Source organism: Nocardia niwae NBRC 108934 = DSM 45340 (assembly GCF_001613465.1).
Taxonomy (GTDB): domain Bacteria; phylum Actinomycetota; class Actinomycetes; order Mycobacteriales; family Mycobacteriaceae; genus Nocardia; species Nocardia niwae.
The window spans coordinates 1-113,667 of sequence record NZ_BDCK01000037.1 but is presented as its reverse complement, the minus strand read 5'-3'; the positions used below and the strand labels follow the sequence as shown (position 1 = coordinate 113,667).

The window sequence follows — 113,667 nt, the reverse complement described above, 5'->3', positions numbered from 1 at the left end:
CGGATGTCGGCGAGCTCGCCGGCCTCGGTGAGCTGCTCGGTTCCGTACTGGCGGATGGTCTCCAGCGCGCGGTATTCGGTACCGTTCGCCGAGGCCGTCACCACCAGCAGGCTCTGCTCGGCGAGCCGGGCCAGTCCGTCGGCGACCACGCTTTTCCCGCACGCGGCCACTTCCGCGGCGGCCGCGACGGTGAACGATTTCATGAACACCGATACCCGGCGCAGCAGTACGCGATCCTCCGGCTCCAGCAGAGCGTGACTCCAGTCCAGCGCCGCTCGCACGGATCGGTGCCGGTCCTCGGCGCGTGAGCCCCCGGCCAGCATCCGGAGTTGATCGGAGAGCCCGGCTTCGAGGCCGTCCAGTCCGAGGGTGGTCCAGCGGGCGGCGGCCAGTTCGATCGCCAGCGCGACGCCATCCAGGCGCGCGCAGAACGCGGCGATCTGATCGCGCAGCGCGTGATTCGGCGGCCAGCCGCCCGCCTCCGCGCGCTCCATGAACAGCTCGACCGCATCCGACGCGCCGTCGCCGGTCAACGACATCGGCGGGACGGTGTACGCCCGTTCGAACGGCACCATCAGTCGCGCCCGGCTGGTCGCCAGCACCGTCACGCCGGGGCACGTCGCGAGCAGCCGTTCGAGGAACGGCGCCACGCCGTCGCGTACATGCTCGCAGTTGTCGAGTACGAGCAAGGCGTGCCGGTCGGCCAGTGCGGCAGGAACCGATTCGTCCATCGCGCGGCCGGGCTGCTCACCGAGGCCGAGCGCGAGGGCGACGGTGCCCGCGACCGCGCAGGTGTCCGAGCCGGCGAGGGGGACCAGGTCGACGAACCAAACGCCGTCGGGGTACTCGCCGGCCAGCTCTGCGGCGACCGTCAACGCGAGCCGGGTCTTGCCGACTCCGCCGGGACCGACGGCGGTCACCTGCCGGTGCTTTCTGATCATCTCGGTCAGCTCGGCCCGCTCGCGGCCGCGGCCGACGAACGACGTCAGCGGGGCGGGCAACACCGGCGCCGGCTGCGTCCGGCCGGGACGAGCCGGAGCGGAGGCGCGCTGGGCCAGCGCCCGCCGATCCGGAACCTCCAGCTTGCGCAGCAGCGAGGAGACGTGGCTTTCCACGGTGCGTACCGAGATGAACAGGCGCGCCCCGATCTCGGCGTTGCTCAGATGTTCCCCCACCAGCGCCAGCACCTCGGCTTCCCGAGCCGAAATCTCCACCGTCGCTGCCATGGCACCGATTCTGCCGTACTCCCGTAGCACTCAGACTGCGCGGTCGGTTCTGTACCGGTGGCGCCATCGTGGACGCTCGGTGTCGCGGATCCGTGGTCGGTTCCGTGGTCGCCACGGATGTGGGTCGGTGGGGCCGGGGGAGATGCTGTGAGCAGTCCGGTTCACCTCGACAGGCGAGCACCGGGACCACGTGACCGACGACTCGAAGGAGTGATCATGTCCAGCTCTCCCACGCAGGGAATCAAGACCGTCCTGCATCCCGTGTCGGACCTGGCGGCGGCCAAGGCGCTGTTCACCGCCCTGCTCGGCGTGCCACCGCAGACCGACACGTCCTACTACGTCGGCTTCGACGCCGAAGGCCAGCACATCGGGCTGGTGCCGAACGGCGGGCCGCAAGGGCTGACCGCACCGGTGGCCTACTGGCACGTGCCGGACATGGAGGCGAAGCTCGCGGAGGTGACCGCCGCGGGCGCCACCCTGACCGAGCCCGCGCACGACGTCGGCGGCGGCCGCCTGGTCGCCACCATCACCGACACCGACGGCAATGTCCTCGGGCTGATCCAGGACCGCTGAGCGCCGAAACCCGAACCACCCTCATCCCAGACGCCACACAGGAGACCACGTCATGAACGCGCAGAAGACCACCACACGCACCAGCACCAAGACCAAGGCCTCCGTCGGATTCACCGACGAGGAACGAGCCGCGATGAAAGAGCACGCCGCGGAGCTGAAGACGGCCGCGCGCCGGGGCTCGCGGGCGGCGAAGGCGGACGGAGAGAAGGACGTGCTCGCGAAGATCGCCGGGATGTCGGAATCCGACCGGGTCATGGCCGAGCGGCTGCACGCCGTCGTCAAGGCCAGCGCCCCGGACTTGTCCCCGAAACTCTGGTACGGCATGCCCGCGTACGCCAAGGACGGCAAAGTCCTCTGCTTCTTCCAGAGCGCGGAGAAGTTCAAATCCCGCTACGCCACCTTCGGTTTCAACGACATCGCCGGCCTCGACGACGGCACCATGTGGCCGACTGCCTTCGCCTTGACGAAACTGACCGCGGCCGACGAGGCGAGGATCGGCGACCTGGTGCAGAAGGCGGCGGGCTGACAGCTGCGCCCTTGCCGCACCGGCTCGGTGCGGCAAGCGACCGGCCGTGGGGATCAGGTCACGATGCGGAGCGGGTGTTCGAGCAATTCCTTCAGCTGTTGCAGGAATTGCGCGGCCACGGCTCCGTCGATGACACGATGATCGGCGGACAGGGTGACCCGCAGGATCTTCCGGGTCACGACGTGACCGTCGTCCAGGCGCAGTTCGTCGGTGGCTGCGCCGACGGCCAGGATGGCCGCCTCCGGTGGGTTGATCACGGCGGTGAAGTGCTCGATCCCGAACATCCCCAGGTTGGAGATGGTGAAGGTGCCGCCGCTCATTTCCTCGGCCCGCAGCTTGCGTTCACGGGCGCGCTCGGCTTTGTCGCGACTCTCGGCGGCGATCTCGGACACGCTTTTCCGATCCGCGTCGCGCAGTACCGGGACGAGCAGGCCCGCGGGGGTCGCGACCGCCATGCCGAGGTGTATGCCACGGTGGCGCAACAGCTTCTGACCGGCGAACGAGACGTTGACCGAGGGGTTGCCCCGCAGTGTCACGGCGACGGCTTTGATCAGCAGATCGTTCACGCTGACCTTCGCGCCGGTCTGTGCCAGCGTGGCGTTCACCTGCGTACGGAAGCCGAACAGCTCGGTGACGTCGATCGCGGTGGTCAGATAGATGTGTGGAGCCTGCTGTTTGCTCTCGGTGAGCCGCGTGGCCGACACCCGTTGGATACCGGTCAGCGGAATCTCCTCGTAGTCGCCCTGCGCCGGGGAGAATCCGGTCGGCGGAGCGGCTGCCAGAGGCGTGTCGAGTTCCGCTGCGCGATGCGCGGATTCGACATCCTGGCGGACGATGCGTCCGCCCGGGCCGGTGCCCACCACGGCGGAGAGGTCGACACCGAGTTCGTCGGCGATCTTGCGCGCCAGCGGCGACGACTTCTTCCGGCCCGCTGGTCCGCGGGTATCGGCTGCGACGGTTTCACCGGCGGTGGCAGCCGGCACTGTGCGAGTGCCCGGCTCGGCGACATCGTGGCGAGGAGCCCGCTCGGCGGGTGCGGGTGGCGCGGGGTCAGGTCCGCTACCGCTCGCGGTGGCGCCGCTGCCGTCGCCGATGAGCCCGATGGGCGTCCCGATCGGCACCCGAGCGCCCGCCACGGCGAGAATCTGCTCGAGTACGCCGTCGTCGTAGGCCTCCAGTTCCATGAGCGCCTTGTCGGTTTCGATCTCCGCGAGGACTTCGCCTCGCTCGACCGGATCGCCCACCTGCTTGAGCCAGGAGACGATGACGCCTTCCTCCATGGTGTCGGAGAGGCGGGGCATGGTGATTTCGGGCATGGATGCGTCCTCTGGTGTCTCAGCGTCGCTTGCCGACGGCCGTGAGGGTTTCCACGGCGGCGGTGTACAGCGAATCGGCCGACGGCAGGGCGAGCCGTTCGAGCGGCTTGGCATAGGGCAGCGGCACCTCGGCCATGGCCACCCGGCGAACCGGGGCGTCCAGATAGTCGAAGGCGCCGTCGGAGAGGGAGGCGGCGACCTCGGCGCCGATGCCGTAGGTGAGCCAGTCGTCCTCGCCGATCACGGCGCAGCCGGTTTTACGGACGGATTCGACCAGGGTGGCGCGGTCGAGCGGACGAAGGCTGCGCAGGTCGACGACCTCGGCCGAGAAACCGTCGGCGGCGAGTCGTTCGGCGACTTCGGAGCAGACCGTGGCCATGCGGGAGTAGCCGATCAGCGTGATGTCGGAACCGGTCCTCGTGACCGCGGCCTTGCCGATCTGTGCTGCCGGAAGGTTGTCCGGCACTTCACCTTTGGTGTTGTAGAGCGACAGGTTCTCCAGGAACAGCACCGGATCGTCGTCTGCGATGGCGGCCTCGAGCAGCGCCCGCGCGTCGGCCGGCGTGCTCGGCGCGACCACTTTCAGGCCCGGAACGAACGCGTAATACAGCTCCACGTTCTGCGAATGTGTCGCGCCCAGCTGCTGGCCGCCGCCGCCCGGGGTGCGGATGACCATCGGCACGCTGGTCTGTCCGCCGAACATGCCGTAGATCTTGGCGGCGTGGTTGACGATCTGATCCAACGCCAGCAGCGAGAAGTTGATCGTCATGATCTCCACGACCGGACGCAGCCCGAGCATGGCGGCACCGATCGCCGCCCCGACGAAGCCCTCCTCGGCGATGGGAGTGTCGCGGACCCGCTTCTCGCCGAATTCGGCCAGCAGTCCGGCGGTGATCTTGTAGGAGCCTTCGAAGACGCCGATCTCCTCCCCGATGAGGAAGACATCGTCGTCGCGCCGCATCTGCTCGCGGAGGGTTTCGCGCAGCGCTTCGCGGTAGGTCATGACAGCCACGGTGGTGTCCTTACGTGGTGAAGAGCGGATCGGCGGGCAGACGGCGCGAGTCGCCCGCCACGGGCGTCGCGTAATTGAAGTCGAACAGGCTCGACGGCTCCGGATGCGGACTGGCGTCGGCGAATTCGACCGCGTCGGCGACCGCGTCGGCCACCTCGGCTTCGAGCGCGGCCGCGGAATCCTCGTCCAGCACACCGGCGGTCAGCAGCGCGTCACGCCAGCGGTCGACCGGATCGTTGCTCCGGGCGGTCGCCACCGCGTCCTCGGTGCGGTATCTCGCCGGATCGACTACGGAATGGCCCTTGAGGCGGTGACTGACCGCCTCGAGCAGTGCGGGTTTGCGCTCCCGGCGGGCGGTTTCGATCAGCTCGCCGGCCATGTCGCGGACGGCGAGGACATCGGTGCCGTCGACGCGCTCCCCGCGCATGCGGTAGGAGGCGGCTCTCTTCCACAGATCCGGTTCGGCGGAGGAGCGTTCGACCGTGGTGCCCATCCCGGTCTGGTTGTTGATCACCAGGAACACCACCGGCAGGTTCCACAGGGCCGCGATGTTCAGCGACTCGTGGAACGCGCCGATGTTCGTCGTGCCCTCGCCCATTTGGCACACGACCACGTCGTCGTCGCCGCGGTAGTCGATGGCCAGCGCCGCGCCGACGGCCAGCGGAACCTGGCCGCCCACGATGGCGTAACCACCCAGCATGCGGGTCGCGGTGTCGTACATGTGCATGGAGCCGCCCCAGCCCTTAGAGGTGCCGGTGGAACGGCCGTACAGTTCCGCCATGACCCGGCCGGGCTCGATGCCTTTGGCCAGCGCGTAGCCGTGCTCGCGGTAGTTGGTGAACAGGTAGTCGGTGGGGCGCATGGCCGCGCCGAGCCCGACCACGGTGGCCTCCTCGCCGAGGTTGAGATGGCAGTAGCCGCCGATCTTCGCCTGCTGGTAGCTCTGCGCGGTGCGCTCCTCGAAGCGGCGCACGAACAGCATGTCGCGGTACAGCCCCCGCAGCGTGCCGGGATCCTCCGCGGCGATGCGTGCGTCGGCGGCGTCCCCCGAGTGCTGCGCGGCGGCGTCGGTCTCGCGGTTCTCGGCGCCGGGCTGGGCCGGCGCGGAGGATCGCGCGGCAGCGGGCCGCGTCGTCTTGCGGCTCGGTGTGCGGGCGGTGGTGCTGGTGGTCACGGCAGGGCTCCTCAACGCTTCCTGGGCGCGATGTGCACGGGCAGTCCGAGCCCGGCCAGGGCCGCCTCCATGCCGATCTCGCCGAGAGTGGGGTGGGCGTGGATGGTGTCGGCGAGTTCGTCGAGCGTCGCCTCCAGGGAAATGGCCAGTGCGCCTTCGGTGATCAGGTCACTGGCCGACGGGCCGATGATGTGCACGCCGAGCACTTCCCGATGACGCTGTCCGGCGACGATTTTCACGAAGCCCTCGGTGTCGCCGAAGGTCTGGGCCCGGCCCAGCGCCGCGAAGGGGAAGCGCGCGGTGACGACGTCGTGCCCGGCAGCGCGGGCCTTCGCCTCCGTGAGCCCGACGCTGGCGATCTCGGGGTGGGTGAAGGTAGCGGCGGGGATCGCGGTGTAGTCGATGTGCGCCGGGTGCCCGGCGATCACGTCGGCGGCGGTGAGCCCTTGGTGCGAGGCGACGTGCGCGAGCAGGGCGCGGCCGGTGACGTCGCCGATGGCGTAGACGTGCTCGACTCCGGTGCGCAACTGCTCATCCACGGGGATGAAGCCGCGGGTGTCGGTGGCTACTCCGGCGGTGTCCAGACCGAGGTCGGCGGTATTCGGACGGCGTCCGACGCCGACCAGCACCACGTCCGCGGCCAGTTCGCGCGCGTGCTCGCCCGCCACGGTCACCCGCAGCGCGTCGGCCTGCGTGATGGCCTCGACCGTGGAGCCGGTGAGCACGGTGATGCCGCGCTCGGTGAACGACCGTCCCAGTGCGGCGCCCACATCGGCGTCCTCCAGCGGGACCAAGGTGTCCTGCATTTCGACGACGGTGACCTGGCTGCCGAAGCTCGCGAACAGGCTGGCCCATTCCGCGCCGACCGCACTGCCGCCGATGACGACCAGGCGTCCGGGCACCTCGGTCAGCCCGAACGCGCCGTCGGAGGTGATGACGCCCGGCAGGTCCGCGCCCGGAATCGGCAGCCGCGCGGGCACCGATCCGGTCGCGATGACGACATCCTTCGCGCTGAGCGTGCGGGTGGCGGTCGCGGTCGGTGCGGCGGCGTAGCGGGGGCCGCCCGGGAAGATCGGCGAGCTGCCCGCCTCGAACACTTCGACACTGGTCGGGCCGGTGAAGCGCGCATGCCCTTCGATCACCGTGACGCCGTTCGCGGCGAGCAGGCTCGCCACACCGCCGGTGAGTCGCTCGACGATGTCGTCCTTGCGGCGGCGCACCGCGGCGAAGTCATAGCGCACGTTGTCGGCGTGGATGCCGAAATCAGCTGCGGCGGTGATGGTCTGGAAGATCTCCGCGGAGCGCAGCATCGCTTTGGTGGGAATACAGCCCCAGTTCAGGCAGACTCCGCCCGGGCGCTCCTTCTCCACCAAGCCGACACGCAGGCCGCGTTGGGCTGCGCGGATGGCCGCGACATATCCGCCCGGGCCACCGCCGACCACCAGTAGATCGAAATCCGGCACTCGTGGTGCTCCTCGTCCTCGATTGATTCGATCCACCATTGGTTGTGGGGCGGATCGCTATCGAGTGTTGCGGTAGCGGAGTGCACAGACAATCGCCACGAAGCCCAGTAGTGCGGTCATCGAATTGGGCTCAGCGCCCAATCGAGCGAGGAGAGGTCGGTGGCATCAGGCTCCGTCCGGTGGCCCGACGAGATCGAGCGCAGCCAGCGCCAGGGACAGTTCCACATAGTTGCGCTGGCCGTCGAGCGGGCGGCCGAGCAGGGTCGAGACGCGGTGGAGCCGATTGATGACGGTGTTGCGGTGGCAGTGCAGTCGCGCCGCGGCATGGGCCGCGGAGCAGTCCTGCGCCAGCCAGGCGGCCAAGGTGTCCAGCAGTGTCGCACGTTCGGGGGCGGGCAGCGCCAGGACCGGACCGAGTGTGTGCGTGATCAGCATGTCGGTCAGGTCGGTCGAGCGCAGCAGCAGCGCGTGCTGGAAGCGCTGGTGCAGCGGCACGAGTCCCGTCGCGTCCAGGGGCAGGGTCTGCAGTGTCAGCAGCGCCCAGCCGTGCGCCGTGCCGACCTGCGCCAGCCCGCTGACCGCGGGGGAGGCGCCTGCTCGTCCGCGGATGCGGGGTTCGATCCGTCGTAATACCGCGGCGACGTCGTGGCGCTCGACCGCTATCAAGCCCACCGTCGAGTCGACGCGATCGTGCCACACCGACCGAATGCCGACCGCGGCCAACGCTGCCTCCGTGCCGGTGTGCACCGCCGCGCCGCCGCCATCGGCGACGACGACGAGATAGCCGCTTGCGACCGGGAGGTTCAGCTCCCGGGCGGCGCGCGCGGCGAAGGTGGTGTCGTGGGCGCGGCCGGCGAGCAGGTCCTCGAGCAGAGCGTGGCGGCGGCGTTCGTCGCGGCGCAACTGCTCGAGTTCGGTATTGCGGTAGGAGGTGACCAGCGACGAGGACAGCCCGTCGATCACCGCCCACAACGCGGTGCCGACCGCGCGAATCCCGGCGGGGGCGAGTTCGTCCGCCTTGTCCAGCAGCACCTCCCACACGATCCGCCCGCCGAGCCGGAAGGTGCGCAGCATGGCTTCGAGTGGCACGCCCTGTTCGGCGCGGCGCCGGCCGATGGACGCCGCTACCTCGTCGTCGAAGGCGGTCGTCGGCGTACCGAGCAGGTCGAGTATGCGGGTCACGTAGCGGCGGCAGCCGTCGACCAGGTCGGCGCGGGCGACCGTCGAGTAGTCGGTCCATTCCGGGTTGTCGGTGAAGATCTCCGCTATCAGCCGGTCGGTCAGCGCCGGAATCTCCGCACGGCAGGCGGCCACCAACTCCTGCGTGCAGGTTTCCGGGACGGCCTTCTTCGATGTCGACATGTCGCTCGGGGTCCTTCGCGTCGGCCGCGCCCACGACTACGCGGCTGGCGGCATGACCACGACCGTATCGCCGCCTGGTCGGCGCACTGCGGAGACCTCCGTCCGGTGAGCGATCGGTGACGATTGGGCAATGACGGCGAAAATCTACGGAAATCACCGTCGATGAGGATCTGATCCCGCAGAAAAGTAGCATTCGAGGTGATGGGCAGGTGTGTGGCGACGGTTCGCTCGACAGGGTGCGCGAGTAATCGCGATCGCGGTTCGAATCCGCTTCTGTATCCGTGCATGCGGCAATATGCTGGAGCTTGTGTCGAATCTACGGATCACTGAAGCAGCCGCGTTGCTCGGCGTCAGCGACGACACGGTGCGTCGATGGATCGATCAGGGCCGGCTCACCGCGATTCAGCTCGACAACGGCCGCAAAGGAGTCAGCGGCCGCGAACTCGCCCAATTCCTGCGTGCCAATGCCGAGGCGCCCGCACCCGGTACGACGGTCGCCGCGTCGGCGCGCAACCGGATGCGCGGAATCGTGACCCGGGTCGTGAAGGACACCGTGATGGCGCAGGTGGAGATGCAGGCCGGACCATTCCGCCTGGTGTCGCTGCTGAGCCGGGAATCGGTCGAGGAACTCGGTCTGGAAGTCGGCAGCGTCGCTGTCGCGTCGGTGAAGTCCACGCACGTCGTCGTGGAGATCCCGGAAAGTTGACGAGAATGGCAATGATTCGCAAGTGGGGTGCCGCGACCGCGACCGTGCTGGCTGTCGTGACCGCGGCGGGCTGCGGTTCGGACGGCACGACCGAGCACGCCGACGGACAGCACGTGTCGGGCACCGTGACCGTGTTCGCCGCGGCGTCGCTCACCGAGACGTTCGGCGAACTCGGCAGGCAGTTCGAGGCCGCGCATCCGGGCGTGAAGGTGATCTACAGCTTCGGCGCGAGTTCCGCACTCGCCGAACAGATCAACCAGGGCGCACCGGCCGACGTGTTCGCCTCGGCCGCTCCGAAGAACATGCAGCAGGTGCGCGACGAGGGCGAGGTCACCACCGCGCCGGTGACTTTCGTGCGCAACCGGCTCGAGATCGTGGTGCCGAAGGGCAATCCGGGACACATCACGGGGCTGGCCGATTTCGGCAAGACGGAGCCCAAGCTCGCGTTGTGCGCGGCGCAGGCGCCCTGCGGTGCCGCGGCCGAGAAGGTCTTCCAGACCGCGGGCATCACTCCGCGACCCGATACGCGTGAGCAGGACGTGAAAGCGGTGCTGACCAAGGTCACGCTCGGGGAGGTCGACGCCGCGCTGGTGTACCGCACCGACGTCGAGGCCGCGGGTGACAAGGCCGAGGGCATCGACTTCCCGGAATCGGCCGAGGCGATCAACGACTACCCGGTCGCGCCGCTGGCCCACGCGCCGAACGCGGCGGCCGCCGCGGCGTTCGTCGACTTCGTGACCTCGCAGAAGGCCAAGGCGGTCTTCGCCGCGGCGGGATTCGACACCCCGTGATCGCGCCCTCGCGGCGGCGGGCGGTGCTCGGGCGGCGACCGGTCGCGCTGATGCTGCCCGCCGTCTGCGGGCTGGCGTTCCTGCTCGTGCCACTGCTCGGGCTGCTGTGGCGTGCGCCGTGGGCGACCATGCCGGATCGGCTGTTCAGTGCCGAAGTGGGCCGCGCGCTGCGGCTGTCCCTGGTGTGCGCGACCGTGGCCACGGCGATCTGCCTGCTTCTGGGTATTCCGCTGGCCTGGGTGCTCGCGCGCGCCGCACTGCCGGGAGGCGGGCTGATCCGCGCCTTGGTGACCGTGCCGCTGGTGTTGCCGCCGGTAGTGGGTGGTGTCGCACTGCTGCTGGTGCTCGGGCGGCGCGGCCTGATCGGACGGTATCTCTACGAATGGACGGGTATCTCCCTGCCGTTCACCACCGCCGGGGTGATCGTGGCCGAAGCGTTCGTGGCCATGCCATTTCTGGTGATCTCCGTCGAAGGTGCCCTGCGAGCGGCCGATCCTCGCTTCGAGGAGGCGGCCGCCACGCTCGGCGCCACCCGCTGGTACGCCTTCCGCCGGGTGACGCTGCCGTCGGTGCTGCCCGGCGTGGCGGCGGGCGCGGTGCTGTGCTGGGCGCGTGCGCTCGGCGAGTTCGGCGCCACCATCACCTTCGCAGGCAACTTCCCCGGACGCACCACCACCATGCCGCTGGCGGTCTATCTCGCGCTGGAGACCGATCCGGACGCCGCGATCGTGCTGAGCCTGGTGCTGCTCGCCGTCTCGGTCGCCGTGCTGGTCGCATTGCGCGAACGGTGGATCCGGGGGGCGATGTGAGTTTGGCGGCCGATCTGCGCCTCCAGCGCGGACGTTTCGCGCTCGAGTTGCCGTTGGACGCCGCCCCCGGCGAGGTGGTGGCCTTGCTCGGGCCGAACGGGGCGGGCAAGACCACGGCTTTGCGTGCCCTGGCGGGGTTGATCGCGCTGACCGACGGGCACATCCGGCTGGATGGCCTCACCTGGGATGCGCCACCGTCGACGTTCGTGCCCGCCGAACGTCGGCGGGTCGGCGTCGTCTTCCAGGACTACCTGCTGTTCGGGCACCTGTCGGCGCTGGAGAACGTCGCCTTCGGCCTGCGCGCCCGCGGATATCACCGCGTCGCCGCGCGCGAGCGCGCCACTCGATGGCTCGCGCGTGTCGGGCTGGCGGATCACGCGCACCGCAAACCCCGGGCGCTGTCGGGCGGGCAGGCGCAGCGGGTGGCGCTGGCCCGTGCGCTGGCCACCGAACCGCAACTGTTGCTGCTCGACGAACCGCTCGCCGCGCTGGACGCGGGCACCAAGGTCCGAGTGCGCTCGGATCTCGCCCACCACCTGCGCGACTATCCCGGCCACACAGTTCTGGTCACGCACGACCCGCTCGACGCCATGGTCCTCGCCGACCGGCTGGTCATCCTGGAGGACGGCGCGGTCGTCCAACAGGGCCCGCCCGCGCAGGTGGCGGCGAAGCCTCGCTCGGACTACGTGGCCACCCTCATGGGCCTCAATCTCTACCGCGGCACCGCGCACGGCACGAGGGTCGAGCTGGACGGCGGCGGCGGCATCACGCTCGCCGAACCCACCCAGGGGCGCGTCCACGTGGCATTCAGCCCCAACGCGGTGAGCCTGCATCCGCACCAACCTGCGGGCAGCCCCCGCAACAGCTGGCCGGTCACCATCAGCGGGATCGAGCAACACGCGCACATCACGCGCATTCGTCTCGACGGGTCACCGCCCGTACTCGCCGACATCACACCGGCCACGGTGGCCGAATTGCGCCTGCGGCCGGGGCAACGGCTGTGGGCCGCGGTAAAGGCCACCGAAACTCGTTCCTATCCGGCATGAGGGCGGCGGGCGCGTGGCCTGGATTCGGCGCCGGGCTCCCGCGGGCCGACGGGAAGTATCGTGCAGCCACAGCATGAGCACCGGCGCTTGTGGCCGAATTCCGCCCGCTTTGCTTCAATCGATATATGTGCAGGTGGATGGCTTATTCAGGAGAGCCGATCCTGGCCGAGGACCTCCTGTTCCGGCCGGCGCACTCGTTGATCGATCAGAGCCTGCACTCGCGGCTCGGTGCGACGACCACGAACGGTGACGGCTTCGGGATCGGCTGGTACGGCGAAGGGCCGCGCCCCGCGGTGTTCAAGGGCATCGAGCCGGCGTGGAACGACCGCAACCTGCGGGAGATCACGGCCCAGGTGCGCACGTCGCTGTTCTTCGCGCATGTGCGCGCGTCGACCGGAACCGCGGTGCAACGCAGTAATTGTCACCCGTTCCGGCACGGACACTGGTTGTGGATGCACAACGGCTCGGTGCTCGGTTTCCACCAGTTCAAGCGCGATCTGCTCACCGCGGTCGAGCCGGCCCTGTTCACCGACATCGAGGGTTCGACGGATTCCGAAGCCCTCTTCTTCCTGGCGTTGACCTTCGGACTCGTCGAGGACCCGTTCACCGCGGTCGCCCGCGCGGTCGGCTTCGTCGAAGACGTCGGCCGCGCATACGGGGTCGACGCCCCGGTGCAGATGACGGTCGCGACCACCGACGGTGAGTCCATGTGGTTCTTCCGGTACTCCACCGAACAGCGATCGCGGTCGCTGTTCTACTCCAACGACGTCGCGAAGGTACGTGCGCTGCATCCGGAGGTGAAAGCGCTGCGCGAGCTCGGCGAGGAGGCCCGCTTCGTGGTTTCCGAGCCGCTGCGCGACCTGCCAGGGGCGTGGAACGAGGTCGAGGAATCGTCGGCCGGTGTCGTCCGTCTCGGCCACGACGAAACGCGCTCGTTCCAGCCGATCGCCCCCTGAACAGCCCATTCCGGCCACTCGCCCCTCATACTGCGCCGCGCCGATGCCCGGCGATCTCGGGCGTGTCGGCCTTCGGCGTCTCGGCCGCGCCGGAGGTGCGCGTGCCCCCACGGTGCGCGTAGCTCCGGCACGAACTGGGCCGGACACCGCCTGGTGTCCGGCCCAGCCGCCCGGAGCGTTCGATCCGGTCTACTCGAGCACGATGACCGCGGTCTTCGTCGCGGCGTTGGAGATGGTGATCCTCGGCGGCTCCGACTTCGTGCCGGGTGTCAGCGTGACTGTCTCCACGCCGTTGCGGTAGCTGTTGTCGCCGAGGCGCTGGCCGTGCGCCAACCTGCGGAACAACGCGACCGCATCGCCTTTCACCACCGCGGTGTGGCCGATGCCGTCGGTCCGCATGGGCAGATCCGCTGCCTTCCGGACCAGATCCTGGGGATCGCGAATCGAGTTCGGGTCCACCCGCGGCGCGTTGCGAATCTTCTCCTCCATTGTTCGCGGGCCGGTCTGCGCTTGGAACAGTTGGCCGGTGAGTTTCAGGACACCGTCGATGACGAGGGTCTTGGCGCCTTCTTTGATCAGCCATGTCACACCTTCGACGACACACACGACGACGCCGGCCCGCGAAGGCGAGCACTTCGCGGGTGCCGCGACGGCCTGCGGCGCGGACACCGAAGGGGCCAATACAGCGGCAACGGCCACCGTGGGGACGAGCACCCGGTAGGAGAACCGGCTGATCCGGCCGGTTCGCTTTGTATCACTGACCAATTCGTGGCTTTTCATTCCTGATTTCCCTTCTGCTGCCGAGCGGACGTGCTCCGCTCCGGTTTCCATGCAAGAGGGGGGAATCGGGGAATGCAGCAGCGAACTGGGGGGAATACTCCGGGAATCGTCAGTCTGCCTCGGCTCCGGGTTCGTGGTCCTCCGGGGAGGGCGAGCGACGATCGAGCGCTGCGCGGTCGAGGCGGTACACGCCCGACGAACCATGGAGGGGCGCCGATTCGGCGAGTGTTTCCGCGAGCGAACCGAGGTCGTCGAAAATATCGGGTACAGAGGAGTATTCGCTCTCGTCCTCCTCGGGCGTTTCCTCCACGGTGGTGATCGTCACCTCGGTGGCATCGTCGCCGGGCGACTGCGACGGCGGAGTGTAGTGACTCCATCCGCCCGGCAGTTCATCGGCGAGAAGAAAGACTCCGAAGGTCGGCCGGTCGGGTGGGCTGGCCAGGATCCATCCGCCGTGGCGATCGGCGGCTCGACGCTGCAATTCGAAGAAGTTGTCCACTGTCTCGGGCCGCCAATCGGTCTTGCCGGTGATCTGTCGTACTCCGTCGGCGAATACTCCGGTGACCATTCCGCCGCCGGCGAGTGGGGCCAGTAGATCGGGTTGCGCGGCGAGGAGTTCGAGGAGGTGAGACCCGACCGCCACCTCCTCCATCACGGACAGTTCGCTCTCCGAGAGAGTCGGTAATGAGCGAATCGCGTTGCGGAGTGCCGCTTGCATCGGGTCGGGTTTGGCGGTGTTCTTCCTGGATCGCTTCGTCGCCTTGGCGGGAGCGACCGTCCTGGTCCGTGGCGGCGCGGCCTTGGGCCGCGACTTGGTCTCCTGCGCCGCCGCCACCAGCTCTGCCGTTCCTTCGAATCCGTAAGCGCCCGGGCTGAATCCGGCGATCCTGCGCTGCAACTCCCGGTGGACCTCCACGACCGTCGGCTCGTGATCGGCGCGGGCGATCTCGGTGATGATGGCGCTCACGACGGAGACCAGCCTGGCCCTGGCCAGCGGCATCGTGTACGTCATATCCGCGAGCCTCGGCGTGATCGGATATTCACCCGCGAGGCCGATCACCCAGCGGCGTTGCCGATGCAGAACGTCGAGCGCCGCGGATTGAGCCTGCAAATCGTCGCCCACCACGAACGTCTGCAGCCACGAGTTGGTCGTGAGCGCCTCGAGGATCTCCGTGCCGAGCACCGTGGACTGATCCGGTCCGATGGCCGGGCAATGACGCACCCGGAATCCGCTCTCCGTCGCGAATTGCTCCGCGATGTCGCGTTCACCGGGCTGCGCGCAGTCGGCCACGACCACGCGGTGCGCGATGCCCCCGGCCAGCATGAGCGTGGTGGCTGCCGATTCCACCTGATCGAGGACATCGTTGGGTTTGCGATCGCTCGAGGCGATACCGGTGAAGTGCCGCGCGCTGAGGAAGATCCCGATATCTTTGCCGGTCATCGCGATTTACCTCGGCCTGCCTGGTCGGTGGATCCCTCTTCCGCGAGGTGCATCTTGACGCCGTCGAGAAGCCTGCTGGCATCGGCTCTGCTGAGCAGAGGTGGCGCCGAATGCAGGATGTGCAGGATCCGTTCGCCGGTGCGCTCCCGGTCCGCGCCGGTCTCGAAGCTGTAGGTCGCGCCGGGTTCGACGGCGTTCTCGTCGAAATCGGCGAACATCGGATCGTCGGGATCGAGGCGGGGGTCGTCCTCTTCGTCGCCGAATTCTCTCGCATCCGGCGGTGATTCGAGTTCGACCACGCGATACAGAGTTTCGACCAGCACGGAAGGCTCGACGACGACGCTCTGGCGCGTCGTTTCGACGAGTGGGGCGGTGAAGACGTCGAGGGACACGCCCTGGCATGCGACGACCAGCAAACCGTCGTACGCCCATCGGCGAGCGTCGGCCAGCGTCACCTCCTTGTTCGCCACCAAGAGGGTGAGCGACCGTGCCGGGTCGAGCTTGCTCCGAATCACCAGCCGATCCGAGCCGCTCACTGTGACTTCGAGCCCCAAGGCTTCGAGCACGATCTTCAAGTAGGCGCGGGCGTTGTCGACATTGTCATCGGTCAGGTTGGTCACCAGAGCCTGGCAGGTGTAGTGCCCTGCGATCTTGCGCTCGCTCACCTCGCCGACCACGGTCCGGCCGAATTCGGTGGTCTTCTCCTGCCGGGCGCGAAGCTCTCCCACGATCTTGCGGTACTCGCCGAGTTCGAACAGTTGGTTCTGCCACTGATCGAGTTTCTTCTGGGACGGAGCCACGATGCGCGGATTCCGGACGTTGCCGCGGACGAGCGCGGTCAGATCGGTGTAGTCGTTCTTCATGACGGTGGGCACCAGGTGTACCAGCCGATCCCGATGCGTGGCGCGCAGATTCAAGCGCGCGAGCGCGGTGAGTTCGACGGGAAGGCCGTAGGCGATCGCATCGGACATGCGCTCGAACAACCGGAAGTGATTGTTCTCGGGCAGTACGCCGACCAGGTCGCACACGGTGTCGAACACATAGCTCGTGTTCTCGCCGAGCGCGCGCACATCGGTGGGATGGATGGGTGGACTGGATGTATCGGTCTTGGAGGATTTGTCGGGCCGGTGGCGAACGGTCACCGCCACCGCTTTCCGGATGACGGGGAACGGGCACCCACGCATCCACAGCAGTAGCACTGTCGCGCGCAGCAAGGCGTTGATCTCGTTGAGCGGAGGCTCCGGGCGGTTCAGATCGAGCAGATCGCGCAGCCGGTCGGCGATCGCGCCGGAGCCGATGAGGTCGTCATCCCGGACGAGCAGACGCACGGTTTGCAGCATCTCGGGCAGGATCGCGACGTCGCAGTCCTCGGGTACCCCGGCGGCGAGCAACCCGGCGAGTTGGATGACGCCGCGCTTCTGTTCGGCCTCGGCCTCCAGCGGCAGGTCACTGCGGATGGCGATCCAGGTCGTGGTGTCCTCCACCTGCTGGGTCTGGGCGGCCGCGAAAAGGAGCGTGAGGTGACCGGCGCCTTCGGTCAGCGCTTCGGCCATTCGTTCCACGCCCGGCGCATCCGACAGCGGAAGCCCGCTGTGCCCGATGGCGCGTCCGAGTGCCGTGATACGCACTCGGCCGCTGTGCGGGCTCGACAGCAGGCGCTTCGCGACCAGCTGCTCGACCACCGCCGCGGACGAAATCTGTGCCGCCGCGCCGTCCTCCTGCGCCTTCAGCGAGAGGGTGAACATCTTCTGCACCTCGGCCTCGAGCTCGGCGCGATCCTGCGGTTTGAAGACCCGCTTGGAGTGCTCGAGCAGCAACGTCGCGAGCGTCTCGTGATCGAGGCGGGAATTGACGCTGAGGCCGCGTTCCTTGTACTTGATGTAGTGCGCGAACACCGCGTCCCGGTCGGCGAGCGCGGCCAGGGCGCGCCGGCGCACCGTATCGAGCCCGCCCGTCTGTTCGATGTGACGCGCCAATTCCCCTTCGTCGTCCGCGGCGAACTCGTAATCGCCGTCAGGCGGCGGGGCGCTCGGGATCACGAGATACCCGCGGCCGCGTTGCGAGATGCCGAGGCGCCCGGCGCGACCCAGTCGCTGGGCGACCGTGTCGCGGTCGATGATGCTGTTGGTACCGACGTTGTTCGGGGTGGTGATGGAGGCCACGACGACCACGTCGGCCGGCAGGTTTATGCCGAGCTTGAGGGTGTCGGTGGCGAAGAGCAGCCGGATGTGGCCGTTGCGGAAGCCCCACTCCATTTCCTCCCGAAGGAAGGGATCCAAGCGCGCGGTGTGGAATCCGATGCCCGTGCTGAGCGCGGCGATGACCTGATCCCGCTCCCGGCTGTCGGGGATGCGGGTGAACTTCCGGTATCTCTGCTCCGCTTCCGCCGGTGAGAGGGAAGTGGAGAACCGGCCCAGGTACGGGAGTCCCGGCGGCACCGGGCCGAGGGCTTTGACCGTGGTCGCAGCCTCCTGGATGATCTTGGCGTAGGTCTCCGCGTGGTTCCTGGCCTGGACGAAGCACAGAATGCCGCGATTGAGGAATTCACCGTCGTTTCCGCGCTCGGCCAGCAGGTCCAGGCACAACGTCAGGGCTCTGCTCTGGTAGGGGTTCATGGTTCCCAGTGAGCGAGTCGCCGCCGTGCCTCCGGCGTCGGTGATCGGCCGGAGTTCGTCGGTGACACCGTCGGTTCGCAGGACTCGCTCCTCCGAGTCGCCGCTGCGCACGATCTTCTCCAGCGGAACAGGCCGCATGCTCGCACGGATCACCGCTTCCTCGTCGATCTCGAGCCATCTGCGGATTCGTTCGGTGGAGGGTTTGTCCAGCTGGGCGGCCAGCGCGATGATCGGGATCCGCGGATGCGCTCTGCGCAATCGGGTCAGCAACATCTCCAGCCGGGTTCCGCGCAGATCGGCCGACAGCATCTGCAGTTCGTCGGCCACGACGACGCCGACGTTGTCCAGCCGCATGCCACGATTCAGCAGCGCCGCCAGCTTCTCCGGAATCATGACGGCGATGTCGAAGTCGCCGCGGACGAGCGCATCGTCGTGGTCGGGATAGTCACGCGAACCGGGAACGATGTTCCAGCGCAGGTCGGTGTCCGACAGCCATTCCTCCCACTCCTGCACGGCCTGGGTGACCAGCGCCTTGATGGGCATGAGGATGATGGCCTTCTGGTTGCGGTGGGTGCAGTAGGAGGCGGCGATTCGTCCCGCGTAGCTCTTCCCACTGGAGGTCGGGCCGAGCACGAGCATCGATTTCTTCTGCAGCACGCGCCGCGCCAATAACGGCAGCAGCGCCTGCAGGATCTCCAACCTGCCGGAATCGCTGATCCCCTGCTGCACAGCGGGTTCGTCGTAGTTGGCGTTACGGAACTTCAGCATTTCTTGTTCACGCTCGCGGAGTTTCTCGGCGAGCTTCGTGGGAAGCAATGCCTCCAGGTCGGCGACGGTGAAGGTGGACGCTTCCCGCCGCAGCGGAAGGAACCTTTGATCCAGTAGCAAGGTCAGATACTGCAACGCGTCCTGGGATCGCGCCGGAAACTGCTCACGCTCGAACAGGCCGCGTTCCCAGCGGGCCGCCGTCAGCGTTTTGGTGATGTCTCCGTATCTGCCGTTGAGCCGTTTGGCCGCCTCGTGCTCCGCCTTCGCGGCGGTCGAGGAGGTCAGCGCGTAATACCAGGCGATCACCGTCTTCAGATCCGCCTCGGCCGTACCGGTGTTCGCGCTGTACTCCTTGTCCGCGGCGATGACCGTCGGCAAGAGCACCTCATCCAGCAGCTTGCGGCCGAGGTCGATGGCGGGCAGCGTTCGAAGGTCTTCGTGCAGCTCCGAATGCAGCAGACGCTCGCTGTCGCCGACCCACGCCAGCACGCTGTCGTCGGCGGCGGTGCGCTGTCCGCGAACACCCTGATACTTGGCCTTCTCCATCAGTTCCGCGTACATCGTCCAGCGCACGAGCCAGTACTGGTCGCCGCCGAATCGCGCGGCGGCGCTCCGGTTGCCTCCGGAGCTGCCTGCGCCGGCCCGGCCGAGCGGGAGAGCATCCCACCCGGGCTCCAGCCATGCAGGTGTCTGCTGAACAGATGTCATGCTCTCGCTGTCCTCCGGCTAGGTGCGTTCTCTATCAATGATTTTCGACGCGACACGGTGGTGTCGCAGCCATTCGCCCGAATGATGCCGACGGCCGCCGGTAGTGTGCTCCGATGGCCCGGCCCGCGGGCCGGGCCGGTGCGACGACGGTTAGGGTGCCTTGTGCGCGGACTGTCATCGGTATCGAGGTTGTGGTCGGTGTGGGCGGTTACTCGGATGCTGATGGTGGTGTTCACCGGGGTGACCGCTCTGCCGCACAGCATTTGGGACGCCTCGGCCGCGGACCTGACGCTCTACCGCGGATGGGCCGAGCTCATCGTGGAACAGCACGTTTTCCCCTTGGCCGACGAGCGGTGGCAGTACCCGCCCGGAGCGGGCGCGTTGCTGGCGGTGCCCTGGTTGCTCGGCGGCGGATTCGGGTACAACTGGCTGTTCTTCGCGCTGGTCGCCGCGGCGGACGCGGGCGTTCTCGGGTTGCTGATCCGGGCCACGCGGGGCGACGACTCGGCCACGGCGCAGGCCGGGCCGTGGGTATGGACCGTCGGAGTGGCGTTGCTCGGGCGGGTCTGTTACGGCCGGTTCGACCTGATCGTGGCCGCGGCCGCGGTGGCGGCCCTGCTGTGGTCCACGCGCCGCCCCGCTGCGGCCGGAGCGGCTGCCGCCGCGGGTGTGCTGCTGAAAGTGTGGCCGGTGGTGGTCGTGCTCGGGTTGCGCCGGCGGACGCTCGGGCGACTGAGCGCTGCGGCGGTCTGCGTGGGTGCGGCGGCGGCCGTGGGACTGACCGCATGGGGTCCCGGTGCGTGGTCGTTTCTGGGGTTCCAGTCCAAGCGCGGGCTGCAGATCGAATCAGTCGCTGCCACACCACTCTTGATCGCCCGGTTGGTGCACGGCGGATGGGCCATCGTGCATCGTTACGGGGCCGACGAGCTGGCCGGGCCGGTGGTGTCGGGCGCGGCTCGGGGGTGCGTGGCCGTCACCGTCCTCGGTGGCGTGGTGCTGCTGGTCATCTGGTGGCGCATACGTCCTCCGGCAGCGGATCTGGCCATGGCCGCGGTGCTCATCGCCTTGGTGACCAGCCGGGTACTCAGCCCGCAGTACCTGGTCTGGGCCGTCGCGGTGGCCGCGGTCTGCGCGCTCGACGCTCGTACCACCCAGCGGCCTGTGCTGGTCCTGGTGCTGGCGACAGCACTGATGAGCCAGGTGGAGTTCCCATTCGTCTACGACCGGGTGGCCACCGGAAGCTGGCCGGGAGTAGCGGTTCTGACCGTGCGCAACGGCATGCTCCTCTACGCCACCGTGTGGTCGGTTGCACGGCTGTGTCGCAACAGGTCTCGACAACTCGGCGACAACGCCGGAATACCGGCCGCTGCCATGCCGGGGACGCCCGCGGCAGCCGGCCGCGCCGACGGTGTGCGCGGGCGTAGCGCAGTTCCGGCGGCAGGCTGACGCGGACAGCGCTCGCCGCAGGCGGTCGAACGGGCACAGCCGACGCCGCCCTATCGCCGAGCCCCGCCCTCTGGAGCGGCAAGGTGCGCGGGCGAATGCGGCCGAATGTGCGCTATCGGATCAGAGCTCGGCGGCCAGGGCCGCCGCGGCTTCGATCGCGGCGGCCTCGTGATCGAGCAGGACGTCGCCGCCCTGCGTCGTCACGATCGGCGTATACGGGTCGTCCACGAATTCTTCGCCGAGTAACTCCCGGACCACCGCGAGCCCGCAGAACGGCACGTAGTGCGGACTGTAACCACCTTCTTGGACGAAGGCGATGCGGCCCGCGCAGGTTCCGTCAGCGATTTCCAGCATTCGGCGGGTCAGGTGCCGGAAGCCGCCGCTGGTGACCATCTGCCGGGCCAGCGGATCGAGGATGCTCGCGTCGAAGCCGGACGCGACGATGATCAGTTCGGGCGCGAAGGCGCGCAGCGCCGGCTCGACCACGCGGTCGATCGCATGCAGATACGCGGCGTCGCCGCTGCCCGGCGGAAGCGGCACATTGATCGCGTAGCCGTACCCGTCGCCCGCGCCACGCTCCTCCCGGTAACCGGACTCGGGCGGGAAGCAGAGGTGCTGGTGGATCGAGATGGTCAGCACCGAGGGATCCTCGTACCAGATGTCCTGGGTGCCGTTGCCGTGGTGGACGTCCCAGTCGACCACGGCGATGCGCCGCACGCCGAGAACGTCTTTCGCGTAGGCGGCGGCGATGGAGACGTTGTTGAAGATACAGAAGCCCATGCCGGTAGCACGGGTCGCGTGGTGGCCCGGTGGATTGACCAGTGCGTAACCATTGTCGACCGTCCCCGCGAGCACCTGCTCGACGAGCGCGATCGCGCCGCCCGCCGACAGCGCGGCGATCTCGTATCCCCCCTTGCCGAAGGACGAGACGCCGTCGCCGGCGTCCCCGCCTTTCGGTTGCAAGCTCTCGGCCTTGATCCGCTCCAGATGTTGCGCGGTGTGCACGCGCAAGATGTCGGCCTCGGCGGCCCGGACCGCTTCGATCGGGTGCAACTTCGCCAGCAGGCCGGACACGGCGACCAATTCGTGGAACCGCCGTTTGGTGTCGGGATGCGCGAGGTGATGGCCGATCGGCTGGAGACCGACCGTGACGTCGGACGGGAAAAGGCTTCCGCTGCCCGTGTCGGCCCACCCGTAGAGCGTGTTCCACACGTATCCAGTTGCCATGGCGAGCTCCTAGCGGTCGGCGGACCACCACACCGTCCGCTGCGTCCGATCTTGGTCCCGGGAGTGACCGTGCCCATTACACGCACAGCAGCGACCACCTCGCAACCGGAGAGCTTGTCACCTGTGACGGCGCGGCGAGCAGATGCGCGCTCTACAGTCGCCTCGTGACACTCGAGATCGTGGCCGAGCAGATCGAAATCGTGCTCGTCGGAGCGGAGTTGTGGGCCTGACGGAGGAGGTTCGGCCCCCGATCCCGCTGTCGCGCCGAAGCCCGTAGTGCATCGACGCGCCGCGGGCTTCCGCTCCCTCCTGGCGAGAGATGTGACACCCAGCGGCAATCCCTGTCACCGCACACCGCCCTGCGTAGCATCACCGAGATGCAGCTATCAACTCGCAACCAACTCGACGGCACCGTCGTCTCCATCACGCGCGGCTCGGCCATGGCCGTGGTCCGTGTCCGGCTCACCGGTGGCGACGAGATCACCTCCTCGATCACCCGGGACGCGGTCGACGATCTGCGGCTCACCGACGGGATGCCCGTCAAAGTCCTCGTCAAGGCGACCGAGGTGACGCTCGGCGTCGAATAGCCCGTCGCCGCGGAGCCGAGAGAGTTTTCCACCCGCGGGGAGGCTTTCGATCGGGGCGCTGAGTGTTTCCGGGAAAGATGACGTGTCGTCAGCACCCGGCGGCCGGCCCGGCCTGGCAGCTCAGCGTGAGAGGGAACCGTATTCGATGAGGATCAACCGAACACTCCGCCTCGCCATCGGGGCGATCGCCGTCGCTCTCGTCGCCACCGCATGCGGTGGCGGCGGCGACGCCGCGACCACCGAAGATCACGTGCGCGAGGGCAAGCTGACCATCGGCATCAAATTCGACCAGCCCGGCCTGGGCTTTCGCGAGGCGGACGGCTCCTACCAAGGCTACGACGTGGAGGTCGCCAAGTACGTGGCCGGCAAGCTCGGCGTACCGCCGGACGGCATCACCTTCAAGGAGACGCCGACGGCGCAACGCGAGACGATGATCATGAACGGCGAGGTGGACTTCATCGTGGCCACCTACTCGATCACCGACGAACGCAAGAAGAAGGTCGACTTCGCCGGACCGTATTTCGTGTCCGGACAAGCCCTGCTGGTGAAGAACGAGACCACCGATATCACCGGTGTCGAGTCGCTGACCGGCAACAAGAAGCTCTGCTCGGTCAAAGGCTCCACCCCCGCGCAATACGTCAAGGACCACTACGCCAAAGACGTTCAGTTGGTCGAAATGGACAACTACTCGCAGTGCATCCAAGCCCTGCGCAGCGGCGCGGTCGACGTGGTGACCACCGACGACATCATCCTCGCCGGATTCGCTGGGCAGGTGTCGGGTGAACTGAAGCTGGTCGGCGACACATTCACCATCGAGAAGTACGGCATCGGCCTGAAGAAGGGCGATCAGCAGACCCGCGCCAAGATCAACGACGCGATCGAGCAGATGATCGCCGACGGTTCGTGGCAGAAGGCGTTCGAGAACACGATCGGCCCGCTTCGCGACTCGACGCTGACCCCACCCTCCGTCGATCGTTACTGATGCGCCTGCACGCGCGGGTACCTCGGCGAGCGGCCGGGTCCCCGCGCGGCGGCGGTGCCCGTCGACGAAGGCGATACGAGCGCCGTCGCAGTCCAGGGGTATCGGTTAGTAAGGCGGCTGCTGCCGGACAGCTCGATATCGCTGTTCCGCTGCCGCCTGTTGCCCGCCGTCGATCTGCCGGATGACCGGAATGAGCAGAGCCGTGGTCAGCGCGAAGAAGGCCGGAGCGCCGACCAACGCGGCGCACACCAGGAGCGCCGCCATCATGAATGTGCCGATGCGGTTGGATTCAGCAGGCCGATGCGCCATGGTTCCCTCCGTGATCCAACGGTAACACCGTGTTCCGCCGCTGGGCTACGGTGAGAACTATCGCCATCGACCCGGGGGAGCAGGCAGTCGTGACCGATTCATCATCACCTCGATTTCAGCTCACCCGCACCGGATTACTCGTGCTGATCACGGTTTTCGCCCTGGCCGGGATCGGTGGCGCTGTCGCACTCGTTGTTCAGCAGGCGCGATCGGAACTTACCGACGATGCGCAAATACGCTCCGTGCTGGTGAATTTCGCGGTCGCCGTGGAGTCCGGCAGCGCCCGGCAGGTGGCCGAACTCCTCTGCGCCGAGGAGGCGGCGACCTTCACCGATCGCGTCTCCGGTGGCGAAGAAGCAGAGCAAAGCGGACCATCCCGGCACGGCGAGCGGCGTCCGGTCGACATCTCCGCCATCGACATCCGAGGTGACATCGCCTCGGCTCGGGTCGCGCGCCCACCGAGCGAGCCCCGGTCACTGTATCTCCGTAAAGAAGACGCCCGATGGAAAGTGTGCGCGCCGGTCGCGGATCGGTTCGGATAGGAGAAGGGCATACTGCCCGGGCGGCCTTCAGGTGCGCTGCGCGGCCGGCGGTGCGGCGCGCTGTCACTTGGGGGCGGTCGGGTCTGTCGCGTCGGCTTTCCACATCCGATCTCGGTTCGGAAACCGACGTCATGGGGAGGGATTCGTAAAAGCCTGATCAGCAACTGATACAAGCGTGATCCGATCCGGGCCCGGACTACCCGCGCCGAGAGGGACACTCGAACGCCGGACAGGACGATCGACGGCTTCGAGTGCCCCGGTCGGTGGCGTCACCGTGTGCGCGGACGGCCTTCCGGCGCCTCGACCGGGCGGCGGAGCAGGCAGAATTCGTTCCCCTCCGGGTCGGCCAGCACGTGCCAGGTTGCGTTGCTGGGCTGGCCGATGTCGACCCTGCGCGCACCGGCGGCGAGCAGCCGCTCCAGTTCGGCGGCCTGATCGCGGTCGGTGGGATTCACGTCGAAATGCACAGGCAGTTTGCCACCCTTCGGCTCGGTGCTGGGAATGAACACCAAGGTGGGCTGCAGCCCGCCGAAGCCGGCTCCGGGGGGACCGATCTCCAAAGCGCCGTCTTCCCAGCCGAGTTCGACATAGTCGAGGACTTCGCACCAGAAGTCCGCCAGACGTTGCGGGTCGGCGCAGTCGATGACGAGTTCGGTGATCCTGCAAGCCATGCCCGCGACATTACGCGCGCACAAGTTCCGACGGCCTTTCGTTCACGAGTGCGGCGGAGTGGGGGATTCATCGTCAAGGAGGCGTTCTCACCCCCGGCATCAGCGTCGGACGGTCCACCGAAGGGTCACGCCGTGGTCCGGGTACGGACTTGGTGACGGGCAGATCCAGATCGGGCGGATAACGGGTGACCGGGCCGGTGCGCAAGCTGCTCGCCTGCGCGGCCTCGGCATTTCAATTGTCCTCATTGCGGTGCCACCACGGCGTATCGAACGGGTCCGGGTCGGTGAGATGCGGGAACTCGGGGGAATCGTGACGGGTAACGGCGGCGGAGTGTTTCCACTGATGAGTCTTTCCCTTGGAGATGCCGTCGCTCAGAGAGAACAGGACCACCAGCGTCAGGACGACCGAAGTGATCAACGCGATGCGTGGGACGCCTTCGATGCCGGGCCACACCCGATTCATGCCGACCGCGGTCAGCGTGCACGTTCCTACTGCGAGGAAGCTGGGCATGATCTTGCCGTGATTGTCATCGATGAAACCGGATTCCGCCAGCCACCGGCATCTCCGGGCGCTCATCGGATGTGTCTGCCAGTTCTCGGCGATTCGGGTGACGAGCCCGGCCATCACACCGGCGGCCAGTACTATCAGGCCGCGAGCACCTCCGCTGGTTCGGCGCAGAGGAGACAACCAGCCGGCAATCAAGTGGTCGGTGCTGCGCTCGAGCGCCGACCACACCGCGGGGTCGGCTCCCCAGACTCGTGCATCATGATCGGCTACCTGCTCCCGGGTGCGTTGCAGGCCCGCGTAGATCAGGTGGCCCGTCACGATCAGTGATCCGAGAAATATCAACTCGCGCAACGGGTTGAGCGCTCCGCCCGGCCAGAGCCGGGAGTAGGCGCCCGCCGCCACGAGGCCGGTCCACAGCCAGAGATGCACTGCCGCGGCGGGTACGGCGACACCGATGACGAACGTCAGCCACAGGGCGCGCGCGCCGTATCCGATCAAGACGTCCCGGTTGTGGACATGGGCCAGTTCGTGCAGCACCACCGCACGGAAGATGTCGGGCCGGCGCTGTCGCTCGCCCCGTCCGGCACTGGTCAGCGCCTCCTTGACCAGGCCCGCGCCGAGGCATATCGTCGGGCGGCCCGCCCGGCGGATGGTAACGGCATCCTTGCTGTGATCGGAGATCGCGACAACGAACTTCGGTGGGCGCGAGGTGAGTCCGGCGATCTCGACGAGGCCGTCGACCGTGGTCCGCAGCTGGGCGGGGACGGGCAACAGCATAGTACGCCGAGCCCATAGCGGGCCGATCCAATAGACGACCGACGCCACGATCAGCACCGCGGCGGTCCACCAGAGCGCCGGCCGCACCGCCTGTGCCACGATTGCCGGATAGCACTGAGAATATCGGCCGAATTCGCCGGGCAGGCGCAGTGTCGCTACGTCGACGGGGTCGGCCGGATCGAAGCCGACAGCGTCCAGGCAACGCCGATAAGCGGCTTCACCTCGTAACGCCAGCAGCATCCGCGTGGGCAGGATCAGCGACCAGGCCGGAATCACGGCCACCAGCAGCACACAACGGCGTCGAGTACCCCAGGAAAGAAAGCCGCGATGTCTACGCGCACCGTCGGCGTCTTCGGTCACTGGCCGATATCCGGTTCGACCGCCTGGAGCCGGGCGACCACCTCCTCGGCCAGCTCCTCGGCCCGGGCACGGTCGAAACCGCGCGCGATCGCGCCATCGACGACCCGGCTGCGCACGTGCCGCAGTGTCTCCGAATCCACCGAAGGCACAGCGGGTTGCGCCGCTCGCCGCCTGCCGACCAAGGTTCGCACACGAGTACCGATTCTGGTCGCAGCGGCGTCGACCGCCTTTCCGGTCGCATGGCCGGAAAGCTGTTCGACCACCATCCAGACCAGTGGCAACACGAACGGCGCGACATCGGGGAGCCCGAAACGTACCGGTCCCCGCCATCGCGCACCGGCGCGGCGCAGTGCGCGGCTAACCTGCTCGTCGTCCAGGGAATCCAAAGTTTCCATCAACCAACGCTCTTCCGGAACTTTGTTTCCGACGACATCCCACACGATCTGACGCACCGTCGTGACCACGAGCACCCCCTGTTCGCCGAGTCTGCCGAAACTGCGATGGTACCGATCGAGCACAACGCCTGCGGCCGACTCGCGACGACCGGATCGGGTCCCAGACGTTCGATTCGGGATGCGCCCGCCACGGACCCGGAGGACGCGCGGGATTGCCTGCGGCCGAGTGCAAGACTTCGCGGGAGGGCCGCCTGAACGAAGCCCGGTGATGATGACAGGATCGTGATCATGCCGATCTCCACCAGTTCGTTCGACCATGTGCGCTTGACAGTGACCGACATCGACAGATCCCGGGCCTTCTATGACGCCGTCTTCGGGTGGCCGATCGCGTGGGAGTGTCCTGCCGACGCGGACGAAGCGACTCGCGCGCGATTCGGTTTCCTCTTCGGCGGCGTGATCTACCAGATGGGTGATGCGCTGCTGGGACTTCGCCCCGTCGCCAGCGACGAGTTCGATGAAGATCGAGTAGGACTCGACCACCTCGCCTTCGCCCTCGCCACGCGATCGGAAATCGATGCGGCGGCTGCCTTGCTCGATGAACTCGGCATCGCGCACGCGGGGGTGAAAGACCTGGGTGCCATGTACATTCTGGAATTCCGCGACCCGGACAACGTGGCGCTGGAATTGGTCGTACGCAAGCAATAGCACCTCCGCGCCGCCCGTTGAACGCCCGCGCGGGCTCGGCGAGCCCACTCGTCAGGCTTCCTGGCATGGGCGCGACTCACCTCGATCGCTCGAGCGGGCCGGACGAGCGGCGATTCTGGTTCGAGTGCCGGACCACCCGCCGCGACACCGCGCTGGTCGCCGTCGATCACGTGGTCACCTTGATGATCGTTCTGCCGCGGGTGCGTCCGCCGGGACTGAAGGCCGCGGGGGCGTCGGCCAGGACGCGGACGGTGTCGACGAGGGGAACGAGCCGGCCTCGATGGAGGCGGGTGGCCAGCTGGGCCAGTTGCTCCCGATCGGGTTCGACGACGAAGAAGATGGCTCGGCCGTCGTCGGGGTGGATGGTGGGCGGACCGGCGATGGTGACGAGGGTGCCGCCGGGGCGTAGGAGCGCGGTGGAGCGGTCGCGGATGTCGCCGCCGATCACATCGAGTACCACGTCGACCTGGCCGACGTCCTCCAGGAGGTCGCCGTCCAAGTCGACGAACTCGTGGACGCCGAGATCGCGGGCCGCGTCCCGGTGCGAGGCTCGGCCGGTGCCGATGATGTGGGCTCCTGCCTCGTGGGCCAGCTGTGCGGCGACGGAGCCGACCGCACCACCGACTCCATGGATGAGGACGGTTTGGCCGGTCCTCAGACGAGCGTGGTCGAACAGAGCTTGCCAAGCCGTCAGACCCGAGATCGGTAGGGCGGCTGCGGCGACATGGTCGACGCCGGCGGGGAGCGGGGCCAGATTGCGGGCTTCCACGGCGACGTATTCCGCGAGCGAACCGTCGCGGGTCCAGTCGGTCGGGCCGAAGACGCGCTGCCCCACCGTGAGACCGGTGGTGCCGTAGCCGAGCTCGACGACCACACCTGACAGCTCGTGGCCCGGGACGCTCGGGGTGCGGTCGCGGCCTGCGCGGTCGGTCCAGGTCCCTGGCCAGTCCAGCTCGCCGCGGGTGAAGCCGGCGGCGTGGACCTCTACGATGACGTCGTTCTCAGCGGCGTGCGGGTAGGGCAGATCGGTCAGGGCCAATCCACCGAGGCCGGCTTCGCGGTCCCGGACTGTGATGGCTCGCATGAAGGTCCTCCCGGTGGTCGTTGTCCTGGTTCCGGCTTCGACGGTAGGTATTCGGAGTCCACCGTCATGTGGCCACCATGAGGTGCCCTGCTCAACCACTCGCGCCGCGTCTACGTCTGGGCGGCTGCGTATGGCAGACAGCAGGGCATCCGGTACGACGCCGAGCTGCTGTTCGCGGCCGCGATGTTCCACGACATCGGCCTGCCCTCCGCGGCTCGGTCTTGCCGATGAGCCGGTTCGCCGACGGATCGAACTGGTGGCAGGCGTTCCCGACGGCGGATCGGCCATTCGGCCATCCGATGCCGGCGGGCCAACGGCGAAGGCGAGGGTTTCGGGGTTCCGGTGTGGGCTGATTGTGCCGACGGCGCGCGCTGCCTCGGCCACCTTTTGCGCTGATACCGTGAACGCGGCAACCGTCCCATCGACCGACAGTGAGTGGCCAGCGTTGGTGTCCGAGCCCGTTGTGAGTGAGGCCGAGTCTCGCAAAGGTCTTCCGCGCACCAAGCGCGGCGAACGCACACGCACGGCACTGATCGCCGCGGCGCGCGAGGTATTCGAGCGCGACGGATACCTCGATGCCAGGATCTCCGACATCTCCAAGGTCGCCGGGACCGCATCGGGGTCGTTCTACACCTATTTCGACGGCAAGGAAGAGATCTTCGCGGCGGTGGTGGAACAGGTGCAGGAAGAGATGCTGCACCCGCACGTTCGCGAACGCACGGGCGTCACCGACCCCCGCGACCTCATCGAGGCGGCCAATCGGGAGTACCTGCGCTCCTACAAGCGCAACGCGCGCCTGATGGCGGTGCTCGAGGAGGTCGCCCTGATCAACGAGGATTTCCGCGGGCTGAGGATGGAACGGGGGAAGGCTTTCGCGGAGCGCAACGCGAAGCTGATCCGCGCGCTACAGGAATCCGGCCGGGCCTGCGCGGACCTCGATCCCATGATCACCGCGCACGCCTTGTCGGTGATGGTCAGCCGAATGGCTTATCTGGTCTTCGTCCAGAATCAGCGCATCCCGTTCGAGAAGCTGGTCACCACCCTGACGCAGCTGTGGGTCAACGCCCTGCAGCTCGAATCGGACTGATCCGCGCTCGCCGAACGCTGGTTCCCGAAAGGGTGTCCCAGCCGCGCGCCGGCTCCTTGCTCGGTGCCTCAACCACCCGAAGGTGTGCCCGGCTTCGGTGATCGCCTCGACGGGCTCGATCTGACGTATGTACCGGGGACCACCGCCGGGTCGATCTCGAGTGGCCGCGTCGCGAGTGACGAACCTGAATCCGAGTTCGAAATCATGTCGCTTTCCATGTTCTGATCTGCGCTTCCGCGCTGGCGGTGACACATGTCACAACAGTTCGCGAGGGTGTCCGATATTGACGCGGCGGCATCGGTGACGCAATGTTGGCGGCGTAAATAAGCGCTTAGTAAGTTCTGCAGGAGGTTGGGCCACATGCCCGAAGCCGTCATCGTTTCCCTCGCCCGATCGCCGATCGGACGGGCTGCCAAGGGCTCGCTGAAGGACATCCGGCCCGACGATCTGGCCGCTCAGGTCGTGCGAGCGGCGCTGGCGAAGGTCCCGGAGCTGGACCCCGCCGGGATCGACGACCTGATGCTCGGGTGCGGTCAGCCCGCGGGCGAGTCCGGATTCAACCTGGGACGGGTCGTCGCGGTGCTCGCCGGGCTCGACGGCGTGCCCGGCACCACGGTCAACCGCTACTGCTCGTCGAGCTTGCAGACGACTCGCATGGCGCTGCACGCGATTCGCGCGGGCGAGGGCGAGGTGTTCATCTCGGCGGGTGTCGAGACCGTCAGCCGCTACGGCAAGGGCAGCGCGGACGGGTTGCCCGGCACCCGGAATCCGATGTTCGACGACGCGGTCGAGCGGACCGCGAAATTCGCTGCCGGAGGCCGGGAATGGGTCGACCCCCGGATCGATGGCCTGCTACCGGACATCTATATCGCGATGGGCCAGACGGCTGAGAACGTGGCGCAGCTCGAGAGAATCAGCCGCCAGGAGCAGGACAACTTCGGCGTGCGGAGCCAGAATCTCGCCGAGATCGCCTTGGCCAAGGGATTCTGGCAGCGCGAGATCACGCCGATCTCCCTGCCGGACGGCACCGTCGTGTCCGCCGACGACGGACCGCGCGCCGGGGTCACGCTGGACAAGGTCGCCGCGTTGCCGCCGGTGTTCCGGCCCGACGGGACGGTTACCGCGGCCAATTGCTGCCCCCTCAACGACGGCGCGGCCGCGATCGTCATCATGTCGGACACCAAGGCCGCCGAGCTGGGACTGACCCCGCTGGCGCGCATCGTCTCGACCGGCGTCAGCGCGCTGTCGCCGGAGATCATGGGTCTGGGCCCGGTCGCGGCGTCCGAGCAGGCGCTGGCCCGCGCCGGTATGACAATCGATGACGTCGATCTGGTCGAGATCAACGAAGCCTTCGCGGCGCAGGTCATTCCGTCCGCCAGGAAGCTGGGCGTCGACCTCGACAAGCTCAATATCAACGGCGGCTCGATCGCCGTCGGTCATCCCTTCGGCATGACCGGCGCGCGGATCACCAGCACGCTGGTCAACTCGCTGCAATTCCATGACAAGCAGATCGGCCTGGAAACGATGTGCGTCGGCGGTGGCCAGGGCATGGCCATGGTGCTCGAACGACTGTCGTGACCACGGACAACGATCGAAAGGAGCAATCTGTGCACAGGTTCGAAGGAAAGACCGCCATCGTCACCGGCGCCAGCCGTGGCATCGGCCTCGGCATCGCCCGACGGCTGGTCGACGAGGGCGCGAAGGTCGTCATCACCGCCCGCAATCAGAAGGCGCTCGACGAGGCCGTCGAAACGCTGGGTGGTCCGGACCGGGCGCTGGCCGTCGCCGGGCACTCCGACGACGTCGCCCACCAGGCCGAGACCGTCGAACGGGCGATCGACGTCTTCGGCAGCGCGGATCTCCTCGTGAACAACACCGGAATCAACCCGGTCTTCGGTCCGATGATGGAGCTGTCCTTGGCGGCGGCACGCAAGATCGTCGAGGTCAACTGCCTGGCAGCCCTCTCGTGGGTTCAGCAGGCCTACCAGGCGTGGATGAAAACGCACGGCGGCGCGATCGTCAACCTCTCCTCGGTCGCCGGGGTGAAGCCCGCGCCCGGCATCGGCTTCTACGGCGCGAGCAAGGCGATGCTGACGCACATCACCCAGGAACTCGCCGTCGAACTCGGCCCGAACCTGCGGGTCAACGCGGTCGCCCCGGCCGTCGTCAAGACCAAGTTCGCCAGTGCCCTCTACGAGGGCCGCGAGGATCAGGTCGCCGCCGCCTACCCGCTCGGGCGGCTGGGCGTGCCCGAGGACATCGGTAGCGTCGTCGCCTTCCTGCTCTCCGAGGACGCCGCCTGGCTGACCGGGCAGTTACTCGTTGTCGACGGCGGAATCACCCTCACCGGTGGTGTCTGATATGACCACGATGCGGGCATGGCGGGTCCACGAACTCGGCGAGCCCGGCATGGTGCTGCGCCTCGACACTGTGGCGCAGCCCGAGCCCGGGCCGCGCCAGGTTCTTGTCCGCGTGACCGGCGCCGCCGCGAACTTTCCCGACGTACTGATGTGCCGCGGCCTGTACCAGGTGCGCCCGCCGCTGCCGTTCACGCCTGGCGTGGAAGTGTGCGGTCAGGTGGTGGCCGTGGGAGCCGACGTCGCCGACATCGCGGTCGGCGATCGCGTGATCGGCGGCACCGCGCTGCCCTGCGGCGGTTTCGCGGAATTCGCCCTGATGGACGCCGCCCAGACGTTCCCCGCGCCGCCCGCGCTGGATGACGCCGAGGCGGCCGCGCTGTACATCGGATACCAGACTGGATGGTTCGGCTTGCATCGCCGGGCCGGTCTGCGGGCCGGTGAGACCCTGCTTGTGCACGCCGCGGCCGGTGGCGTGGGCAGCGCCGCCATCCAGCTCGGAAAGGCCGCGGGCGCCAGAGTGATCGGGGTCGTCGGGGGGCCGGAGAAGGCGGCGTACGCCGCGAAGCTGGGCGCCGACGTGGTGATCGATCGGCGGACGGAAGATTTCGTCGAGGTTGTGCAGAGCGTGACGAACAATCGGGGAGCGGATGTCGTCTACGACCCGGTCGGCGGTGAGGTCTACACGAGATCGACGAAATGCATCGCCTTCGAAGGCCGGATCCTGGTCGTAGGTTTCGCGGGCGGGGAAATCCAAACGGCCGCATTGAATCACGCGCTGGTCAAGAACTATTCCGTCGTCGGCCTGCACTGGGGTCTGTACAACGCCTACGAACCGGCGGCGGTCGCGGAGTGCCATCGTGCGCTGACCCGGCTCGCCGCGCAGGGCGCGATCAAGCCGCTGGTCAGCGAACGGCTGACGCTGGACGGCATCGCCGATGGTGTGCAGCGCCTCGCCGACGGCAAGACCGTCGGCCGAGTGGTCTACGTGCCATAACCGTCGCCGTCGACGCTCTGGCGGGCAGCATCGCCGACATGCGTCCCGGCCACCGCGGCGCCCCCGCGAGGGCGTCCATCGAACACACGGAGGAGAACATCATGAGCAACCGGACTTCGAGGATCGCCGTCGTCACCGGCGCGGCGCGCGGCATCGGCGCCGCCGTCGCGCGACGGCTCGCCGCGGACGGCATGGCCGTAGCGGTGCTCGATCTGGACGAGGCCGCGGCCGAGCCCGTGGCCGACGACATCGAAGCCGCCGGTGGCCGCGCGCTGGCCATCGGCGCGGACGTGGCCGACGAAGCCGCGGTGACGGCGGCCGTCGAGCGCGTCGTCACCGAACTCGGACCTCCTACGGTGCTCGTCAACAATGCCGGCATCCTCCGCGACAATCTGCTGTTCAAGATGACCGTCGAGGATTGGGATGCCGTCCTGGGCGTGCATCTGCGCGGCGCGTTCCTGTGCAGTCGCGCGGTGCAGCGTCACATGATCGATCAGGGCTGGGGGCGCATCGTCAGCCTCTCCAGCACGTCCGCGCTCGGCAACCGCGGCCAGGCCAACTACGCCGCGGCGAAGGCCGGTGTCCAAGGCTTCACGAAGACGCTCGCACTCGAACTCGGCAAGTTCGGCATCACCGCCAACGCCGTTGCGCCAGGATTCATCGAGACGGACATGACCGCGGCCACGGCCGAACGATTGGGCGTGTCCTTCGAGGAATTCAAGAAGGTGGTGATCGCACAGATCCCCGTCGCTCGCGCGGGAACACCAGAGGACATCGCGCACACCGTGTCGTTCCTGGCGAGCGAGGGCGCGGGATTCGTGTCCGGCCAGGTCGTGTACGTGGCCGGTGGACCTCGGAACTAGGACGGAAGGACAGCGACCGATGAAGGTATTCCAGGGCTTGGCCGATATGGAGAAGGCCGTCGGAACTCACCTCGGATACAGCGACTGGTACACCGTGACTCAGGAGCAGATCGACCGTTTCGCCGACGCGACCGGCGATCACCAGTGGATCCACGTGGATCCCGGGAAGGCGGCGACGGGACCGTTCGGCACGACCGTCGCCCACGGATTTCTCACGCTGTCCCTGATTCCGATGCTGACCCAGCAGATCTACCGCGTCGAGGGCTTGTCTATGGGCGTCAACTACGGCGCCAACAAGGTGAGGTTCCCCGCGCCCGTTCCGGTGGGATCCCGGCTGCGCGCCGGCGTCGAGTTGCTTTCGCTCGCTCCGGCGACCCTCGGGTTCCAGGCGGTCAGCCGCGTCACCGTCGACATCGCCGACGCCGCCAAGCCCGCATGTGTCGCCGAGACCGTCGCGGTGCTGGTGCCTTGACGAGCGACCGTAACCGCGAGGTTCTGCCCGGCTTGGACGTGGATCGGCTGGCGGCATGGCTGGCCGATGTCGAGCCGGATCTGCTCGCCGGACCGCTCACCGGTCGCCTGATCGCAGGCGGGAGATCCAACCTCACCTACGAGATCAGCGACGGCCGGTCGGCGTGGATCGTGCGGCGGCCCCCGCTCGGCCACGTGCTGGCGACCGCACACGACATGTCCAGGGAATACCGGGTCATGACCGCGCTGGCCGGCACCGGCGTACCCGTCCCCGCCACCTACACGCTCTGCGAGGATCCCGGCATCCTCGGCGCGCCCTTCTATCTGATGGAGCGGGTGATCGGGACGCCCTACCGCGCGGCGGCCGAACTCACGGCGGTCGGCGCCGACCGGACGCGAACCATCTCGACCGGAATGGCCGACGCTCTGGCCGCTCTCCACACCGTCGTTCCCGCGGAAGTCGGACTTGCGGATTTCGGACGCCCGAACGGATTCCTGGCTCGGCAGGTGCACCGTTGGAAGAAGCAGTTGGACGCCTCCCGCTCCAGGGAACTGCCGGATGCGGACGCGCTGTACGGAAAGCTCGCGGCCCACCAGCCCCCACAGTCTCCGGATGGAATCGTGCACGGCGACTACCGGCTCGACAACATCCTGATGGACTCCGGCGACCGCGTGGTCGCCGTGATCGACTGGGAGATGGCGACTTTGGGTGATCCGCTCACCGATGTGGCGCTCCTGCTGCTGTATCACCGCATCGGCGAGATCGGCGTCACCGGTCTCAGCGACGTAGCCCTCGCGCCCGGGTTCCTCACCGAGGCCGAACTACTCGACCGGTACGCCGAACGCAGCGGCCGCGACCTCGCGCACTTCGGTTTCTATCTGGGCCTGGCCGCCTTCAAACTCGCGGCGATTCTCGAAGGCATCCACTACCGCCATCTCCACGGGCAAACCGTGGGCTCCGGCTTCGAGACCGTGGGATCCGGGGTCGAACCGCTGCTGCGCATCGGAATCGAAGCGCTCGATGACAACAGCCGATGATCGACCCGGCGCTCCGCGACCGGGCCAAAGTTGAATCTGATGTCGAATTCAAATACGGTGCGCAGGAAGCCACCGGTCAGGATGAGGAGTCGCCATGTTCGAGCTCTCGGAGCGATCTCGCCGATACCGCGAGGATCTGCTCGCCTTCATGGACGAGCGCGTCTACCCTGCGGAGGCGATCTACCACGCCCAGATGGCGGAGTCCGGTGATCCGCACTTCCATCCGCCGATCCTGGAAGAACTCAAGACCGAAGCGCGTAAGCGCGGTCTGTGGAATCTGTTCCACCCGCACCCGGAGTGGGGCCCGGGGCTGACCAACCTGGAATACGCGCCCCTCGCCGAAATCATGGGCCGCAGTGCGCATCTGGCCCCGGAGGCAACCAATTGCAACGCGCCGGACACCGGCAACATGGAAGTGCTGACGCTGTTCGGCACACCCGAGCACAAACAGACCTGGTTGCGGCCGCTGCTGGAGGGCGAGATCGCCTCGGCGTTCGCGATGACCGAGCCCGCGGTCGCCAGCTCCGACGCCACCAACATCGAGCTGCGCATGCGGCCCGACGGCGACGAGTACGTGCTCAACGGCCGGAAATGGTGGACCTCCAACGCCTTGCACAAGAATTGCAAGGTCCTCATCGTGATGGGCAAGACGGATCCGGATGCGCCCGTGCACCGTCAGCAGAGCATGATGGTCGTCCCGATCGACACCCCCGGCGTAACGGTCTTGCGCAACCTGCCCGTCTTCGGGTATCAGGACCGGGAAGGGCACGCGGAGGTGGTGTTCGAGAACGTCCGGGTGCCGCGCACCGCGCTGCTCGCCGGTGAGGGCGACGGGTTCATGATCGGCCAGGCCCGGCTCGGCCCGGGGCGGATCCACCACTGCATGCGCGCGATCGGCATGGCCGAAAGGGCGCTGGACCTGATGATCGACCGAGCGCAAACGCGCACGACGTTCGGCGCGCCGCTGGCCGACCGCGCCAATATCCAGGACTGGATCGCGGAGTCCCGCATCGAGATCGATATGGCGCGACTGCTGACGCTGGAGGCTGCCCATCTGATGGACACCGTCGGAAACCGCGAAGCGCGCGTTCAGATCGCCGCGATCAAGGTGGCCGCGCCCCAGGTCGCTCTGAAGGTGATCGACCGGGCCATCCAGGTCCACGGCGGTGGTGGCGTCTGCGACGACTTCCCCTTGGCGAACATGTACGCGCACCTGCGGACGTTGCGTCTGGCGGACGGGCCGGACGAGGTGCACAAGCGCACGATCGCCCAGATGGAGCTGCGCCGCCGCGACCCGTCGTGGGGCAAGTGACGGTAACCGGACGGAAAAGAACCGACACAACCACCTGTCGAGGAGGAACCGATGGCCGAACCCCGCGTGGTAGTGGCGACCATGATCGCGAAGCCGGGCCAGGAAGAGCTGGTGGAGCGGACGTTGCGAGCGGCCGCGCCCGCAGTGCACGCCGAGCCGGGCTGCCTGCTCTACGCACTGCATCGACGGTTCGGCGAACCCGGTCGATTCGTGATGATCGAGAAATGGGCGTCCAAGGAAGCGCTGCGAGCGCACGGTCAGAGCGCGGCGCTGCGCGAGATCGGTGCGGCTTTGGGCGACGCGCTCACCGATCCGGCCGAAGTGCTGGTCTTCGACGCGTTGCCCGCGGGCGATCCCGAACTGGGAGCGCTCTGATGCACGAACGGGAAGAGAACTCATGACCAAGACCCAGCAGGTGCGCCTCGCGCGGCGTCCATCAGGACTGCCCGACGCCGACACCTGGGACCTCACGACCGAGGAGCTCCCCGAACTCGCCGCGGGAGAGATCCTGGTCAAGGTCGACTTCATCTCCCTCGATCCCGCGATGCGCGGATGGCTCAACGACGTGCGCTCGTACGTGCCGCCGGTCGGGGTCGGCGAGGTGATGCGATCGCTGGACATCGCGACGGTCGTCGAGTCCAGGCACTCGGACTTCGCCGTCGGCGACATTGTCAGCGGAACGTTCGGGGTGACCGAATTCGCGATCAGCGACGGGAAAAACGTCGGGAAGGTCGACCCCAGTGTGGCCTCGGGCCCCACGTGGCTCGGTGCGCTCGGGATGCCCGGCATGACAGCGTATTTCGGTCTCCTCGAGGTCGGGAAACTGCGCGCGGGGGAAACCGTTGTCGTGTCGGCCGCGGCCGGAGCTGTCGGCAGCGTGGCGGGGCAGATCGCGAAAGCCCATGGCGCCACGGTGATCGGTATCGCCGGTGGAGCGGAGAAATGCCGATGGCTCACCGAGGAGTTCGGTTTCGACGCGGCCGTCGACTATCGGAACGAGGACGTGCTGCGGCGATTGCGCGAACTGGCTCCCCAGGGGATCGACATCTACTTCGACAATGTGGGCGGCGACATTCTCGACGCCGCGCTCGCCAATCTCCGCTTCGGCGCCCGCGTGGTGCTGTGCGGGGCGATCTCGGCGTACAACGACGACAAGCTGCCCCCCGGACCGTCGCGCTACATGTCGCTGTTGGTCTTCCGCGCCTCCATGACCGGATTCGTCGTCATGGACTATGCCGACCGCTATGGCGAGGCTGTAGCGCACATTTCGCGATTGCTGGCCGACGGGACGCTGAAGGGCCGCGAGCACGTCGTCGAGGGTGGCGTCGGACAGTTCGGCGAGACGCTCAACATGCTGTTCACCGGAGCGAACATCGGGAAGCTCGTGCTGGCGCTCTGAATCGAGCGCATCGAACCCGCTCGATAACGCGCGGACCCTGGCTTATGCGGAGAGTCTGCGAGCCGGGCGGCGGTGCCGTCGAGCATTCGGCCGGGCTGTGACGGGCCGAGAGGGGCACAGAATGTCGGTGCGCCCCAGCGTTGGGCGACGACGTTCGCCCGGACGCGTGCTCGGTGGGTACGGGGTGGGATTCGGAACTCCTTCCCGATTGGTGCCGCCGTACGCGACCGGACGAGGCGTCGCGGTGTCGAGTCTGTGCAACTGTCGGCGCGCGGCCGAGGGCGGGCGGCCCGGCGGACCATACCGGTCCGCAGGTTTCGGACGGACGGATGCGAGACTGAGCCGGTGACCGGACCAGAAGACCGCTCCCGTGCGGACGAGACGCGAGCACGGCTGCTGGAAGCCGCGGTCGCCGCGTTCGCCGATCGCGGCTTCCACGGATCGACGACCCGCGACATCACCTCGATCGCAGGCCTCAGTACCGCGGCGATCTACGTTCACCACCGTTCCAAGGAGGAGTTGCTCTACCAGGTCTCGCGTGCGGGTCATCAGGACACCCTGGACAGAATCCGGGCAGCTATCGCCTCCGCGGCCGACCCGGTCGGCCAGTTGATCGCGGTGATGCGTGAATTCTCGATCCATCACGCCCGCGCGCACACCGTGGCCAGGGTCATCAACTACGAGCTCGCCGCGCTCAGCCCGGAGCACCGCCGGGAGATCAAAGCAATCCGGCGCGTCATCGACAGCGAGGTGCGGAGCCTGATCGAGCGCGGCGTCGCGGCGGGCGTCTTCGACCACCCGAATCCACGCGTGGCCGCGATCGCCCTGCTCTCACTCGGCATCGACCTCGCCCGGTGGTACCGGGATGACGGTCCGTGGTCACCCGAGGAAATCGGCGACTACTACGTCGACCTCGGTCTGCGCATCGTGGGCGCGCGGGAACGGGACGCCTGACCGATACCGGGCGGATTCGCGTGCTCCCCGCCGAACAGCGGCCGCCTACGCTGTCGATCTGCCGAAGTCGAGTTCTCAGCACCGGCTCGCTGCGGCAGGCGGGGGCGATGACATCGTCCGCGAGACCGCCGATCCGGCACGCCCGCCGGACCGCGAACCTGACAGCGGTGCGATCCAGGTCTGCTCTCGGCCGGGTTCTCCCCGCCGTAGCGGCGGGTCGAGGAAGATCGGCGGCTCGATGAAGCCCCGGCGTCGATGCGGTCGGTTCCTCACCGTACTCGGCCCGCTGCGAAGATCTCAATAACAAAGGTTTCAAGTCGCGATGCTGTGGCTCGCGAGTTGCTACGGTCGCCCTGCTCGTCGGACAAGGCGAGCCGAGCAAGGAGATCGAGCATGATCCTCGGGTCGATGATGCGCCGAATCGGCATCACGGCAATAGTTTTCGTCGCCAGTGCGGCAGCCACTCTGACGATCGCGCCGCAACACGCGTCCGCCGCGCCCACAAGGAATCCCATCTTGTTCGTCCACGGGTGGCAGGGGTCCGCGTCGAACTGGCAAAGCATGGTCTCGCGCTTCACCGCCGCCGGCTACAGCTCGGCCGAGCTCCGCACGTTCACCTACGACGACACCAGTCGAACGAACTGATCGCCCAGGTGGTGAAGGCCGAGGCCGACGCCCTGCGGGCCGCCACCGGCGCGTCCGAGATCGACATCGTCTCCCACTCCATGGGCGGGCTCAACAGCCGCCGGTACCTGAAATTCCTCGACGGCACGCGCTACGTCGACGACTGGGTTTCCATCGGCGGTCCCAACCACGGCACCGATGTGGCCTACGGCTGCATCGACGTCTCCTGCGAGGAGATGCGTCCTGGTTCGAGCTTTCTCGCCGAACTGAACAGCGGCGACGAAACTCCGGGCGGCGTGACCTACGGAACCTGGTGGTCGCCGTGCGACGAAATCATCAACCCGGACCAGAGCGTACTGCTGAACGGCGCGGCCAACACCAGGACCGGAGGCGTCGGCCACGTGGCACTGCTCGATGATGCCACCGTATTCGCCCAGGTCAGAGATTTCGTGGCCTGACTGGTCCGGCGACGGCCTCGCGGAGAGTCGGTGCGGCCGGGCAGGTCGGTTCACCTATGGGGAATCGTGATCACCGCTGGCACCACTGTCGGCCTCACCTTGGGCGCCTGTACTTCTTCCCACTCGGCGCGGTTTGGCCATCCGCCGGATGCCGGCGGCCGGAGCATTGTCACCAGCTCGTTTCCGTCGCAACGCCTCGAGATCGATGACACTTCCACCGGGCTCGGCGCTGCCCGGATCGTCGTTCGGAGCGGGGTGCGCCGCCGCGCCGGGGTCGACCGGCCACCACCCTGTCTCCCGCTGCAGTTCGGATCGCAGGACCGGCTTGGTCGGTGCGGGGTCATAGACGGAGCCACCTTCCGAACGCCAAGTCTTATGGTGACGCTCCCCGGCCTCTTCCGCCACGCGCCGCGGGCGACGTGGTAACCGGGTGACTTTCGACGTGCCGTCTCCGTCTCCGGGAGTCTCCACAGCCTTCATTCCTTCTTCCAGCTTCCTGCGCAACCGTTCCAGCTCGTCGAACCTCTTCCCGCCGGGCCCTGACAAGAAGCCCCGTCCCGGCACTTCCCGCTCCGACATCGAGCTAGCGGCCGACGACTGCCACCGCGTCCGTCGGCGCCGCGATCGCTGGAACGCCGAGCTGATGGTCGAACTTGTTGCTGATTGCATCGCTCACGCCCGTATTCTCCCTCAGTAGGTAACCACTGGGAACCGGAGCCCGGCCCGCGCCGCCGAAGGCCCGCTCGGAACTCGATACCCTTTCGACGGGTCAGGCCGGCTGCACGACGGTATCGAGGATCAGGGCCTTGCGGGCGAGATCTTGGATCGCCGCTTCGTACTGGGCTTTGAAGCGGACCGCCAGGTCCGCCAGGGCAGGAGTTCGGCGACCGGACCCGGTGGGTGGCTCGTCGATTGATGCGTCGTCGGCGATACTGCGCGTGCACGCGATGCTGGAGCGGCTGCCGAAGCCCGGCGCCGAACATGAATCAGGAGAACGACATTGGCGAAGCTACACCGGCCCGGGCGCCCTGACGATCTGCCGGACGCGCGGCTGCTGTGGGCGCGGTGGGCGGCCGTAGCGGTCGCTACCTACGATCGCGACGGGGAGCGCGAGCCGCAGCAGCATCGTTCGGGATACTGGATCGACGACGACGGCCTGCACTGGGACGACTGCGGGTGTACCTGGTGGGTGCTGAAGTGGTTCGGCGACGGCCGCGCACTGCTCGTCGGCGAGGACGAATCGAGCCGGGTCAAGGGGTATGAGCCCGCGATCGACCTGCTGGCAGGAGCGCCGGAATGGCTACCGCGGCGCTACCTGCGGGACCTGATCGATGACTACATGGTCGGCTGCATCTACTGGTTCGACGAGGGGGCCTGGCATCGGGCGCCCTACCCGGACGATCTGGCCGACGACGGACTCGACTGCGGGCTTTCGGCTTTGACGACACGGGCGGGCGCGGTCGGCGAGATCGCCGAACGGCTGGAGTTCGATGCCACCGACACCGGTATGCCGGAGCTGTGTGATCAACTGCTCGACGCAGCCGAGCGTGGCGCGCTCACCGAGTCCGTGCTTCGATCCTTCGCCGAGACGATGGTTCGGTTGAAGGCACAGCATTACCCCGAGGACGATTCCCCACCACGCACCGACAACGACCTCGCCGCCATGTTCGCACTGGCCGCGCGGGCCGGTCTCGACACGGCGACCTGGACCGGCACGCTCGGCGTCCGAAGCTGAACCGGACGGATACCGCTCGGCGTGCCGGCCAACGGACACGCCGAGCGCTTCTCGGTAGCTGGTCACTGGCAAACTGTTCGCCCACCACGTAGCTGCGGCGGTGGCGTGGTTCGGTCTGCGCCCAGCGCCGGGAACCGACCCTTCAGTGGTCAGGCCGGCACGCGATCGGCGGCGAGGAAATCATCGATGAAGCCCAGCGCCCGGTCTTCCAAGCCCGCATAGTGGGCCTCGCGAACCGCGCCGGTGAGGGCTTCGTCGAGCAGCAGGTTGCCCGCGGCATCGAGGCGCTGCCGCTTTTCCTCCGCGCCGGCCAACAGCCCCACCGACGACTGCGTGAGACCGCAGTAGTAGGCGATACCGTCGTTGAGTTGCGCGCTGAGCGCATCCTGCATGAGTTCGACGATCGCGTCGTCGTCCGCCGCGCCGGCCAGCCCCAGCCACAGCATGCGCTTGCCCGCGAGCCGGGGCTTGCTGCGGCCGTAGGCGAATCCGTAGTTCCACACCCGATCGATCCAGCCCTTCAGAATTGCCGGGACCTGCATCCAGTACACCGGGAAGACCGCGACGATCACGTCGGCAGCGAGGATGCGCCGCATATGGTTCTCGACTTCGGGGGAGTAGGCCTTCTCGCGGTTGCCCCATTCCGGGAGGTCGGCGGCCGTCATGCGGGGATCGAAGTTCTCGGCGTGCAGATCGAGCAGGTCGATCCGGTAGCCGGCCGTGGTGAGCCGCCGGTTGGCCAGGTCGGCGATGTGGGCGGTCAGCGAATCGGGCCGGGGGTGGGCGACGACGACCAGCGCGGTGCGTGTGGTCGCGGTGTCGACGGTCGGGTTGTGCTGCACGGGGCCTCCTTACGGGTCCGGAGTTCCGGACGATCGGTTGTGGTCTGGGTTCATTCCACACGCCGGGCCCTGGACGATCTATGGGTAAAGATCTACTTTCGATAGGAGTTCGTCTACCCTCGTTGGTATGGATCCACTGAGCCACCTGCTGAGCGGCATCCGAGCCGAGGGGGCTGTGCTCACCACCGCGGTCCTGGAAGCACCGTGGAGCCTCCGGTTCGCCGACGAAGCGCCGCTGACCATGGTCACCGTGCTGCGCGGTGGGGGAACCCTGCTGCTGCCGGGCGGTCTAGAGCGCCGGATCACGGTGGGAGACACCGCGATCGTGCGCGGCCCGGAGACGTTCGTCCTCGTCGACCGCGCGGATACTGTCGGCCTGCCGCACCAGGAATACGAGGTCGCCTGCTTCGCGCCGGACGCCAAATGCGATCCGGCGCTGGACGGCGGTCGCTGGGGAGACGACCCCGCCGGTGAGACCGCTCTGATCGTGGGCGCCTATCGGGCGTCGGGCCGCCGCCACGAACGGCTGCTGCGTGCGGTACCACCCGTGCTGGTCGTGACCGACGATGTGGAGGTGTGCGCGTGGATGGAGTCGATCGCCGCGGACGCGGCCCGGCGTCCGGCCGGAGCGCAGGCGATGATGGACCGGTTGCTGGACTGGGCGCTGGTGTGCACGTTGCGCGACTGGTTCGAGGGACTGGACGCCGACGCGCCGGGTTGGTATCGCGGGACGGCCGATCCGGTGGTCGGGCCGGCGTTGGAAGCCATGCACGGAAGACCGGCCGCCGGTTGGACGGTCGCGTCCCTGGCCGCCGAGGCCGGGGTATCGCGGGCACTGTTCGCACGGCGGTTCTCCGAGGTCATGGGGCAGTCGCCCCTGGCGTATCTCACCGCATGCCGGATGGATGAGGCGGAGGAACTCCTGGCCGACCGAAGCCTCACCGTGGCGCAGGTGGCGAAAGCCGTCGGTTATGCGGACGCTTTCGGTTTCAGTGCTGCGTTCAAGCGGCATCGGGGTATCCGTCCCAGCGATTTCCGCGCCACCACCGATCTCGGCGCGTGAACCGGCACCTGGTTCGGTGCCGGGCGCGGCAGCGTTGAGCCAGGTCGAACAGCGTCCCAGGGCACCTGGTGACGTGGGGTGAGGGCGACGTGGCGGTGACTCTCCAGCCGGGCCGACTACGGGCTCAGGTCTCGACAGCACCCGGGCCGGACCCGGCTGCGGCGCTTCCGGGAGTGAAGAGGCGGACAGATTTCCTCGGCCGGATGGTCGGCTGCGAGGTGAATCAGTTTCGCGGTGCGGCGCGGTCGGCGCGGGCGTGGGTGGCGACATCGCCGGGGACGGTGTCGAGCATCGCGCGTGAGGTGTGCAGTTCGGTGATGGCGGCGGTGATGCGGTCGCGTTCCCGGCACATCGGAGCGGAATGAGAGGTCACCGGCAAATCCTTGCGGTGAGATTGAACGCATCGCGTCGCGAAACAAACGTTCTGGCACGGGGTTTCGTATCAATTGGTAGCATTCGAGCCGCTTTCGGGCCACTGGATCGGCGGCGGGTAGGGGGCGTTGATGGAGGTGGAGGATATCCACCACGCATACGGCAGACGGTCGGTGCTGCGCGGCATCGATCTCGTGTTGCCTGCGGGGACGTTGGTGGGCATCGTCGGTGAGAACGGTGCGGGAAAGTCGACGCTGTTGAAGGTGTTGTCCGGAGAGCTGCAGCCGGACCGGGGGATGGTCCGCCACCGTGGACCGTTCGGTTACTGCCCTCAGCAGGTGATCCTGAACGACGCCTTCACGGTGCGTCAGCACCTGAATCTCTTCGCCGCGGCCTATGCGATCCAGGACCTGCGCCGCGCCGAGGAGGCCATGGAGATCTTGCGCTTCTCGGAATATGCCGATGAGCGGGTCGGGACGCTCAGCGGCGGCACGCGGCAGAAGCTCAACCTGACGCTGGCGGTGATGCATGATCCGCAGGTTCTGCTGCTGGATGAGCCGTATCAGGGTTTCGATTGGGAGACGTATCTGCGTTTCTGGGATCTGGTCGCGCAGTTCCGTGACACCGGCCGCTCGGTTCTGGTCGTCTCGCATCTGGCTCACGACACCGACAAGCTGGATCAGGTGTGGCGGTTGCGCGACGGCGTCTTGCGCGGCGGACAGGAGAAGACCGGATGAGCGATGGTGTGCGCCTGTTCGTGATCGCCACGCGCTACGGCCTCATCGAGCATGCGCGTAACCGGTTCGCCATGCTGTTGGTTGCCGTCTTCCTTCCCCTCTTGATCACGATTGTCCGCGTGGCCGTCACCGACCTCGAGGTGCCGTTCCGGCTTCGAGACACCGGTCTGGTGCTGCGTGCCAACGGTAATCAGCTCGCTCAGGTCAGCGGCGCCCTGATGGCGGTCTCGCTGATCATAGGGTTCATGATGTTCGCGGCCACGTTCAGCAGCGGCGCATTCGACCGGCGTCTGTCGATGGCCGGGTATCCCCGGGTCGCTCTGGGTTCGGCGAAGATCGCCTGCCTGGTGGTGGCCTCGGTGGTGGTCTGTGGGTACGCGACGGCGGTCATCTGCTGTTACTGGTCGCCGCGGCAGCCTGCCCTGATCGCTGCGGCGCTATTCGGAGCGGCGATGACCTACGGGGCGTTGGGGGTGGCACTCGGCGCGCTGCTGCGCCGCGAGGTGGAGGGGATGTTCGCCATCGCGATGATCAGCTGTTTCGACATGGCCGTACAGAACCCCATCGCCAGTGCTGGGGCCGACAGCGATTTCGTGCGCTGGCTGCCCTCCTATGGGGCAATGCAGGCTTCGACGACGGCCGGTTTCTCCGACGCCACGCCATGGACGGGATTCGCCGTACAACTGGCGTGGTTCATCGCGAGCGCCCTCGTCGGTCTGATCGCTTTCCATCGGCGCACCCGCTCCTCTCTTCGCCCTTCGAGGTGGATGCGCCGCTCCGGCCGGAAGGAGTCCGGACAGCCGGCGAACCACTGAGGAGGTATCCCGCACGACCGCAGGTGGAGGCGCGGGACGTGACTCTGTGCCGCCGGCTGCGGGGCTTACGACGCGGTGGGAGCAGGTTCGGCGGCCGGGAGGTAGACCTCACGGCGCAAGCGTTCGAGATCCGGCGCTACGGTAGCGGAGGCTTGCGTGTACCGATCGCTCTCGCGCCCCCAGAGGCCCACACTCGTGATGTTCACATACATCTCCGCGTAGTCCTTCGCCTGACCCGCCAGGCCGGGAAGAACGCGCAGGAGCGCGGGGACGTAGTGGATCACCGCCTCGAGCTGGGCGCGCTGATCCGCCACTTGGCGCCGCACCTGGTCCACGGCTTCACCGCGGGTGCAACCGGTTTCGTGAAGAACAGCCCGCACCAGGTTGTAGGGAACTCCGTCTGCCTCGTCCTGATCCAGTCCCACCAGGTCGTTCTCCACGAAGGTGACCCAGAAGGCCAGTTCCTCGAGACGGCGGATCACCGGGTGTTCGCGCAGCGTCGATGGCAGTTCCCGGTCGTGATAGACCTCCATGCAGGCGATGGCGGTTTCGATCCCACTGGTCGACATCCGCATCGGCAGGTAATCGGCCGTGGAAGGGATATAGCCGCTGATGCGGTGGTGGGCTTCGCGTTCGGCGGCTTCGAACCACTCCTCGATGCCGTCGAGGAACCGCTTCTGCCAGCGGATCGTCCGGCCCTCGCGCAGGCGCGGCCATATGCTCGCCCACGCCGTCGGAATCGCTCCGGGGCGCCACGGTTTCTCCGGATCCTGGCGCAGCGTTGCCACCATGCCACGTCGCAGCGCGGTCACAGCTTCCGGGTCGCTGAGCTGCGGATCCTCGAAAAGGTCATCCCAGGCGAGGACCAGCACGGCCATGGCGTAGGCGGTCTGTTCGCGGGCCGCGTTCGCGGCCGGGGCCAACGTCTGCGCCGGGATCTGGATCGCCCCCGTCCACCGGTGGTAGTCCGCCTCGGCGGAGGAGACGGCGAGACCGGTGTCCACCAGCCAGCTCCGCAACCATCCCGCGAGCTGCGGCGGAAGCCCGTCGCCGTGGGTTCGAGATGGCTGCGTCGACCGCTGAGAGGCCGCGCGACCACGAGTTCGCCGGTCGAGTATGGACCGGGCGTACGCGGTGATCGCGTGGCGAGCGCGCGGATCGACGGGCAGAGCGGCGAGCTGATCGGCAGCCCGGTCCATGAACTCATCGGCCACCGCCTTTGCTTCGTCCACGGCGCCGCAGGCGATGACGAGCTCGCGGGCACGCGCAGCTTGCTCGAGCGTCATTCTGCTCTGCAACAGGCGAGCAAGGCTTCGGTCGCGGGCGGCCGCGCGGATCACGGGCAGTGTGTAGATGCCCGCGGACAGATCCGCGTTGACCGGCTTGCCCATCTCTTCGGCGGTGGAGGTCAGATCGAGGATGTCGTCATACAGCTGGTAGGCCAGCCCGAAGTATCGTCCGAACTGGGCCGACGCCTCTTGCTGATCGTCGGGCCGACCGGCCTGCATCGCGCCTACCCGGCAGGCCAGCGAGAGCACAGCCGCCGTCTTGCCGTCGATCGCGTCCAGGTAGGACTGCTCACTGCGGGAGGCCACGTAGAGGTCGGCGGCCTCGATCACCATGCCCGCGCACATCTGCTCACCGGCGATCGCCCCCGATAGCACTTCGCATCGGCCGAGTTCGGCCAGCATGCGCACACTGGTGAGCATCACGGAGTCCCCACCCAACACGGCCATATGCGAACCCCACACCACATTGGCACTGGGACGGCCGCGACGCTCGTATGCATGATCGATGACATCGTCGTGGTAGAGCGAGCCCAGATGCAGCAACTCGACGGCAGCGGCGGCGCGCACCGCCCGGTCGTCGGCCGGGGCCGCGGGATCGGTGAGCAGGTAGTACGACAACAGGGTCAATGTGGGACGGACCAGGCGGCGAGAGGTGTCCGGCGCTTCATCCGTGAGTGCGGCCAGTTCAGGCCTGCCCTCCAGCCGAACGGGTCCGAGAACGTCCCGGACACGGTCCAGGTCCGCATCCAGATGGGGAAAGACAGCCGAATCTATTTCACGTGGCACGCGGGCACTCCTGACTGGTCGCATCGGTCATCCAGAACACCGCCGATCAATGGCCATTCGACACCACCTCGACGCGGAAGATGTTGGGATCGGCCGAAATTGATGCCCGCGCCGCAGTTGTGCGCAAGCCCGGCGCGATGTCCTTACACCGTCTTCCGGCCCGCAGATCGTTCGCCAGGTCGACCTCAGGCAGGAGTTCTTCTCCGCGCGCGCTCGGGCGGTCGCGCGGCTGCCCCGGCAGCCGCGCGAATACACATGATCGATGACTATGGGCGATGGCGAATCAGCCTGCGGCGGTGCGAGTCTGATCAGCGGGGATGCAGGGTTATCCGGGCATTGTGGGCGGGGCTGAGGCCGGTGTGATAGCGACGTGGGGGTTCGACGGGACCGGTGGCCGGCCCGATGCGGCGATGCTCGAGGATGGTGCGGAAGAGGATGCGCGCTTCCGCCAAGGCGAATTGAGCACCCAGGCAGCGATGCGCGCCGGCGCCGAAGGTCAGCCAGGTGCGGCCGTTCGGCGGCGCGTCGAGGAAACGTTCAGGGCGGAAGACCAGCGGGTCCGGGTAGTGCCGTGGTGATTCGTGAATGAGAAGAATCGGGACGATGACGATGGCCCCCTTCGGCACCTGGATTCCGTTGACCACGGTGTCGCGCAGTGCGCGCCGCCCGGTGAACGGTGACACCGGGCGAATTCGCATGGTTTCGGCGACCACGGCGTCGAGGTATGTGTCGAGCCGGGTGTAGTCGCCTGCGTCGACGGCTGCGTCGAGCTCGGCCATGGCTGCCGGGTGGACGGCCAGCATGGCGGCGATCCAGCCGAGCGTGATCGCGGTGGTCTCGTAGGCGCCCAGCAGGATGCCGCGCATATTGCGGGCAAGTGCGGCGTCGTCGTGCTGATCCAGTTCGGTGCCGACATACCGTGACAGCACATCTTTCCGGCCGTTCCGGTCACCGGGCGTGGCCCGGCGCGCGGCGATTTCCTCGATGATGAGGGCGTCGACCTCGGACTGGCGGCGGCTGAGCGGCGGGTAGGGCAACGTGTAGCCACCGACCAGCGGGGTGAGCAAGGTGACGGCGAGAAAACCGCGACTTTCTATCTCCCCGAACCACCGGCTCACCGCTTGTTTCAGCCGGTCCTTGCGGGCCGGAGCCACGTCGCCGAAGACGACGCCGAGCAGCACGCCGATGGCCAGGTCGTAGCCGACCTTCAGAAACTCGAACGGTTCACCAACCGGCCAGGTCGGCAGTTCGCGTTGAACGACCTCCACCATGAGATCCTCATAGGACCGGAGTGCCTTGCTCTGGAACGGCGGCGCGAACAGTTGACGTTCCCGGCGATGTTCGTCACCGTCGAGGAAGATCAACGTCTGCTTGCCGAACATCATGTCGTGGCTGGAGAAGCGGCTCAGTACCTGCCCGACCGAGAAGTCGTCGTGGTTGGCGAACAGTCCTCGCACATCGTCCATGTCGTACGTGACCAGCATGGTCGGGAATCCCGGCGGCGAGACGACGAACCGTTCGCCGAGTTCCAGCAAAGGGGAACGGTGCGTGCCGGGGCGCATCAGTCCACCGATTCGCGCGATGTGGCGGGTGCGTAGCCGGGGGAGTTCACGCAGCGATATCGGGGCATGCGACATGTAGCCATCCTTAACCCGTTGCTCGGCGGCTCGCAAACACGAAATCCCCGCAGTGGCAATAGGTAGCGCCACCGAAGGACCTGCGCGTGTGGCAAGCTCGAACGCCACCCGACTATCCATTCCGCCCTTCAGCGGTGGCTTCCGAACGGGGACCATCCGGATGCCGTACGCACTCGCGGCCGCCTGCGCTCGAAGGTTCGACCACCGCGCCGCGCCCGCGACTCCTCCGGCGCGGGCTACCGACGAGACCGGCCCGTTCGGGGCAGGCCGCTCTTCTCGATGCGCTGGTAGACCAAGGTGGGCATGGACTCGATCTCGCCCTGCGATCCCCGACGCGGCCATCGGCGAGGTCACCGAGGCGATGCTGGCGCTCGGATAGACGACGGCGGGTGCCGCGCGGGTCCGGCTATCCGGCGGGGGCCCGGCTCGCTGCGTATTCGACCAGGTCGGCGGAATGGCGGCCGATCCCTCCTGGACTGACTACCGGACGCCTGCCAACGGTGGGTGTCCGATAGGACCCGGACCTCCCCGGGGAGTTCTCACCGTACGGCGAACCGGAGAGCGATCACGCTGCCGGTGTGAGATGTGGCCGGATGAGTAGGTCGAGGTCGGAAGATCAGGTCCGCTCCGACGAAGTAGCGGCAGCGGCGCGCATGTCGGGCCCGGGGTCGGGCACCGCCGCCGTCCGCGGCGCGGCGGATCCGGGCACCCGGCGTGTTGTGGCCTCGGTGGGGACCGGAGGAGGGAGGCGGAGCTGGCGGTCGAGTGCGGCGACCAGCGTCGCGCTCTCCTGCGGTGCTGCCGTGCCGAAGACGTACCGGTCCGGGCGCAGCAGCACGACTCCGCCCGGGTGAACCCGGGCCCGGCGGAACCAGCGCACCAGTGCACCGGTGTGGTCCTCGATGTCGGTGAGGTCGTCGCGGCCGTCGCCCGGCTTCCCCTGCGGACGCCCGCCCAGCGAGTAGACCGTGACGAAGCGGGTATCGAGTGCGCGCAGGACTTCCAGGTCCCCGGCGGAGAAGGTGCGGCGCGGGTCGGACCCGTAGCCGAGCACGGCGAACCCGTCGCCGAGGCAGTCGTCGAGCCGGAGGTGGCGCCCGTCGTAGCTGCGCACCTGCGGCTGCGGCGCCAGCCGGCCCTGCACGCCGCGGATCCACGGGCGGGGCAGGCCCAGGTAGGCGCCGCGGCGGAAGCGTGGGGCGGGTTTGAATTTCGCCTGGCGGATCCAGCCGCCGAGACCGGGGACCCGCACCGTGGTGGACATGAGGCTGTCGCGGGCGGCTGCGAGGAAGCGGTTGTCCAGGGAGACGACGTTCTTGTTGAACACCGACAGGTCGATCATGGCCTTGGCGTGTGGTCGGCGCTCGGTCTCGTAACTGTCCAGGATCGCCGGGTCCGCGCCGTGGCGCAGGATGGCGGTCAGCTTCCAGGACAGATTATCCGCGTCGCGGACGCCGGAATTCATACCCTGACCGATGAACTGTGGGGTCATGTGCGCGGCGTCGCCGGCGATCAGGATTCGGCCTTCGCGCCAGCGGTCGGCTACCACGGCGTTGAAGGTGTAGACGAGCTTGCGCAGCACCTCGACCTCGTCGGGGTCGACGTAGCGAGAGATGTGGCGGCGCACGGTATCCGAGTCCTCCATCTCCTCCTTGGTCTGGCCGTCGCACAGCATGAACTCGAAGCGGTGGTGCCTATCCGGCTGCGGGCAGGACACGATGGGCAACTCGGGGTCGCAGACGAAGTCGAAGTAGGGCAGGTGCCGGAACGCGTCGACGCCCTCGCGCGCCTTCAGGTCGACGACCAGCCAGCGCTCGGGAAAGCTGGTGCCGGACATATCGATTCCCAGCTCGGTGCGCACGACGCTGCGCCCGCCGTCGCAGCCGACGAGGAACTTCGCCCGCACCCGCTCAGTGCTGCCGGGATCGATCTCCGCATCGCGTTTGCCGTAGCCGGTACCCGTGCAGGTGGCGTGCTCGACGCCCACCGACTCGGCGTCCTGGTCGAAACCGGTTACGGCGCGGCCGCGGCGCACGGTGACGTGCGGGTACCGGTCGAGCGCGCGCTCCAGGCTGTTCTCCAAGTAGGGCTGGTAGAGGAAGTTGGACACCGGCCAGCCCAGGGGCCGGTCGATCTGGTTGAACTGCGCGAGCACCTTTCCGTCGCCGCGGACCCACTGCACGGTGGAATCGAGGTTCATCTCGGCGTGGATCTCGTCGGCGACACCTGCGGTCTGGAAGATCCGCATGCATTCGTCGTCGGTGTAGACCGCGCGGGCCAGGCCGTAGTACTCGGGTTCGCGTTCGAGGACGAGCACGTCGATGCCGCGCCGGCCGAGCAGGTTGGCCAGGGTGAGGCCGGTCGGGCCGAGCCCGACGATCACGACCTCGTGGTCGAATTCACTCATCTGACAACGCTTCCGGTGAGTTCGGGGACGGTGATCTCCGGGGTGCGCAGCCGGGCGGCCGCGGTGCGCAGCTGGGCGAGCTTGTCCAGTGGGGTCTCCGACACGGTGTGATGCCCCCAGATGCTGATGCCCTGATACGTCGTCGCCGCCCATGCGGCGTCGAGTTCCGGGGTGATGACGACCGGGTTCCAGCCCACCTCGAGTTCGAAACCCGACGGAGTGACGCAGTAGAACGACAGTTCGCGGTCGTTGGTGTGCTGCCCGACCGTCCACGCCATCCGAAACCCGAGATCGGTGACACGGCCGTAGGCGGCGAGCATGTCCTCGAGGGTGGCGGCCTGAATGTTGACGTGCTGGACCCGGGTGCGGATCGGATCGATCTTGATGCCGCGAATGTTGGCTACGGCGATGGAGTGGTGGCGTTCGTTGACCCGCAGGAAGCGGATCTTCATCTTCAGCCCGGAGATGTTCTCGTCGATGAAATCCGAGAGCCGCGAATCGAACAGGGTGCGGTAGTAGGCGTGCATCGATTCCGGTTCCCGCGACACGATCGCGACGTGGCCCAGGCCGGCTTCGCCGGTGACCCAGCCGGAACCGAGCATGCGCAGCGGCTCCGGGGTGGTCAGTGCGGTGGTGAAGATCTCGGTGGCGATGCCTTTCGGGCCGGGGAAGCGCCACAGCCGTTCCACCCCGCGCAGCGCGGTCTCCTCGGCGGCGCCTTCTTCGATCGGTACGCCGCGGTCGCTGACCCGGGCGAGGATGCGGTCGAATGTCTCATGGTCGTCGACCTGCCAGCCCAAGGCGATCACATCTTCGGCGGGGCCGCGCTGGATCAGGAAACGGCAGGCGCGGTCATCGAGACGGAATCGCAGGGTGTCGGCGTCGAGTCGATCGGCGTGCAGGCCGATCGCCAACGCGCCGAACCGCTCCCAGTCGGGCAGTCGCCGCGACTGTACCGCCAGATAGCCGAGGTGGACGGCGCCGTAGACCGAGTCGTCGGTGCTCGGGCGCGGGAAATCGCTCATCGTGACTCTCCGAGGAAGGTCGCGGCGAGATTGTTGAACAGTTCCGCGCGTTCCCACTGCACCCAGTGACCGGTGCGCGCGGCCAGGTAGACGTCGCAGTTCGGCATGCGGTCGGCCAGCATGCGGGCTCCGCTGGGCCGGTTCACCTGGTCCGCGGCGCCCCACACGACCAGGGTGGGCTGCTGGACCTTGCCGAGCCGCGGATCGCGGGTGAAGTCCATCCGCCACACCGTGCGCAGCGCGCCCGGCCCGGACGGGCGCTGCAGCGGCGGGTTCGCGATCACCGCTGGGTCGAGACTGGCCTGGTAGCGGTTGTCGATCATGTCCTCGGTGATCGCGCTCGCGTCGTCGACCAGGTGGTCGCGCAAGAACTGCGCGAGCTTCTCCCGGCTCGGTCCCGCTCCGGTGTAGTAGCTCAGCAGCGACTGCAGACCCTTGGTCGGCAGCGCGCGGGTGGTGCCCACACCCCCGGGGCCCATGAGAATCATTCGGTCCACCTTCTCCGGCCGGTCCATCGCCAGCCGCAGCGCCGCAGCACCGCCGTAGGAGTTGCCGATCAGATGGGCGCGGGTCACGCCCAGCGCGTCGAGCAGGCCGCCGACCGCCGAGGCGAGATCGCCGAACGGGTCGGTGTGGTCGACCCGCTTGGACGAGCGCCCGTAGCCGGGCATGTCGGGGACGATCACCCGGAACTTCCCGGCCAGAGCCTCGATGTTGCGCGAGTAGTTCGACATGCCGGAGGCGCCGGGGCCGCCGCCGTGCAGCAGCACGACAACCGGGCCCGCGCCGGCCTCGGTGAAGTAGATGTCGCGGTCGCCGACCCGGACCGTCCGCCCGGCCTCGACTCCGTTGTCAGTGCTTGTCACGGCCACCTCCACATAGTTTGTGATGAGATCATCAGTCAAGATGGAGATTTCTGTCAAGCGATATTGATGATTTGATCAGATTCCTTCCGGGCGTGCAAATCATAATTGATGACGACATCAGTTATGATTTCTGCCCCGTAGGTAGGGGAGGGCTGATGACGTCGAGGCAGTGGTGCAGCTGTACCGGCCGCTGTAGCGCACGCAACGCCCTGCTCGGTGCGGCGCGCAAGTTCCTGCTCGAGGGGCGTTCGGTGGAGGATTCCGGGGAAGCGCGGGCATGGCGGTGATGCTGCGGGAGGAGGGCTCGGCGGCACGCGCTCGCCGGGGGAGTCGTCTGCCTGTCGCACCGCCTGGGTTGTGTTGTGCCACTGGCGCGGCGACGGGAAGGCCGGCTCGGGTCGTCGGATCAGCGGTTCAAGCCGACGAGTTGATCGCTGAACGCGCGTAACCGCTACGTCACCACGGGATCTCGCGTGATGGCCGACTGCACGGCCGCCATCGACGGCGCACTGCTGGGTGAGCGCGTCGATCGAGGGCCGCCGGCGCGGATCCTGCGCCCGCTTCCGCAAGCCCTGCTGCCCGTGCACCGGGCGGGAGCAAGACACCGGGCTCGGTGGTTTGCGCCTGGGTCACGGCCCGCAACGGGCGCCCGGGTGGCGTCGAAACCGCCGGCAACGGCGTAGAGCAGCCGAAACGCGCATGGTGCACGCCGGAGCGACGGGTGGTGTGCGAAGTGGTTCACTCGAGTGGTACTCGGATCCCACCGCGCGCAAGTGTTTCCCGGCCGCGGTCAGCTCAGCAGCCGCTGTTCCAGTTGCGCGAGGACGGCTCGGTTGCGCTGCGCATCCAGGGCCAGGGCTGCGGCCCAGACGTGCGCGGAGATGACTCCGGTCTGGACGCGGTCGATCCAGTCGTGAATGGTGCTGCGCTGGTCCAGGGTGTCGCTGTCGAAGGTGATGGGCTCGAGTTCGGGCAGGTGAACATAGCGCAGTTGGGTGATCTCTCGTCCGCGGGCGTCGAAGATGCTCGCGGCCCAGACTTCCTCGGTGGTGGAAGGGTCCTCGAGTTCGTCCGCAGGGGCGGTCGGCATGTCCGGCTGATTGTCGATCCCGTGCACGATCGTGTCCGCGGCCGCTTGGTGGGCCAGCCCGAATCCCCACAGGCGGCCGTTCATCCCTGCCATCATCCGGCCGGCGATGTCCAGGATGGGGGAACCCGCGACGGTGGGGCTGTCGTTGGGTGAGAATTCCGCGAAACCTGCCGCGCTCGCGGAGTCCTCCTCGCCGGTGCCGGTGAAACCCCAGATGTGGACCAGCCCGGTGTCGAGACTCGGCGCGCTGCTGCGGCGCGTGATCATGGCCGGCAGCAGCATGTCGAGGACGGCGCGGGCCGGATACCGTATCGCCGGCGCCGGGTCCGGATGACGTGTGCTGCTGTTGCGCTTGGGATTTCGTCGGCCGGACATAAGCTTCTCCGTCGAAGTGTGGTTTCGGACAAGGCGTCGACCCGGTGATAGTCAGCGTTGTCAGTGTAGATAGCTCGACCGGTGACGTTGTCGACAACCGCGCATACTCGTGCGGTGCGTGGTCCGAATGTCCGGCGGGGTTTGCTGGGCGGGACGACTGCCTTCCGGCCTGCCGCGGGTTGTTCGTCCAGGTCTGCCCAGCAGCCGGTGAACTGGGATCGGTTCCGCGGCGCGGGTGCTCGGGGCTGTCGATGCGGCGTCGGTATCAGGGCGTGTTGACAAGCCGGTATCCCGTGCCTCGTGCAGAACGCGGAGCCCGGCGGCGTAATACCCGGCGACATCGGCGGCGGCGTTCGTCGCGGCGTCCGTGTCGGTGGTTCCCAATCCGATGTCGCGCAACGACTCCCAGGGACATGTCCCGCCATCGGGCAGGTCCAGCTCCTCGACGAGTTCCATGCGGCGTATGCCGCGAGTGACCTCGGCCGGCGAACGGACGAGGCGGGCCGGGATCGCCGCCTGGAATCCTCCGGTCGCGTGGAAGGTCGACTGCCCGGTGCGGCAGGCGTCGAGCAGGTCGGCGTGGGGATGCACCCGTCCAGCGGTGTGGCCGAGATCAGTCGTGGCCGTCCCGGAACAGTTTCGGGAGAACGTCGTTCGGTCGTCGGGGGTGATCTCCGGGGAGCGGGCACATGGACGACGCACTTCGTCCCGTCCGGCGGCGCCTGCGCGGTTGATACCCGTCCGGTCACCGCGAGATCCGCTCGCGTCCATCCGTTCGGAAATCTGCTCCGCGAGACGGCCGGCCTCGCGAAATGGTGTGCTGTCCCGGGCGACCGGCCGGGAGGTCAGGCAGTGCGTTCCAGTGGTGGTGCGGAGTGGCCGATGGTGGCGCTGGTTTCGCCGATCAGGCGTTGCAGGAAGGCTTCTTGCTGCCTGCGGCCCTGGATGGCGGCGCGGTCGAGCCCGCCGGGGGTCAGGTGGGTATACGCGGTGCGGACGAGATTGACGGGAATTCGCAAGGCGGGATACCACGGCGGGACGTAGGCGGGCAGCCCGAGAATCCGCATCGCCGTGGGCCCGAGGAAGGCGCTGCTGACCGACAGGTGCTGGGCGCGGGCGAGGCGGCCTCGCAGCGTGGGCAGATTGGGGTAGGACCAGTTCAGCGGATCGTCGGCCATGGGCCGGGCGAGCTGACGGCTGGTCTCGTCGGGGTTGGTGATGGCGGTCAGGCAGTGATCCAGGATGGCGATGCCGTCGCGGAAACCGGTGGGCAGCCACTGATCCTCGACGCCGATGAGCCAGCCCACGTAGCGGGTCAGGTGCGCGGCGGCGGTCAGTTCGCGCGCGGAGAGGATGACGCCGAGCGCCATGCCGCCGACGACTGGTGCGAGCAGGGCGCCGACGAGGGTGGCGGCCATGTCGGTCTGATTGATCGGCAGACCCCATTCCTCGGTGCGCCAATCGGGCATGGCGCCGACGTGCCGCCGGACCAGGGAGTGGATCAGCCGTACATGCAGGGTGGAGCGGTAGCCGACGCCGTAACGGTCCATTCCGTTCTCGGTGGACACGTCCATCGCCCATTGGAGGGTTTCGGCGAACCGGCGGGCCGGGCCCTTCTCCAAGGCTCCGGTGCGCAGGAGCGTTTTGTTGAAGCCGGAGGCCAGATAGCCACCGATGAACGAGACGTCGCGAGCGAAATACAGCCCGTCGTTGCCGCCCGAGCGGAACACGCGCTCGCCGTCGCGCAGCAGCTCGGGGTCGACCCAGGCGGGGGTGTCCTCGACGACGTCGAAGAACGCGCGCAGCGGTCCGGGAGCGCCGGGAATGCTGTCGATGCCCGACCGGAGTGCCTGCTCGAACAACGGCCGGGTGACGGCCATGCCTTCGGCGTACATCCACTCGACGAGGCGGTCCATCGGCTCGTCGCCGACCAGCAGGGATTCACCCAGCAGTTGCCAGCGCTGCGGAGAAGGCTTCCCGATGCGCAGCAACGCGGAGAACGGGCCCAGTCCGGGCGCCTTACGGGGCCGGTCGGGGTGCCGTGCCGGGACGGTCGCGGACGTGGTCATGAGCTGGCTCCTCGTCGGGGTGGGTGATGCCGTGTTTGATCAGCGGCACGATGGTGGTGCGGACGAAGGCGCGGGCGCGCTCGTCGTCGGTGAAGTCGACGCTGCCGCCCCCGGGGGTGAGCAGCAGTGAGTGGGCGAGGCGGGCGACGAGTTCGGCGACCGGGTGCGGGTCGTACGCCTCGATGAGGCCGGCGGATTGGGCATGGGTGAGCATGCCGACGATGTACTCGATGCCGATGGACACGAGGCGTTCGCCCTGCACGGTGGAGAAGCGCAGCGCCTCGTCGGGCGCGACCCGCAGCAGTTGGGTGACCAGCCGATGGATGCGGGTCTGCAAGAGGACGTACAGCATCGTGTTCTCGATCTGGGCGTCCACGTCGTCGGCGGTGGCGGCGATCGCGGTGACCTCGGCGAGCATGCGGCGGGTCTCCCGGGCGAGCACCGCTTCGATCAGGTTGTCCTTGCCCGCGAACCGGCGGTGGATGGTGATCCGGCTGAGCCCGGCCGTGCGGGCGATGTCCTCGAGGCCGGCCCGGCGGATGCCGAACTGCAGGATGCGGTCCAGCGCGGCGTCCATGATCCGCTCGTCGACGCCGTCGGCCCGATCCGTCATGAAACAAGAGTAGAAAGATTGTTTCATCGTGTCAATGTTGCGTTGCTGCTCGTCGCCGCATCGCGCCGGTCGTGTCCGTGCGCACAGGCCACGCGTCGCGATCCGGGCCTTGCCCGGCGAATAGGATTGCGCCGGAGACGAGCTCGCATCGTGCGGCCGCGGGAGAGTGGGAGGCGCCGATGACCGTTCCGCGATGGCCGCGCGCCGCCCTGTGCTGCTCCGCCGCGCTCGCTGTGGCGGTTTCGACGGGCGGATGCGCGACCCTCCTCGGTGAACCCGCCCCTCCGCCGTCGGCCGAGGAGATCACCGCTGCCGCAACCGTATTGGCCGGGTTGCCGTCGTCCGAGGTGGCCGAGCAGCAAGTGGCGTCGGTGGCCGAGCGGATCGCGGCCGCCGCGTCGGCGATCGAACCGGGATTACGGTGGAGCCGGAGCGAGGATCGTGCGCTGGGGCCCTGTTACGGGCCGTACGAGCACACCGGGGGCAGGCGTGTCGTCCTCCCGCGCCACCGGGCCGAGGGGTCGCTGCCGCAGGAAGCATGGCCCGGTTTCCAGGAGACGGCCCGCGCCCTGGCCGCGGCCGTCGGCGCGACGGACATGCTGCCCGCCGCTGCGTCGTCGCCGGACCGGCACGTCGGCTTCGCGGGCTCGGATGCGGCGGAATGGGACAGCAACACCGAGCTGTCGGTGTTCGCCGACGCCCGGTCGATGACCATCACCGCGACCGTGGGCTGCCGCCTGCCCGCGAGTGAGCGGCCGGGCGGCTGAGCGTTTCGCGACCAGAGCGGGGCATCGCGCGAGAACCGTCGGATTTTCGCCGTGGACCCAGGGAAGACCGCATGGCGGGTCGCTGATCCGAGCGGGGTCGGTCCCGCGCCCGCAGTGATCGTGCGGGATCGAGGGCGGGTCCGCGTCGAAACTTCGGTGAGCGACCGGCCGGTTACGCGTCCGTCGCAATGTTGTCGGCAGGCGACCTGCTCGGGAAGATATCGACGCGGCAGCGCACCGCAGAATCACGGGCCCCGGAACGCCCGCCGGTAGGCGCCCGGAGTGGTGCCCACCTGGGTGCGGAAGCGGCGGCGGAGGTTGACCGCCGAGGCCAGGCCGACGCGTGCCGCGATCGCCTCCACCGGCAGGTCGGTCTCCTCCAACAGGGTGCGCGCCTCGGCCACCCGCCGTGACAGCAGCCACGCACCCGGGCTCGTGCCGAGCTGATCGGCGAAGCGCCGGGCCAGCGTGCGGGGCGAGACGTTGAGATGCGCGGCCAGATCGCGCACCGACAACGGCGTCCCGAGGCGCGCGCCGGCCCATTCGAGCACTCCGTCGAGCGCGTCCGTGGGCGGCGGGGGCGGCGCGTACTGCGCCTGGCCGCCCTCGCGGTGCGGTGGCATCACCATGTGACGTGCGATCAGCGCCGCGTGTGCTGCCCCGTGGTCCCGCCGGACCAGGTGCAGGCACAGGTCGATACCCGCGCCCGCCCCAGCGCTCGTGGCGACGTCGCCGTGGTCCACGTAGAGCACGTCCGGCTCCACGCGCACCCGGGGGAACTCCCGCTCGAGTTGCGCGGCGCGCGCCCAGTGCGTCGTCGCCGAGCGTCCGTCCAGTAAGCCCGTGCGTGCCAGCGCGAAGACACCCGAGCAGATGGTGACCAGCCGTGCCCCACGCGCGTGTGCTCGCAGCAGGGCTCGGCGCACGCGGGCGGACAGCGGCGCCTCCACCGGCGCCCAGCCCGGGATCAGCACGGTGTCGGCGGACGCGAGCGCCGACAGTCCCCGCGACACCGACAGTGCGTATCCGGCCGTCGTCGGCACCGGGCCGGGCGTCTCCGTGCACACCTCGAATTCGTAGTACTGCGGCACCCCGGTCCGGTTTGTGCCGAAGACCTCTGCGGCGCAGCCCAGCTCGAATGTCGACTGCACCGGCCGCACCAGAGCCACCACGCGATGCATGGCACAAAAGTACCCTTCGATGTCTGATCGGACACTTCCTCTTCCGCGCCGCGCGCGGCACCGTGGGAGGCATGCGTCCCGAGATCCTCGCCCAGGAGGGCTACACCTCCGCCTCCGTCCAGGAATCCCCCGTCCGCGAACTCTTCCCCGGTATCCGGCTGCGTCCCCTGTGGACCGGCCCGGCCGGGGCGCAGGCCAACGTGCTGGAGATGGACCCGGGTACGTCGTGGCCGCGCCGCGACGTCCACGAGCCCGGCCCGGAGGAGGTCTACGTGGTGGCGGGCACGTTCAACGACGGCGCCCGCGACTACCCGGCCGGAACGTTCCTGCACGCCCCGGCCGGGTCGTGGCACGTGCCAGGGACCACGACCGGCTGCACGCTGTTCGTCTTCTATCCGGAAGGATAGGAACGCCGCGGTGCAAGCCGTCCGCAGGTAGCTGGTCGAATCCTCATGCCCTCCCGCGGCTTTCGACCCGAGCGGGTGTCCCGGTTTCGCCGAGGCCGGCCAGGGCCCGCGGCAGCGGGCCCTGGTGCAGGACGCCGAGGCGTTGCGTCGCGCGGGTGAGCGCGACATAGAGCTCGGCCGCGCCGCGTGGTCCGTCGGCGAGAATCCGTTCCGGATGCACGACCAGGACGGCGTCGTACTCCAGGCCCTTCGTCTCCGACGCCGCCACCGTGCCCGGCACCCCCGGTGGACCGATCACGATGCTGGTGCCTTCGCGACCGGCCTCGTCACGGACGAATTCCTCGATCGCGGCGGACACTTCGGTCTCGGTGACCCGCTTCGACCACGGCTGAACCCCACACGCGCGAACGGAGTCCGGTGGCTGCACCCCCGGCGCGAACTCGGCGAGCAGCGTGGCGGCGACGGTCATGATCTCCGCCGGAGTGCGGTAGTTCACCGACAGCGACCGGTACACCCACCGGCCGGGCACGTACGGCTCGAGCATCGTCGCCCACGACGTCGCTCCGGCGACCGACCGGCGTTGCGCGAGGTCGCCGACCACCGTGAAGGATCGCCCGGGACAGCGCCGCATCAGCACCCGCCAATCCATCTCGGACAGTTCCTGCGCCTCGTCGACCACCACATGCCGGTAGGTCCAATCCCGGTCCGCCGCAGCCCGTTCGGCGAGTTCACGGGTGTCGCGTTCGAGGAAGCGATCCGCCAGATCCTCCGCGTAGAGCAGGTCATGGGCGAACAGGTGATCCTCGTCGTCCATCATGTCCTCGCGGCTGACCAGGATGTCCAGCACGCCTGCCGCGTACTCGGCCTGGGCCGTCTGCTCCCGCTCGGCCGCGTCGTCGTCTTTCCTCTCGCGGCCGAGCAGGTCGACCAATTCGTCGAGCAGCGGCACGTCCGACACCGTCCAGGCATCGCCCGCGGCGCGCCACAGCGCCCGGTCGGCGCCTGCGGCCGCCAGCCTCGCCGGGGACATGTAGAGCTCCGCCAAAAGTCCTTCCGGCGTCAGGATCGGCCACAGCTCGTCGAGCGCCGCGGTGAACCGGTCGTTGTCCGCGAGTTCCGCGGTCAGATCCGATCGCACGTTCTCCCACGCTTCGCGGTCCTCCCGGGTCAGCCAGCCCCGGCCGATGCGGGCGATCGCCCGTTCGGTGAGCACCCAGGTGACGATGTCACCGAACACCGCGCGGGCTTCGTTGTGCGGCAACCCGCTCGAGCGCGCCTCGTCTCTGGCCCACTCGGCGGTCTCGGCGTCGATGCGCACCGTGACGTCCGTCAGCTCGATCGACAGCGGGTGTTCCGGCAGTCGCTGCCGATCGGCGATCGCTGCCGTGAGTACGTCCAGGATCTTGCGCGAGCCCTTGAGCCGGGCGGCGTCCGGGGTGTCCTCCGCGCTGACGTGCAGACCGGGCACCAAGTCGCCGGTGGTCATGAACACGACGTTCGTCTCGCCCAGTGACGGGAGAACGCGGCCGATGTGGTCGAGAAACGCCGGATTGGGACCGATCACGAGCACACCGTTGCGCTCCATCCGCTCCCGCTGGGTGTAGAGCAGGTACGCGACGCGATGCAGCGCCACCACTGTCTTGCCGGTGCCGGGGCCGCCCTCGATCACCAGCACTCCGGGGTGATCGAGCCGGATGATCTCGTCCTGTTCGGCCTGGATCGTCGCGACGATGTCGCGCATGCCCGCGCCGCGCGGCGCGTCGACCGCCGCGAGCAGCGCCGCGTCCCCGCGCTCGCTCCCGCCGGGACGGCCGAGGACCTCGTCGGTGAAATCGACGATGTGCCGCCCGCGCGTATGGAACTGGCGGCGCCGGCGCATGTTCTCCGGACTGGCGGCGGTCGCGACGTAGAACGCACGCGCCGCCGGCGCACGCCAATCGAGCAGCAGCGGTTCGTACTCGTCGTCCTCGTCGAAAATGCCGATCCGGCCGATGTAGGAATGCTCCCCCGAAACGGTGTCCAACCGGCCGAAACACAGTCCGTTGTCCGCCACGTCCAGCCGCTTCGCCTCCTTGGCCAGTGCACGTACCTCGGCGTCCCGTTCCATCGGCGTCCCGCCGCTATCCCGCAACGCCGCGGTGTAGCGGCCCTTCACCCGCGTGCGCTCGGCGTCGAGTCGCGTGTAGAGCCCGGCCACGTAGTCCCGCTCGGACCGTAATTCGTTCTCGTACTCCTGAGTTGACACAGGCCCCTCCTTTTCCTGGCTCGACGATCCGCGTGGGCGCTGTTGCCGGCTCGATCGATCGAGTAACAGCGCCGCAGCCAGCGATTCTGCGGCACGACCCGGGTCTTGCCGCAAGCCCCCGGGTGCGCTATAGGTTGTAGGTGGAGGGGATCAGGAACGGGTTTCGGTGGCGACCTCGACTCGGGTCCGCGGCTCGGCGCTACTCGATCAGCTTCTCGCTCTTCAACCAGTCGTAGGCGACGTCGGCGGGGTCCTCGCCGTCGATGTCGACGCGGCCGTTGAGCTCCTGCATCAGCTCGTCGGTGAGGTGTTCGGAGATCGTGCCGAGCAGGGTTCGCAGCTGGGGGTAGCGGTCGAGGACCGCCGCGCGCACGACCGCCGTGCCGCTGTAGGGCAGGAAGAACTTCTTGTCGTCGTCGAGGACGACCAGGTCGAGATTCTTGACCCGGCCATCGGTGGTGTAGATCATGCCGAAATTGCACGGGGCGCTCTTGGCCGTGGCCGTGTAGACGACTCCCGCGTCCATCCGCGTGACATTGCCGGAGGGAACACCGTTCGGATCGTTGTAGGGGATCCCGTATTTCTGCAGCATCGGAATGAAACCATCGGATCGGCTGAAGAATTCGTCGTCGACGCAGAAGGTCCGATCGGGGACCGGGAGCGCCGCGACATCCGACAGCGACCGAACCCGCAGGCGTTCGGCGGTCGGTGTGGACGCGCCGAATGCGTAGGTGTCGTTGAAATTGGCAGGCGGCAGCCACTCCAAATCGTGGTCGCGCTTTTCGATGTCGTGGACGCGCTGCCAGAGTTCCTTCGGGTCGGAAATGGTCTCGGTCTGGTTGTGGTAATTGACCCAGCCGGTGCCCGTGTATTCCCAGAGCACATCGGCGTCGCCGTTGAGCTGGGCCTGCCGCGACGACGCCGACCCGGGCGCCCCGGTCAGGTCGGTGACGTTCGCGCCGGCCGCGGCCAGGTAGGTCGCGGTGATCTTGCCGAGCAGCACACCCTCGGTGAAGCTCTTCGAGGTGACGATCAGCTTCGCGCCGTCCAGGGGCCGCGCGCCGTCCGGCAGGCGCGCGTCGTGAAAGGTTCCCGACGAACTCACCAGCCCGCAGCCGGCGAGCGTCGCCGCCGCGACGACCAAGGCGCAAACCAGCGTGACCAGCCGGGTTCGGGGCGATCTCATGAGATACCTCGCGGGGTCGCGGCCAGTTCGACGAGTCTGCCGAGCCAGTCGATCAGCAACGCCAGGAGCCCGACCAGGATCGCACCGGAGACGAGCAGTTTGGGCAGGAAGAGGGTGACGCCGGTCGTGATCAGGGTGCCGAGGCTGGTCGCGCCGATGAACGTGCTCAGCGTCGCGGTGCCGACCAGGATCACCAGCGCGGTCCGCACACCGTTGAGGATCACCGGCACCGCGAGCGGCAGCTCGACCTGCGCCAGCGTGCGTGCGGCCGAATAGCCGATGCCGCGCGACGCCTCGATGGTGCGCTGATCGACCTGCCGCAGGCCGACGATCGTGTTCTGCAGAATCGGCAGAACCGCGTACACGACGAGACCGACTACGGCCGTGCGGAATCCGGTGCCCAGCCAGAAGGTGAACAAGACGAGCAGGCCGACCGCGGGCGCGGCCTGACCGACATTGGCGATGTTTACGGCGATCGGCTCGAGCCGTTTCAACGCCGGGCGGGTCAGCGCGATGCCCAGCGGAATCGCCACGACGACGACGAGCACGGTGGCCACCACGGTCAGCTTGACGTGCTGGAGGATCGTGGTCTGCAGGTTGTCCCACCCGAGGGACGCCTTCTCGGTGGCGGTGAACGTCGTCGACCGATACCAGAGGACGTATCCGGCGCCGATGACGAGGATGATGATCGGCTCGAACCACACATCGATCGGAACGCGGCGCAGGCGGCTCATGACTGCTCGGCCGATCCGGGTTCCTCGTCGGCGGCGACCACGGGGGTCGGCGTCGGGTCGCTGCCTTCGACGTAGGTCGTGTAGGAGGGTTCCTCTTCGTCGGCGCGCCCTTCGGCGAGCTTGTCGCGGATGACGTCGGTGACCGTGCCGATGCTCAGCGAGCCCAGCACCGCGCCCCGGCCGTCGGTGACGAGCGCCGCGCCCTGGCTGGTGGCGAGCATGGCGTCGAGCGCGTCGTTGAGGGTCGAGGAGCGCGCCACGACGGGCAGCCGGCGATCGAGGTAATCGGAGACCTCCGGTTTGGTCGCCACCTCTGCCAGGGAGGGCCATGACCGCGGGCGCCCGGCCTCGTCGACGACGACGACCCAGGTGTGCCCGGCGGCCTTCGCGCGCTCGAGCACTCCCCGCGCGGGCTCGCCGATCCGGGCGGTGATCACCTCGTCGTAGGCGACGTCGCGCACCCGCGACACGGTCAGATACGCCAGCTTCGCGCCGGACCCGACGAACTCCTCGACGAACGGCGTGGCCGGGTCGGTGAGGATCTCCTGCGGGGTCGCGTACTGCTCGACGTGACCTCCTTCGGACAGGATGAGCACCTTGTCGCCGAGTTTGGTCGCCTCCTCGAAGTCGTGGGTGACGATCACGATGGTCTTCCCGAGTTCGTGCTGGATCGCGATCAGGCTGTCCTGCAGGCGAACCCGGGTGATGGGGTCCACCGCGCCGAACGGCTCGTCCATGAGCAGAACCGGCGGGTCCGCCGCGAGCGCCCGCGCCACACCGACTCGCTGCTGCTGGCCGCCGGACATGTCCTTGGGCAGCCGGTCGGCGAAGGTGCCCGGGTCGAGACCGACCAGATCGAGCAGATACTCGGTGCGTTCGGCGATCCGCTTCTTGTCCCATCCGAGCACCCGCGGGATGGCGCCGACGTTCTTGGCGACCGTCCAGTGCGGGAACAGGCCCCCGGACTGGATGACATACCCGATCGATTGCCGCAGCTTGTCGGGATCCTCGCGGGTGACGTCGCGGCCCCCGATGAAGATCCGGCCCTCGGTCGGCTCGATCAGCCGGTTGATCATCTTGAGTGTGGTCGTCTTGCCGCACCCGGACGGGCCGACGAACGCGACGATGTCGCCCGCCTCGATCTCGAGGTCGAGGCGGCGCACCGCCGGTGTGTCCTGGCCCCTGTAACGCTTGACGACCGAGTCCAGCTTGATGGCGGCGCCGGTGACGTTGCGCTCCGGGACCGCCGGAACCGAGTGGCTGGTCACATCGTCGGTCATGACAGTCCCTTTGCGATCGTGAGGCGTCCGAGCAGGACGAGGAGCGCGTCGAACACCAGCGCGATGATGACGATGAGAATGGTGCCGGTCAGAGCCATCTCCAGGGCGTTCGCGCCACCGAGACGGGACAGGCCGTTGAAGATCAGCGACCCGAGGCCGGGGCCGAGGACATAGGCGACGATGGCGGCGACGCCCACGATCATCTGGGTGGACACCCTGATGCCCGTGAGGATCACCGGCCAGGCGATCGGCAATTCGACGGTCAGCAGAATGCGCCATCGCGAAAATCCGATCCCGCGCGCGGATTCGACCACCGAGGCGGGCACCGCCCGCAGACCCACGATCGCGTTGCCGACCACCGGCAGCGCCGCGAAGAACGCCAGCATCACGAACGACGGGACCACGCCGAGCCCGAACGGAACCAGCAGGATCGCCAGCAGCGCCAGCGAAGGAATCGTCAGCGCGACCCGGCTGGAGGTCAGGGAGAGCGCCGACAGCAGGGGCAGCCGATAAACCGCCACCGCGATGAGGACGGCGACGACGGTCCCCACCAGAACGGTCTGGAATGCCAGGGAGGCATGCTGATACGTGAGGAACGCCAGAACATCTCCCCGCCCACGGACGTAGCTCCACAAATTCACGGGATTCCCCTTGTCAGCCGAAGACCGGTCGGTGCCTGTCCGCGCAGAGTCGCCCGGGCGTGCGAGCCGTCAAAGAGTAATCGAAGCCGCGCGTTCGGTCCCCGATGGCGCGCGGTGGGCCGATCGCCGGATCGCCGTGCCGGCGCTGTTCCCCGGCCGTCACCGGCAAGAAGACAAGGCGTCTGCGCCACGGTCGTTTGTCTCGGTGTCGGATGGGTGATCGACGGACATACCGGTGCCTTTCGCTCGAACCTGACGATCGGCTCGAAGGAAACCACGCCCGCACCGGCACGACCAGTATTACGGTCAGCCGGATCGAAATACGCCATGCCGTCCGGCCTCCTCAGAAAATCCCGCACCGGTCGACGGCAGGACGGCCGCGAGCGCGTGACCGGATCCCGAATCCACGGTGGCCGGTCGCCGCATGGGCGCCTGGCGAGCGGGTACGGTGCGGGGCAATGCGGTTTCCTGCCCGGCCGCTTTCGGAAGGCATGGCACCCACCGCGACGTCGTGGATGCGGCGGCGTGCGCGATGCGGTCGATGCTCTGCGGAACGCTTGCCGAGCGACGGATTGCCGGGCGAACTCAGGGTCGGGGGCGCAACCCGTCGACGAACAGGTCGAGCAGGCGACCGGCCTGGTCTCGGCGTTCCGGGGTCTCGGTGGCGAGCGATACGCCGCTGAGGCCGACGAGTACGTCGTCGGGCGCGACGTCCGACCGCAGCGTTCCGGCTTCGGCTCCGGCCCGCAGCAGCGTGGTGACGGCGGCGGTCAGCCGGTCGCGACTTTCGGAGAACGGGTCGCCGCCGGAGGCGATCAGTGCGCGCAGGGCGTCGCCCATCCCGCGTTTGGTGGTCATGTACTCGACGAAACGGTCCATCCATGTGCGCAACGCGTGCTCCGGGGGCTCGGTGGCCAGGAGGTCGTCGACGGAGTCGCACAGCCGGGTGAGTTCGCTGCGGTAGGCGGCGTCGACGAGCGCTTCGCGGGTGGGGAAGTGGCGGTAGAGCGTGCCGATACCGACGCCCGCTTCTCTGGCGATGGCCTCGAGCGTGACCTCCGATCCGTCGTGGGAGAACGCGCGCACGGCGACCTCGAGCAGCCGGTCTCGGTTGCGGCGGGCATCGGCGCGCAAGGGGCGTGCGGTGGTCATCAGTCCTCCCGGGAACAAAACGGAGAGGCCTCCGGTTGTGGTCGGTACCGGAGCATCCTCCGGTTCGAGTCTACCGAGAGGGGACATGTCATGTCCGACCGCATCACCACCCCGTTCACCGCGGAATCGACCGCCGCGCAGGTGCTCGCGGGTATCGATCTCGCCGGGCGGCGCGCCGTCGTCACCGGCGGAGCGTCCGGCATCGGCATCGAGACAGCACGGGCACTGGCCGGCGCCGGAGCCGAGGTGACCCTCGCCGTGCGCGACCTCGCGGCCGGGGAACGCACCGCCGCGGACATCATCGCGACCACCGGGAACGAACGGGTGCGGGTCGCCGCGCTCGATCTCGCCGAACGAGCGTCCGTCGCGGCGTTCGCCGGTGACTGGGACGGGCCGCTGCACATGCTGATCAACAACGCGGGTGTGATGGCGTCGCCGCTGATGCGCACGCCGCAGGGCTGGGAGATGCAGTTCGCCACCAACCACCTCGGTCACTTCGCGCTGACCACCGGCCTGCACCGGGCGCTGGCCGCGGCGGGCGGAGCGCGGGTCGTGTCGGTCAGTTCCAGTGCGCATCATCGGTCGCCGGTCGTCTTCGACGACATTCACTTCGAGCGCAGGCCCTACGATCCGTGGTCGGCGTACGGTCAGTCGAAGACGGCCAACGTCCTGTTCGCGGTGGAGGCGTCCCGGCGCTGGGCCGGCGACGGCGTCACCGTCAACGCGGTGATGCCCGGCGGTATCCGCACCAATCTGCAGCGTCACGTCTCCGACGACGAACTAGAGCGGCTGCGCGCAGCCGCGGGCGGGACGCGGATGATGTGGAAGACGCCGCAGCAAGGCGCGGCGACCTCTGTTCTGGTCGCGGCGTCGCCCTTGCTCGATGGTGTCGGGGGACGCTACTTCGAGGACTGCGGCGAAGCCGAGGTCGGCGTGCTCAGCGCCCGCAACGGAGTCGCCGACTACGCCCTCGACCCCGAAGCCGCCGCCCGGCTGTGGCTGGTGTCGAGCGAGATGCTGACTGCGTGAAGCCACCTCTCGCTCTCAGCGCCCGGCCCGACGCCGGAAGCGGGCGAACGCCGTCCCTCCCGGTGGGGCGCTGAGAGCGGGCACGGTCACCGATCGGTCGGCGAGCCCACGGCGAGGCGGCTGCGCAGGAAGTCCAGCACGCGGTGCAGGGCGGCGTGGGTCGGCTGACCCGGTTCGTCGATGAGGTGCTCGGTCAGCACCGAATGCGGGCTCAGCACGGCATCCGGGTTCGCGTCGGCGTCGTCGAGTTCGATCGCGATGAACGCGTCGCCGAACTGCGCGCGCAGGAACTCGAATCGTTCGGCGGGTGAGCGCCGATCACCACGGAATCGCAGACCCATCACCGTCAGTCCGTCCGCGCAACGTTGCTTGATGCGGTCCAGGTCGGCCGGAGAGACGTCGATGGAGCACTTCTGCCGGGAGGTGAACGCCAGCGGTAGCCCTGGCTGCGAGAGCACGGGGGCGAGCAATCGGTCGTCGACCGCCATCGCCAAGGCGAATCCGCCGGTGAAGCACATCCCGACGGCGCCGACTCCCGGTCCGCCGCACCGCTGGTGCTCGTGTTCGGCCAGCGCCCGCAACCAGTGCACCACCGGCGACGTGCGGCCGCAGGCGAGCACCACGAACTCCCGGCTGATGCAGATCGGCCCGAATTGACCCGCGACGTTCGCCACGGCTGCGGCCAGTCCGTGCGCGGCGGGACTGGGATCGCGGCCTGGATTGCCGGAGAGGTGCGGGACCACCGCGGTACAGCCGGTGGCGGCGACGCGCCGCGCGAAGTCGAACACCTCCGGCGAGATGCCGGGGAATTCCGCCATGACGATTACGGCGGGCCCGGAGCCCCGGCGAAATATGGTGCGCGTCTTGCCTTCGTACGTGAACGTATCGCGCTGGAAATCAACCAGATTGTCGTCGGTCATGTGTGGCCTCCTCGGATCGGGCCCTTACTATCGACCGGTCGCCCTCGCCCCGTATTGGAAGAATGTTCCCCAGGCCTCGTAGCGGTGCTTCGAGACGGCGGTGCTCGGCTCCGCCGCCAGCGTGCCCGGCGTGACCTGCGCGAAGCTCGATACGTCCCGGCACAGGTGGGACTGGTCGGTGTAGCCGCACGCCGCCGCGACGTCGGCGGCAGGAAGGCCCGCCACCAGCCCTTCCACGGCATGCCGGAACCGGACCAGCATGGCGGCGCGCTTGGGCGTCAGACCGATCTGGGACTCGAATCTCGCCCACAGTCGCTTACGGCTCCATCCGCATGATTCGGCGAGCTCGCCGACCATGGCCTGTCCTCGGCTCGCGACGATGTGATCCCAGCCTGCGACCACTTCCGGGTCCGGCGTGCGCGCCGGCTCCGCGCATCGGGCCAGGAACGAACCCGTCAGCGCGAAGCGCTCCTCCCAGGTGGTGGCGTGCGCGAGTCGCTCACGCAGCCACCGGGCGCGGCGTCCCCAGAGATCCTCCAGGCCGACGATCGCGCCGCCCAGATCGGCCGGGCCTACCGGCAACAGCGAGTACGCCTGTACCGGCGACAGACGCACCTCGATGCACTCGACCCGCGCACCGCGAATACGCATCGTTCCTCGGGAGAACCCCGAGACGAAGCCGGGAAGAGTCCGGCGGCCGGCGCAACTGTCGACGATCAGGTCGTTCTCGCCGAACTCGATCACCATCGTGATCGCCGGTATCCCGGTAACGCGGAGATCCAGCCCGAGGCCACCACGATCATGGAAACCGAGCATCTCGACGGCTCCCACGGGCGCGATGCCGGACGGACGTCGGAATTCCCATCCGGCAGCCCGATTCCGGTCGAGCTCGGTCGCTCCCACCCGCCCAGATCGACCGTCCCGGCGTCTGCGATCAGGGCCCGCCGACACGGTCGAGGGCGAAGCGGGCCAGATTGGTGGAGACGATCTCCGGCCGCCCATCCGGTTGCGCGGCCGCGGCGGTGAGCACGTCGAGGTGGTGATAGCCGGGGGCGGTCACGGTCTCGCCGTGGCTTCGCCACCCGGTCGCGACGACGACTCCGGCGCCGCCGATGAGGTTGATGGTCGGATTGGCGAGGATACCGCCGGGGTGGGTGCGGTGACGCGCGAGTGCGGGTGCCTGCGACTGGAACACGTCGGCCGCGAGCCGCATCGGGAAATACCATTCGGTGAAGTCCAGCGGTTGCGTGGCCAGGCTGCGCGAGAGGTCCGCGATATCGGTGACCTCGTGCTTGGCGTCGGTGAACGGGGCGCCGTCGCGGTCGGTTGCGGCGGTCGCGGCCGGTTCGTCGTAGTCGCGCCAGGTGTAGAGCGGGCCGTTCGGCTGAGCGGGAATCGCTTTGCGATCAGGACCGGACAACATGCCGGTGAGCCCGCGCAGCGCCGGAAACTCCGCGACATCGCCGGGCAGCGGGAAGTCCTTCTCCGCCACGGGCCCGCCGCCGAAGAAGCCGAATCCGGCTTGCAGCAGCGCCAGCGGCTGGGAGTTGGCGTCGAGGAACGCTCCGAGCGCGGCGGCATTGGTGATCCGGAAGTCACGCACCGACGGCGAACCGGTCGCGGCGGTCGCGGCATCGCGAGACAGCAGGACGCGGTAGGTGACTTCCTGGTTGAGGCTGCTTGGTACGTACCGCGCCAGGTCGGACTCGGCGTCGGGCGCCAGATAGGCCGCCAGTCCAGCGATTCCGAGCAGATTCATCGTCTCCGGGTTGATGATCGCGGGCAGGGCCAGCACCCGGGGAAGCGCCCCTTCGTCCAGCGCGGCCTCGACCGCCGCCGAGCCGATGCCACCGAGAGAGAGGTCGATGATGTCGGGGATGCCGTTGAGCGCGGACAGCGAGGCGTCGATCGAGGAGTCGAGGGCGAAATAGCCGGCGCACTGGTCGGCTCCGGCGGCGCCGCCGAAATCCCATTCGGCGAAGAACGCGGTGAGGACGCCGCCCAGGGAATGGCCGCCGCACAGCGTCTTTCGCTTCCGCAGCGCCGGATCCGGCAGTTCGGCGGCGAGCAGATCGAACTGGTCCTGCACCGTTTGCGCGACACCGATACGACCGAGCCATCCGAGCTGATCGTTCGGCACCACGCCGCCGAACCGCCTGCCGTCGACATCCGCGCCGCGGTAGTAGTAGTCGACGGCGAGATGCACGTCGTGCGCCGCTGATCCGGCTCGCCTGCCGAGATGGTCCTCCAGACAGTTGGAGCGGCGATCCAAGGCCCAGAACTCGAGGTGGCGGCCCTGCCGCGCCGCCGCGGCGACGGTATTACGCGCGACACTGTCGAACGCGCCCGCCCCTTCGAATATCCCGGGCTGCGCCACCAGAATCGCGTCGGCGTCCGCCGAGCGCGCGGGCCCCGCGCCATCCCGGTAACGCAGGTACGACAGTCGATCACACGCCGCCGGATGCGGCCCGACGGAGTCCGGCAACGGAATACGCAGACTCACCACGGATTCGGTCACCGAAGCGACCCGCGACGAGGAAACCACCGCGCTCTCGGTGCGCTCCGCTCCGATCGTCTGCGCGGTGGCGCTCGGCGCCGCGGCCGCGACTACCAGCGCGGTTGTCACCAGGGCGGATCGCAGGAAACGGGGGACATCATCACGGTGTCTCGCGAACCGACCGTGGCCCGCCAACGATTGTGTCGACATCGACGACCTCTCGTCACAGCAGCGGAGCAAGCTGCATCGCCGACACATTCGGCATCGGCGCGATGAAACCTATGGTGAGCCCTACCGGCTGTCAACGTCCGCGGAATTGCTTACGAGATATCCCAACTCCGGAACGGTCCCTCCTGTGGCACAACATATCGCGATAGTGGATCAGCGCGCCTTTCCGCTGCCCTTCGCCCCGGTCGATTTCGAAGGGTCGACGTCGGCCGGGGAATTGGCCGCACCTGGTCCACCCCCCACGGTGTGAGCAGCGAGGGCGACGTGGGCTCGCCGGTGAGGGACTTGCCCGGCAAGGGTTGCCGTTCGTCGTAGGGTCGTGATCCATGAACACACGTACCTGTATGGGCGCGGTCTTCGCCGCCGTCGCGGTCACCCTGACCGGGACGACAGTGGCGGCCGCGGCGCCGGATCTGAACAATCCCAACCTGATCGAAGCCGACCCGGCGGACTTCATGGTCGGTGACACGGTGTACTTCTCCGGATGGCTCGGGGCGTCCAATTGCGCGATCCACCCCAATGGCGATGTGGGCTGCGACCTTTCACCCGGTCATACGCTGTGGGGCATCGTCCCCATCTCCGACATCGCGATCGACGTCCCGTTCCTGCCCGCCCATCCGACCTTCGGACTGAGCGGCGCACACGGCCGTCCGGGTAGCCGGTGGATCACCGATGTCCCGCGTCCCGAGGGCAAGGTGTATCAGGGCACCCGAATCAGCTACGCGGGCGTCACCTGCATCGGAGGACTCCCCAGGGGCGCAGGAGTGGCCTGTACCGCCGAGGGGCACAGTTTCACCGATGGTGCGCAGGTCGAGATCAGCTGATCGTCGAACTCGACCGCGCGGCCGCCAGGTCTTGCGGCAATGCCGGTAGGGCAACGGCCTACGGCTTCGCCGCGCGGTCGAGTGCCGAGGCCGAACACTGGCAGCGACCGCGGACCCCGGTAGCGTCAGGACTCGCCCACCTCGGTGCGAACGTCATCGAGGACGTTGTCGCTCGGTGCGGTGCTGTCGCGGCTCCCGACGAGTGTTTCCGAGGCCGTTCAGTGGGTGATGGCGATCTCGCCCCTGGCGTGGTGACCGAGCATGTGGGTGACCGCCGCGGCGGCCTCGCCGAGCGGGTAACTCTTTTCGATGATCACCTCGACCTCGCCGGATGCCAGGAGCGCGGCGAGCTCAGCGAGGCGGTCCTGGTCGGGCAGGCAGGTGAGGGAGCGGACATCGATCGAGCGCCGTCGCATCGTCTTCGCTCGCGCGATTCTGGGCAGACTTCCGAAAAGACCCCGGGCGTCGCCGATGCTGTTGAGGATCAGTAATCCTCCGGGCGGCAGAAGTTCCGCTGTCGCGGAGGCGGGTGGTTTACACGTTGTCGAGGGAACCGAAGAACCCCAGCAACATATTTTGACCGTTCGGTCGAAATCGGCTTAGTATTCCGGATCATGTCGCGGACCAAAGAGTTCGACCCGGACGTGGCGTTGGACCGCGCGCTGCAGTTGTTCTGGGAACGCGGCTACGAGTCGACCTCGATGGCGGATCTGACCGAACATCTCGGCATCGCCCGGGCCAGTATCTACGCCACCTTCGGCAGCAAGCACGAGTTGTTCACCAAGGCGCTACAGCGCTATCTGGAAGCCGCCGATGCCCAGATCACCGCCGACCTGTCCCGGCCCGGCCCGGCGCTGCCCGCGATCAGAGCGCTCGTCGACCGTTTCACCGACGAAGCCTGCGCGCCGGATCGGTTCATGGGCTGCATGGTGTCCAACGCCGCCGTCGAACTCGCCGCCCGTGACGCCACCGTCGGGCGGCTGGTGGAGTCCAGTTGGGCTCGTATGGAAACCGCATTGGCCGCGGCCTTGACGCGCGCGCGAGCGCAGGACGAATTGGCCCCCGACGCGGAACCGCGCGCTATCGCCCGTTTCCTGCTGGTCTTCATCCAGGGACTCCGGGTCCTCGAACGCGTCCCCGGCACCGGCACCCGCCTGCGCGACGCCAGCAGGGTGACCTCGACGATCCTGCGCTGAGCCCGCGGCTGGGTTCGCACGTGTTGCCTATCGAGCGAGGCAACCCACAGCACAACAGCATTCGTCATCCGGCGGCTGCCGGGCTCCCGGCAGGCAGCCACGCCGGCCATCGCGAGCGAGGTGTGCGACAGTGGCGTGTCCGGATATTTCGGGGCACGACAACGACTGTCACCCCCGAAGGATGGGGAGTTGGAACGTGAATGTGTCGGAGCTGGCCTACAACGTCGTAGTCGTCGTGCATCTGCTCGGTATGGCCGCCGTGGTGGGTGGCTACGCGGCGGGGCGGCCTCGGGTCTCGGAGGTCATGGTCTGGGGCGCCCGATTGCAGGTGGTCACGGGGTTGATCCTGGTGGGGATGGCCGAGTCGATCGATGCGCTGGGCAGGGATCCGAACATGGGCAAGATCGGCGTGAAGCTGGTCGTGGCGATCGCGGTGGCCGCGTTCGCCGAGATCGGGCATGCGGACGAGAAGCGCGGCAAGCCGGTGCCGTGGCTGACCGACGCGGCGGGAGGGCTGGCGATCGTCAACGTCTTCGTCGCCGTTCTGTGAGGTGTCCGGCGCCCGGCACGCCGGACACGTCTCACGCTTCGAACAGCGATTGCCCCAGATAGCCGCCCGGTGACGCGACACCGGGCGGGATCGCGAACACCGCGGAACCGATCGGCGTCGTCCACACATTGAGCGCGTCGAACTCCGCCAGCCGGCGCTGCACCGGCAGGAACTGGGTGTCCACGTCGCGCTGGTAGGCGGCGAAGAGCAGACCCGAGTTGGAGACCCCGTGCGTGGGCGCGTCGTCGTAGTTGTAGCCGCGACGCAGGAAACGCTCGTTCTCGTGCGCGTGATGAGCGCGAGCGATGTGCGACGACGGGGGAATGACGGGGATACCGTTCTTGTCGACGGCCGTGAAATCCGGCTCGTCGAACTCGTCGGTTCCGGTCAGCGGCGCGCCGTCGGCGATGGTACGGCCGATGGTGAGTTCCCTTTCTTCTCGGTCGATCTGGTCCCAGGTGTCCAGCGTCATGGCGATCCGCCGCAGCACGCAGGAGGTACCGCCGTTCAGCCAGGGCTGGGCCGCGCCGTCGTCCCACACCAGACGGGTGAACTCCGGCGTGCCGGGTGCGAGGTTCACCGTGCCGTCGACCTGGCCCATCAAGTTGCGCGGCGTCCTTCCCGGCGCGGCATCCCGGAATCCGCGCTGCACCCAGCGCACGGCGACCAGCGAGGACACGCTCCGGGACAGCACACGCACCGCGTGCGACACGGTGGTCGCCTCGTCGGCGCACACCTGCAGGAGCAGATCGCCTCCGGTCCAGACGGGTTCGAGCCGGTCGACGGCGAACGGGGGCAGCGGCCGCAGCCAGGACGGCCTGCGGTGCTCGAGACCGCCCACGGCGAACACCGCGGGTCCGAAACCCACCGTCACGGTGAGCCGTGAGGGACGTTGCGCGAGCTCGGGTTCGGTATCCGCGAGGGCGGGCCGGCCCTGGGTGAGCCGGGCGGCGTCGCCGGTCCATATCCTCAGCAGCCCGACGAGGTCCTCGCGCCCGGCACCCGGCTTCAGATCGAAGGCGACGAACGCCGCGTGCGTTTGCGGAACGGTATCTATTCCGGCTTGATGCGGTCCGTAGAACGGCACCGTCGCGTCCCAGGGCGACGGATCGGGTTGCCGCCGGGCAGTGCGGGCGGTCGCGCCGATCCCGATCCCGGCGACGCCGGCTGCGGCGGCGCCGCCGCCGAGCAGACGCCGCCGGTTGATCCGTGCGGGACGCGATTCGTTCCGCTCAGCCACCGTGCGCGGGGGTCTGCGCGCCGGCGTGGGGTTCGCCGCCCGCGTGATCGGGCACGTAATTCTCCTGGTTGCCGGAGAAGTCACGCACCTGGGCGCTGAAGGTTGTGGTGGAGCCGTCCTCGAAGGTCAGCGTGACCGACGTCTCCGATCCGGTGCGCAGCGGTCCGCGCAGGTCCATGAACATGATGTGGTCGCCGCCGGGCCGCAAGCGGGTGCGGCCGTGCGCGGGGATGACGAAGCCGCCGCGCTTGGGCCGCATCGCCTTCGCGCCGTTCGCGTCGGCGACCACCTCGTGCAGCTCGATCCGGGCGGAGGCGGGACTCGTGGCCGAGACGATGGTGCGCGGTGTGTCGCCGCTGTTGATCAGATCGCCGAACGCCGCCGACATCCCGCTGTCGGCGGCCTTGACCCACTGGTCGGCAATGGTCACGGCCTCGGCCGAGGTGACAGTGTCCGTCTTGTCGGCGGACGAGCACGCCGTCAGAAGGAGGGGGACCGCCGCGGCGGCCATCGCGCCTCGCAGGAAGCGAGCGGCGCGCGGCGGAAGAAAGGTAATGGCAGGCATGGAAACTCCGGAAGTTCGTGCGGTTGGGGTGGTGCGCGCCGGCGAAGGCATCGGGCGAATCGCGGCATCGACCGATCCGCCGGTGGACCGGTGGCGGTCTGTCAACCGAGCGCTGTCGAGCGGCGCGTCAGGTCCGACGTGACAGGTCGGCAACGGTGATCGAAGCGGCGTCGCGCGAATGAAGCGCACTCCGGCGTACGGCGAAGCCGATGCTTCGGCGCTGTGCCGTGCCACCGGTGTTCGGTGGCAGTCGATGCCGCTACGCCGACTCCGTGCCGCAGGGGCCGGTGGATCGGATCCCGGGGCAGCGGTGGTCGGATCGTCGAGCGCCGGAAGGCGATGCTGGCCGACGCGAGGAAGAGGTCAGCGCGGAGGCGGGGGGCCGCGCAAGCCGGAGCCCGAACTGAGCAGCGTGCGCCGAGGCTGGGGGAACGCTCGACCGAAGGTGGGCGAGCCGATCCGGGCCGGCGCGTTGGGCCCCTCGCCGAGGACCCGCACCGTGTGGTGCACGTCGGAAACCGCGCGCAGCACAGCCTGTTCGGCGGCCCGGATGAGCAGCGCGCCGAGTGGAACGGCCGCCAGATGCGTGCCCAGCATCGCCGGGGTTGCGCCCACATCGTGCTGATGAGCGGCCGACAACGACGAGGCGACGTGCGCGAAGGCTTGGCCGACCGCCAGCGTGGCCATGATCCGGCCGGCTCCGTGCCGGTGGGGTCGCGTCCCGACCAGCACGCCGACCGCCGCGCACGCGGAGATCAGGAGGGCGATCGGCGCGGCGCCGGGCGACAGCGCGCCACCGCCGAATGCGTGCGCGGCGATGCTCACCGCACCGGCCGCGGATCCGACGAACGCGCCGCGCACCCGCGCCGCCATCACCGTCGGACTATGCACCGGCCCATACTACCGTCTGTCGTAGCGGCGTCGAGCGCCGGTTCGGCGCATCGAGGGCATTTCCGTCGGCCGCGGTTCGGAATGCCCGGCCACGGATAGGCTGCCGAATCATCGCGCCCTGCAATGCTTCACGGCGGCGGCATGCACCGGCCGCAGGCCCCGGAACCCGAAGTCGACGATCCCGGACGCCGGATGGCTCCGACGAAAGCTCACGCCGTGACGCCCGCGTGGACGAGATTGTGATCGGATACGCCGCCGACGTCGTCGACCGATGCCGCCGTCACGGTCGCGCCGTGCACGACCACGTGGTCGATGTGCTGCGACTTCGCGCCCGAGGCCCGGGGGCGGGTGGGCAGCGCGTCGGCGGCGCATTCGGCGACCACGAAGTCGTCGCCCAACCCGGTGGCGACGGAAGTGCGGTCGGTGTTGAAATCCCCCAGCAGGACAGTGGCGGTTTCCGGTGCGCCGGCGGCCAGTTCGGCCAGGCGGGCGAGTTGATCGGCGCGCCGCCGGTCGCCGGTCACATGGGTGGCGATCACCGTCAGTCCGCCCGCGTCGACGACGAGCGCGCCTTTGCCGCGGTCGGCGGTGAAGGATTCGGCGGTGACTTCCCGGCTCGGCTCGGCCGTGAGCACGACGAGGTACTCGCCGCCGTCGAGCAGGGAACTGGGCATGCGCCGCGGGGTCGGCAGTCGCTGGTACCGCATCGCGTGGAATGTCCGGTCCGGCAGGGCCATGCGCAGGCTGGCCAACTGATCGCCGCTGACCTCCTGTAACGCGATGATCCGCTCGGTGCGTTCGGCCACCCGCGCGGTGACCGCGGCGATCCGCGCCCCCTCGTCCGGCCACCGGGTGGCGACGTCCTCGTACCAGTTCTCGGCGTGGACGCGATGCAGAACGTTCCAAGTGGCCACCGTGATCACCTTCGCGATGGTATGCGACCGGGTGAAACAGGTTGCGGTGCGGGCTGCGCCGATATCGGTGCGCTCAGTCGGCGCGCTGGATGTCGATGCCCTGCTGGAGAGCGGCCACCGCGCGATCGAGGATGTGGTGCAGGGCCGCGATCGAATGGTCCGCACCCAGCATCCAGTGGTCGAGGCCGACGCCGAAGGCCGCGAAACAGGCGGCGGCGGTGAGCTGCGGCCGTAGATCATCGCCGGGCAGCCCGGCGCGGGCGGCGAAGTTCAGTGCCATCGCGCGCTGGCGCCCCAGGGCCCCGATGAAGTTCTCCCGGCGTAATTCCGGGTTGTCGACCAGTAGCTGCCTGGCTCTGCGCGCGGTGTCGGCCTGGCGTGCGCGGGACGGGGCGTCCTGCTCGTCGAGCAAGAAGTCGCGCAGTGCCGCGCGCAGCGCGGTCAGCACCGATTCGCTCGCGGGCCGCCGGTCGACGGAGGCGAGCAGTTGGGCCATCAGATCTTCCTCGTGGCTGAAGACCACCGCGAGCTTCGACGGAAAGTGCCGGTGGAAGGTGCGCCGGGAGACCTGGACAGCGTCGGCGATCTGCTGCACGGTGGTCTGCTCGAACCCGTGCGATTCGAACAGCCGCAGGGCTGCCTCCACCAATTCCCGTCGCACCCGCGCCTTTTCGCGTTCGCGCGGACCGTTCACACCCGTCATGCCCGCCGTCTCTCTGCGCGATATCCCGTCATTGATGTCTCAAAGTGACACTTTAGCCGAAAGCCGGTTACAGTGTCTCATCGAGACACCAAGTAGAGAGCCGAGAGGTGGCGCCCATGTCGGTGCGACGCGCAGGAATAACCGTGGCCATGGCAGCAGTGCTTTTCGCGGGGCCGCCGATGGGTTCGGCGGTGGCCGACCCCGTCGCGGCGGGCGCGGCGCCGGGCACGGTCGCCACCGACGAGGCACTGCCCGAACAGCTCTGGATCGAGGGCACGGGCGCGGCCCGCCGCCTCACGTACTGGTCCCGGACCTCCGACGACCACCCCGCACTGTCCAGCGGAGCCGTGTTCGTACCCGCGGGCACGCCGCCCAGCGGTGGCTGGCCGGTTCTGTCCTGGGAGCACGGCACGGTCGGCCTCGCCGACGACTGCGCGCCGTCGACCGCGGGCCGCAGCAAACGCGACCTGGACTATCTGGCGACCTGGTTGCGTCAGGGATACGCCGTTGTCGCGACCGACTACATCGGTCTGGGCACACCCGGCGCGCACGCGTATCTGGACGGGCGCGCCGAGGCGCACGCCGCGATCGACATGGTGCGCGCGGCCCGCGCGGTCGATGCTTCGCTGTCGTCGAGATGGGTGGCGATCGGGCAGTCGCAAGGCGGTGGCGCCGCGGTGTTCACCGCGTCACTGGCCACGCGGTACGCGCCCGAACTCGACTATCGCGGAGCGGTCGCCACCGGCCCGGCCTCCAACATCGTGGAGGCCGCCTCGTTCCTCGGGCCCGGCGTGCCGCCCATCGGCAACGCGCACCTCACCGCCTATATCGCGTATGTGATGAACGGGTTGAAGGCGGCGCGCCCCGACTTCGACCTGGACAGCTATCTCAGCCCCGCAGGCAGGCAATTGGCGACTGCCGCTGAGTCGCTGTGCTTCCAGCCGCTGGCCGATCGCGCGGAGGGCATCTCGGCCGGGCAGTTGTTCTCCCGTCCGCTGGCCGACGGTGACTTCGGCGCCACCGCCCGCCCGGTCATGGACGTTCCGCTCACGGGATACGACCGGCCGCTGTTCATCGGGCAGGGCACGAACGACACCGACGTCCCCGCTCCGCTGACCGCGAAGCTGATCACCGATCTGGAATTGCGGGGCGTCCGGCCCGAGGTGCACGTGTATCCGGGCAAGGATCACAGCGCCACCATGGCCGCTTCGCTGGCCGACAGCATGCCGTTCGTCGCGCGAGTGTTCTCCTGACCCGAAGCCGGGCCGGGGTCGCCGCCCGGCGCGGCCGGGTGCTCAGGCGCGCACGGCCGCGGGCTCGAGTTCGGCGCTGTCGGCCGGCGGCGCGGTGAGCTTGCGGACCGGAATCGCCAGCGCGACGAGCGCGGCGAGTACCGAGACGCCGCAACCGATCAGCAATCCGGTGCGGAAGCCGGCCTCGGTGGGGATGGTGTGCCCCCCGAGGCTCGTGCTCATCTGCGCGAGGACGACGCCGACGACCGCGGCCGAGACCGTGGTGCCGATCGAGCGCATCAGGGTGTTGAAACTATTGGCCGAGGCGGTCTCCGACAGCGGCACCGCGCTCATGATGAGTGCGGGCATCGAGCCGTAGGCGAGCCCGACGCCACCGCTGCACACGGAGGTCACGACGAGCAGGCCCCAGGTCGACTCCATCAGCAAGGTCGACGATCCGTAGCCGAGGGCGATCACCAAGCTGCCCACGATGAGCGTGACCTTCGGTCCGCGTGCGGTCGAGAGCCGGGCGCCCAGCGGGGAGACCGCCATCATCACCAGCCCGGCGGGGGCCATCCACAATCCCATCGCCAGCATGGACTGGCCGAGACCGTATCCGGTGGCCACCGGCAACTGCAGCAACTGCGGCACGATCAAGGACTGCGCGTACATGCCGAACCCGACCACGATCGAGGCGGCGTTGGTCAACAGCACCTGCCTGCGCGCGGTCACCCGCAGGTCGACCAGCGGATCCGCGGTTCGCAGTTCCCACCAGCCCCAGACCAGCAGGACCAGGACCGCGGTCGCGAACAAACCGAGGACGGTGCCGCTCGTCCAGCCCCAGTCGGCGCCCTTGGACACCGCGAGCAACAGGCACACCAGCGCGGTGCCGAGACCGAGGGCGCCGAGCGCGTCGAAGCCGCCTCCGCCGCGGGCCGGGATGGCGGGCACCAGCAGCCAGATCAGTGTGGCCACGCCCGCGCTCAGCACCGCCGAGCCGCAGAACAACACCCGCCAGCTGGCGTTCTCGGCGACCGCCGCGGCCAGCGGAAGCCCCAGCGCGCCACCGATTCCCATCGACGCGCTCATCACCGCGATGGATGTGCCGAGCCGCTCGGCGGGCAGGACGTCCCGCAACGCGCTGATGCCGAGCGGTACCACGCCCATGCCGATGCCCTGCAGGCCGCGGCCCGCGATCATCGGCACGACCGAGCTCGCCAGCGCGCAGACCAGTGATCCGCCGATGAGCGGAACGGTGCACGCGAGCAGCATCCGGCGTTTGCCGTAGAGGTCGCCGAGGCGGCCGGTGATCGGCGTGGCCACCGCGCCGGCGAGCAGCGTCGCCGTGATCACCCAGGAGGCGTTGGACGCGGTGGTGTCCAGAAGCCGGGGCAGGTCCCCGATCAGCGGCACCACCAGGGTTTGCATCAGTGCGGCGACGATGCCCGCCGCCGCGAGTACCCCGACGATGCCCTCGGACCGAGCTGCCGATGGTGCTGTCACGCGGATCTCCCTCTCTCGCCAGTGCTTGTGCACAGTACATATGAATTGCATGATGCACAAGAGTTGTATGATGCAAATCAGCTGGTCCGGCCCTATGGGTGTGGTATAGGTGCGGTGATGAAGCCCGTGGCTGGCGAATATCGGCAGGAGCGTTGTGTGGACAAGCCCGTATCTTCGGTGGAGTTCGAGACCATGCTGCTGGGGCGGCACAGCCTCAGCGCCAAGGCTCGACGGGGCGCCGGCCACCTCGACCGCAGCGCTTACACGGTGCTGAGCAGGCTGCGAGTGCAGGGTCCGATGTCGGTGGGGGAGCTCAGCGACGCCTTCGGCCTGGACACCTCGACGCTGCACCGGCAGACGACCGCCATGCGAGCGGCCGGCCTGATCGAACGCATCCCGGATCCCGACGGCGGCATGGCCCGCAAGTTCCGACTCACCGCGGAGGGCGGGCGTCAGCTCGACGCCGAACGCGCCTACAACGTGCGCGCCCTGGAAAGCGTGCTGGCGGAGTGGACCTCGGCGGACGTCGCCGCGTTCGCCGGATTCCTGAAACGGTTCAACACCGACATCGAGCGCATCGATAAGCGTCCCTGGCCCCGGCCGTGACTGCCCGGCCGCCCGCGCGGATGCACACGGAATCTCCACAATCGACGCCGGTTTCCTCCACGACCGGTGGCTAGGGTTCGGTGCATGGAACACAGCGCACCGCAGGCCGCACGGCGGATCCTGGTGGTGGACGACGAGATGACCATCGCCGAATCCGTCGCGGCGCGCCTGCGGGCGGAGGGGTTCATCGTCGACCTGGCGCACGACGGCCCTTCGGCCGTCGCCGCCGCCGAGTCTGTCGGCCCGGACCTGGTGGTGCTCGACGTCATGCTGCCCGGGTTCGACGGATTGGAAGTGTGCCGTCGGATTCAGGCGCGCCGGCCCGTGCCCGTGCTCATGCTCACCGCGCGCGCCGACGAAACCGACCAGCTGGTAGGCCTGGGCGTCGGTGCGGACGACTATCTCACCAAACCGTTTTCGCTGCGCGTGCTCGCCGCCCGCGTGCACGCGCTGCTGCGCCGGATGGACCGGGCGGCCGATCGCGTAGGCGCGACGATCCTGGTCGGCGATCTGCGCATCGACGTCGACCAGCGCCGGGTCTGGCGCGCGGAGGTCGAAGCGCTGCTCACGCCACTGGAATTCGAGCTGCTCGCCCGGCTGGCCCGTCGCCCCCGCGTCGTGCTCGCTCGTGAACGGTTGCTCGAAGACGTCTGGGACTGGTCCGACGCCGCGGGTACCCGCGCGGTGGACAGCCACATCAAGGCGTTGCGTCGCAAACTCGGCGCCGACCTGATCCGCACCGTGCGCGGCGTCGGATACGCCTTGGAGGCCCGATGAGCGCCGGACCCGACGACCCGTCGCCGGTCGGGAAGGCAATGCCCGGCCCCATTGGTTGGCCTCGGCTGCGCCAGGTGAGCGAGCGGGTCGCCGAGCGGTTGCCGCGGCCTCTGGACAAGATGAAGTCGATCAAGCTCAAGCTCGCCGTCCTCATGCTGTGTTCGGGCAGTGTCGCGTTCGGGTTCTTCCGTTTCAAGATCGGCTGGCTGCCGCCGCGCACCACGATCACCGCGGTGGTGATCGCGTTGGTCACCTCGCAGTTCCTCGCGCACGGCATCACCAGGCCGCTGCGCGAGATGACCGCGGCGGCGAAGCGGATGGCCCACGGCGACTACACCCTGCGGGTGCGCGCGAGTTCGCGCGACGAAGTCGGGCAACTGGCCGAGGCGTTCAACCAGATGGCCGCCGACCTGGCGGCTGCCGACCAGCAACGGCGTGACCTCGTCGCCAACGTCTCGCACGAATTGCGTACGCCCATCACCGCGTTGAACGCCGTGCTGGAGAACCTCGTCGACGGCGTCTCCGAACCGGACCCGGCCACCCTGCGTACCGCGCTGGCCCAGACCGAACGGCTCGCCATGCTGGTCTCCGAACTGCTCGACCTGTCCAGCATCGAAGCGGGCGTTTTCCGGCTCGATCGCGAGGAACTGCCGATCGCGCCGCTGCTGGCCGACGTCGTCGCCGAAGCGGAGGTGATGACCGCCGCGCTCGGACGCGGGGTGCGCTTCCGCACCGACGTGCTGCCCGGCACCGCCCGCGTGTTCGCCGACCGCGCGCGCCTGCACCAGGTGCTGCTCAATCTGCTCGACAACGCCGCTCGCCACGGGCCTGCGGGCGGGGAGGTCCGCCTGGCGGTGCGGGCGTCGCCGGGCGCGGTCGTGATCGACGTCGAGGACGACGGCCCCGGCATCCCACTCGCCGAACGCGCCCGCGTCTTCGACCGATTCACCCGGGGCGAACGCACGGCGGGCGGTGGCACCGGGCTCGGCCTCGCCATCTCCCGCTGGGTGGTCGACCTGCACGGCGGCACCATCGCGGTCGCCGATCCGGGCTCCCGCATCCGGGTGGTTCTGCCCGGCCGCTGACCTGTCACACCAACCGACCCGGACCGCAAGAGCGGACCCGGGATGATTCCGCACGCCTATCGAAGGACCGAACCATGCCTCCAGAACCCGAATCCACATCGAAGGCCGACCCGGTGTCAGCGGAGTCGGCCGAGGCGGCTGCTCCTGCCGCGCAGGCCGAGAAGACTGCCCCTGTCTCGCGGGGTGAGGCGGCTGCTCCTGCCGCGCAGGCCGAGAAGACTGCCCCTGTCTCGCGGGGTGAGGCGGCTGCTCCTGCCCCGCGGGTCAAGGAGACTGCCCCTGTTCCGCAGGCCGAGGCGGCTGCCGCTGCCGCTGCCGCGCAGGTCGAGGAGACCGGCCCTGTCCCGCGGGGTGAGGCGGAGGTCGAGGAGACCGGCCCTGCCCCGCACAGCGGGGTAACGGCCCCGGCCCAGGCATCGGTCTGGGCGCCGCCGGGGCGGTCGAGGACAGCAGTGGCCGAGGTGCGGGCCGGGACCGCCGGGCCGCCGCTGACCGTACCGATGTCTGCCGCGCGTCCCCCCAAGTGGCGACGGATCGCCTGCCCACCCGGCGTGGCGCTCGCCGCGCTCGTCTCCGGACTGGCCGCCGCCGTCCTGATCGACTGGGACCGGCCCGGCATCGGGTGGCTGCTCGCGGCCTGTGTCGCTACGACGTCGGTCTTCCTCGTCGACCGTAATGCCCGCAGGGGTGCGGCGAACACGGCGAGGGAAGGCGCGGACGGAGCGGAAACGAGGCCGAAAGGCCAGGCGGATACGGATCACCCTCGCGGGAAGCGATACGCGGGGCGGGTGGGATGGACGGCCCTGGCCCTGGCCCTGCTCGCGGTAGGTACCGTCCGCGCGGCGGGCTGGCTGTTCGCCCTGTGCGTGATCGCGGCCTGCCTCGCCGCTTCACCCGCGGTCATCGGACGCCGTTCGGCGAACGGCGTTCTCTACGACACCCTCGCGGTCTGGCTCGAGACCGTCGCCGCTGTGCCGTGGGCGTACGCCGGTACGGGCCGGCGGCGCGGCGGGAACGCTACGCGGGCGTGGCGGCTCGGGCTGTCTGTGGCGGTGACCGTCGTGCTGCTCGCGGTGTTCGTGCCGCTGCTCGGCAGCGCCGACGCGCTGTTCGCCGCACTGCTCGAGACCGTGACCCCGGACGTGGACCCGCCGTCGGTGCTGCGCTGGACCGTGTTGTTCGCGGTGGCGGGTCTCGGCGTGCTCGGCGCGCTGTTCGTGCTCGCGGGCCCGCCGCCGCCTGCCACCGCGGCGGCGGGCGGGCGGACCCTGCGCCGTCCGGAATGGGCGCTGCCGGTCGGTGCGCTCGCGATCCTGTTCGCGGCGTTCGTCGCGACCCAGTTCGTGGCCCTCTTCGGCGGCGACGACTATGTCCAGGAGACGTCGGGCCTGACCTACGCCGAGTACGCGCGAACCGGGTTCTGGCAACTGTCGGCCGTCACCGTGCTGACGCTCGCGGTGCTGATGGTGGTGCTGCGCTGGGCGGCCCAGGACACCGCCGCCGACCGGTGGTGGTTGCGCGGGCTGCTGACGGCGGTGAGCGTGCTCGCGCTGGTCATCGTCGCCTCGGCGCTCGGCCGGATGTGGATCTACCAGCAGGCCTACGGATTCACGGTGCTGCGCCTGCTGGTGGAAGCCTGCGAACTGTGGCTCGGCGTGGTCTACGTGCTGGTCCTCGCGGCCGTGCTGCGGCTGCGCCGGGCGTGGCTGCCCCGCGCCGTGCTGGGCACCGCCATGGTCGCGCTGCTTGCGCTGGCCGTTGCCGACCCGGAGCGCCTGATCGCCCAGCAGAACATCGATCGCTGGCAGCGCGGTAAAGCGCTGGACATCGATTATCTCGGCACCCTCTCGCCGGACGTCCTGCCCGCGACCGATCGGCTGCCCGAGCCGCTACGCGCGGACATACGCAGCCGGCTGCGCGCCGACCTCGACGGGGACACCTGGCGGAGCTGGAATCTTTCCCGAGCGGGAGCGCGGTGAGCGCAGAGGCAATACACTTGTATTATCGCTGATCGTGGGTTATAACTGGCCCGAGTGGGCACTGTTGTCGCTGGTGGGGATCGACCCGCGCGAAGTGCTGCAGGTGCTCATGAGCGCCCGCCGATGGCCTCGGCAGGCGCGTGGCCGGAACGAGCTCGCGGTCCTGACGGTGTGGGGCCGGACCGAGGCGGGCCGGCCGCTCATCGTCGCTGTCCGCCGCACCGAAGGCTGGCAGTGGGACATCCTGGGCGCGGTCGAGATGACCGAGACCCAGGTGGCCGAACTCGAGCGTTGGGAGCACGCCGATGACTGACTATCCGACGAACCCGGAGGCCGTCCGGGACTTCCTGTCCGGCTTGGAATACACCGACGCACCCGTCGCCCCGGCCGAGCTGCCCCCGCCGCTGCGTGCCGAGGACACGGTGACCGTCACCACATCGCTGCGCATTCCGCTGGAGTTACACCAGCGAGTCAAGAAAGCGGCCGAACAGCGCGGCGTGACCATGTCGGCGCTCATTCGCGACTGGATCGAACTCGAGCTGGCCGCCCTGGAGAACGACCAGCCCATCTCACGCGCCGACGCACTGCGGGCGCTGGCGGCCCTGCATCCCCTGCGGCAGTCGGCCTAGCCTCCCGTCAGCGGTCGTCGCGGCTGAGTATCTCCTCGAGCCGCGCGGCGAACTCGTCGGGTGCGCTGCGGTAACCGACGTGGTCGCCCGCGAACTCGACGAGCTCGAGGCCGAGTTCCTTCGCGAGCGCGGCGTTCGGGAAAGCGGGGAAGCTGTCGCGCGATTCGCGTCCGATTCCGAGCACCAGCCGGTCCGACGCCGCGCGCAGCGCCGCGAGATCCGGCGCGTACCGCGGATACTGGCGCAACTCGTGCTCCATCCAGAAGGCCAGGTTCTGTTGAATCCTGCCCACCATGGCGACAGCTTCCGGCGGCAGCTGCCCGTCCGGCGGAGGCGCCGCGACCCGCAGGCCGATGCCTGCGGCGAATTCGGCCATGGCCGCGGACGTGCCCGCGCTCCTGCTTCGCTCGTAGATGCCGTCGAGAAAGGCCAGCCACTTCTCGGCGTCGGGCAACAGGGTGGTCAGCGGCGGTTCGTGCGCCACCAGCGTGCGCACCAGTTCCGGCCGGACGCGGAGCAGTTCGAGGGCGACGATCGCGCCCGAGCTGCTGCCGAGTACGTGGGCGGGCTGGTCGGTGAGGTGCGTGAGCAGCGCCGCGGCATCCAGGCCGTCGGTGACCACGCGATCGTCCGGTGGCCCGTCGAGCGGGCTGCGGGTGAAGCCGCGCCGGTCGTAGGAGACCACGGTGTAGCGGTCGGCGAGGCGTTCGGCGAGGGCGTCGAACGTTCCGGCGTCGCCGTTGCCGCCGGGAATCAGCAACAGCAGCGGTCCGGCGCCGCGGATCTCGTAGTAGAGCGTGGCGCCGGGGACGGCGAGCGTCTGCGAGGTGGGTACGTCCATAGGGAATGCTCCTGGAAGAAGGGACAATTGCCGTAACGCCTCCCGGATGACCGGCAGCGCCGGAACCGGGGGATCGGCATCGACCCACCGGTCGATCGCCACGGACAGTGCCGCCGCGACGGCGCCCGCCATGATCCGGGGGAACATCTCGGTGTCGAGCGCGTGGCCGCTGCGCTCGGCGATGGCCTCGGCGAGCGCGGCTTCGATCACCGCCTGGGATTTGCGGTACTCGCCTTGCAGTGCGGGCGCCCGGGTGATCAGGCGGACGCCAGCGGTCCACGCGGGGTCGGGCGGCTCGGCGTCGCGGAACTCCGTCAGGACGGCGTGGATCACCGCCGGCCACAGTGGTTCGGCGGCCGGGCGGGCGCGCAGGTGGCCGGCGATCCGGCGGGCCCGGTCCACCGCCACCGAGCAGACGGCCTCGTATTTGCTCGTGAAGTAGTTGTTGAACGTGCGTGGCGACACCCCGGCCGCTGCGGCGATGTCCTCGACCAGGACGTTGTCCAGCCCGCGCTGCACGGCCAGCCGCACGGCCGCGAAGCCGAGCGCCTCGCGGGTGGCGAGCTTCTTGCGCTCGCGCAAGCCCAGGACGAATGCCACGCCTCCACGGTAGTGAAATTTGCGTGTCGCGCAATATTGCGCGATCGGAAAGTTTTGCGAGAGAACGCGTCCGGTAGTTCGGCAATCCAGAAATCAGGTGGCACTGGCGAACCTGGTGTCGAGGGCAATCCGGTTGCAACCTTCGAGAGGCAGCCGACGTGCGAATCGGTTCGGCGGAGATGATTCCGGACGATCGATGGCGTCAGATCGGTTCGGCCGCGATCCCGTCCAGCGCCCGGCGTACCGCGTCCGTGGGGTCGGCCGCGATCACTGTAGCCGCCACCGGATGCCCGTGGGCGTCACGAACTTCCCAACCGCCCAGGGACACAACCGGAATCCCGCCGCGCCGCCGCGCGAGCGCGACCTCCGACAGCGTGCCCCACGAGCCGCCGACGACGATCACCGCGTCGGCCGACTCGACGAGGATCGCGTTGCGCGCCTCACCCATGTTCGTGAACAGCACCGCCGACAACCCCGGACACACCGCTCCGCGGTCGGTGTCCGGGCAGACACCGATCACGAGCCCATCGGCATCGGCGGCTCCGGCGGCGACCGCGGCCATCACGCCGGAACCGCCGCCGCACAGCACGGTCACCCCGGCTCGCGCCAAGAGGCCGCCGACCGCGCGCGCCCACTCCGCTTCGTGCCGCGTGCACTCCCTCGGCCCGCAGACCGCGACCTGCCGCACCGGCGTCACCTTTCCTGCCCTCACCTCGCCGGACGCGGTGCCACGGCCGGCGCCAGGCGCTCCCGCAACGCCATGGCATCGCGCGGTGCCCGCACCTTCGCGTCGTTGTCGAAATAGGTATAGACGTCGAGGGATCCGGCCCACGATCGGATCTTCGCCGCCCACATGTCCAGGCCCTCGTCGGTGTATCCACTGACGTAGAGTTCGTCGTGGCCGTGCAGCCGGATGTAGACGAAATCGGCGGTGACCTCGTCCAGTAGCGGGTACTTGCCCGCGGCGTCGGCGACGACGAGGCCCACACCGTGGCGGGTGAGCAGGTCGGTGAACGCCGGCGTCACGAAGCTGTCGTGCCGGATCTCCAGCGCATGCCGCATCGGCCGGTCGGCATCGGTGCTCGTGTGCGCGGGATCGACGCGGTGATCGTGGCGCCGCGCGATCTCGGCGGCCTGCTCGGTGTCGCGGGGCAGCCGGGACAGGAAGGCGTCCAGCACGTCGGCGTCGAAGCGGAAGGTCGGCGGCAGCTGCCAGAGAATCGGCCCCAATTTGGGCCCGAGCGCCAGCGGACCGGACGCCAGGAAGTTGGCCAGCAGCTCGTCGCCATCGCGCAGCCGCTTCATGTGGGTGATGAACCGGCTGCCCTTCACCGCGAACAGGAAGTCCTCCGGCGTCTGCTCCGCCCACCGCTGGTAGCTGGACGGGCGTTGCAGCGAATAGAACGAGCCGTTGATCTCGACGCTGTCGAGCCGCTCCGACAGATAGGCAAGCTCGCGCTTGTGCGCCAGGCCCTGGGGGTAGAACGTGCCGCGCCAGGGCGGGTAGACCCAGCCCGATGTCCCGATCCTGATCCGGCCCATCTCTCCATGGTGGCAAATCCGCTACGCGGATGGGGGCTTCGCCGCCATCTTCCCGATCAGCCACGCCACCGCCAGCGCCGCCAGGAACGACAGCAGCGACGCGCTCATCCACGCCTGCCGGGTGAAGTGCAGCGCCTCCCGCGCGTGCTCCCAGAACTCGGACCACACCCCGGCATCGCCCGGGTTGACCAATTGGTACACCGCGAATCCGGTCAGCCACGCGCCCACCATTCCCCATCGCGCGGGTGCGTCGGCCGCGGTGTTCCATTCCCGGTGGGCACGCAGGAAGAAGTCGGCGACCAGCACGCCGAGCAAAGGCACGAACACCGAGCCGATCAACCCGAGGAAGCCGAAGTAGTTCGCCATGTCCAGCCGCAGAGCGAGGATCGTGATCAGCGCCCCGAGGCCGATCGACAGCACCCGGCGGTCGACGCGCGGCGCGAGATTCTGGATCGACACGGCGGTGGAGTAGACATTCGCGAAGGACTGGTCCGCCTCCCGCACCACGAAGACGAAAAAGAACACCGCCCCGAGGCTCACCTGCAGGAACGGTGCGTACGGTCCACCGCCGCCGGTGGCCAGCGCCAGCGCGAACAGGCCGAGGACATAGGCGACGATCTGGGTGAGCGCGTACGCGCCCGCGGCCGCGCCGAACGCGGAGCGGCCGGTACGGGCATGACGGGTGTAGTCGGCGGCGACCGGGACCCACGAGATGGAGACGGCCAAGGCTGCGTCGGTGGCGATCCAGAACAGGTTCCAGTCGACGCCGAACGGTCCGCCGCCTTCGGGTCCCGGGTTCGCCCGCAGATCCGGCAGGCCGGCGCGGAAGAACTGCGCGTAGAACCAGACCAGGGCGAGCACGACGCCGGCGGTCACGAACCTGCGCAGCAACCGCACCGAGCCCAGCGGCCAGATCGTGAGCACCGTCGTGAGTACGCCCGCGGCCACCACGTAGAGCCAGTGCGGGCCGCCACCGAACAGTTCCTCGGCCGCGTCGCCGATGACGATCAGCTCGAACGTGCCCCATCCGATCAACTGGGCGATGTTCAGCACGGTGGGCAGGTAACTGAGCTTCGCGCCGAACAGGCCGCGCAGCAGAACCATCGCGGGTTGTCCGGTGCGCGCGCCGGTGAGCGCGGCGGCGCCGAGCATCAGTCCCCCCACCAGGGTGCCGAGGACGGTCGCCAGGATTCCGGCCGCGATCGAGATCTGCGCGGCGCCATCGGCGTTCGGCGCGAGCACCGTGTACGCGCCGGAGAACGCGATGAGGCTGACGCCGAGATTGGCCCAGAACGCGCTCTGGTCCCAGAACGAGAGCACCTTCGGCGCCGGCTGGTCGAGGGTCAGCGGCGCTTCGTGCGCCGCGCTCGCGCGGGTCGACGACATGACGGAACGCTCTCCCTACGCCGGCATTACCCGGACAGGTTCATGCGGTCGGCGACGCGTGCGGTTTCGCCCTCTCAGCCCGGCCGTGCCCGAGCTCCCGCGGTGGTGTGATTCCGGCGAATAGTACACCCGCGCCAATTCCCGGTACAGGTACGAGCCGCGCACATGCGGCGGTGCGGTGGTGACTCCGCGCGCCGTCGAGACCGGGCCGGCCGGCAGCTGCCGACGCCCGGCTCAACCCATGAGGAACGAGGCGGCGAACCAAGCCAGCAGAACCAGCACCGCGCCGACCAGCGCCCCCGGGAACAACGCGCGCCCCTGCCGTGCCGCCATGCCCGAGAGCAGCACGCCCACGGCGAACCCCACGATCCCGCCGCCGACCATTATCCACACGCCCGCACTGGTATCGACCCGGCACTCCGGCTTGGACGCGCAGATCCCGCCGGCCATCAGGAACCACGGCGCGAGGACCGTCGACATCGCGGCCAACGTCGCGGGCAGGAACCACAACAACGCGCTGACGACGAGGTCCGCGGTGCGGGGCGGCTCGACCGCGCGGGTATCGGGCTCGCGCGTGGGATAGCCGGAGGGGGTCGTGCCTTGGGACACCTGATTCAGGTAACCGTGCATCGTGTCTCGCTATCGCTTGTCGGTGGTGGTCGACCGGGCCGATGGAAGTTATACACCAGGCATCTGCGCCTGGAAGTGCTTGTGCTCCCGGGGATGCGGCCACGCCGTTCGCTCCCTCGCCGTGCCCCGGGACTGCCGGTCTCTCCCGCCACTGATAGCGAATGCCCAGCATCCCAGCGGGTTCGGTAGCGCGTACGACGCCGTGCGAGACCGAGACGATCAGGCGCCGGTGACGGTGGGCGCGTGTGTGCGTTCGGCGGCGACTCGAATTCGTCTGCGCCACGGCAGGGTATCCGCATCACCGCAGGCGGGCCGCCACTACCGATGCCCGTGCTCTACCTACGCGACCATCCTGTGTGTCGATCCGACGCGCGGCCGAGACGAGCGTGCACCGCATGGACCGGACGACGACGGCGTCGCCGCGGTCCGCTCGAGCTCGCCCGGCCGCGCTCGCCGAAGACGCTTCTACTGTGGGAGTCACGCGTTTGACCACGCCCCGAAACCTCGACCAGACCACGAACAACACCGGCACCCACCGTGGTTCGCCCATCGACCACCATGGCGAGCGCGTATCGCTGTACTCCCCGCAATTCGCGGCCGATCCGCATCGCGCCTACCGGGACATGCGCGCCCGCTACGGCTCGATGGCGCCGGTCGAACTGGCCCCGGGCGTGCCCGCGACATTGGTGCTGGACTATCACACCGCCGTGCGAATCATGCACGACCCGGAGCACTTTCCCGCCGACCCGCGCACCTGGCAGGCGAACGTCCCCGTCGACTGTCCGGTGCTGCCGGTGCTGGAGTGGCGTCCGAACGCCATGCGCAGCACGGGCGAGGCGCATGCCCGCTATCGCGAGGCCAACACCGCGAGCATCAATGCCGTCGACCTGCATGCCTTGCACGAGACGGTGGAGCGGGTCGCAGCCGAGCTCATCGCCGCCTTCTGCGCTGCGGGCAGCGCGGATCTGGTGTCGCAGTACGCACTTCCGCTGGCGTTCGAAGTGATCAACGCCATGCTGGGCTGCCCGCCGGAGATCGGCCGCGAGGTCGCCGCCGCGACCGCCGCCGTGTTCGACGGGGTGGACGCCGAGGAGGGCAACCGCATGCTCGGCGCCGCGCTGATGCGGCTGATCGAGCTGAAGCGCGCCGAGCCGGGCCCCGACATCACCACGCGGCTGCTGCGGCATCCGGCGGCCTTGGACGACGCGGAGATGATCCATCAGCTCGTCGTGCAGTACGGCGCGGGCATCGAACCGCTGCAGAACCTGATCGTCAACACCCTCGTGCTGATCCTCACCGACGACCGGTTCGGCGGCGAGGTCCTCGGCGGCAGCCTGTCCACCCGCGACGCACTGGACGAGGTGTTGTTCACCGACCCGCCGATGGCCAATTTCTCGGTCACCTATCCGCGCCAGCCGATCCTGATCGACGACGTGTGGCTGCCCGCCCACCAACCGGTGGTCATCAGTTTCACCGCCTGCAACAACGATCCGGCGATCAGCGGCGCCGACCACAGCGGCAACCGGTCGCATCTGGCGTGGGGCGCCGGACCGCATGCCTGCCCCGCCCGCAGCCCGGCCTATCTCATCGCGCAGGACGCGGTCGACCAGTTGCTGGACGCGCTGCCGGAACTGCGGCCCGCCCTGCCGGTACACGAGTTGTCCTGGCGGCCAGGGCCCTTCCATCGGGCCCTGGCCGCGCTGCCGGTCGTCTTCCCCGCGACGGCGCCCTGGCGGCCCTGAGGCCGGGAATCGGTCACGCCACTGTCGTCGCGAGCCGGGCGAGGTTCGCCGGACGCGCGAAGGTGTCGGCGAAAGCGTCGGCCAGCGTAGTGTCGTGCTGAGCGGCCAGCATCATCTCCTGCATGGCCGGAGGCGGATCGAGCACCGTGGCCGTCCAGCGCGCGGCGGGGTACGCGACGGCCGTCAGCCACGGCGCGGCCGCCCACTCCATCCACTGGCTGTCGTAGGGACCGTCCGGGTCGTGCAGGATCGCCTCGCCGTAGCGGAGCGCGCAGTGCACGGCGTTGTTGGCGCCCTGTGCGCCGCCCGGGTCCATCCGGCAGACTACGTCACCTCCGCCCAGCACCGGCCTGCCCGACGGCAGCGCGCCGACCGGACGGCGCATGACCGGCGTCACCGCGCCCACCAGCGTCGCCCCCGCATCGGTCGGTTCGGCGTGCCGGTAGCGCTCGGCGAGTCCGGCGGGCAAGTGCGCCTCCAGCAGTCGCCTGGCCTGTGCCCAGCGCTGCGCGGGCGTGCCGTGCTGGTCGAACACGTCCAGCGCGCCGCCGGGCCGCGCCTCGAAAAGCAGGATCTCGCAGCGGCGTTCCTGACCCGGCCGGCCGGTCAGGCCGGGATAGGAGATCACTTCCCCGTGTTCGGGCAGCGTGGTGTAGGAGCCGAGGCCCTCCGGGTCCGGCTCGACACCGTCGAGGTACAGCACGGCGAGCCGGCGCAGCGGCGCGGCGGGCGCCGGCCACGCCGGATCGGCCTCGAAGCAGCCGGCCAGTTCGCGACCGGCGCGGGTGACGACGGTCAGGTCGTAGCCGGCGGCGCTGTGCTCGAGCTCCGCCAGGGACGGCTCGCCGATCCGCAGGTCGCCGCCTCGGGCCAGGTACTCGCCGAGCCAGCGGGCGAACACCGTCCGCTGATCCACGCTCTGCGCGGGGCGGGTGAGCCGTCCGGCCCAGGTCACCACGGCCGCGCGGTCGACGGCCATGGTGAACCGGATGCCTTCGATATTCGGTGCGATGGAGCGCCAGAAACCCAGGCCCAGGTCCGATTCGAGGTCGAGCGTCGGCGGGAACTTGACCTGGGTGCTGGTCACCGTGCCGGCGAGGACCGCCTCGGCGTCCCGATCGGTCACCAGCGTGACCGGCCGCCCACCGTGCAGCAGCCGATGGGCGAGTGGTAGTCCGCATTCGCCCGCCCCGAGTACCAGTATCTGTCCCACCGTCGTGTCCTTCCGGTCGTGTCATCGACTACCGCGATAGCGCAATGGTCCGCGTATAGGGGGGTAAGGCACATCGGTAGAGACCGTGAATCTCCTCGGGCGAGCCGACTACGCTGCCCTGTTGTGTCGGTAGGGCGTGCGTCGGGTCCGGGGTTCCCACCCGCGGCCCCCAATGATTTCGTGGGGCGCGAGCGTGAGCTGGAGAAGATCGGGATGGCGCTGCTGGGCGGAACCCGCCTGGTCACCCTGATCGGCGCGGGCGGCATCGGCAAGACCCGGCTGGCCACGGAAGCGGTGCACCGGTTCCACAAGGCGCGACGCGTCCCGGTGCACTGGGTGCGCCTGGCGTTGCTGTCCCGCGGCGCCGACGCGGCGGCGGTCGAGGAACTCCTCGCGCGGTCGCTGATCGACGCCGATTTCTCCGGACGTTCGGCGTGGGAGGCGGTGCTGGACACGCTGCGCCGCCGCGACGCGGTCGGGCGCACGCTGCAGACGATCCTGGTGCTGGACAACTGCGAACACGTCCTGGACGGCGCGGGACGAGTGATCGCCGACCTGCTGGAAGCCGCGCCGGGTCTCACCGTGCTGGCCACCAGCCGGGAGGCGATCGGCTGGGTCGACGAGCAGTTGGTGCCGGTGCCTGCGCTGTCGCGGGAACAGGCGCTGGCCTTGTTCCGTGCCCGCGCCGACCTGACCGGGCACACCGTCGCCGACGACGAGGCCGAGCTGGCCGTGGCGATCTGCCGCCACGTGCACAACCATCCGCTCTACATCCGGCTGGCGGCCGCGCGCTTGCTGCGCCAGCCGCTGCCGATGATCCTGCGGGACCTCAGCGGCGAGGAGAGCGACCGGCGGCTGCGCTGGTCGCACGGTCCGCGGGTCGGCGCGGACGCGCGGCACCAAGGTATTCGCGACGTCATCGCCTGGTCCTACGAGCTGTGCCGGGACGAGGAGCGACTGCTGTTCGACCGGCTGTCGGTGTTCGCGGCAGGCTATGACATCGACTACGAGAACTCGGACCCGGCGGAGGCGGACGTCGGCGCGGAGCTGGAGGCGATCGAGGCGGTTTGCGCCGACGACGAGCCGGGCGCCTTGGCTCGCGCCGAGATCGAGGCTCTGCTCGAGCGGCTGGCGGACCAGTCGCTGGTCTCGGTGCACCTGACCGCGACCACGGTGCGGTATTCGCTGCTGGAGAGTGTCCGCTTGTTCGCCCAGCAGCGGCTGGCCGAGCGCGACGGCGAATCGGACCGGTTGGCGCGCAGGCACCGCCGCTACTACCGCGACAAGGTCGTCGCGGCCCGTGCCGAATGGTTCGGCCCCGGCGAACAGGATCTACTGGATTGGGCGCGCGCGGCCTGGGACAACCTGCTGTGCGCCATGGCGGGCAGTCTCGCCACACCGGAGGAAGCCGCCGTCGGGCTGGAGATCGCCACCGGGCTGATCGCGTTGCGCTGTCCGTTTCTCACCGGCTCGCTGCGCGAACCGCGCCGCTGGGCCGAGCGCACGCTGGCCGTGAGCCGCGCCCTGGACCCGCAGCCGGTGCCGCTGCAGGTGACGGCGATGTCGCTGATCGCGTGGATCAGCCTCTGCCAAGGCCTGCACCACGACGCGGAACGCATGCTCGACGAGTGCGTCGCGCTGTGCGTGCCCGCCGGCGCCCGGACCGGCCGGCGTGAGCACGACCGCGATCTCGATCTGCCCGCCCCGGTCGAATTCGCCAGCGGCGCCGAGCTGATGCTGGTGGGCCGCGATGTGCGCGCGCTCGCCGTGCTGGCCCGCGCGCGCGAGAAGTTCACCGCCGCAGGCGATCGTGGCGGGGCCGCGATGAGCGAACTGTTCGAAGCGCTGACCGCCGCGTTGCTCGGCACCTCCGAGCAGGCCCTGGAGGTCTCCCGGCGGCATCTGGAGCACGCGGAGCGCTCCGGAGCGCGATGGGCGGCATCCTGGGGCGGACTCGCCCGGGCGATGGCCCTGACCAAACACGGCGACCCGCATGAAGCGCTCGCCGTGACGCAGGCGGCGCTGACCACCCAGCTGGCGATCCGGGATCAGTGGGGCGTGGTGTGGGCCGTCCACGTTCGCGCGTGGGCGGTGGCGCGCATGATCCGCGACACCGACGGCGAACGGTCCGGCGCAGTGGTGGAGCAGGCGCGCGAAGTGGCGCGCCTGCTCGGCGGCGGCGCCACGCTGCGGGAGCGAATCGGTGTCGACATCGTCAATCTCGGCCCGTTCGCCGTCGAGACCGACCTCGCCGCAGATACCGCCCGGGCGGTTCTGGGCGCGACCGACTTCGCGGAGGCGCAGCGCGAGGGCGCGCTGCTACGTCCGGAACTCGACGAGGTGGCGCAGCTGGCGCTGGGCAACCTGTCGCTGGACCGGCTACCGGTGGAGCATCCGGTCCGGCGCAACCGCCCCTCGCACTGGGCGGACTTGTCGGCGGCCGAACAGGACGTGGCCGTGCTGGCCGCGGCGGGCTGGACCAACACCGCCATCGCCGCCCGGCGCGGCAGTTCGTACAAGACCGTCGATGCCCAGATGGCCTCGATCCTGCAGAAACTGATGATCAGCTCGCGCGAGGACATCCGCGCCCTCGTGCCCGCCGACCGGCAGGACCAGGTGAGCGAGGAGGCCGCGCGCAAACCGCTGCGCGCACGGCGCTCGTGAGAGGCCCGCAATCGCGCCGGGTATCTCACCGGTGTGCCTCGCCCTGCCCTGCCCTGCCCTGCTTGCCCGAGCCGAGCCGAGCCGAGCCGGGCGGCGTCTCGGCTGTGCCGCCGCCCGGCTCGTTACCGGCCGGAATCGCCGAGGCGGCCGGTGCTCACTCGTCCCGTTTGCGCGCGGTGATCTGGATGCCGGGCTCGCCCGGGATGCGGCGCACCGTCGGGTCGGTGACCGGGAGATCGGCCACCAGGTCGCGGCCGTCCTCGAGATCTATGCCGTACCCGGCGATGTAGGTGCGGAAGAACGGCAGGCAGGCGCGCGCCATGGGCTGCGGCAACTTCCAGCGGTCGACGAAGGAGCGCGCGTCCTCGAAGGTGCAGCCGCGATCGGCCTCGATCACCAGCAGCAGGCCGCCCGGGCGCAACACACGGATCATCTCCGCGAGCCCCTTGCGCTGATTCGGCCAGTGCTTGATCGAGCCCGAACTGATCACCGCGTCGTAGGCGCCGTCGGGGAACGGCAAGTCCATCGCCGACCCTTCCCGGAACTGGATGCGGCTGCCCAGCGGCGCGCCGCGCTTGCGCGCCCTGCGCACCTGTTGTGGTGAGAGGTCGATGCCGGTCAGCCGCAGCGACGTCCCGGCGGTGGCCAGGCCGACCGCGAGTTGCCCTCCGCCGCAACCGACGTCGAGCACCTGCGCGCCGTCGTCGAGCTGGGCGACGATGTCGTCGAAGAGGGTGGGGGTCATCTCCCGCACGGCGTCGGAGATGAAGTTGTCGTAGAACCACGAGTCGATCGGGTTGTAGCGCTTGGTCTTGTCCAGCAGGACGGTCATGGCGTGCTCCTAAACGCGAGTGGCGAACTTGATCTTGCGGCCGAAAGTGTTCGGTTGTGCCTGGGCGATGATCGTTTCCTGGACGCGCTCGCGGCTGCTGCGCACGATTTCCATCGCCTCCTTCACCGCGACGTCGATGTCCATCACGGTGGGGATGTCGAGCATCGAGACGATGGATTCCAGGCGCTGTTCCGGGGTGCCGCGCACCGTCACCACCGGCTGCCCGAGTTCGCTGATCGCGTGCAGCAGTTGCCGATCCGAGATGGCGCGGTAGCGTTCGTCGACCGGGCGGTGGCCGTCGGGGTCCATCGGCACCTCCACCGGGAGGTGGAAGAAGATGTCGTAGTTCTGCCTGGCCCGCTGCCGGGCCATGTCACCGTAGGCGTTGAGGTAGCGGCGGTAGAACGGCCGGCCGGGCAGGGTGAGGGTGTTCTTGACGGCCTTGTGCCAGCGGGTCGAACCGGGGTTGGGGCCGGTGATGAGCCGCGTGGTGCCGTAGACCCATTCGTTGAGCACCGAGCCGTCGGCGATGAATCCGCCCTGGGCGTCGAGGATCGCCTCGGCCTGGATGCGCAACTCCAGCCTGCGGAAGCCGAGCGCCATCAGTTCGGTGGTGCTCAGATCCTGGAATCGCATGCCCGGGTAGAGCTCGGTGACCACCTCGCGAGCGGAGGAGGCGTCCACCCGGGGAATGCCGGTCAGCAGCGACAGCGCTGTGGAAGTCGTGGTCTTTCCGGTCGAATAGGTGCCGGAGATGACGATGCGTCGATAGTTGTTTGCCGACATGAGAAGTGCCTTTCTGAGCGTTTGGGTATGCGCGGGTCAGGCCGGCAGACGGTGAGCGAGGTCGTAGCGGATCTCGCAACCGGCGAAGTCCGACGCCCAGCTGGAGATGCGCCAGTCGCCGCCACCGAAGGCGAGGACCATGGAGCGCGCCATGTGCGTGGTCGCGGTGCCCGAGACGTAGGGCGCCGGGGGAGCGGAGGCGCGCGCGGTCATCCGGCGCATCCACAGCGTCTCGCTGTCCTTGCGGGCTATGTTGTCCAGCTCGTACAGCACGACCTGGGACAGTTGCGCCAGAATCACCGTCGCGTCGACCAGCGTGACGGAAGGCTGGTAGGCGTCGGCCACACCGTGCCAGGGACCTGCCGAATCCGGTTCCGCGAGTGTGAAATCGGCTCGTGCGCGGCTGCCGCCGTCGGAGACGACGACGTTGCGCAGATACTGCCCCCGGGTGTACACCCCGCCGTGGAAGTATCCCCGCCCGGTCTCCCGCACGGCGCGGCGTTCGGCTCGGGCGGGGCGCGGCGGCGCCGGGAGCGCCACGGTGGCTTCCAGGCTCATGCCGCCGCCCAGCGCACCGGTGATGCTGATCGTGTCGCTCTCCTCGGCGACCACCGTCGCGCTGATCGCGAACTCCGCCAGCGACTCCGTCGCGATGGTCCCGCTGCTGAACTGGACGAAAGGCACCCAGCATGAGCGGATCTCGCTGTCGGTGAGCCCGTAGCACTCGCGCAGGATCACCTCGAGCAGCCGGTAACCGAAGATCGAGCAGTCGATGCTGCTCACATGGGGAACCAGCACGCGGGTGCTCTTGCGCGACCAGTCGAGTGGGTAGTGCACTCCCGCCGTCGCCGTCAGCTGCGGACGGTTCTGCGCGTCGCGGTCGACGGTGATGTCGAAGATGCGGTGGGTGATCCGCTTGTACCCCTCGCCGAAGAACCGCCCGTCCCGGTGACCCAGCACGGAATCGATATCGGCGTAGGCGATCAGCTCGGTGGACATGTCGCTTCCTTTCATGCCGCGGCCTGGGCGGCGGCGGGCTCGGCGAACTGGGTGACCACCTTGGCGCCGATGCCGCGCAGCGACAGGCCCCTGCTGAGTTCCAGCGCGGAGATCTTGACGTCGAGTTCCTTCTCGGTGCGCGCCCCGAATTCCATCGCCATGAGCGAGTCCATGCCGAGGTCGGTGACGGGCTCGTCGATATTGATGGCGTCGGTGTCCACGCCGAGCACCACCGCGAGCTGGTCGGCGAGGCGCTGGGCGACGAAGTCGGCGCGCTGTTCGGTGGGCAGCGTGAGGATCTCGGCGCGCAGTGTGCCGCCGGCCTCGCCGGTCACCCCGATATCGGCGAGCAACTGGCGGAAGCGCTGGGTGTCGGTGGACGGACGCGCCACCCGCGACCACACCGTCCAGTCGATGTCGGCCACCGCGACCTGGGCGGTGTCGAGAGCCAGGCATTCGCGCAGCAGGCTGGTGGCGCGGTCCATGTCGATGGGCAGGAAGCCGATCGACTTGACGTAGTCCACCAGCGCCTCGGTCTTGTCGGCCATGCCGCCACCGCTCATGAAGCCCCAGTTCACCGCCAGCGCCGCAGCGCCGCGGGCACGCCGCTCGGCCGCGAGCGCGTCCAGGGCGGCGTTGGCGGCGGCGTAGCCGACCTGCGGGGTGATGCAACCCAGCGCGCTGATCGAGGAGTACAGCACGAACATGTCCAGCTCGATGCCCGCGGCCTCGGCCGCGCGATCCAGATGCTGCGCTCCGCGGACCTTGGCGAACAATTCGTCGAGCGACTCCCGGGTGATCTGCGGAACGGGCAGGTTGTTCACCACGCCGGCCGCGTGGAAGATGCCGCGCAGCGGCGCGACCGACCGGATGCGGTCCACGAGGGCGGCGGTCGCGGCGTAGTCGGCGACGTCCACCCGTTCCTCGATCACCGTCACGCCCGCCGCGATGAACGCCGCGACCTGCGCTCGGGCCTGCGGGGTGGATGCGCCGCTACGGCCGACCAGCACCAGTTTCCGAGCGCCCTCGGCGACCAGCCAGCGGGCGGTGGCCGAGCCGAATCCACCGAAACCGCCGGTCACCAGATAGCAGCCGTCCGGGTCGATGCGCGGGTGGGCGAGCGCGGGACGGACCATCGGCCGTTCCTCGCGCAGGTCCAGCACCACTCGTCCGATCTGGTCGGATCGGGCGACGGTCTCGAATGCCGCGGCCAGCTCCGACACCGGATAGGCGGTATGCGGCAGGTACCGGTACCGGCCGTCGCGCAAGGCCGCGTGGCTGGCCCGCATCGGCGTACGCAACAGTTCCGGGTCGTGGGCCAGCGCCCGGTCCATGTCGACGGAGAAGAACGTGAGGTTGCGGTCGAAGGGACCCAGATCGATGACGCCGCCGGTGTAGATGTCGGCTTTGCCGATGTCGACGACCCGGCCGAATTCCGCTGCCACCCGGAAGTTCTGGCGCAGGATCTCCCCCGGAGCCGAGCTGTAGACGACGTCGACGCCGCGTCCGCGGGTCAGCTCGGCGATCTCGTCGACGAAGTCGGCCGAGCGCGAGTTCAGCACGTGTTGCGCGCCGAGCTCACGCACCTGCGCCCGCCGCTCGGGCGTGCCCGCGGTCGCGATCACGATGGCGCCGATGTCCAGTGCGACCTGCACCGCGGCCATGCCCATGCCACCCGCCGCGCCGTGCACCAGCACGGTCTCGCCGGCCCGCAGGCGCGCCAGTGTCCGCAGCCCGAATTCGGCGGTGAGGAACGGCAAGCCGGATCCGCAGGTGAGCGGATCGTAGTCCTCTCCAGGCAGCAGCTCGTGCGGCATGGTCGCGCCCGCGTCGACGGGCATCGTCACGTATCTGCGGAGGATGTCGCGAGCGCATACCATCATCCGGTCGCCGACCGCGACACCGGTGACGCCGGGCCCGACGCGCTCGACCACACCGGAACCCTCCATGCCGACCGTCATGCCGAAATAGGTTCCCGCGAGCTCCTTTTCGGTGAGCACGCCGATGACCTTCATCGCGTCCTTGTAATTGAGCCCGGCCGCCTCCATCCGGACCTCGATCTCGCCGGGACCGGGCGCGATGCGCTCGGTTTCGCGCAAGGCCAGGTCGGACATCAGCCGCGACTTGGGGATCTCCACCGCGAACGAGGCTTCCGGGTCCGGCAGCGGGACGGCTCGGTTGCGCTCCTCGAGGTGCGCGCCGAAATTGCGGTCCAGCCGCACCGCCCAGTGGTCGGCTCCGCGCACGCCGATCTCGTCGAGCACGTCGTCGGCCAGAACGAGGCCGGCGAGCGCCGCGGCCTGCGGGTCCGCGTCGACCAGTCGCCAGCTCGCGGCGGGCTGCTCGTTCAGCAGCGCGCGCCGCGCACCCACCAGCGCGCCGTGTGACACCCGTGCGGTGGTGTCGGCGGGCGTGCACAGCGCGTTCTCGGTGACGACGACGCTGTGCACGTCGACCTGCGGCGCGTCGGCGAGCAGATGCTCGATGGCATTCGCGACGCGCGCGAGCCAGTAGACGTTGCGCGCGCCGTCGAACGCGGCACCGAACACGCTGACCACGCGGAGGCGTTGGGCGATCGGTTCGCCCTCGGGGGACCGCAATGCCAGCCGCAGGCGCTCGTCGTTGTCAGCGGCGTCGGGGTCGGCGAGCACGACGGTGATGTCGGCACGGTCGCCCAGCAGCGCCGCTGCCCGGTCGGCCGCGTCGGCGCCGACGGCCACGGCGACGACGGTCTCCTCCTCGGCGGACCGCTCGCCGGACGGTGTCTCCACGATCTCCCAGATGGGCTGGTAGAAGACGCGTTCCAGCTGATGGGTGGCATCGACCGCGGCGCTGACCGGGCGGAATTCCACACCCAGCAGCCGCATGGCCACCTCGCCCTCGTCCCCGACGATGGCGATGTCGGCCCGCAGCGGGTCCACTCCACGCCGGGTCACCACGACCCGCGGCCGCTCGGGCAGTGCGCCCAACCGGCGCACCCCGGCGATGGCGGCGGGCACGATCGCCACGTCGGCGTCCGTATCCGCGGCGAGCGCGGCGACGCATTGCAGCGCGGCGTCGACCAGTGCCGGATGGGCCAGGTGCCGGACCGGCCCTGTTTCCTCCACCGCGGCGAGCGAGGCGACCACCGCGTCCGCGCCGACGACCGCCGAGACGATGCGCTGGAAGGCCGGCCCGTAGTCCAGGCCACGATCCGCCAAGCCGCGATACAGATCCGGGCCCGCGACGGCGGCGGCGTGCTCGGGGGCGTCGACAGCCACGACGGTGGCGGTGAAGTCGGCTTCGATGAGCCTGCCGTGGGCGTTGAGCGTCCAGGTGGCGGCGGTGGCCGAGCGCGAGCGGATCTGGAAGCGTTTGGTCGACTCCTCGATACTCACCCGCAGCACCGGGACGTCGTGCTCATCGATCACCAGCGGCGCGACGAACTCCACCGACTCCAGGCCGACGCTCGTGCGTCCGGTGCGCTCGACGGCCGCGCTGAGCGCGGCGTCGAGATAGGCCGCGCCGGGCAGCACGACATGCCCGTCCACGACGTGGTCGCGCAGCCACGGCAGCCGCGAGACCGACAGCTGCACTTCCCATTCGGAGTTCACCGCCGCGGTGCGGTCACCCAGCAGCGCGTAGGCGTCCGGTGTGCCGAGGCGATCGAGCAGGGTGACCGGTTCGTCGTGCCAGACCCGTTTGCGCTGCCACGGATAGGCGGGCAGATCGAGGTGCTCGACGACCGAGTCCGGCCGGCCGGGAACGGTCGAACCGTCCAGCGAGCCGGCGACATACAGATCCGCGACGGCCCGCAGCACGTTGTTGCGGTCGCGCAGATCGCGCGAGAGCGTGGTGACCGCGGCGCCGATCACGCCGCGCTGGATCAGCATCTCGCGGATGTTGCCGCTGAGCACCGGATGCGGGCCCACCTCGAGGAAGACGCGGTGGCCGGTGTCGACCAGCGCGCCGATGGCGTCGGCGAACCGGACCGGTTCCCGGACGTTGCGGCACCAGTAGTCCGCGTCCCAGCCGGTTCCCGCGATCTCGGCGGCGGTCACGGTGGAGTACGTGGTCAGTTTCGCGTCCCGCGGCGCGAGCTGGCTCAGCGCGTCCCGCAAATCGTCGAGGATCGGGTCCATCAGATGGCTGTGGTAAGGCACCTCGACCCGCAGGCTGCGCGCGAATGTGCCGGTGGCAGACAAGGTGTCGCGCAGCAACTCGAGGTCCCCGCTGTCACCGGCGAGGGTGACCGCGCCGGGGCTGTTGACCGCCGCGATCGAGATGCTGTCGGTGCGGGCGAGCAATTCCCGCGCTTCGTTCTCGGACATGCCCAGGGCCAGCATTCCGCCGGTGCCCGCGGTGGTCGCCTGCAGCCGGGCACGGTGGTAGCTGACGGTGACCGCGTCCCGCAGCGACAACGCGCCCGACACGTACGCGGCCGTGACCTCGCCGACACTGTGCCCGACCACCACGGCGGGATAGACGCCGTATTCCGCCAATTCGGCGGTCAACGCGGCCTGCAGCACGAAATTGGCCGGCTGTGCGTAGGCGGTGCGCATGATGCGCGAGCCGGCCTCGTCGGCGAGCATCTCGTCCAGGATCGACCAGCCCGCGATCGAGACGAACTCGCGGTCGATCTCCCGGGCCACCTTCGCGAACGTGCTGTCGGTGGTGAGCAGTTCGCGGCCCATGCCCCACCACTGCGGGCCCATGCCGCTGAAGACGAAGACGGGCTCCACCTCGCCGTCACCGATGACCCGGGACGGGGCCCGGCCCTCGCCCGCGGCGAAGGCGCGCAACTGGGTGCGCAGATCCTCGGCGTCGTCGTAGGCGAAACCGACCCGCAGGGAGTGATGGGCGCGCCGGGTCCACGCGGCCGCGGTGACCGCGTCGGCGGGATGGTGGTCGAGCGCGTGCGCGAGTTCGCCCGCGAGTGTGCGCACGGCGGTCTCGTGGCGGCCGGAGATGGGCAGCACCTTCGGTACCGGGCGCTCGTCCTCGGGGAGGGCGGTGAGCGGCGGCGCCTCGACGAGGATGACGTGGGCGTTGGTGCCGCCGTAGCCGAAGCCGTTGACCGCGACCACGCCCTTGCCCGGCGCCGCGGACAGCGGTTCGGGCCGCAGCGGCACCCGTAGTCGTAGCTCGTCGAACGCGATCGCCGGATTCGGTGTCCGCAGGTCGAATTGGGGCGCGACCGTGCGGTGGTGCAGGGTGAGCGCGGCCTTGATCAGGCTCGCGACCCCGGCCGCGGCCTCGGTGTGCCCGAAGTTGTTCTTCACCGAGCCGACCGGCACCGGTTCGCCGCGGCCGTCGACCGCGCCGTACACCGCGCCCAGCGCGGACAGCTCGATCGGGTCGCCGACCGCGGTGCCGGTGCCGTGCGCCTCGAGGTAGCTCACCTCGTGCGCCGCGACGCCCGCGTCGTCACGCACCTGGCGGGCCAATTGTTCCTGCGCAACGGGATTCGGCACGGGGATGGCCATGGTGCGGCCGTCCTGGTTGACGCCCGTCGCGCGAATGACGGCGTACACGCGGTCGTTGTCGCGCTGCGCCAGATCCAGCGGCTTGAGCAGCACCGCGCCCGCGCCCTCGGCGCGGCCGTATCCGTCGGCGGCGGCGTCGAAGGTCTTGCAGCGCCCGTCGACCGACAGGAACCGGCCCTTGCACATGGAGATGAACGTCTCCGGCTGCAGCATCGCGTTCGCCCCGCCCGCCAGCGCGATCTCGCATTCGCCGTTGGCGATCGCCTGCACCGCGAGATGCGTGGCCACCAGCGAAGACGAGCACGCGGTGTCGACGGTCAGGCTGGGGCCGTGCAGGTCGAGCAGGTAGGAGATGCGGTTGGACAACAAGGTGTGCGAGGCGCTCATCGCGGTGTGGCTGGTGATCGCCGAGCGGACCAGCGGCCCGCTGCGTCCGAGCACGTTGTCGAGGATGAAGCCGCCGATGTAGACCCCGACGCGGTGGCCGGAGACCCGGCCCGCCATGCCCGCGTCGTCGAGCGCCTCCCAGGTGACCTCCAGCAGCAGCCGCTGCTGCGGATCGAGGATGGCGGCCTCCTTCTGGGCGATGCCGAAGAAATCGGCGTCGAAATCCCACAGCGGCTGCGTGAGAAATCCGCCGCGCCGGGTGTACATACGCCCCGGCGCATCCGGATCCGGGTCGTAGTACTTTTCGACGCTCCAACGGTCCGGCGGTATATCGACGATCCCGTCGCCTTTACCGAGCAGGAAATTCCAGTAACTCTCCGGGTCGAATACGCCGCCTGGAAAACGGCAGCCGATACCCACTATTGCAATGTCGACCATTGTTTCTCCTGGCCTGAAATGCGGGACCTTGCTGAGCCCCCCGACCGCAGCAGCAAAAATATCTGACGAGCTTCTTCGCTCGAATGGTCATGCTATTGCGCATGCCACTCGGGCGTCAATTGTCTTGCACTACAGTTTCTTCAATTTACGTAACGTCGTCACCAAAGGCGCGTTCGACAACATCCCGTGTGTGAGGTTCGGATGAATTGCGCTGAGATTCATGAGCACGGCGTAGCGCAGCCCGTGGTCGCGCCAGTCCGCGACCTGCTCGACGATCTCGTCCGGGGTGCCGGCCAGGCAGAATTCCCGCACCAGTGACGGCGGGACCTTCTCCACGTAGTCCAGCACCGTGCGCTCGTCCAGCGTCTGCGGCAGATAGTCCTGCAGGCCGGTGAAGTTCTCGCCCAGTGGGTGGGTCGCGCCATGCCTGGTCCACATCTCGCCGGGCGCGCACAGGGTCAGTGCCCGCGCGCCGACGCTCTCGACGAGGGCGTCCACCTCGGCCGGACGGGTCGCGGTGAGCACGCTGAACACGGCCGCGGGCGCGACCGACGACGGGTCGCGGCCCGCGTCGGAGGCCGCGGCGCGGACCAGCTCGAGGCGGTGGCGGTACTCGTGCGGGCGCTGCGCGAAGCCGGGAAACCACACGTCGGCGTAGCGCCCGGCGGCCCGCAGCATGCGCGGACCGCCCGCGGCCACCCAGATCTCCGGGCGGGTGCCCCGGTACGGCGGCACGTCGAAGACCGCGTCGCGCAACGGAAAGTACGGGGAGTCCCTGGTCACCAGGCTGCCGTGGGAGTCCCACAGCGCCCGGATGGTGGCCAGCGCTTCTTCGAACCGCCCGACCGGAGCGGTCCAGTCCACCCCGTAGGGCTCGTTGTTGTCCCGGATGCCGGTGCCGATGCCGAGAATGGCCCGGCCCCTGCTCAATTGGTGCAGAGTGGCCGCGGCCTGCGCGGTCACCGCCGGATTGCGACGGCCTGCGTCGGTGACGCCGACGCCGAGCCGCAGGCGGGCCAAGCGGTTCTGCGCGGCGAGGTAACCCAGCGCCGTCCACGGTTCGTAGATGCCGTCGGCGTGCGGCGCCAGCCTGGTGATGCCGACGTGCCGCGGTTTCCAGATCGAGGCGGGCAGGATCGAGGGCAGATGGTCGGTCACCCAGAGCGAGTCCGCCCCGCCCGCCATCGCCACCGAGCGGCTGCCGCGAAATTGCAGATCGGGCGCGAACCTGGTATAGACACCGGAATCCATCACGCCTGTGCGGAATTTCGCCATGTTCTTCCTATCGCACTACTTGGGTACTGGTTCGAGATCGTCGCTGGTCTCAGGGATTTCGATACGGTCGTGCAGGCGGGCGAGGCGGCGCGGCGCCCACCAGTTGGCCGCGCCGAGCATGCGCATCAAGGCGGGCGCGAGTACGCCGCGGATCAACGTCGCGTCGCTGATCACCGCCAAGGTCAGGCCGAGGCCGAACAGCTGGATGAACGACACGTGCGAGGTCACCATCCCGGCGAAGGCGATCGCCATGAGGCAGGCGGCCGCGGTGAAGATGCGCGCGGTGCGGGCGACGCCGGTCGCCACGGCGCGCGTATTGTCGCCGCTGGACAGCCACTCCTCGCGGATCCGGGACAGCAGGAACACCTCGTAGTCCATCGAGACGCCGAAGGCGATGCAGAACATCAGGATCGGCATGGTCGGCACGAGATAACCGGTCGGGGTGAAGCCGAGCAGATCCGACAGGTGCCCCTCCTGGAAGACCCACACCATCGCCCCGAAGGTCGCCGCCAGCGAAAGCGTGTTGAGCAGCAGCGCTTTGATCGGCAACAGCACACTGCCGGTGAAGAAGAACAGCACCACCACCGTCGACAGCGCGATCACGAAGAGCGCCAGGGGAACCTTCGCCGCGAGCGCGTCGAGCGCGTCGACGCTTTCGGCCGCCGCCCCGCCGAGCAGCGCCCGGCCCGGTGCGGGCACCGCGCGCACGTGGTCGAGCTGCTCGATCGCGGCGGGCGAGTACGGGTCGAGCCGGGTGCCCACCCGCAGATACGTGCCGGCGTCGCTGCGCATCCCGGGTGGCGCCGAGGCGACTTTCAGCCCGCCGGCGTAGACGCCCGCCGCCGACAGCACCGTCGTGACGTCCTCCACACGCGACAAACGCTCGGCGTAAGCGGCGATTTCGGCCTCGCCGCCCCGGAGTCCGGGCACGGCCACGAGAACGCCCGCCATGGCGTTCTCCCGGAAGCCGGTTCGCAAGGTGTCGCCGACGACGTGGCTGGAGGCTCCGGTGATGACCCGGTCGTCGGCGGCGCCGAACCGGATGGACAGGAAGGGCGAGCCCAGCACCAGCAGCAGCGCGATGACCGCCGCCGCGGACACCACCGGGCGGCGCATCACCAGCAGCACCGCTCGGTACCACCGGGTTTCGGTGACTTCGACCGGCTCCGGTCGCGATCGGCGGCGCAGCAGGGCTCGCACGTCGAGTGCGTCGATGCGCGGTCCCAGCAGCGCGAGCGCGGCCGGCACCAGCAGCAGCGTGGTGAACACGGCAGCACCGAGCACGGCCAGCCCCGCGTAGGCCAGCGACCGGAGGAAATACAGCGGGAAGACCAGCAGTGTCGACAGGGACAGCGCGATCACCACACCGGAGAACAGAACGGTGCGACCCGCTGTCCGCGCCGTGCGCGCGACCGCGGAGGCGGTGTCGTGTCCGGCGGCGAGCTCCTCCCGGAACCTGCTGACCATGAACAGGCTCGAGTCGATCGCGACCGCGAAACCCAGGGCGCTCATCATGTTCAGCGCGAAGATCGATACGTCGCCGACCTCGGTGAGCAGCCGCAGGATGGGCAGGGTCGCGAAGATGTTGAACACGCCGACCGCCAGCGGGATCAGCGCCGCGGTCAGGCTGCCGAAGACCAGGACCAAGGCCAGACCGGTGAGCGGAATCGCGATCGCCTCGGTGATCAGCAGGTCGGTGACGATCTGATGGCTCATCTCGTCGAAGGCCACCGCCTGGCCGCCCGCCCGCACGGTGACGCCGTCGAACTCGCCGCTCACCTGTCCGGCGATGGCGCCGGCCCGTTTGGGCGCGTCGGTGTCGTCACCGGTGACGTGCGCCAGCACCAGGCCGTCGCGGCCGTTGTTGCCGCGCAGGCCTTGTCGCAGATCCGGCGGAAGTTCCCAGTAGGACTGGACCGCGTCCACCTCGCCGCGGCCACGGAGGGTCCCGGCCAGGCGTTCACCTACCGTGCGCGCCGCAGGGCTGTCGAGTCCGTCCGGCGCGGTGACCAGCAGCACGAGATTCGGTGCGGCGCCGGGGAAGTCGCGGCTCAGATAGGCCGCGACCTCGGCGGATTCGGTATCGGACGGGACATAGCCACCGGATTTCAGGTGAGCGGGCGCCGACCAGCCGAGCCCGACGCAGACGATCCCGATGAGCAGCGCGCCGTAGAGGACGGATCGCGGTCGCCCGACCGCCAGGCGCGCGAGACCAGCAAGCATGATGAATGACCTTTTCTCGAATTCCGGCCGTGAATCGCGGAGATGGCGGCGCTATTCGGTGGCGCCGGAATCGATGTAGCCGGCGAGTGCTCGCCATTCCTTGGCATTGCGGTTGGCGAGTTCGGCGACGGCTGGGATGCAATGTGGCGGGACGGTGGCGACCAGCGCGGTCCACACCTCGCGCTGCATCGAGTGGGTGTGTAACCAGCGCAACAGGTCGCGGCCTTGCTGACTGTGCCGCATCGCGGGGTCACGGGTGAGCTGCTGCAGCAGCAGCGCGCTGCCCTCGGGCTGATCCGCGGCGCTCGCGCGCTCGGGTGATCCCGTCTCCCGCAGGCGCTTGCGGATCGCGTGCGCCGTGCTGATGGACACCTCCGCCGCGGCCGCCAGCGCCCGCAACGGCATGTCGGGCGAGGTGGCCAGCAGTTCGGCGACGCGGCGCCTGCGCTGGGCTCGGTCCATCGGCCTGCGCCTGCCGTCGGCGCCGACGCGGATGTTCGACTGCGGAATTTCCGCAGTCGAACGTTCGCGAATCGTGGCCACCGTGCGCGCGGACAGCCCCGTGGTGGACGCGATGGCGCGGTCGGACAATTCCGGCAGAGTCTCGATGATCCGCTCGGCCGCCGCTTTGCGGTCCGCGAGCGTCAACGGCAGCCCGTGCGTCGTATTCAGTTCGACACCGCGCAGAAAAGCCTCGGCTTGTGTGCCGTCGAAGAACACGACTTCGATCTGCTCGTGTCCGAGCCATTGCGCGGCGCGCAACCGGTGCATTCCGTCGATGACCCGCATCGTGCTGCGGTGCACCAGAATCGGCGGCAATTCGGTGTCGCTCTCGGCCAGCCGGGCGATATGCCGGCGATCCTCTCCGTTCGACCGCGGCGAGTCCGCGGGCAGCAGGTCGTCGATCGATACGCGATAACGCGCGTTCGACGCGAGTGGCACCACATCGCCGCTCACCAATTTAAACTCAGCGGACATTTCGAACCCCCAGGGTCGCCCGGAATCAGATCGGTCCTCGATGACCCGATGGCCCATCCCGAACCCGGCTAGGCTTCGACCGACCGATCGGTCACAGCGTAGGTGCGGCCGGTGCCCGACACTAGGCTTTTCAGAAAGAGTGGGGAGAATTCGGAAACATGACAGTCATTGCCGACCCCGGTCGCACGGCACTGCTCATCGCGGGTACCGTGGTGGCGGAACGCGAAGGGCTGCACCGTCTTTCGATCAACGCGGTGGTCGAGGAAGCCGGGATGGCGAAGGGCACCTTCTACCACCACTTCGTCAACCGCCGCAGCTACGTCATCGCGCTGCACCGCCGCTTCTTCGACGCGCTCGCACAGTCGGTGGCCGCGGCGCTGGCCGGGATACCGCCGGGGATCGAACGGATCGGACCCAGCCTGGACGCGTTCCTGGATGCCTGCCTCGACGCCCGAGGCACCGAGGCGTTCATGGTCCAGGCGCGCACCGATCCGGATCTGCGCGAGGAGATCCGCCGCAGGCACGAGCTGTTCATCGCCGTGGGTCGGCCGGACATGGTCGCCGCCGGGTGGCCCGACCCCGACGCCGCCTCCCGGATGAAGGTCGCGATGGTCGGTGAGATCTGCTTGGCGGAACTCACTTCCCGGCGCGCGCGCCCGGATCTGCGCACGGCGGCCGTGCGGATGCTGACCGCCAACCGCACGGGGCCGCTTCCCGCTGAGCCACCCGAGGGCGGAATGACTTAGGCGGGGTGGGCCCGGGCGGCTACTGTTTCGCCGTGTCTCCGCTGTCGGCTGCGGCAGGAGCCGGCGGGCGGGCGAGGCGGCCGACGGTGTCCAGATGCCGCAGTGCCTGGCGGTAGGAGTCCACAAGGCCGGTCTCGCAGTAGGGAACATCGAGTTCGAGGCAGAACTGTTCGACCATCGGCTTGGCTCGGCGCAGGTTGGGCCGCGGCATGGACGGGAACAAATGGTGCTCGATCTGGTAATTCAACCCGCCGAGGACGGTGTCGATGAGCAAGCCGCCGCGGACGTTGCGCGAGGTGAGCACCTGACGGCGGAGGAAATCGGTCGAAGATCCTTCGGCGAGTACTTCCATTCCCTTGTGGTTGGGTGCGAAAGTGCACCCCATGTAGAACCCGAACAGGCCCTGCTGCACGGCGAGGAAGACGAGCGCTTTACCCGGCGGCAGGACGAGGAAAACCGTGGCGAGGTAGCCGGCGGTGTGCGCGGCCAACAGCGCCCCCTCAAGGACGCGGTGGGGTATCGGCCAGCGCAGAACCGCCCGTACGCTCGCATAGTGCAGACTGCCGGCCTCGAGCAGCAGCATCGGAAAGAACAGCCAGGCTTGATAGCGGAAGATCAACCGCCTGATCCCTGTTCCGGTCCGTGCTCGATCCCCGGAATGGGCCAGCACCCCCATCACGTCGGGGTCCGAACCCTCGGTGTTGGGATGCGCGTGGTGGCGGTTGTGATTGCTGACCCACCAGCCGATGCTCACCCCGATACCGAGATTGCCCGCGATCACACCGAACAAGTAATCGGCCCGTCGGCCGGCGAAGATCTGCCGGTGCCCGGCATCATGACCGAGGAATGCCAGCTGCGCGAACACCACCGCCAAGAACACGGCAGTGCCCAGTTGCCACCACGAGTCGCCGATGACGAAGAACGCCGCCCACCCGGCGGCGAACGCCACGGCGGTGACCGCACCCTTCCAGACGTAGTACCGCAACCGCCGCTCCAGTAGCCCGGCTCCACGCACTCGGCGCATCAACACCGCATACTCGCTGCCGCGCGCCGGTAGGGGTCCGATGGCGTCCGCGGCCGCGGATCTCGGCACCACCCGATCGGGAGAACTGTCGATTACCACGGGTCGCCCACACATCCTGTTGTCGTTGCCGGTCTCCGGGCCGGGGTTGCCTGCACAACCCGCGCCGACGCAGGCTACTGGACGTCGGTACGCGAGATTCGCTCGCCTCGGAGAACAGAATGGCGCGAGGAGATCACCGCGGGGTGAACGGGCGCGCCGATGGACGACACATCCGCGTGACGATCGCGTTGCCTTCACCCGGCGGCGACGGCATGGGCCGGACCTCGCCGACTCGGTCCGTCGGACGACGCTGCCTCGCCTTTCACCGATGCAGGCAGGCGGTGGTCCCCGGGTGACATGACGGAGTGGCATTCTCGCGCGGGACGACGCAGAAACGGCCGTGCTCATGCTGCCTCAGTTGTTGTGGGTCCGACTTCCGCTGTGCGCGAGCGCCGTTGGCGGATTCCGGCGGGCCGAGCTGGAGAACCGATGTGGCGGAACAAGCGTGGGAACAACGGACGAAATGGGCACGGGCGTAGGGGGACACGGCCCGGTACCCTGGATTCAGGGTTGTCACGAGAAGCGCTAAGTTATCCCAAGTTTCGGTGATCTCACCCACGATGTACTCGGTATTGTGTACCGTATGTTATCGCAGGTTCGCTCCCCTCGGAGCGAGTGGGCAGGGGTCGGATATCCGGTCCCGCAAAAGGACTCCGTTGTCCGTGCGGATGCATCCGTCCCGTGACACGG

At 68.8% G+C, this 113,667-nt stretch carries 104 protein-coding genes and 1 riboswitch (1 of these 105 only partly in view); of the genes, 47 read left to right on the top strand and 57 right to left on the bottom strand.

The annotated features are described in order from the left end of the window. Nucleotides 1-1,226 carry the 5' end (the start) of an ATP-binding protein gene (locus NNI01S_RS25925; protein ID WP_063022777.1) on the bottom strand. Its footprint begins 1,573 nt before the window's first position, so the window shows 1,226 of its 2,799 coding nt (coding positions 1-1,226); the start codon lies at nucleotides 1,224-1,226; its stop codon lies off the left edge, out of view. Between the two features lie 216 nt (nucleotides 1,227-1,442). Between NNI01S_RS25925 and NNI01S_RS25920 the strand changes: the two genes are divergently transcribed. Further along, nucleotides 1,443-1,799 carry a VOC family protein gene (locus tag NNI01S_RS25920; RefSeq protein ID WP_063022883.1) on the top strand — a complete coding sequence of 119 codons (357 nt, stop codon included), beginning with the start codon at nucleotides 1,443-1,445 and terminating at the stop codon, nucleotides 1,797-1,799. Nucleotides 1,800-1,851: 52 nt separating this feature from the next. Beyond that, nucleotides 1,852-2,325: an iron chaperone gene (locus tag NNI01S_RS25915; RefSeq protein ID WP_063022775.1), complete on the top strand. Its 474-nt coding sequence runs from the start codon at nucleotides 1,852-1,854 to the stop codon at nucleotides 2,323-2,325. Nucleotides 2,326-2,378: 53 nt separating this feature from the next. On the opposite strand, the gene NNI01S_RS25910 is transcribed toward NNI01S_RS25915, so the two are convergent. The 5 genes from NNI01S_RS25910 to NNI01S_RS25890 all read right to left on the bottom strand — a co-directional run bounded on the left by NNI01S_RS25910 (nucleotide 2,379) and on the right by NNI01S_RS25890 (nucleotide 8,652). Next, nucleotides 2,379-3,641: a dihydrolipoamide acetyltransferase family protein gene (locus tag NNI01S_RS25910; protein WP_174554497.1), complete on the bottom strand. Its 1,263-nt coding sequence runs from the start codon at nucleotides 3,639-3,641 to the stop codon at nucleotides 2,379-2,381. A 19-nt stretch (nucleotides 3,642-3,660) separates the two neighbouring features. Beyond that, entirely contained in the window at nucleotides 3,661-4,644 is a 984-nt protein-coding gene (locus tag NNI01S_RS25905; protein ID WP_218019264.1) for an alpha-ketoacid dehydrogenase subunit beta, read from the bottom strand. 19 nt (nucleotides 4,645-4,663) lie between these two features. After that, entirely contained in the window at nucleotides 4,664-5,827 is a 1,164-nt protein-coding gene (gene pdhA, locus NNI01S_RS25900) for a pyruvate dehydrogenase (acetyl-transferring) E1 component subunit alpha (protein ID WP_084489315.1), read from the bottom strand. Between the two features lie 11 nt (nucleotides 5,828-5,838). Continuing rightward, nucleotides 5,839-7,290 carry a dihydrolipoyl dehydrogenase gene (lpdA, locus tag NNI01S_RS25895; RefSeq protein WP_063022771.1) on the bottom strand — a complete coding sequence of 484 codons (1,452 nt, stop codon included), beginning with the start codon at nucleotides 7,288-7,290 and terminating at the stop codon, nucleotides 5,839-5,841. A 165-nt stretch (nucleotides 7,291-7,455) separates the two neighbouring features. Then, entirely contained in the window at nucleotides 7,456-8,652 is a 1,197-nt protein-coding gene (locus tag NNI01S_RS25890; RefSeq protein ID WP_063022768.1) for a PucR family transcriptional regulator, read from the bottom strand. Nucleotides 8,653-8,929: 277 nt separating this feature from the next. Here NNI01S_RS25890 and NNI01S_RS25885 point away from each other — a divergent pair, with 277 nt between their 5' ends. The 5 genes from NNI01S_RS25885 to NNI01S_RS25865 all read left to right on the top strand — a co-directional run bounded on the left by NNI01S_RS25885 (nucleotide 8,930) and on the right by NNI01S_RS25865 (nucleotide 12,960). Beyond that, nucleotides 8,930-9,358, top strand: a complete 429-nt coding sequence (locus NNI01S_RS25885; RefSeq protein WP_435825102.1) for a TOBE domain-containing protein — start codon at nucleotides 8,930-8,932, stop codon at nucleotides 9,356-9,358. Nucleotides 9,359-9,363: 5 nt separating this feature from the next. Continuing rightward, a complete protein-coding gene (gene modA / locus NNI01S_RS25880) occupies nucleotides 9,364-10,149 on the top strand; it encodes a molybdate ABC transporter substrate-binding protein (RefSeq protein WP_245676373.1) in 786 nt (261 codons plus the stop codon). A 50-nt stretch (nucleotides 10,150-10,199) separates the two neighbouring features. Then, the gene (gene modB, locus NNI01S_RS25875; protein ID WP_063022873.1) at nucleotides 10,200-10,958 is read left to right on the top strand and encodes a molybdate ABC transporter permease subunit; all 759 of its coding nucleotides are present in this window, start codon (nucleotides 10,200-10,202) and stop codon (nucleotides 10,956-10,958) included. Then, complete coding sequence (locus NNI01S_RS25870; RefSeq protein WP_063022875.1) at nucleotides 10,955-12,004, top strand: ABC transporter ATP-binding protein; 1,050 nt, start codon at nucleotides 10,955-10,957, stop codon at nucleotides 12,002-12,004. Before modB ends, NNI01S_RS25870 begins: the two co-directional genes overlap by 4 nt. 137 nt (nucleotides 12,005-12,141) lie before the next feature. Beyond that, entirely contained in the window at nucleotides 12,142-12,960 is an 819-nt protein-coding gene (locus tag NNI01S_RS25865) for a class II glutamine amidotransferase (protein ID WP_063022764.1), read from the top strand. 189 nt (nucleotides 12,961-13,149) lie between these two features. Here NNI01S_RS25865 and NNI01S_RS25860 read toward each other — a convergent pair whose 3' ends face one another. From NNI01S_RS25860 to NNI01S_RS25850, 3 genes are all read right to left on the bottom strand, one after another. Further along, a complete protein-coding gene (locus NNI01S_RS25860; protein ID WP_063022762.1) occupies nucleotides 13,150-13,740 on the bottom strand; it encodes a hypothetical protein in 591 nt (196 codons plus the stop codon). A gap of 109 nt (nucleotides 13,741-13,849) precedes the next feature. Then, nucleotides 13,850-15,181, bottom strand: coding sequence for a hypothetical protein (locus NNI01S_RS25855; protein ID WP_063022760.1), 1,332 nt, complete (start codon nucleotides 15,179-15,181; stop codon nucleotides 13,850-13,852). Continuing rightward, complete coding sequence (locus NNI01S_RS25850; protein WP_084489314.1) at nucleotides 15,178-19,272, bottom strand: DEAD/DEAH box helicase; 4,095 nt, start codon at nucleotides 19,270-19,272, stop codon at nucleotides 15,178-15,180. The genes NNI01S_RS25855 and NNI01S_RS25850 overlap by 4 nt, the downstream gene beginning before the upstream one ends. A 198-nt stretch (nucleotides 19,273-19,470) precedes the next feature. On the opposite strand from NNI01S_RS25850, the gene NNI01S_RS25845 reads away from it, so the two are divergent. Continuing rightward, nucleotides 19,471-20,718, top strand: a complete 1,248-nt coding sequence (locus NNI01S_RS25845) for a glycosyltransferase 87 family protein (RefSeq protein WP_169813019.1) — start codon at nucleotides 19,471-19,473, stop codon at nucleotides 20,716-20,718. 120 nt (nucleotides 20,719-20,838) lie between these two features. Here NNI01S_RS25845 and NNI01S_RS25840 read toward each other — a convergent pair whose 3' ends face one another. Next, nucleotides 20,839-21,945: a class II histone deacetylase gene (locus NNI01S_RS25840; RefSeq protein ID WP_063022754.1), complete on the bottom strand. Its 1,107-nt coding sequence runs from the start codon at nucleotides 21,943-21,945 to the stop codon at nucleotides 20,839-20,841. 377 nt (nucleotides 21,946-22,322) lie between these two features. Here NNI01S_RS25840 and NNI01S_RS25835 point away from each other — a divergent pair, with 377 nt between their 5' ends. Then, nucleotides 22,323-22,532 carry a TOBE domain-containing protein gene (locus tag NNI01S_RS25835; protein WP_063022752.1) on the top strand — a complete coding sequence of 70 codons (210 nt, stop codon included), beginning with the start codon at nucleotides 22,323-22,325 and terminating at the stop codon, nucleotides 22,530-22,532. A 145-nt stretch (nucleotides 22,533-22,677) separates the two neighbouring features. Then, nucleotides 22,678-23,514, top strand: a complete 837-nt coding sequence (locus NNI01S_RS25830) for a glutamate ABC transporter substrate-binding protein (RefSeq protein WP_063022750.1) — start codon at nucleotides 22,678-22,680, stop codon at nucleotides 23,512-23,514. A 105-nt stretch (nucleotides 23,515-23,619) separates the two neighbouring features. On the opposite strand, the gene NNI01S_RS25825 is transcribed toward NNI01S_RS25830, so the two are convergent. Next, nucleotides 23,620-23,823, bottom strand: coding sequence for a hypothetical protein (locus NNI01S_RS25825; RefSeq protein WP_063022748.1), 204 nt, complete (start codon nucleotides 23,821-23,823; stop codon nucleotides 23,620-23,622). A gap of 89 nt (nucleotides 23,824-23,912) precedes the next feature. Between NNI01S_RS25825 and NNI01S_RS25820 the strand changes: the two genes are divergently transcribed. Beyond that, complete coding sequence (locus tag NNI01S_RS25820) at nucleotides 23,913-24,365, top strand: Rv0361 family membrane protein (protein ID WP_157114973.1); 453 nt, start codon at nucleotides 23,913-23,915, stop codon at nucleotides 24,363-24,365. 269 nt (nucleotides 24,366-24,634) lie between these two features. Here the strand turns inward: NNI01S_RS25820 and NNI01S_RS25815 are convergent, their stop codons facing one another. The 3 genes from NNI01S_RS25815 to NNI01S_RS35475 form a co-directional block, all read right to left on the bottom strand. Beyond that, a complete protein-coding gene (locus NNI01S_RS25815; RefSeq protein WP_063022744.1) occupies nucleotides 24,635-25,036 on the bottom strand; it encodes a VOC family protein in 402 nt (133 codons plus the stop codon). 232 nt (nucleotides 25,037-25,268) lie between these two features. Continuing rightward, nucleotides 25,269-26,681 (bottom strand): M48 family metalloprotease, encoded by a 1,413-nt coding sequence (locus tag NNI01S_RS25810; RefSeq protein WP_169813018.1) that lies wholly within the window; start codon nucleotides 26,679-26,681, stop codon nucleotides 25,269-25,271. Further along, nucleotides 26,678-27,076: a hypothetical protein gene (locus NNI01S_RS35475; RefSeq protein WP_169813017.1), complete on the bottom strand. Its 399-nt coding sequence runs from the start codon at nucleotides 27,074-27,076 to the stop codon at nucleotides 26,678-26,680. The genes NNI01S_RS25810 and NNI01S_RS35475 overlap by 4 nt, the downstream gene beginning before the upstream one ends. A gap of 288 nt (nucleotides 27,077-27,364) precedes the next feature. On the opposite strand from NNI01S_RS35475, the gene NNI01S_RS25800 reads away from it, so the two are divergent. After that, on the top strand, nucleotides 27,365-27,781 hold the full coding sequence (locus tag NNI01S_RS25800; RefSeq protein WP_063022871.1) for a VOC family protein: 417 nt from the start codon (nucleotides 27,365-27,367) through the stop codon (nucleotides 27,779-27,781). Between the two features lie 166 nt (nucleotides 27,782-27,947). Here the strand turns inward: NNI01S_RS25800 and NNI01S_RS25795 are convergent, their stop codons facing one another. Further along, nucleotides 27,948-28,865, bottom strand: a complete 918-nt coding sequence (locus NNI01S_RS25795) for an NADP-dependent oxidoreductase (protein ID WP_063022738.1) — start codon at nucleotides 28,863-28,865, stop codon at nucleotides 27,948-27,950. A gap of 87 nt (nucleotides 28,866-28,952) precedes the next feature. Here NNI01S_RS25795 and NNI01S_RS36390 point away from each other — a divergent pair, with 87 nt between their 5' ends. From NNI01S_RS36390 to NNI01S_RS25740, 12 genes are all read left to right on the top strand, one after another. Continuing rightward, nucleotides 28,953-29,096, top strand: a complete 144-nt coding sequence (locus tag NNI01S_RS36390) for an HD domain-containing protein (RefSeq protein WP_084489321.1) — start codon at nucleotides 28,953-28,955, stop codon at nucleotides 29,094-29,096. 25 nt (nucleotides 29,097-29,121) lie between these two features. Beyond that, nucleotides 29,122-29,952 carry a TetR/AcrR family transcriptional regulator gene (locus NNI01S_RS25790; RefSeq protein ID WP_169813015.1) on the top strand — a complete coding sequence of 277 codons (831 nt, stop codon included), beginning with the start codon at nucleotides 29,122-29,124 and terminating at the stop codon, nucleotides 29,950-29,952. A gap of 360 nt (nucleotides 29,953-30,312) precedes the next feature. Continuing rightward, nucleotides 30,313-31,530: an acetyl-CoA C-acetyltransferase gene (locus NNI01S_RS25785; protein ID WP_063022734.1), complete on the top strand. Its 1,218-nt coding sequence runs from the start codon at nucleotides 30,313-30,315 to the stop codon at nucleotides 31,528-31,530. Nucleotides 31,531-31,559: 29 nt separating this feature from the next. Further along, nucleotides 31,560-32,312, top strand: coding sequence for an SDR family oxidoreductase (locus NNI01S_RS25780; protein WP_063022869.1), 753 nt, complete (start codon nucleotides 31,560-31,562; stop codon nucleotides 32,310-32,312). Between the two features lie 10 nt (nucleotides 32,313-32,322). Beyond that, nucleotides 32,323-33,306 (top strand): NADPH:quinone oxidoreductase family protein, encoded by a 984-nt coding sequence (locus NNI01S_RS25775; RefSeq protein ID WP_063022867.1) that lies wholly within the window; start codon nucleotides 32,323-32,325, stop codon nucleotides 33,304-33,306. Nucleotides 33,307-33,407: 101 nt separating this feature from the next. Then, a complete protein-coding gene (gene fabG / locus NNI01S_RS25770; protein WP_063022865.1) occupies nucleotides 33,408-34,169 on the top strand; it encodes a 3-oxoacyl-ACP reductase FabG in 762 nt (253 codons plus the stop codon). 19 nt (nucleotides 34,170-34,188) lie between these two features. Further along, nucleotides 34,189-34,641, top strand: coding sequence for a MaoC family dehydratase (locus NNI01S_RS25765; RefSeq protein WP_063022732.1), 453 nt, complete (start codon nucleotides 34,189-34,191; stop codon nucleotides 34,639-34,641). Then, a complete protein-coding gene (locus NNI01S_RS25760; RefSeq protein ID WP_245676372.1) occupies nucleotides 34,638-35,678 on the top strand; it encodes a phosphotransferase family protein in 1,041 nt (346 codons plus the stop codon). Before NNI01S_RS25765 ends, NNI01S_RS25760 begins: the two co-directional genes overlap by 4 nt. A 94-nt stretch (nucleotides 35,679-35,772) precedes the next feature. After that, a complete protein-coding gene (locus tag NNI01S_RS25755; protein ID WP_063022730.1) occupies nucleotides 35,773-36,990 on the top strand; it encodes an acyl-CoA dehydrogenase family protein in 1,218 nt (405 codons plus the stop codon). 51 nt (nucleotides 36,991-37,041) lie between these two features. Next, the gene (locus NNI01S_RS25750; RefSeq protein ID WP_063022728.1) at nucleotides 37,042-37,365 is read left to right on the top strand and encodes a putative quinol monooxygenase; all 324 of its coding nucleotides are present in this window, start codon (nucleotides 37,042-37,044) and stop codon (nucleotides 37,363-37,365) included. 22 nt (nucleotides 37,366-37,387) lie between these two features. Beyond that, a complete protein-coding gene (locus tag NNI01S_RS25745) occupies nucleotides 37,388-38,389 on the top strand; it encodes an NADP-dependent oxidoreductase (protein WP_063022726.1) in 1,002 nt (333 codons plus the stop codon). Nucleotides 38,390-38,734: 345 nt separating this feature from the next. Then, entirely contained in the window at nucleotides 38,735-39,343 is a 609-nt protein-coding gene (locus NNI01S_RS25740; protein WP_063022724.1) for a TetR/AcrR family transcriptional regulator, read from the top strand. A gap of 269 nt (nucleotides 39,344-39,612) precedes the next feature. Here NNI01S_RS25740 and NNI01S_RS36170 read toward each other — a convergent pair whose 3' ends face one another. Further along, a complete protein-coding gene (locus tag NNI01S_RS36170; protein WP_245676371.1) occupies nucleotides 39,613-39,921 on the bottom strand; it encodes a hypothetical protein in 309 nt (102 codons plus the stop codon). On the opposite strand from NNI01S_RS36170, the gene NNI01S_RS36595 reads away from it, so the two are divergent. From NNI01S_RS36595 to NNI01S_RS25730, 3 genes are all read left to right on the top strand, one after another. Then, nucleotides 39,905-39,988: a hypothetical protein gene (locus NNI01S_RS36595; RefSeq protein ID WP_369689686.1), complete on the top strand. Its 84-nt coding sequence runs from the start codon at nucleotides 39,905-39,907 to the stop codon at nucleotides 39,986-39,988. The genes NNI01S_RS36170 and NNI01S_RS36595 overlap by 17 nt on opposite strands. Before the next feature lie 8 nt (nucleotides 39,989-39,996). Next, nucleotides 39,997-40,425 (top strand): lipase family alpha/beta hydrolase, encoded by a 429-nt coding sequence (locus NNI01S_RS35770; protein ID WP_218019262.1) that lies wholly within the window; start codon nucleotides 39,997-39,999, stop codon nucleotides 40,423-40,425. A gap of 1,000 nt (nucleotides 40,426-41,425) precedes the next feature. Continuing rightward, the gene (locus NNI01S_RS25730; RefSeq protein WP_063022722.1) at nucleotides 41,426-42,160 is read left to right on the top strand and encodes a hypothetical protein; all 735 of its coding nucleotides are present in this window, start codon (nucleotides 41,426-41,428) and stop codon (nucleotides 42,158-42,160) included. Between the two features lie 149 nt (nucleotides 42,161-42,309). Here the strand turns inward: NNI01S_RS25730 and NNI01S_RS25725 are convergent, their stop codons facing one another. Further along, nucleotides 42,310-43,002 (bottom strand): NAD(P)H oxidoreductase, encoded by a 693-nt coding sequence (locus NNI01S_RS25725; protein ID WP_063022720.1) that lies wholly within the window; start codon nucleotides 43,000-43,002, stop codon nucleotides 42,310-42,312. A gap of 127 nt (nucleotides 43,003-43,129) precedes the next feature. Between NNI01S_RS25725 and NNI01S_RS25720 the strand changes: the two genes are divergently transcribed. Next, nucleotides 43,130-44,065, top strand: coding sequence for an AraC family transcriptional regulator (locus NNI01S_RS25720; protein ID WP_063022717.1), 936 nt, complete (start codon nucleotides 43,130-43,132; stop codon nucleotides 44,063-44,065). Between the two features lie 223 nt (nucleotides 44,066-44,288). Here the strand turns inward: NNI01S_RS25720 and NNI01S_RS34780 are convergent, their stop codons facing one another. Continuing rightward, a complete protein-coding gene (locus NNI01S_RS34780) occupies nucleotides 44,289-44,438 on the bottom strand; it encodes a hypothetical protein (RefSeq protein ID WP_157114971.1) in 150 nt (49 codons plus the stop codon). Nucleotides 44,439-44,610: 172 nt separating this feature from the next. Between NNI01S_RS34780 and NNI01S_RS25715 the strand changes: the two genes are divergently transcribed. Together NNI01S_RS25715 and NNI01S_RS25710 are read left to right on the top strand one after the other, a co-directional pair. After that, a complete protein-coding gene (locus tag NNI01S_RS25715; protein WP_218019261.1) occupies nucleotides 44,611-45,174 on the top strand; it encodes an ATP-binding cassette domain-containing protein in 564 nt (187 codons plus the stop codon). Further along, a complete protein-coding gene (locus NNI01S_RS25710; RefSeq protein ID WP_157114970.1) occupies nucleotides 45,171-45,989 on the top strand; it encodes an ABC transporter permease in 819 nt (272 codons plus the stop codon). Before NNI01S_RS25715 ends, NNI01S_RS25710 begins: the two co-directional genes overlap by 4 nt. A gap of 65 nt (nucleotides 45,990-46,054) precedes the next feature. Here the strand turns inward: NNI01S_RS25710 and NNI01S_RS25705 are convergent, their stop codons facing one another. From NNI01S_RS25705 to NNI01S_RS25685, 5 genes are all read right to left on the bottom strand, one after another. Next, nucleotides 46,055-48,064, bottom strand: coding sequence for a polyprenyl synthetase family protein (locus tag NNI01S_RS25705; protein ID WP_063022713.1), 2,010 nt, complete (start codon nucleotides 48,062-48,064; stop codon nucleotides 46,055-46,057). A gap of 308 nt (nucleotides 48,065-48,372) precedes the next feature. Beyond that, on the bottom strand, nucleotides 48,373-49,701 hold the full coding sequence (locus NNI01S_RS25700; protein ID WP_063022712.1) for a cytochrome P450: 1,329 nt from the start codon (nucleotides 49,699-49,701) through the stop codon (nucleotides 48,373-48,375). 616 nt (nucleotides 49,702-50,317) lie between these two features. Further along, nucleotides 50,318-52,108 carry a bifunctional 3-(3-hydroxy-phenyl)propionate/3-hydroxycinnamic acid hydroxylase MhpA gene (gene mhpA / locus NNI01S_RS25695; protein WP_084489310.1) on the bottom strand — a complete coding sequence of 597 codons (1,791 nt, stop codon included), beginning with the start codon at nucleotides 52,106-52,108 and terminating at the stop codon, nucleotides 50,318-50,320. Beyond that, nucleotides 52,105-53,133 (bottom strand): VOC family protein, encoded by a 1,029-nt coding sequence (locus NNI01S_RS25690; protein WP_063022711.1) that lies wholly within the window; start codon nucleotides 53,131-53,133, stop codon nucleotides 52,105-52,107. The genes mhpA and NNI01S_RS25690 overlap by 4 nt, the downstream gene beginning before the upstream one ends. Continuing rightward, complete coding sequence (locus NNI01S_RS25685; protein WP_063022861.1) at nucleotides 53,130-53,999, bottom strand: alpha/beta fold hydrolase; 870 nt, start codon at nucleotides 53,997-53,999, stop codon at nucleotides 53,130-53,132. Before NNI01S_RS25685 ends, NNI01S_RS25690 begins: the two co-directional genes overlap by 4 nt. A 155-nt stretch (nucleotides 54,000-54,154) precedes the next feature. On the opposite strand from NNI01S_RS25685, the gene NNI01S_RS36385 reads away from it, so the two are divergent. Next, nucleotides 54,155-54,286 (top strand): hypothetical protein, encoded by a 132-nt coding sequence (locus tag NNI01S_RS36385; RefSeq protein WP_281180689.1) that lies wholly within the window; start codon nucleotides 54,155-54,157, stop codon nucleotides 54,284-54,286. Nucleotides 54,287-54,789: 503 nt separating this feature from the next. Here NNI01S_RS36385 and NNI01S_RS25680 read toward each other — a convergent pair. The 3 genes from NNI01S_RS25680 to NNI01S_RS25665 all read right to left on the bottom strand — a co-directional run bounded on the left by NNI01S_RS25680 (nucleotide 54,790) and on the right by NNI01S_RS25665 (nucleotide 58,146). Further along, nucleotides 54,790-55,464 carry a hypothetical protein gene (locus NNI01S_RS25680; RefSeq protein ID WP_063022710.1) on the bottom strand — a complete coding sequence of 225 codons (675 nt, stop codon included), beginning with the start codon at nucleotides 55,462-55,464 and terminating at the stop codon, nucleotides 54,790-54,792. An 845-nt stretch (nucleotides 55,465-56,309) separates the two neighbouring features. After that, entirely contained in the window at nucleotides 56,310-57,533 is a 1,224-nt protein-coding gene (locus NNI01S_RS25670) for an oxygenase MpaB family protein (RefSeq protein WP_063022708.1), read from the bottom strand. Next, nucleotides 57,484-58,146, bottom strand: coding sequence for a TetR/AcrR family transcriptional regulator (locus NNI01S_RS25665; RefSeq protein WP_063022707.1), 663 nt, complete (start codon nucleotides 58,144-58,146; stop codon nucleotides 57,484-57,486). The genes NNI01S_RS25670 and NNI01S_RS25665 overlap by 50 nt, the downstream gene beginning before the upstream one ends. Before the next feature lie 179 nt (nucleotides 58,147-58,325). Between NNI01S_RS25665 and NNI01S_RS25660 the strand changes: the two genes are divergently transcribed. After that, the gene (locus NNI01S_RS25660) at nucleotides 58,326-58,913 is read left to right on the top strand and encodes an LppA family lipoprotein (RefSeq protein ID WP_063022706.1); all 588 of its coding nucleotides are present in this window, start codon (nucleotides 58,326-58,328) and stop codon (nucleotides 58,911-58,913) included. Between the two features lie 245 nt (nucleotides 58,914-59,158). Here the strand turns inward: NNI01S_RS25660 and NNI01S_RS25655 are convergent, their stop codons facing one another. Further along, nucleotides 59,159-60,094, bottom strand: coding sequence for a GlxA family transcriptional regulator (locus NNI01S_RS25655; RefSeq protein ID WP_063022705.1), 936 nt, complete (start codon nucleotides 60,092-60,094; stop codon nucleotides 59,159-59,161). Between the two features lie 71 nt (nucleotides 60,095-60,165). Here NNI01S_RS25655 and NNI01S_RS25650 point away from each other — a divergent pair, with 71 nt between their 5' ends. Further along, nucleotides 60,166-60,501: a cupin domain-containing protein gene (locus NNI01S_RS25650; protein ID WP_063022860.1), complete on the top strand. Its 336-nt coding sequence runs from the start codon at nucleotides 60,166-60,168 to the stop codon at nucleotides 60,499-60,501. A gap of 43 nt (nucleotides 60,502-60,544) precedes the next feature. On the opposite strand, the gene helR is transcribed toward NNI01S_RS25650, so the two are convergent. The 6 genes from helR to NNI01S_RS25620 all read right to left on the bottom strand — a co-directional run bounded on the left by helR (nucleotide 60,545) and on the right by NNI01S_RS25620 (nucleotide 67,739). After that, nucleotides 60,545-62,746 carry an RNA polymerase recycling motor ATPase HelR gene (gene helR, locus NNI01S_RS25645; protein WP_063022704.1) on the bottom strand — a complete coding sequence of 734 codons (2,202 nt, stop codon included), beginning with the start codon at nucleotides 62,744-62,746 and terminating at the stop codon, nucleotides 60,545-60,547. Between the two features lie 199 nt (nucleotides 62,747-62,945). Beyond that, a complete protein-coding gene (locus NNI01S_RS25640) occupies nucleotides 62,946-63,932 on the bottom strand; it encodes a glycine betaine ABC transporter substrate-binding protein (protein ID WP_063022703.1) in 987 nt (328 codons plus the stop codon). After that, nucleotides 63,929-64,666 (bottom strand): ABC transporter permease, encoded by a 738-nt coding sequence (locus NNI01S_RS25635; RefSeq protein WP_157114968.1) that lies wholly within the window; start codon nucleotides 64,664-64,666, stop codon nucleotides 63,929-63,931. The genes NNI01S_RS25640 and NNI01S_RS25635 overlap by 4 nt, the downstream gene beginning before the upstream one ends. Then, the gene (locus NNI01S_RS25630; RefSeq protein ID WP_063022702.1) at nucleotides 64,663-65,946 is read right to left on the bottom strand and encodes an ABC transporter ATP-binding protein; all 1,284 of its coding nucleotides are present in this window, start codon (nucleotides 65,944-65,946) and stop codon (nucleotides 64,663-64,665) included. Before NNI01S_RS25630 ends, NNI01S_RS25635 begins: the two co-directional genes overlap by 4 nt. Continuing rightward, entirely contained in the window at nucleotides 65,943-66,587 is a 645-nt protein-coding gene (locus NNI01S_RS25625) for an ABC transporter permease (RefSeq protein WP_063022701.1), read from the bottom strand. Before NNI01S_RS25625 ends, NNI01S_RS25630 begins: the two co-directional genes overlap by 4 nt. A 585-nt stretch (nucleotides 66,588-67,172) precedes the next feature. After that, nucleotides 67,173-67,739, bottom strand: coding sequence for a TetR/AcrR family transcriptional regulator (locus NNI01S_RS25620; protein WP_063022700.1), 567 nt, complete (start codon nucleotides 67,737-67,739; stop codon nucleotides 67,173-67,175). Between the two features lie 90 nt (nucleotides 67,740-67,829). Here NNI01S_RS25620 and NNI01S_RS25615 point away from each other — a divergent pair, with 90 nt between their 5' ends. Further along, nucleotides 67,830-68,768, top strand: a complete 939-nt coding sequence (locus NNI01S_RS25615) for an SDR family NAD(P)-dependent oxidoreductase (protein ID WP_063022699.1) — start codon at nucleotides 67,830-67,832, stop codon at nucleotides 68,766-68,768. Between the two features lie 86 nt (nucleotides 68,769-68,854). On the opposite strand, the gene NNI01S_RS25610 is transcribed toward NNI01S_RS25615, so the two are convergent. From NNI01S_RS25610 to NNI01S_RS25600, 3 genes are all read right to left on the bottom strand, one after another. Then, entirely contained in the window at nucleotides 68,855-69,688 is an 834-nt protein-coding gene (locus tag NNI01S_RS25610; RefSeq protein WP_063022698.1) for a dienelactone hydrolase family protein, read from the bottom strand. A gap of 27 nt (nucleotides 69,689-69,715) precedes the next feature. After that, nucleotides 69,716-70,519 (bottom strand): helix-turn-helix domain-containing protein, encoded by an 804-nt coding sequence (locus NNI01S_RS25605; RefSeq protein WP_245676370.1) that lies wholly within the window; start codon nucleotides 70,517-70,519, stop codon nucleotides 69,716-69,718. Nucleotides 70,520-70,622: 103 nt separating this feature from the next. Beyond that, nucleotides 70,623-72,314: a hypothetical protein gene (locus NNI01S_RS25600; protein ID WP_245676369.1), complete on the bottom strand. Its 1,692-nt coding sequence runs from the start codon at nucleotides 72,312-72,314 to the stop codon at nucleotides 70,623-70,625. Between the two features lie 425 nt (nucleotides 72,315-72,739). On the opposite strand from NNI01S_RS25600, the gene NNI01S_RS25595 reads away from it, so the two are divergent. Beyond that, nucleotides 72,740-73,237 carry a hypothetical protein gene (locus NNI01S_RS25595; RefSeq protein WP_157114967.1) on the top strand — a complete coding sequence of 166 codons (498 nt, stop codon included), beginning with the start codon at nucleotides 72,740-72,742 and terminating at the stop codon, nucleotides 73,235-73,237. 218 nt (nucleotides 73,238-73,455) lie between these two features. Here NNI01S_RS25595 and NNI01S_RS33855 read toward each other — a convergent pair whose 3' ends face one another. After that, on the bottom strand, nucleotides 73,456-73,812 hold the full coding sequence (locus NNI01S_RS33855; RefSeq protein WP_084489308.1) for a zinc-binding dehydrogenase: 357 nt from the start codon (nucleotides 73,810-73,812) through the stop codon (nucleotides 73,456-73,458). A gap of 39 nt (nucleotides 73,813-73,851) precedes the next feature. Here NNI01S_RS33855 and NNI01S_RS25585 point away from each other — a divergent pair, with 39 nt between their 5' ends. Next, entirely contained in the window at nucleotides 73,852-74,433 is a 582-nt protein-coding gene (locus tag NNI01S_RS25585; protein ID WP_063022694.1) for a TetR/AcrR family transcriptional regulator, read from the top strand. A gap of 250 nt (nucleotides 74,434-74,683) precedes the next feature. Next, nucleotides 74,684-74,983 carry a hypothetical protein gene (locus NNI01S_RS25580; protein ID WP_245676376.1) on the top strand — a complete coding sequence of 100 codons (300 nt, stop codon included), beginning with the start codon at nucleotides 74,684-74,686 and terminating at the stop codon, nucleotides 74,981-74,983. Between the two features lie 31 nt (nucleotides 74,984-75,014). Here NNI01S_RS25580 and NNI01S_RS25575 read toward each other — a convergent pair whose 3' ends face one another. The 5 genes from NNI01S_RS25575 to NNI01S_RS25555 form a co-directional block, all read right to left on the bottom strand. Beyond that, a complete protein-coding gene (locus NNI01S_RS25575) occupies nucleotides 75,015-76,223 on the bottom strand; it encodes a Dyp-type peroxidase (protein WP_063022692.1) in 1,209 nt (402 codons plus the stop codon). Next, on the bottom strand, nucleotides 76,216-76,788 hold the full coding sequence (locus NNI01S_RS25570) for a copper chaperone PCu(A)C (RefSeq protein ID WP_063022691.1): 573 nt from the start codon (nucleotides 76,786-76,788) through the stop codon (nucleotides 76,216-76,218). The genes NNI01S_RS25575 and NNI01S_RS25570 overlap by 8 nt, the downstream gene beginning before the upstream one ends. Before the next feature lie 363 nt (nucleotides 76,789-77,151). Beyond that, nucleotides 77,152-77,679, bottom strand: coding sequence for a hypothetical protein (locus tag NNI01S_RS25565; RefSeq protein ID WP_063022690.1), 528 nt, complete (start codon nucleotides 77,677-77,679; stop codon nucleotides 77,152-77,154). Nucleotides 77,680-77,888: 209 nt separating this feature from the next. Further along, on the bottom strand, nucleotides 77,889-78,593 hold the full coding sequence (locus NNI01S_RS25560; RefSeq protein ID WP_245676368.1) for an endonuclease/exonuclease/phosphatase family protein: 705 nt from the start codon (nucleotides 78,591-78,593) through the stop codon (nucleotides 77,889-77,891). A 73-nt stretch (nucleotides 78,594-78,666) separates the two neighbouring features. Then, entirely contained in the window at nucleotides 78,667-79,296 is a 630-nt protein-coding gene (locus NNI01S_RS25555) for a TetR/AcrR family transcriptional regulator (RefSeq protein ID WP_063022688.1), read from the bottom strand. Between the two features lie 116 nt (nucleotides 79,297-79,412). Here NNI01S_RS25555 and NNI01S_RS25550 point away from each other — a divergent pair, with 116 nt between their 5' ends. Beyond that, nucleotides 79,413-80,549: a lipase family protein gene (locus NNI01S_RS25550; RefSeq protein ID WP_157114966.1), complete on the top strand. Its 1,137-nt coding sequence runs from the start codon at nucleotides 79,413-79,415 to the stop codon at nucleotides 80,547-80,549. Between the two features lie 42 nt (nucleotides 80,550-80,591). Here NNI01S_RS25550 and NNI01S_RS25545 read toward each other — a convergent pair whose 3' ends face one another. Next, complete coding sequence (locus NNI01S_RS25545) at nucleotides 80,592-82,031, bottom strand: MFS transporter (RefSeq protein ID WP_245676367.1); 1,440 nt, start codon at nucleotides 82,029-82,031, stop codon at nucleotides 80,592-80,594. Between the two features lie 156 nt (nucleotides 82,032-82,187). Here NNI01S_RS25545 and NNI01S_RS25540 point away from each other — a divergent pair, with 156 nt between their 5' ends. From NNI01S_RS25540 to NNI01S_RS25510, 6 genes are all read left to right on the top strand, one after another. Then, nucleotides 82,188-82,637 (top strand): MarR family winged helix-turn-helix transcriptional regulator, encoded by a 450-nt coding sequence (locus tag NNI01S_RS25540; RefSeq protein ID WP_245676366.1) that lies wholly within the window; start codon nucleotides 82,188-82,190, stop codon nucleotides 82,635-82,637. 84 nt (nucleotides 82,638-82,721) lie between these two features. Next, nucleotides 82,722-83,414, top strand: coding sequence for a response regulator (locus NNI01S_RS25535; protein ID WP_063917663.1), 693 nt, complete (start codon nucleotides 82,722-82,724; stop codon nucleotides 83,412-83,414). Nucleotides 83,415-83,452: 38 nt separating this feature from the next. Beyond that, a complete protein-coding gene (locus NNI01S_RS25530) occupies nucleotides 83,453-84,499 on the top strand; it encodes a HAMP domain-containing sensor histidine kinase (protein WP_063022850.1) in 1,047 nt (348 codons plus the stop codon). Between the two features lie 74 nt (nucleotides 84,500-84,573). Beyond that, nucleotides 84,574-86,478, top strand: coding sequence for a DUF4153 domain-containing protein (locus tag NNI01S_RS25520; RefSeq protein WP_245676365.1), 1,905 nt, complete (start codon nucleotides 84,574-84,576; stop codon nucleotides 86,476-86,478). A gap of 34 nt (nucleotides 86,479-86,512) precedes the next feature. Continuing rightward, nucleotides 86,513-86,791 (top strand): hypothetical protein, encoded by a 279-nt coding sequence (locus NNI01S_RS25515; protein WP_063022684.1) that lies wholly within the window; start codon nucleotides 86,513-86,515, stop codon nucleotides 86,789-86,791. Continuing rightward, the gene (locus NNI01S_RS25510; protein WP_063022683.1) at nucleotides 86,784-87,107 is read left to right on the top strand and encodes a ribbon-helix-helix domain-containing protein; all 324 of its coding nucleotides are present in this window, start codon (nucleotides 86,784-86,786) and stop codon (nucleotides 87,105-87,107) included. Before NNI01S_RS25515 ends, NNI01S_RS25510 begins: the two co-directional genes overlap by 8 nt. 7 nt (nucleotides 87,108-87,114) lie before the next feature. Here the strand turns inward: NNI01S_RS25510 and NNI01S_RS35765 are convergent, their stop codons facing one another. The 5 genes from NNI01S_RS35765 to NNI01S_RS25485 all read right to left on the bottom strand — a co-directional run bounded on the left by NNI01S_RS35765 (nucleotide 87,115) and on the right by NNI01S_RS25485 (nucleotide 92,106). After that, a complete protein-coding gene (locus NNI01S_RS35765; protein WP_218019260.1) occupies nucleotides 87,115-88,548 on the bottom strand; it encodes an alpha/beta fold hydrolase in 1,434 nt (477 codons plus the stop codon). A 202-nt stretch (nucleotides 88,549-88,750) separates the two neighbouring features. Next, on the bottom strand, nucleotides 88,751-89,236 hold the full coding sequence (locus tag NNI01S_RS25500; protein ID WP_063022844.1) for an SLOG cluster 4 domain-containing protein: 486 nt from the start codon (nucleotides 89,234-89,236) through the stop codon (nucleotides 88,751-88,753). A gap of 20 nt (nucleotides 89,237-89,256) precedes the next feature. Beyond that, nucleotides 89,257-90,090: a DUF72 domain-containing protein gene (locus NNI01S_RS25495; protein ID WP_063022682.1), complete on the bottom strand. Its 834-nt coding sequence runs from the start codon at nucleotides 90,088-90,090 to the stop codon at nucleotides 89,257-89,259. Between the two features lie 21 nt (nucleotides 90,091-90,111). Beyond that, on the bottom strand, nucleotides 90,112-91,476 hold the full coding sequence (locus NNI01S_RS25490; RefSeq protein WP_063022681.1) for a purine-cytosine permease family protein: 1,365 nt from the start codon (nucleotides 91,474-91,476) through the stop codon (nucleotides 90,112-90,114). Then, nucleotides 91,472-91,587, bottom strand: a riboswitch (TPP riboswitch). It overlaps the preceding gene by 5 nt. A 123-nt stretch (nucleotides 91,588-91,710) precedes the next feature. Continuing rightward, on the bottom strand, nucleotides 91,711-92,106 hold the full coding sequence (locus tag NNI01S_RS25485; protein ID WP_063022680.1) for a hypothetical protein: 396 nt from the start codon (nucleotides 92,104-92,106) through the stop codon (nucleotides 91,711-91,713). A 485-nt stretch (nucleotides 92,107-92,591) separates the two neighbouring features. Here NNI01S_RS25485 and NNI01S_RS25480 point away from each other — a divergent pair, with 485 nt between their 5' ends. Then, nucleotides 92,592-93,848, top strand: a complete 1,257-nt coding sequence (locus tag NNI01S_RS25480) for a cytochrome P450 (protein WP_063022842.1) — start codon at nucleotides 92,592-92,594, stop codon at nucleotides 93,846-93,848. A 13-nt stretch (nucleotides 93,849-93,861) separates the two neighbouring features. On the opposite strand, the gene NNI01S_RS25475 is transcribed toward NNI01S_RS25480, so the two are convergent. Then, complete coding sequence (locus tag NNI01S_RS25475; protein WP_063022679.1) at nucleotides 93,862-95,061, bottom strand: styrene monooxygenase/indole monooxygenase family protein; 1,200 nt, start codon at nucleotides 95,059-95,061, stop codon at nucleotides 93,862-93,864. A 180-nt stretch (nucleotides 95,062-95,241) separates the two neighbouring features. On the opposite strand from NNI01S_RS25475, the gene NNI01S_RS25470 reads away from it, so the two are divergent. Next, nucleotides 95,242-97,725 (top strand): helix-turn-helix transcriptional regulator, encoded by a 2,484-nt coding sequence (locus NNI01S_RS25470; RefSeq protein ID WP_063022678.1) that lies wholly within the window; start codon nucleotides 95,242-95,244, stop codon nucleotides 97,723-97,725. A gap of 154 nt (nucleotides 97,726-97,879) precedes the next feature. On the opposite strand, the gene NNI01S_RS25465 is transcribed toward NNI01S_RS25470, so the two are convergent. The 7 genes from NNI01S_RS25465 to NNI01S_RS25435 all read right to left on the bottom strand — a co-directional run bounded on the left by NNI01S_RS25465 (nucleotide 97,880) and on the right by NNI01S_RS25435 (nucleotide 111,108). Next, a complete protein-coding gene (locus tag NNI01S_RS25465) occupies nucleotides 97,880-98,557 on the bottom strand; it encodes a class I SAM-dependent methyltransferase (RefSeq protein WP_063022677.1) in 678 nt (225 codons plus the stop codon). A 9-nt stretch (nucleotides 98,558-98,566) separates the two neighbouring features. Further along, nucleotides 98,567-99,343 carry an ATP/GTP-binding protein gene (locus NNI01S_RS25460; RefSeq protein WP_063022676.1) on the bottom strand — a complete coding sequence of 259 codons (777 nt, stop codon included), beginning with the start codon at nucleotides 99,341-99,343 and terminating at the stop codon, nucleotides 98,567-98,569. Between the two features lie 36 nt (nucleotides 99,344-99,379). Next, the gene (locus NNI01S_RS25455) at nucleotides 99,380-100,342 is read right to left on the bottom strand and encodes an AvrD family protein (protein WP_169813016.1); all 963 of its coding nucleotides are present in this window, start codon (nucleotides 100,340-100,342) and stop codon (nucleotides 99,380-99,382) included. Nucleotides 100,343-100,353: 11 nt separating this feature from the next. After that, entirely contained in the window at nucleotides 100,354-106,632 is a 6,279-nt protein-coding gene (locus NNI01S_RS25450; protein WP_063022674.1) for a type I polyketide synthase, read from the bottom strand. Nucleotides 106,633-106,761: 129 nt separating this feature from the next. Beyond that, the gene (locus NNI01S_RS25445; protein ID WP_063022673.1) at nucleotides 106,762-107,907 is read right to left on the bottom strand and encodes an LLM class flavin-dependent oxidoreductase; all 1,146 of its coding nucleotides are present in this window, start codon (nucleotides 107,905-107,907) and stop codon (nucleotides 106,762-106,764) included. 15 nt (nucleotides 107,908-107,922) lie between these two features. Further along, a complete protein-coding gene (locus NNI01S_RS25440) occupies nucleotides 107,923-110,130 on the bottom strand; it encodes an MMPL family transporter (RefSeq protein WP_063022672.1) in 2,208 nt (735 codons plus the stop codon). 51 nt (nucleotides 110,131-110,181) lie between these two features. Further along, a complete protein-coding gene (locus tag NNI01S_RS25435; RefSeq protein ID WP_084489307.1) occupies nucleotides 110,182-111,108 on the bottom strand; it encodes a ParB/RepB/Spo0J family partition protein in 927 nt (308 codons plus the stop codon). Between the two features lie 158 nt (nucleotides 111,109-111,266). Here NNI01S_RS25435 and NNI01S_RS25430 point away from each other — a divergent pair, with 158 nt between their 5' ends. After that, nucleotides 111,267-111,854 carry a TetR/AcrR family transcriptional regulator gene (locus tag NNI01S_RS25430; RefSeq protein WP_063022670.1) on the top strand — a complete coding sequence of 196 codons (588 nt, stop codon included), beginning with the start codon at nucleotides 111,267-111,269 and terminating at the stop codon, nucleotides 111,852-111,854. Between the two features lie 19 nt (nucleotides 111,855-111,873). Here NNI01S_RS25430 and NNI01S_RS25425 read toward each other — a convergent pair whose 3' ends face one another. Further along, nucleotides 111,874-112,878, bottom strand: coding sequence for a fatty acid desaturase family protein (locus NNI01S_RS25425; RefSeq protein ID WP_063022840.1), 1,005 nt, complete (start codon nucleotides 112,876-112,878; stop codon nucleotides 111,874-111,876). Between the last annotated feature and the right edge of the window lie 789 nt (nucleotides 112,879-113,667).

Bases quoted from the DNA above. Each gene is read 5' to 3' on its own strand.
- NNI01S_RS25655 (WP_063022705.1), bottom strand. From the start codon at position 60,094: ATGCATCGCGTGGTGGCTCTGGTGCGGCCGGTGCAGTCGACATTCGAG.
- NNI01S_RS25785 (WP_063022734.1), top strand. From the start codon at position 30,313: ATGCCCGAAGCCGTCATCGTTTCCCTCGCCCGATCGCCGATCGGACGG.
- NNI01S_RS25580 (WP_245676376.1), top strand. From the start codon at position 74,684: ATGGCCGCCGTGGTGGGTGGCTACGCGGCGGGGCGGCCTCGGGTCTCG.
- NNI01S_RS25425 (WP_063022840.1), bottom strand. From the start codon at position 112,878: ATGCGCCGAGTGCGTGGAGCCGGGCTACTGGAGCGGCGGTTGCGGTAC.
- NNI01S_RS25915 (WP_063022775.1), top strand. From the start codon at position 1,852: ATGAACGCGCAGAAGACCACCACACGCACCAGCACCAAGACCAAGGCC.
- NNI01S_RS25570 (WP_063022691.1), bottom strand. From the start codon at position 76,788: ATGCCTGCCATTACCTTTCTTCCGCCGCGCGCCGCTCGCTTCCTGCGA.
- NNI01S_RS25690 (WP_063022711.1), bottom strand. From the start codon at position 53,133: ATGAGCGATTTCCCGCGCCCGAGCACCGACGACTCGGTCTACGGCGCC.
- NNI01S_RS25670 (WP_063022708.1), bottom strand. From the start codon at position 57,533: ATGACCACGTCCGCGACCGTCCCGGCACGGCACCCCGACCGGCCCCGT.
- NNI01S_RS25435 (WP_084489307.1), bottom strand. From the start codon at position 111,108: ATGTCCGCTGAGTTTAAATTGGTGAGCGGCGATGTGGTGCCACTCGCG.
- NNI01S_RS25455 (WP_169813016.1), bottom strand. From the start codon at position 100,342: ATGTCCACCGAGCTGATCGCCTACGCCGATATCGATTCCGTGCTGGGT.
- NNI01S_RS25440 (WP_063022672.1), bottom strand. From the start codon at position 110,130: ATGCTTGCTGGTCTCGCGCGCCTGGCGGTCGGGCGACCGCGATCCGTC.
- NNI01S_RS25530 (WP_063022850.1), top strand. From the start codon at position 83,453: ATGCCCGGCCCCATTGGTTGGCCTCGGCTGCGCCAGGTGAGCGAGCGG.
- NNI01S_RS25665 (WP_063022707.1), bottom strand. From the start codon at position 58,146: ATGACGGATCGGGCCGACGGCGTCGACGAGCGGATCATGGACGCCGCG.
- NNI01S_RS25495 (WP_063022682.1), bottom strand. From the start codon at position 90,090: ATGGGCCGGATCAGGATCGGGACATCGGGCTGGGTCTACCCGCCCTGG.
- NNI01S_RS25765 (WP_063022732.1), top strand. From the start codon at position 34,189: ATGAAGGTATTCCAGGGCTTGGCCGATATGGAGAAGGCCGTCGGAACT.
- NNI01S_RS25520 (WP_245676365.1), top strand. From the start codon at position 84,574: ATGCCTCCAGAACCCGAATCCACATCGAAGGCCGACCCGGTGTCAGCG.
- NNI01S_RS25535 (WP_063917663.1), top strand. From the start codon at position 82,722: ATGGAACACAGCGCACCGCAGGCCGCACGGCGGATCCTGGTGGTGGAC.
- NNI01S_RS25490 (WP_063022681.1), bottom strand. From the start codon at position 91,476: ATGTCGTCGACCCGCGCGAGCGCGGCGCACGAAGCGCCGCTGACCCTC.
- modB (WP_063022873.1), top strand. From the start codon at position 10,200: ATGCTGCCCGCCGTCTGCGGGCTGGCGTTCCTGCTCGTGCCACTGCTC.
- NNI01S_RS25905 (WP_218019264.1), bottom strand. From the start codon at position 4,644: ATGACCTACCGCGAAGCGCTGCGCGAAACCCTCCGCGAGCAGATGCGG.
- NNI01S_RS36385 (WP_281180689.1), top strand. From the start codon at position 54,155: ATGACGTCGAGGCAGTGGTGCAGCTGTACCGGCCGCTGTAGCGCACGC.
- NNI01S_RS25510 (WP_063022683.1), top strand. From the start codon at position 86,784: ATGACTGACTATCCGACGAACCCGGAGGCCGTCCGGGACTTCCTGTCC.
- NNI01S_RS25795 (WP_063022738.1), bottom strand. From the start codon at position 28,865: ATGCGAGCCATCACAGTCCGGGACCGCGAAGCCGGCCTCGGTGGATTG.
- NNI01S_RS36595 (WP_369689686.1), top strand. From the start codon at position 39,905: ATGGTCTCGCGCTTCACCGCCGCCGGCTACAGCTCGGCCGAGCTCCGC.
- NNI01S_RS25430 (WP_063022670.1), top strand. From the start codon at position 111,267: ATGACAGTCATTGCCGACCCCGGTCGCACGGCACTGCTCATCGCGGGT.
- NNI01S_RS25865 (WP_063022764.1), top strand. From the start codon at position 12,142: ATGGCTTATTCAGGAGAGCCGATCCTGGCCGAGGACCTCCTGTTCCGG.
- NNI01S_RS25700 (WP_063022712.1), bottom strand. From the start codon at position 49,701: ATGTCGCATGCCCCGATATCGCTGCGTGAACTCCCCCGGCTACGCACC.
- NNI01S_RS25825 (WP_063022748.1), bottom strand. From the start codon at position 23,823: ATGGCGCATCGGCCTGCTGAATCCAACCGCATCGGCACATTCATGATG.
- NNI01S_RS25680 (WP_063022710.1), bottom strand. From the start codon at position 55,464: ATGTCCGGCCGACGAAATCCCAAGCGCAACAGCAGCACACGTCATCCG.
- NNI01S_RS25450 (WP_063022674.1), bottom strand. From the start codon at position 106,632: ATGGTCGACATTGCAATAGTGGGTATCGGCTGCCGTTTTCCAGGCGGC.
- NNI01S_RS25555 (WP_063022688.1), bottom strand. From the start codon at position 79,296: ATGACGGGTGTGAACGGTCCGCGCGAACGCGAAAAGGCGCGGGTGCGA.
- NNI01S_RS25855 (WP_063022760.1), bottom strand. From the start codon at position 15,181: ATGACCGGCAAAGATATCGGGATCTTCCTCAGCGCGCGGCACTTCACC.
- mhpA (WP_084489310.1), bottom strand. From the start codon at position 52,108: ATGAGTGAATTCGACCACGAGGTCGTGATCGTCGGGCTCGGCCCGACC.
- NNI01S_RS25595 (WP_157114967.1), top strand. From the start codon at position 72,740: ATGAACACACGTACCTGTATGGGCGCGGTCTTCGCCGCCGTCGCGGTC.
- modA (WP_245676373.1), top strand. From the start codon at position 9,364: ATGGCAATGATTCGCAAGTGGGGTGCCGCGACCGCGACCGTGCTGGCT.
- NNI01S_RS25835 (WP_063022752.1), top strand. From the start codon at position 22,323: ATGCAGCTATCAACTCGCAACCAACTCGACGGCACCGTCGTCTCCATC.
- NNI01S_RS25840 (WP_063022754.1), bottom strand. From the start codon at position 21,945: ATGGCAACTGGATACGTGTGGAACACGCTCTACGGGTGGGCCGACACG.
- NNI01S_RS25640 (WP_063022703.1), bottom strand. From the start codon at position 63,932: ATGAGATCGCCCCGAACCCGGCTGGTCACGCTGGTTTGCGCCTTGGTC.
- NNI01S_RS35475 (WP_169813017.1), bottom strand. From the start codon at position 27,076: ATGGAAACTTTGGATTCCCTGGACGACGAGCAGGTTAGCCGCGCACTG.
- NNI01S_RS25610 (WP_063022698.1), bottom strand. From the start codon at position 69,688: ATGACCGACGACAATCTGGTTGATTTCCAGCGCGATACGTTCACGTAC.
- NNI01S_RS25815 (WP_063022744.1), bottom strand. From the start codon at position 25,036: ATGGCTTGCAGGATCACCGAACTCGTCATCGACTGCGCCGACCCGCAA.
- NNI01S_RS25745 (WP_063022726.1), top strand. From the start codon at position 37,388: ATGACCAAGACCCAGCAGGTGCGCCTCGCGCGGCGTCCATCAGGACTG.
- NNI01S_RS25620 (WP_063022700.1), bottom strand. From the start codon at position 67,739: ATGACCACCGCACGCCCCTTGCGCGCCGATGCCCGCCGCAACCGAGAC.
- NNI01S_RS25465 (WP_063022677.1), bottom strand. From the start codon at position 98,557: ATGACCGTCCTGCTGGACAAGACCAAGCGCTACAACCCGATCGACTCG.
- NNI01S_RS25635 (WP_157114968.1), bottom strand. From the start codon at position 64,666: ATGAGCCGCCTGCGCCGCGTTCCGATCGATGTGTGGTTCGAGCCGATC.
- NNI01S_RS25800 (WP_063022871.1), top strand. From the start codon at position 27,365: ATGCCGATCTCCACCAGTTCGTTCGACCATGTGCGCTTGACAGTGACC.
- NNI01S_RS25755 (WP_063022730.1), top strand. From the start codon at position 35,773: ATGTTCGAGCTCTCGGAGCGATCTCGCCGATACCGCGAGGATCTGCTC.
- NNI01S_RS25910 (WP_174554497.1), bottom strand. From the start codon at position 3,641: ATGCCCGAAATCACCATGCCCCGCCTCTCCGACACCATGGAGGAAGGC.
- NNI01S_RS25775 (WP_063022867.1), top strand. From the start codon at position 32,323: ATGCGGGCATGGCGGGTCCACGAACTCGGCGAGCCCGGCATGGTGCTG.
- NNI01S_RS25550 (WP_157114966.1), top strand. From the start codon at position 79,413: ATGTCGGTGCGACGCGCAGGAATAACCGTGGCCATGGCAGCAGTGCTT.
- NNI01S_RS25850 (WP_084489314.1), bottom strand. From the start codon at position 19,272: ATGACATCTGTTCAGCAGACACCTGCATGGCTGGAGCCCGGGTGGGAT.
- NNI01S_RS25890 (WP_063022768.1), bottom strand. From the start codon at position 8,652: ATGTCGACATCGAAGAAGGCCGTCCCGGAAACCTGCACGCAGGAGTTG.
- NNI01S_RS25650 (WP_063022860.1), top strand. From the start codon at position 60,166: ATGCGTCCCGAGATCCTCGCCCAGGAGGGCTACACCTCCGCCTCCGTC.
- NNI01S_RS25585 (WP_063022694.1), top strand. From the start codon at position 73,852: ATGTCGCGGACCAAAGAGTTCGACCCGGACGTGGCGTTGGACCGCGCG.
- NNI01S_RS25750 (WP_063022728.1), top strand. From the start codon at position 37,042: ATGGCCGAACCCCGCGTGGTAGTGGCGACCATGATCGCGAAGCCGGGC.
- NNI01S_RS25460 (WP_063022676.1), bottom strand. From the start codon at position 99,343: ATGTCGGCAAACAACTATCGACGCATCGTCATCTCCGGCACCTATTCG.
- NNI01S_RS25615 (WP_063022699.1), top strand. From the start codon at position 67,830: ATGTCCGACCGCATCACCACCCCGTTCACCGCGGAATCGACCGCCGCG.
- NNI01S_RS25660 (WP_063022706.1), top strand. From the start codon at position 58,326: ATGACCGTTCCGCGATGGCCGCGCGCCGCCCTGTGCTGCTCCGCCGCG.
- NNI01S_RS25830 (WP_063022750.1), top strand. From the start codon at position 22,678: ATGAGGATCAACCGAACACTCCGCCTCGCCATCGGGGCGATCGCCGTC.
- NNI01S_RS25710 (WP_157114970.1), top strand. From the start codon at position 45,171: ATGAGCGATGGTGTGCGCCTGTTCGTGATCGCCACGCGCTACGGCCTC.
- NNI01S_RS25485 (WP_063022680.1), bottom strand. From the start codon at position 92,106: ATGCACGGTTACCTGAATCAGGTGTCCCAAGGCACGACCCCCTCCGGC.
- NNI01S_RS25860 (WP_063022762.1), bottom strand. From the start codon at position 13,740: ATGAAAAGCCACGAATTGGTCAGTGATACAAAGCGAACCGGCCGGATC.
- fabG (WP_063022865.1), top strand. From the start codon at position 33,408: ATGAGCAACCGGACTTCGAGGATCGCCGTCGTCACCGGCGCGGCGCGC.
- NNI01S_RS25920 (WP_063022883.1), top strand. From the start codon at position 1,443: ATGTCCAGCTCTCCCACGCAGGGAATCAAGACCGTCCTGCATCCCGTG.
- NNI01S_RS25445 (WP_063022673.1), bottom strand. From the start codon at position 107,907: ATGGCGAAATTCCGCACAGGCGTGATGGATTCCGGTGTCTATACCAGG.
- NNI01S_RS25630 (WP_063022702.1), bottom strand. From the start codon at position 65,946: ATGACCGACGATGTGACCAGCCACTCGGTTCCGGCGGTCCCGGAGCGC.
- NNI01S_RS25720 (WP_063022717.1), top strand. From the start codon at position 43,130: ATGGATCCACTGAGCCACCTGCTGAGCGGCATCCGAGCCGAGGGGGCT.